The 115,343-nt window shown below is 63.2% G+C and carries 90 protein-coding genes and 1 tRNA gene (2 of these 91 only partly in view); 43 read left to right on the top strand and 48 right to left on the bottom strand.

Features of this window, described 5'->3' with window-relative positions; genetic code table 11:
- Positions 1-500, top strand: partial view of an FxLYD domain-containing protein gene (locus PSC72_RS23365; RefSeq protein ID WP_274323823.1) — the 3' portion only. It extends 325 nt beyond the left edge of the window; the window shows 500 of its 825 coding nt (coding positions 326-825); its start codon lies beyond the left edge, outside the window; the stop codon is at positions 498-500.
- A 190-nt stretch (positions 501-690) separates the two neighbouring features.
- Here the strand turns inward: PSC72_RS23365 and PSC72_RS23360 are convergent, their stop codons facing one another.
- From PSC72_RS23360 to PSC72_RS23350, 3 genes are all read right to left on the bottom strand, one after another.
- Entirely contained in the window at positions 691-1,683 is a 993-nt protein-coding gene (locus PSC72_RS23360) for a hypothetical protein (RefSeq protein WP_274323822.1), read from the bottom strand.
- A gap of 349 nt (positions 1,684-2,032) precedes the next feature.
- Positions 2,033-2,106: transfer RNA gene (locus PSC72_RS23355), tRNA-Thr, on the bottom strand.
- 11 nt (positions 2,107-2,117) lie between these two features.
- Positions 2,118-2,600, bottom strand: a complete 483-nt coding sequence (locus PSC72_RS23350) for a GNAT family N-acetyltransferase (protein ID WP_274323821.1) — start codon at positions 2,598-2,600, stop codon at positions 2,118-2,120.
- A gap of 366 nt (positions 2,601-2,966) precedes the next feature.
- Between PSC72_RS23350 and PSC72_RS23345 the strand changes: the two genes are divergently transcribed.
- The 4 genes from PSC72_RS23345 to PSC72_RS23330 are packed head-to-tail and all read left to right on the top strand — an operon-like array spanning position 2,967 to position 7,342.
- Positions 2,967-4,241, top strand: coding sequence for a branched-chain amino acid ABC transporter permease (locus PSC72_RS23345; RefSeq protein ID WP_274323820.1), 1,275 nt, complete (start codon positions 2,967-2,969; stop codon positions 4,239-4,241).
- Positions 4,238-5,674, top strand: a complete 1,437-nt coding sequence (locus tag PSC72_RS23340; protein ID WP_274323819.1) for a branched-chain amino acid ABC transporter permease — start codon at positions 4,238-4,240, stop codon at positions 5,672-5,674. The genes PSC72_RS23345 and PSC72_RS23340 overlap by 4 nt, the downstream gene beginning before the upstream one ends.
- Positions 5,667-6,563, top strand: a complete 897-nt coding sequence (locus PSC72_RS23335) for an ABC transporter ATP-binding protein (protein WP_274323818.1) — start codon at positions 5,667-5,669, stop codon at positions 6,561-6,563. The genes PSC72_RS23340 and PSC72_RS23335 overlap by 8 nt, the downstream gene beginning before the upstream one ends.
- A complete protein-coding gene (locus tag PSC72_RS23330; protein ID WP_274323817.1) occupies positions 6,560-7,342 on the top strand; it encodes an ABC transporter ATP-binding protein in 783 nt (260 codons plus the stop codon). Before PSC72_RS23335 ends, PSC72_RS23330 begins: the two co-directional genes overlap by 4 nt.
- A gap of 52 nt (positions 7,343-7,394) precedes the next feature.
- On the opposite strand, the gene PSC72_RS23325 is transcribed toward PSC72_RS23330, so the two are convergent.
- The 4 genes from PSC72_RS23325 to PSC72_RS23310 all read right to left on the bottom strand — a co-directional run bounded on the left by PSC72_RS23325 (position 7,395) and on the right by PSC72_RS23310 (position 10,953).
- Entirely contained in the window at positions 7,395-8,744 is a 1,350-nt protein-coding gene (locus PSC72_RS23325; RefSeq protein ID WP_274323816.1) for an ABC transporter substrate-binding protein, read from the bottom strand.
- A gap of 229 nt (positions 8,745-8,973) precedes the next feature.
- Positions 8,974-9,549, bottom strand: coding sequence for a CBS domain-containing protein (locus tag PSC72_RS23320; protein ID WP_274323815.1), 576 nt, complete (start codon positions 9,547-9,549; stop codon positions 8,974-8,976).
- 112 nt (positions 9,550-9,661) lie between these two features.
- Positions 9,662-10,450, bottom strand: a complete 789-nt coding sequence (locus PSC72_RS23315) for a GTP cyclohydrolase III (protein ID WP_274323814.1) — start codon at positions 10,448-10,450, stop codon at positions 9,662-9,664.
- 161 nt (positions 10,451-10,611) lie between these two features.
- Positions 10,612-10,953 carry a DUF7344 domain-containing protein gene (locus PSC72_RS23310; protein WP_274323813.1) on the bottom strand — a complete coding sequence of 114 codons (342 nt, stop codon included), beginning with the start codon at positions 10,951-10,953 and terminating at the stop codon, positions 10,612-10,614.
- 209 nt (positions 10,954-11,162) lie between these two features.
- On the opposite strand from PSC72_RS23310, the gene glmU reads away from it, so the two are divergent.
- From glmU to PSC72_RS23295, 3 genes are all read left to right on the top strand, one after another.
- Positions 11,163-12,347, top strand: a complete 1,185-nt coding sequence (glmU, locus tag PSC72_RS23305; protein WP_274323812.1) for a bifunctional sugar-1-phosphate nucleotidylyltransferase/acetyltransferase — start codon at positions 11,163-11,165, stop codon at positions 12,345-12,347.
- Between the two features lie 85 nt (positions 12,348-12,432).
- Entirely contained in the window at positions 12,433-12,615 is a 183-nt protein-coding gene (locus PSC72_RS23300) for a DUF7576 family protein (protein WP_274323811.1), read from the top strand.
- A 329-nt stretch (positions 12,616-12,944) separates the two neighbouring features.
- Positions 12,945-14,189, top strand: a complete 1,245-nt coding sequence (locus PSC72_RS23295) for a mandelate racemase/muconate lactonizing enzyme family protein (RefSeq protein WP_274323810.1) — start codon at positions 12,945-12,947, stop codon at positions 14,187-14,189.
- A gap of 124 nt (positions 14,190-14,313) precedes the next feature.
- Here PSC72_RS23295 and PSC72_RS23290 read toward each other — a convergent pair whose 3' ends face one another.
- A complete protein-coding gene (locus PSC72_RS23290) occupies positions 14,314-14,925 on the bottom strand; it encodes an NUDIX hydrolase (protein WP_274323809.1) in 612 nt (203 codons plus the stop codon).
- Positions 14,926-15,044: 119 nt separating this feature from the next.
- Between PSC72_RS23290 and PSC72_RS23285 the strand changes: the two genes are divergently transcribed.
- Positions 15,045-15,785 carry an HFX_2341 family transcriptional regulator domain-containing protein gene (locus PSC72_RS23285; RefSeq protein WP_274323808.1) on the top strand — a complete coding sequence of 247 codons (741 nt, stop codon included), beginning with the start codon at positions 15,045-15,047 and terminating at the stop codon, positions 15,783-15,785.
- Between the two features lie 354 nt (positions 15,786-16,139).
- Here the strand turns inward: PSC72_RS23285 and gfo6 are convergent, their stop codons facing one another.
- The 3 genes from gfo6 to PSC72_RS23270 form a co-directional block, all read right to left on the bottom strand.
- The gene (gene gfo6, locus PSC72_RS23280) at positions 16,140-17,207 is read right to left on the bottom strand and encodes a D-xylose 1-dehydrogenase Gfo6 (RefSeq protein WP_274323807.1); all 1,068 of its coding nucleotides are present in this window, start codon (positions 17,205-17,207) and stop codon (positions 16,140-16,142) included.
- A gap of 128 nt (positions 17,208-17,335) precedes the next feature.
- Positions 17,336-18,922 (bottom strand): AMP-binding protein, encoded by a 1,587-nt coding sequence (locus PSC72_RS23275; protein WP_274323806.1) that lies wholly within the window; start codon positions 18,920-18,922, stop codon positions 17,336-17,338.
- Positions 18,915-19,715 (bottom strand): alpha/beta fold hydrolase, encoded by an 801-nt coding sequence (locus PSC72_RS23270; protein ID WP_274323805.1) that lies wholly within the window; start codon positions 19,713-19,715, stop codon positions 18,915-18,917. The genes PSC72_RS23275 and PSC72_RS23270 overlap by 8 nt, the downstream gene beginning before the upstream one ends.
- Before the next feature lie 294 nt (positions 19,716-20,009).
- On the opposite strand from PSC72_RS23270, the gene ppc reads away from it, so the two are divergent.
- Together ppc and PSC72_RS23260 are read left to right on the top strand one after the other, a co-directional pair.
- Positions 20,010-22,706 (top strand): phosphoenolpyruvate carboxylase, encoded by a 2,697-nt coding sequence (ppc, locus tag PSC72_RS23265; RefSeq protein WP_274323804.1) that lies wholly within the window; start codon positions 20,010-20,012, stop codon positions 22,704-22,706.
- Between the two features lie 83 nt (positions 22,707-22,789).
- Positions 22,790-23,233, top strand: a complete 444-nt coding sequence (locus PSC72_RS23260) for a universal stress protein (protein WP_274323803.1) — start codon at positions 22,790-22,792, stop codon at positions 23,231-23,233.
- A gap of 31 nt (positions 23,234-23,264) precedes the next feature.
- On the opposite strand, the gene PSC72_RS23255 is transcribed toward PSC72_RS23260, so the two are convergent.
- Genes PSC72_RS23255 through glpA form a run of 3 tightly spaced genes read right to left on the bottom strand, consistent with a single transcriptional unit; the run spans position 23,265 to position 27,689 of the window.
- Positions 23,265-24,641, bottom strand: coding sequence for an anaerobic glycerol-3-phosphate dehydrogenase subunit C (locus PSC72_RS23255; protein ID WP_274326217.1), 1,377 nt, complete (start codon positions 24,639-24,641; stop codon positions 23,265-23,267).
- Between the two features lie 44 nt (positions 24,642-24,685).
- Positions 24,686-25,960 (bottom strand): glycerol-3-phosphate dehydrogenase subunit GlpB, encoded by a 1,275-nt coding sequence (gene glpB / locus PSC72_RS23250; protein WP_274323802.1) that lies wholly within the window; start codon positions 25,958-25,960, stop codon positions 24,686-24,688.
- On the bottom strand, positions 25,950-27,689 hold the full coding sequence (gene glpA, locus PSC72_RS23245) for an anaerobic glycerol-3-phosphate dehydrogenase subunit GlpA (protein ID WP_274323801.1): 1,740 nt from the start codon (positions 27,687-27,689) through the stop codon (positions 25,950-25,952). Before glpA ends, glpB begins: the two co-directional genes overlap by 11 nt.
- A 390-nt stretch (positions 27,690-28,079) precedes the next feature.
- On the opposite strand from glpA, the gene glpK reads away from it, so the two are divergent.
- From glpK to PSC72_RS23230, 3 genes are all read left to right on the top strand, one after another.
- Positions 28,080-29,612 (top strand): glycerol kinase GlpK, encoded by a 1,533-nt coding sequence (glpK, locus tag PSC72_RS23240; RefSeq protein WP_274323800.1) that lies wholly within the window; start codon positions 28,080-28,082, stop codon positions 29,610-29,612.
- A 1-nt stretch (position 29,613) separates the two neighbouring features.
- The gene (locus tag PSC72_RS23235) at positions 29,614-30,696 is read left to right on the top strand and encodes a hypothetical protein (protein ID WP_274323799.1); all 1,083 of its coding nucleotides are present in this window, start codon (positions 29,614-29,616) and stop codon (positions 30,694-30,696) included.
- 106 nt (positions 30,697-30,802) lie between these two features.
- A complete protein-coding gene (locus PSC72_RS23230) occupies positions 30,803-31,978 on the top strand; it encodes a Cdc6/Cdc18 family protein (protein ID WP_274323798.1) in 1,176 nt (391 codons plus the stop codon).
- Between the two features lie 33 nt (positions 31,979-32,011).
- Here the strand turns inward: PSC72_RS23230 and PSC72_RS23225 are convergent, their stop codons facing one another.
- The 5 genes from PSC72_RS23225 to kdgK1 all read right to left on the bottom strand — a co-directional run bounded on the left by PSC72_RS23225 (position 32,012) and on the right by kdgK1 (position 40,141).
- Positions 32,012-32,992, bottom strand: a complete 981-nt coding sequence (locus tag PSC72_RS23225; RefSeq protein ID WP_274323797.1) for an ROK family protein — start codon at positions 32,990-32,992, stop codon at positions 32,012-32,014.
- Between the two features lie 161 nt (positions 32,993-33,153).
- Positions 33,154-33,846, bottom strand: a complete 693-nt coding sequence (locus PSC72_RS23220) for a rhamnogalacturonan acetylesterase (RefSeq protein ID WP_274323796.1) — start codon at positions 33,844-33,846, stop codon at positions 33,154-33,156.
- Positions 33,847-33,951: 105 nt separating this feature from the next.
- Positions 33,952-35,727, bottom strand: coding sequence for a pyruvate kinase (gene pyk, locus PSC72_RS23215; protein WP_274323795.1), 1,776 nt, complete (start codon positions 35,725-35,727; stop codon positions 33,952-33,954).
- A 250-nt stretch (positions 35,728-35,977) separates the two neighbouring features.
- Positions 35,978-38,881 (bottom strand): MEDS domain-containing protein, encoded by a 2,904-nt coding sequence (locus tag PSC72_RS23210; RefSeq protein ID WP_274323794.1) that lies wholly within the window; start codon positions 38,879-38,881, stop codon positions 35,978-35,980.
- A gap of 303 nt (positions 38,882-39,184) precedes the next feature.
- Positions 39,185-40,141, bottom strand: coding sequence for a bifunctional 2-dehydro-3-deoxygluconokinase/2-dehydro-3-deoxygalactonokinase (kdgK1, locus tag PSC72_RS23205; RefSeq protein ID WP_274323793.1), 957 nt, complete (start codon positions 40,139-40,141; stop codon positions 39,185-39,187).
- 287 nt (positions 40,142-40,428) lie between these two features.
- On the opposite strand from kdgK1, the gene PSC72_RS23200 reads away from it, so the two are divergent.
- Positions 40,429-42,348, top strand: coding sequence for a HAMP domain-containing protein (locus PSC72_RS23200; protein ID WP_274323792.1), 1,920 nt, complete (start codon positions 40,429-40,431; stop codon positions 42,346-42,348).
- A gap of 1,082 nt (positions 42,349-43,430) precedes the next feature.
- Here PSC72_RS23200 and PSC72_RS23195 read toward each other — a convergent pair.
- Positions 43,431-45,320: a hypothetical protein gene (locus PSC72_RS23195; RefSeq protein ID WP_274323791.1), complete on the bottom strand. Its 1,890-nt coding sequence runs from the start codon at positions 45,318-45,320 to the stop codon at positions 43,431-43,433.
- Between the two features lie 845 nt (positions 45,321-46,165).
- On the opposite strand from PSC72_RS23195, the gene PSC72_RS23190 reads away from it, so the two are divergent.
- Entirely contained in the window at positions 46,166-46,672 is a 507-nt protein-coding gene (locus tag PSC72_RS23190; RefSeq protein ID WP_274323790.1) for a winged helix-turn-helix transcriptional regulator, read from the top strand.
- Between the two features lie 276 nt (positions 46,673-46,948).
- Here the strand turns inward: PSC72_RS23190 and PSC72_RS23185 are convergent, their stop codons facing one another.
- On the bottom strand, positions 46,949-48,082 hold the full coding sequence (locus PSC72_RS23185) for a CRISPR-associated protein Cas4 (RefSeq protein WP_274323789.1): 1,134 nt from the start codon (positions 48,080-48,082) through the stop codon (positions 46,949-46,951).
- 70 nt (positions 48,083-48,152) lie between these two features.
- On the bottom strand, positions 48,153-49,157 hold the full coding sequence (locus PSC72_RS23180) for a Cdc6/Cdc18 family protein (protein ID WP_274323788.1): 1,005 nt from the start codon (positions 49,155-49,157) through the stop codon (positions 48,153-48,155).
- A gap of 159 nt (positions 49,158-49,316) precedes the next feature.
- On the opposite strand from PSC72_RS23180, the gene PSC72_RS23175 reads away from it, so the two are divergent.
- Genes PSC72_RS23175 through PSC72_RS23155 form a run of 5 tightly spaced genes read left to right on the top strand, consistent with a single transcriptional unit; the run spans position 49,317 to position 56,168 of the window.
- On the top strand, positions 49,317-49,484 hold the full coding sequence (locus tag PSC72_RS23175; RefSeq protein ID WP_274323787.1) for a hypothetical protein: 168 nt from the start codon (positions 49,317-49,319) through the stop codon (positions 49,482-49,484).
- Positions 49,481-52,285 carry a DUF499 domain-containing protein gene (locus tag PSC72_RS23170; protein WP_274323786.1) on the top strand — a complete coding sequence of 935 codons (2,805 nt, stop codon included), beginning with the start codon at positions 49,481-49,483 and terminating at the stop codon, positions 52,283-52,285. Before PSC72_RS23175 ends, PSC72_RS23170 begins: the two co-directional genes overlap by 4 nt.
- A complete protein-coding gene (locus tag PSC72_RS23165) occupies positions 52,278-53,210 on the top strand; it encodes a hypothetical protein (RefSeq protein ID WP_274323785.1) in 933 nt (310 codons plus the stop codon). Before PSC72_RS23170 ends, PSC72_RS23165 begins: the two co-directional genes overlap by 8 nt.
- A 2-nt stretch (positions 53,211-53,212) precedes the next feature.
- Positions 53,213-55,777, top strand: a complete 2,565-nt coding sequence (locus PSC72_RS23160) for a DUF1156 domain-containing protein (protein WP_274323784.1) — start codon at positions 53,213-53,215, stop codon at positions 55,775-55,777.
- A gap of 1 nt (position 55,778) precedes the next feature.
- The gene (locus PSC72_RS23155; RefSeq protein WP_274323783.1) at positions 55,779-56,168 is read left to right on the top strand and encodes a hypothetical protein; all 390 of its coding nucleotides are present in this window, start codon (positions 55,779-55,781) and stop codon (positions 56,166-56,168) included.
- Positions 56,169-56,320: 152 nt separating this feature from the next.
- Here PSC72_RS23155 and PSC72_RS23150 read toward each other — a convergent pair whose 3' ends face one another.
- Complete coding sequence (locus PSC72_RS23150; protein WP_274323782.1) at positions 56,321-57,745, bottom strand: argonaute/piwi family protein; 1,425 nt, start codon at positions 57,743-57,745, stop codon at positions 56,321-56,323.
- On the bottom strand, positions 57,738-59,177 hold the full coding sequence (locus PSC72_RS23145) for a hypothetical protein (RefSeq protein ID WP_274323781.1): 1,440 nt from the start codon (positions 59,175-59,177) through the stop codon (positions 57,738-57,740). The genes PSC72_RS23150 and PSC72_RS23145 overlap by 8 nt, the downstream gene beginning before the upstream one ends.
- Before the next feature lie 105 nt (positions 59,178-59,282).
- Here PSC72_RS23145 and PSC72_RS23140 point away from each other — a divergent pair, with 105 nt between their 5' ends.
- Both PSC72_RS23140 and PSC72_RS23135 read left to right on the top strand, forming a co-directional pair.
- Positions 59,283-60,152: a hypothetical protein gene (locus PSC72_RS23140; protein ID WP_274323780.1), complete on the top strand. Its 870-nt coding sequence runs from the start codon at positions 59,283-59,285 to the stop codon at positions 60,150-60,152.
- Between the two features lies 1 nt (position 60,153).
- Positions 60,154-60,909: a hypothetical protein gene (locus PSC72_RS23135; protein WP_274323779.1), complete on the top strand. Its 756-nt coding sequence runs from the start codon at positions 60,154-60,156 to the stop codon at positions 60,907-60,909.
- 41 nt (positions 60,910-60,950) lie between these two features.
- Here the strand turns inward: PSC72_RS23135 and PSC72_RS23130 are convergent, their stop codons facing one another.
- From PSC72_RS23130 to tnpC, 3 genes are all read right to left on the bottom strand, one after another.
- The gene (locus PSC72_RS23130; protein ID WP_274323778.1) at positions 60,951-61,643 is read right to left on the bottom strand and encodes a hypothetical protein; all 693 of its coding nucleotides are present in this window, start codon (positions 61,641-61,643) and stop codon (positions 60,951-60,953) included.
- Positions 61,644-62,081, bottom strand: a complete 438-nt coding sequence (locus tag PSC72_RS23125) for a hypothetical protein (RefSeq protein ID WP_274323777.1) — start codon at positions 62,079-62,081, stop codon at positions 61,644-61,646.
- Between the two features lie 3,373 nt (positions 62,082-65,454).
- A complete protein-coding gene (gene tnpC / locus PSC72_RS23120; RefSeq protein ID WP_382261839.1) occupies positions 65,455-66,819 on the bottom strand; it encodes an IS66 family transposase in 1,365 nt (454 codons plus the stop codon).
- A gap of 333 nt (positions 66,820-67,152) precedes the next feature.
- Here tnpC and PSC72_RS23115 point away from each other — a divergent pair, with 333 nt between their 5' ends.
- The 11 genes from PSC72_RS23115 to PSC72_RS23065 all read left to right on the top strand — a co-directional run bounded on the left by PSC72_RS23115 (position 67,153) and on the right by PSC72_RS23065 (position 74,985).
- The gene (locus PSC72_RS23115; protein WP_274323776.1) at positions 67,153-67,350 is read left to right on the top strand and encodes a hypothetical protein; all 198 of its coding nucleotides are present in this window, start codon (positions 67,153-67,155) and stop codon (positions 67,348-67,350) included.
- Positions 67,347-67,616 carry an HNH endonuclease family protein gene (locus tag PSC72_RS23110; RefSeq protein ID WP_274323775.1) on the top strand — a complete coding sequence of 90 codons (270 nt, stop codon included), beginning with the start codon at positions 67,347-67,349 and terminating at the stop codon, positions 67,614-67,616. The genes PSC72_RS23115 and PSC72_RS23110 overlap by 4 nt, the downstream gene beginning before the upstream one ends.
- The gene (locus tag PSC72_RS23105) at positions 67,613-67,738 is read left to right on the top strand and encodes a hypothetical protein (protein ID WP_274323774.1); all 126 of its coding nucleotides are present in this window, start codon (positions 67,613-67,615) and stop codon (positions 67,736-67,738) included. The genes PSC72_RS23110 and PSC72_RS23105 overlap by 4 nt, the downstream gene beginning before the upstream one ends.
- Positions 67,731-67,898 (top strand): hypothetical protein, encoded by a 168-nt coding sequence (locus PSC72_RS23100; RefSeq protein WP_274323773.1) that lies wholly within the window; start codon positions 67,731-67,733, stop codon positions 67,896-67,898. Before PSC72_RS23105 ends, PSC72_RS23100 begins: the two co-directional genes overlap by 8 nt.
- A 535-nt stretch (positions 67,899-68,433) precedes the next feature.
- Positions 68,434-70,122: a hypothetical protein gene (locus tag PSC72_RS23095; protein WP_274323772.1), complete on the top strand. Its 1,689-nt coding sequence runs from the start codon at positions 68,434-68,436 to the stop codon at positions 70,120-70,122.
- 109 nt (positions 70,123-70,231) lie between these two features.
- Positions 70,232-70,570 carry a hypothetical protein gene (locus PSC72_RS23090; RefSeq protein ID WP_274323771.1) on the top strand — a complete coding sequence of 113 codons (339 nt, stop codon included), beginning with the start codon at positions 70,232-70,234 and terminating at the stop codon, positions 70,568-70,570.
- Positions 70,567-70,950, top strand: coding sequence for a hypothetical protein (locus PSC72_RS23085; protein ID WP_274323770.1), 384 nt, complete (start codon positions 70,567-70,569; stop codon positions 70,948-70,950). Before PSC72_RS23090 ends, PSC72_RS23085 begins: the two co-directional genes overlap by 4 nt.
- A 4-nt stretch (positions 70,951-70,954) precedes the next feature.
- Positions 70,955-72,553 (top strand): hypothetical protein, encoded by a 1,599-nt coding sequence (locus PSC72_RS23080; RefSeq protein WP_274323769.1) that lies wholly within the window; start codon positions 70,955-70,957, stop codon positions 72,551-72,553.
- 36 nt (positions 72,554-72,589) lie between these two features.
- On the top strand, positions 72,590-73,156 hold the full coding sequence (locus PSC72_RS23075) for a hypothetical protein (protein WP_274323768.1): 567 nt from the start codon (positions 72,590-72,592) through the stop codon (positions 73,154-73,156).
- A complete protein-coding gene (locus tag PSC72_RS23070) occupies positions 73,143-74,039 on the top strand; it encodes a hypothetical protein (RefSeq protein ID WP_274323767.1) in 897 nt (298 codons plus the stop codon). The genes PSC72_RS23075 and PSC72_RS23070 overlap by 14 nt, the downstream gene beginning before the upstream one ends.
- On the top strand, positions 74,032-74,985 hold the full coding sequence (locus PSC72_RS23065) for a hypothetical protein (protein WP_274323766.1): 954 nt from the start codon (positions 74,032-74,034) through the stop codon (positions 74,983-74,985). Before PSC72_RS23070 ends, PSC72_RS23065 begins: the two co-directional genes overlap by 8 nt.
- A 66-nt stretch (positions 74,986-75,051) precedes the next feature.
- On the opposite strand, the gene PSC72_RS23060 is transcribed toward PSC72_RS23065, so the two are convergent.
- The 3 genes from PSC72_RS23060 to PSC72_RS23050 all read right to left on the bottom strand — a co-directional run bounded on the left by PSC72_RS23060 (position 75,052) and on the right by PSC72_RS23050 (position 77,342).
- The gene (locus PSC72_RS23060) at positions 75,052-75,750 is read right to left on the bottom strand and encodes a hypothetical protein (RefSeq protein WP_274323765.1); all 699 of its coding nucleotides are present in this window, start codon (positions 75,748-75,750) and stop codon (positions 75,052-75,054) included.
- Between the two features lie 395 nt (positions 75,751-76,145).
- Entirely contained in the window at positions 76,146-76,826 is a 681-nt protein-coding gene (locus PSC72_RS23055) for a hypothetical protein (protein WP_274323764.1), read from the bottom strand.
- 300 nt (positions 76,827-77,126) lie between these two features.
- Complete coding sequence (locus PSC72_RS23050) at positions 77,127-77,342, bottom strand: hypothetical protein (protein WP_274323763.1); 216 nt, start codon at positions 77,340-77,342, stop codon at positions 77,127-77,129.
- 765 nt (positions 77,343-78,107) lie between these two features.
- On the opposite strand from PSC72_RS23050, the gene PSC72_RS23045 reads away from it, so the two are divergent.
- Together PSC72_RS23045 and PSC72_RS23040 are read left to right on the top strand one after the other, a co-directional pair.
- Positions 78,108-78,554 carry a DUF5805 domain-containing protein gene (locus tag PSC72_RS23045; RefSeq protein ID WP_274323762.1) on the top strand — a complete coding sequence of 149 codons (447 nt, stop codon included), beginning with the start codon at positions 78,108-78,110 and terminating at the stop codon, positions 78,552-78,554.
- Complete coding sequence (locus tag PSC72_RS23040; protein WP_274323761.1) at positions 78,547-79,572, top strand: tyrosine-type recombinase/integrase; 1,026 nt, start codon at positions 78,547-78,549, stop codon at positions 79,570-79,572. Before PSC72_RS23045 ends, PSC72_RS23040 begins: the two co-directional genes overlap by 8 nt.
- 668 nt (positions 79,573-80,240) lie before the next feature.
- On the opposite strand, the gene xacF is transcribed toward PSC72_RS23040, so the two are convergent.
- On the bottom strand, positions 80,241-81,692 hold the full coding sequence (xacF, locus tag PSC72_RS23035) for a 2,5-dioxovalerate dehydrogenase (protein ID WP_274323760.1): 1,452 nt from the start codon (positions 81,690-81,692) through the stop codon (positions 80,241-80,243).
- 154 nt (positions 81,693-81,846) lie between these two features.
- On the opposite strand from xacF, the gene PSC72_RS23030 reads away from it, so the two are divergent.
- Complete coding sequence (locus PSC72_RS23030; protein WP_274323759.1) at positions 81,847-83,088, top strand: mandelate racemase/muconate lactonizing enzyme family protein; 1,242 nt, start codon at positions 81,847-81,849, stop codon at positions 83,086-83,088.
- Between the two features lie 498 nt (positions 83,089-83,586).
- Positions 83,587-84,348 (top strand): IclR family transcriptional regulator, encoded by a 762-nt coding sequence (locus tag PSC72_RS23025; RefSeq protein ID WP_274323758.1) that lies wholly within the window; start codon positions 83,587-83,589, stop codon positions 84,346-84,348.
- A gap of 291 nt (positions 84,349-84,639) precedes the next feature.
- On the opposite strand, the gene thsA is transcribed toward PSC72_RS23025, so the two are convergent.
- From thsA to PSC72_RS22975, 10 genes are all read right to left on the bottom strand, one after another.
- Complete coding sequence (gene thsA / locus PSC72_RS23020) at positions 84,640-86,328, bottom strand: thermosome subunit alpha (RefSeq protein ID WP_274326216.1); 1,689 nt, start codon at positions 86,326-86,328, stop codon at positions 84,640-84,642.
- 105 nt (positions 86,329-86,433) lie between these two features.
- On the bottom strand, positions 86,434-87,618 hold the full coding sequence (locus PSC72_RS23015) for an oligopeptide/dipeptide ABC transporter ATP-binding protein (RefSeq protein WP_274323757.1): 1,185 nt from the start codon (positions 87,616-87,618) through the stop codon (positions 86,434-86,436).
- Between the two features lie 3 nt (positions 87,619-87,621).
- Complete coding sequence (locus tag PSC72_RS23010; RefSeq protein ID WP_274323756.1) at positions 87,622-88,755, bottom strand: ABC transporter ATP-binding protein; 1,134 nt, start codon at positions 88,753-88,755, stop codon at positions 87,622-87,624.
- Positions 88,756-88,797: 42 nt separating this feature from the next.
- Complete coding sequence (locus PSC72_RS23005; RefSeq protein WP_274323755.1) at positions 88,798-89,823, bottom strand: ABC transporter permease; 1,026 nt, start codon at positions 89,821-89,823, stop codon at positions 88,798-88,800.
- A gap of 2 nt (positions 89,824-89,825) precedes the next feature.
- Positions 89,826-90,848, bottom strand: coding sequence for an ABC transporter permease (locus PSC72_RS23000; RefSeq protein WP_274323754.1), 1,023 nt, complete (start codon positions 90,846-90,848; stop codon positions 89,826-89,828).
- A gap of 38 nt (positions 90,849-90,886) precedes the next feature.
- Positions 90,887-91,609: a YIP1 family protein gene (locus tag PSC72_RS22995; protein WP_274323753.1), complete on the bottom strand. Its 723-nt coding sequence runs from the start codon at positions 91,607-91,609 to the stop codon at positions 90,887-90,889.
- Positions 91,610-91,628: 19 nt separating this feature from the next.
- Complete coding sequence (locus PSC72_RS22990; RefSeq protein WP_274323752.1) at positions 91,629-92,603, bottom strand: AAA family ATPase; 975 nt, start codon at positions 92,601-92,603, stop codon at positions 91,629-91,631.
- A 91-nt stretch (positions 92,604-92,694) separates the two neighbouring features.
- The gene (locus PSC72_RS22985; protein WP_274323751.1) at positions 92,695-93,228 is read right to left on the bottom strand and encodes a DUF7519 family protein; all 534 of its coding nucleotides are present in this window, start codon (positions 93,226-93,228) and stop codon (positions 92,695-92,697) included.
- Entirely contained in the window at positions 93,228-95,246 is a 2,019-nt protein-coding gene (locus tag PSC72_RS22980) for a DUF58 domain-containing protein (RefSeq protein WP_274323750.1), read from the bottom strand. Before PSC72_RS22980 ends, PSC72_RS22985 begins: the two co-directional genes overlap by 1 nt.
- Positions 95,236-96,231, bottom strand: coding sequence for a DUF4129 domain-containing protein (locus PSC72_RS22975; RefSeq protein WP_274323749.1), 996 nt, complete (start codon positions 96,229-96,231; stop codon positions 95,236-95,238). The genes PSC72_RS22980 and PSC72_RS22975 overlap by 11 nt, the downstream gene beginning before the upstream one ends.
- 285 nt (positions 96,232-96,516) lie before the next feature.
- On the opposite strand from PSC72_RS22975, the gene PSC72_RS22970 reads away from it, so the two are divergent.
- Positions 96,517-98,334, top strand: coding sequence for an ABC transporter substrate-binding protein (locus tag PSC72_RS22970; protein ID WP_274323748.1), 1,818 nt, complete (start codon positions 96,517-96,519; stop codon positions 98,332-98,334).
- 157 nt (positions 98,335-98,491) lie between these two features.
- Here the strand turns inward: PSC72_RS22970 and PSC72_RS22965 are convergent, their stop codons facing one another.
- The gene (locus tag PSC72_RS22965) at positions 98,492-100,561 is read right to left on the bottom strand and encodes a periplasmic substrate-binding domain-containing protein (protein ID WP_274323747.1); all 2,070 of its coding nucleotides are present in this window, start codon (positions 100,559-100,561) and stop codon (positions 98,492-98,494) included.
- A gap of 293 nt (positions 100,562-100,854) precedes the next feature.
- On the opposite strand from PSC72_RS22965, the gene PSC72_RS22960 reads away from it, so the two are divergent.
- Complete coding sequence (locus tag PSC72_RS22960) at positions 100,855-101,232, top strand: hypothetical protein (protein ID WP_274323746.1); 378 nt, start codon at positions 100,855-100,857, stop codon at positions 101,230-101,232.
- 125 nt (positions 101,233-101,357) lie between these two features.
- On the opposite strand, the gene PSC72_RS22955 is transcribed toward PSC72_RS22960, so the two are convergent.
- The 3 genes from PSC72_RS22955 to PSC72_RS22945 form a co-directional block, all read right to left on the bottom strand.
- On the bottom strand, positions 101,358-101,606 hold the full coding sequence (locus tag PSC72_RS22955) for a hypothetical protein (protein ID WP_274323745.1): 249 nt from the start codon (positions 101,604-101,606) through the stop codon (positions 101,358-101,360).
- Positions 101,607-101,732: 126 nt separating this feature from the next.
- Positions 101,733-104,018, bottom strand: a complete 2,286-nt coding sequence (locus PSC72_RS22950; protein ID WP_274326215.1) for a glycoside hydrolase family 3 N-terminal domain-containing protein — start codon at positions 104,016-104,018, stop codon at positions 101,733-101,735.
- 156 nt (positions 104,019-104,174) lie between these two features.
- On the bottom strand, positions 104,175-106,283 hold the full coding sequence (locus PSC72_RS22945; RefSeq protein WP_274323744.1) for an endo-1,4-beta-xylanase: 2,109 nt from the start codon (positions 106,281-106,283) through the stop codon (positions 104,175-104,177).
- Between the two features lie 197 nt (positions 106,284-106,480).
- On the opposite strand from PSC72_RS22945, the gene PSC72_RS22940 reads away from it, so the two are divergent.
- Positions 106,481-108,556, top strand: a complete 2,076-nt coding sequence (locus PSC72_RS22940; protein WP_274323743.1) for an alpha-glucuronidase family glycosyl hydrolase — start codon at positions 106,481-106,483, stop codon at positions 108,554-108,556.
- A 146-nt stretch (positions 108,557-108,702) separates the two neighbouring features.
- Here the strand turns inward: PSC72_RS22940 and PSC72_RS22935 are convergent, their stop codons facing one another.
- Both PSC72_RS22935 and PSC72_RS22930 read right to left on the bottom strand, forming a co-directional pair.
- Positions 108,703-109,911, bottom strand: a complete 1,209-nt coding sequence (locus PSC72_RS22935) for a glycoside hydrolase family 11 protein (RefSeq protein WP_274323742.1) — start codon at positions 109,909-109,911, stop codon at positions 108,703-108,705.
- Between the two features lie 250 nt (positions 109,912-110,161).
- Positions 110,162-112,561, bottom strand: a complete 2,400-nt coding sequence (locus tag PSC72_RS22930; RefSeq protein WP_274323741.1) for a glycoside hydrolase family 95 protein — start codon at positions 112,559-112,561, stop codon at positions 110,162-110,164.
- 199 nt (positions 112,562-112,760) lie between these two features.
- Between PSC72_RS22930 and PSC72_RS22925 the strand changes: the two genes are divergently transcribed.
- Positions 112,761-113,816: a mannonate dehydratase gene (locus tag PSC72_RS22925; protein WP_274323740.1), complete on the top strand. Its 1,056-nt coding sequence runs from the start codon at positions 112,761-112,763 to the stop codon at positions 113,814-113,816.
- Between the two features lie 375 nt (positions 113,817-114,191).
- Complete coding sequence (locus tag PSC72_RS22920; RefSeq protein ID WP_274323739.1) at positions 114,192-114,965, top strand: IclR family transcriptional regulator; 774 nt, start codon at positions 114,192-114,194, stop codon at positions 114,963-114,965.
- 31 nt (positions 114,966-114,996) lie between these two features.
- Here PSC72_RS22920 and PSC72_RS22915 read toward each other — a convergent pair whose 3' ends face one another.
- A protein-coding gene (locus tag PSC72_RS22915) for an LLM class flavin-dependent oxidoreductase (protein ID WP_274323738.1) crosses the window boundary here: on the bottom strand, positions 114,997-115,343 show its 3' portion. Its footprint extends 736 nt past the window's final position; 347 of the gene's 1,083 nt are visible here — the last part of the coding sequence; the start codon falls outside the window, past its right edge — the gene reads right to left on this strand; its stop codon occupies positions 114,997-114,999.

Here is a 115,343-nt window from a genome sequence, read left to right as displayed (position 1 = left end):
CCGCGACAGTCGAGAACCAGGGGGACGCGCCCTCGGGACAGATCACGCTGACCGCGGAGTGGTACGACTCCAACGGCGACTTCCTCGACAACGCCAACCAGTACCTCCCGATACTCCGCGCCGGCGAGACGTGGGAGGCGCACGTTCACGCGCTGTCAGACGCCGAGAAGATCGAGGACTACGACCTCTCCGGCGAGTACGAATCCACGCCGGCGCGGCCGCCCGAAAATGTCGAGATAGTCGAGACGAGCCACGAGGTAAGCGACGACGGAGGCGTCACCGTCACCGGGCGCGTCGCGAACAACACGGGCGAGGAGATCAACTACCTCGAAGCGGAAGCGCTGTTGTACGACGACTCAGGCGTTGTGCTCAGTGGCGACTGGACGAACCAGTCGGGGATCCCCAAAGACGAGACCTGGCGCTTCGAGATCGAGTGGTTTCAGTTCGACCGGGCAGAGCGTGTCGCCGACCACAACGTGATCCTGACGACGAACTTCTGAAGCGAAGACTCCGGTCTCCTTCGCTCGGTAGACTCTGGTCCGCCTTCGCTCGGCAGGACTCCGGATGCGCCCGCCACCAGCCCGAGCGGACGAATCGCTTGGGACCCACGGGCACGGGGTTGCAGGCGCTGTGTTGGAGAGGGACGGAGCGACGATCAACCGGCGGTCCTAACAGCGTCGCTAATCGGCGTCATTCGTCGTATTCGCCGTCGTTGTCCCTGTCGTTGTCCTCGTCGTAGCTCTGATCGCCGTCGTTGCTCCCGCCCCCGGCACCCGAAGAATCGTCCGATCCCGACCACGGGACGTACGTATCGTCTCCGTCGTCGGATCCGGACTGCGATCCGGGGATTCCACCCGCCCCCTGGTAGTTGTCGTTCGCCCATCCAGCGGTCTCGAGCGTTTCACCGTCTCGCTTCGTCCTCACGATCACCTTCAACCGCTCGTACGTATCGACGTCGGTATCTTCCAGGTCGATCTCTCCGACAAAGTTGGCTGCGCACCTGTCGGATTTCACCGTCGACGTCTTCGTGATCTCGTTGTTCGGTGACTGAACAGTGAGCTCCCAGTCGTACGTTTCAGCACTGGGCTGAGGGATGGTGAAGTGATACCTGATGGAATCCTCGAGCGAATAGAGCTCCTCTATTTTGATCCCCGAAGCTGTCGAGTCACGGCATTGCCGGTCGCTTTCCGACGAGACCAGTTCGAATTTCGCTTCCGCCTGGACGTCTTCTCCCGTGTAGCTCTCGCCCCCGTTGTCGATGACTACTGCGAGCCATCCGGCAGGGACGTCGACTTCGCCGCTGGTTCCCTCGCCGATATTCTCCTCTGCGAGGTGGAGATTGTCGTCGGGGATCTCGCTGTAGTTCCCGCTAGAGATATCGTCGTGATCGCTCATGCGAAGCCCGTCCGTAGAGTACGCGTACAGGTTGACTGGCGGACCGTCTTCGTAGCCCTCATTCGATCGTTGTACCGTGACATCGTATTTCAGCGTCGCTCGGAACGGCGTGGACAGGTACCCGAACGAGTCGCTCCACGCGCTCACCGACTGGAAGCCAGACGTGGATACAGTATCGAGAGTGCGAGGGGCGTCGGCCGACGCTTCAGAACACCCCGGTAGTACGGTGGCGGTGCCCAGAACGGCGGCTTTCAAACACTGCCTCCGCGAAAGTAGAAAATCCGGCATAGATCGGACATTTACAACCTTTAAGATATACCTTGGGGAATTCGATGACCGTTTTAACGATCTCACCGGACCAGAGTACGGGATAGCGGTCTCGAACCCCCGAAACGGGGTCGCGATTCCGGCGAGTATCACTTGGATTCGGCTTGGCGATCACTTCGCCCTCAGTTTCCAGTCGAGGCAGGGCCATCGGACTGTCCGCGGGTACGGGAACTCTCCTCGGCGATTTCCTGCTGGGACGGATCGTTCGCTTCGGCGAGGCCGCGGTGGACGAGCGCCAGTCCCGACAGAAGCTCTCGGCGTGGCGAAGTTGCCCCGAGCAGTCGCTCACGTTCGCGAGGTCCTCGCAGGAAGCCAGGGCAGGGATTTGAACCCCGGGAGTCTCGATTACAAGTCGAGTGCTTGAACCACCCAAGCTCCCCTGGCGCAGGTAGGGGTTACTCCCCCTCCTTTGAGAGGTTATCGCTTTCCAGCGGTTTCTCCAGCTGCACTCGGTGGGTGTCGTAGCCGTGCCTGCGGTAGAACCGTCGGGCTTCGAGGTTGTCCGCCATCGCCTCCAGAACGACCGTGTCGGCGCCCAGATCGTCGAGCCGTCGCTCTGCCGTCCTCAGCAACTCGCCGCCGACCCCCTCGTCGCGGTGCTCGGGGCGGACGAAGAGGTTCTCGACGACGCCCTGGGTCACGTCCATCTCGTAGCTGCCGCGGTCGAGCGTGAACATGACGAAGCCGACGACCTCGCCGTCCTCCGTGGCGACGACGAGCCGGTCGGTCACCGCGTGGCGGGTCAACTCGTCGGCGACGACGCTCCGGTTTCGCTCGGCGAGGACGTGCGAGTCGTACTGGGTCTGCTCGTCGGCGAGTTCGACCCACAGGTCGGTGACGGCCTCGGCCTGTTCCACCGTCGCAAACTGGATCTCCATCGGGACTCCAACATCGACACCGACGGACAAATCTCTTCGGCCGCCGGGGCCTGGGAGAGTTTTATCCCCTAGGGCTCTCCACTGTGACAGAGGGATACGGTATGTTCACTCACCACATGATAGGTCGCCGGGGGCCGAGGGAGACAGCGCGGGCGAGGGGGGTCACACCGAGGTTCGTGACACGACAGCAGCAGCCGATCGGCGGCGCGCGGTGGCGCCGGATCCGGTTGCCGCACCGGCCACCGCACACCCGGGGGCCATCGCGACGGCCGTCTTCGCACCGCAGATCGCAGACCGCGAAAACTCGTGACCGCTCCGGGCCCGCAGTCGGCGCGTCCGGGTCTGGTCGGGCACTGCCACCGGACCATGGCGACGAGTGAACGGATCGCCGGCTGGCGGATCGCGGTCGCCGAGCGGCCGAAGACGGCGCTGTTCGGCGGCTTGCTCGGCCTGCTGGCGGTCGACCTCCTCTGCAAGCTCGCCGGGTTCGAACTGACGGTCGGCGGGGCGACGCTCCTCGGGGGGAGCCTCGCCGTCGGACGGCTGATAACGCTCGTCTGGAACGGCCTCGTCGTCGGACTCGGCATCGGGCTGGCCGGGATCGGCCTCTCGATGACCTACAGCATCCTGGGGTTCGCGAACTTCGCGCACGGCGACTACATCACGAGCGGGGCCTTCGCCGGGTGGGGCGTCGCCTTCCTCGTCGCCGGCTTCGGCGGCGGGCTCCTGGACGGGAACGTCCTGTACCTCGGGACGGTCGGCTTCGGGCCGGGAGGGCCGAGCGCGGCCGACCTCTCTATCAACGTCCTCCGGACGCCCCTCGCCGTCTTCGGCGGGCTGGTCGTCGCCGTGCTGGCGACCATCGCGCTGTCGCTCGTGCTCGACCGCCTGGTCTTCCGGCCGATGCGCGACCAGAGCGGGATCGCCGTCCTCATCGCCAGCATTGGCGTCGCGCTGGCGCTGCGCTACGTCGTCGTCTTCGTCTTCGGGCCGCGCAACCGCGGGCTGACCGCCGGCGGCGCCAAACTCGTCTTCGCCGGCGTCGACGGGAAGCTGGCCGTCGCCGCCAAGCGGTCGACGATCGTCCTCGCCCAGGGCGGCGACGCGCCCGCGGACGCCTTCTACGCGGAACTGCCCGTCCTCGACTTCGGGAGCTACTCCGCGGAGCTACTGACGGTCACCAGCGCCGAACTGACGCTCGTCGTCACGTCGCTGGCGCTCATGTACGGACTGCACGTCACGCTCCAGCGGACGAAACTCGGGAAAGCGATGCGGGCGATGGCCGACAACGAAGACCTGGCGCAGATAACCGGCATCCCGACCGAGCGAGTCGTCCGCGCGACGTGGATCATCGGAGGCGGTCTCGCCGGCGCGGCGGGCTACCTCCTCGCGCTCGAACGCGGGACCCTCGCGTACAACCTCGGGTGGCTCCTGCTACTGCTCATCTTCGCCGCGGTCATCCTGGGCGGGATCGGCTCGATATACGGGGCAATCGTCGGCGGGGTGCTCATCGGCCTGACCAACTCCGTCTCGCTGGTGTGGATCCCGTCGTCGTTCTCGACGGCCGCCGCGTTCGCCATCATGATCCTCGTGCTCGTGATCCGGCCCGACGGCCTCTTCGGGGGGGTGACCACCGCGTGAGCGAAGCCGACGCAGACGCGGACACCGACGCGCCGTCCGGGCCGGTCGACCTCGGGCGACTCGCCGACGAGATCCGCGACGGGGACCTCGGTCTCATCGCGCTCGTCATGTTCGGCGTCTACGGCCTGTTCACCGTCTTTGCGATACTCGGCCCCTCGCAGGGGATCGGCGGCGTCGTGGCCGCCCTCCAGGCGGTGACGTTCTGGGCGGCGCTGTACGCCATGCTCGTCCTCGCGCTGAACCTCCACTGGGGGTACACCGGCCTGTTCAACATCGGCGTCGCCGGCTTCATGGCCGTCGGCGTGTACACGTTCGCGGCGCTGACCGCCCCGACCGGCGGGAGCCCGCCCGGCCTCGGCCTGCCGCTGTGGGTCGGCGTCGTCGGCGGCATGACGACGGCCGCCCTCGCGGGCGCGGTCGTCTCGCTCCCGGCGCTGCGGCTCCGGGCGGACTACCTCGCCATCGTCACCGTCGGCTTCTCAGAGATCGTCCGGCTCTCCCTGCTCTCGACGACCATGCAGGAGTTCACGTTGTTCGACGGTCTCGACTTCCGGATCCTCGGCGTCGAGATACTCCCGGACCTCGCGCTCGGCACCGGTTCCGGCCGGGGGATCAACATGCCGATCAACCCGACGATCCCCGTCAAGGCGCTGTTCTACACGAACCCGCAGAATCCGGCCAGCGGCGGTCGAACGGTCTTCGGGGAGGCCGTCCTGTCGGCGTTCGCGGCGGTCGGCGTCAGGGAGACGATCGTCGTCTCGCTGGCGTACACGCTGGTGCTCATCGGCTTCGTCGCCGTCTTTTACTGGTTGCTTCGGCGGATCGGCAACTCCCCCTTCGGGCGCGTGCTCAAGGCCATCCGGGAGGACGAACTCGTGGCGAACTCGCTCGGCAAGGACACCCGCCGCTTCAAGGTCACGGTGTTCATGGTCGGCTGTGCGCTGATGGGGCTCGGCGGGATCCTCTGGGAGGCTCAGCGTGGGTACACCGACCCCACGTCGACCACGTTCCGTCCGATACAGACGTTCTACATCTTCATCGCGCTCATCATCGGCGGCGCGGGCTCGAACACCGGGAGCGTGATCGGCGGCGCGCTGTTCGCCGCGTTGCTCTTCCAGGGGCCGCTGTACGTGAGCCGGATCCTCTCGAAGTTCATCGCGACGGCGGACGCCCCCGGCACGTTCGCCGGTGCAGTGGCTCCGCTGGCGTCGCTGAACCTCTCGCCGCTCCTCGCGTACACGCTCCAGAACATCTCCACGCTCAGGTTCGTCCTCGTCGGCGTCGTGCTGGTCGTCCTGATGCAGTACAGGCCCACCGGACTGCTCGGCCATCGCAAGGAGGTCGCGTCGAGCGTCGACCTGTCCAAGCGCGACGACCGGACGGCCTCCGGGACCCCCCGGGCCGCCGCCGACGGGGGTGGCCGGGATGACTGAGGACGGGACGACCGTCGGCGGCGCGGGCGGATCCGCTCGATCCGACCAGACGCCGGGCGACCGGGCGCCGGACGATTCCCAGGCGACTCCCGAGGAGGCGGCCGACCATCGCGACGAGGAGTCGGCGTCGCTGGTCGTCGAGGACCTCCGCAAGTCCTTCGGCGGCATCCGCGCCGTCGACGGCGCCTCGTTCTCGGTCGAGCGGGGGTCGCTGACCGGGCTCATCGGCCCCAACGGCGCCGGCAAGTCGACGACGTTCAACCTGATCACCGGCGTCTACGAACCCGACGGCGGGCGCGTGACCTTCGAGGGCCGCGACCTCACCGGGATGCGGACCCACGCTATCGCCAAGGCCGGGCTCGTGCGGACGTTCCAGATCGCACGCGAACTGGAAGAGATGACCGTCCTGGAGAACCTGATGCTCGCTCCCCGGAACCAGTCGGGAGAGAAACTCGTCAACGCAGTGGTGCCGGGGCTGCGCGGTCGCGTCCGCGAGGAGGAGCGCGAACTGCGCGAGCGCGTCTGGGAGACGCTCGAACTGTTCGAGATCGACCACCTCGCCGAGGAGCACGCTGGCAACCTCAGCGGCGGCCAGCGCAAACTCCTCGAACTCGCGCGAGCGCTGTTGCTCGACCCGTCGATGATGCTGCTCGACGAGCCGTTCGCCGGCGTCAATCCGACGCTGGAGGAGAAGCTGCTCGACCGCGTCCACGACCTGCGCGACGAGGGGCTGACCTTCCTGCTCGTCGAGCACGACATGGACCTCATCATGGAGCACTGCGAGCACGTCATCGTCATGCATCAGGGGCGGGTCCTCGCCGAGGGCCCGCCGGCCGCGATCCGGTCGAACGATCGGGTCATCGACGCCTATCTGGGGGAGGACGTATGAGCGACGCGAGCGACACGACCGACGCGGCCGACGCGTCGACCGCGACCGGTGCGGCTGACGCGGCGCCCGTCGACGACCCGCTGCTCGCCGTCCGGGGTCTCGACGCCGGCTACGGCGACCTGCAGATCCTCTCGGACGTGGATCTGGACGTCGCAGACGGGGAGTACGTCACGATCGTCGGACCGAACGGCGCCGGGAAGTCGACGGTGATGAAGTCTGTGTTCGGGCTCACGCACGTCTTCGGCGGGTCGATCCGCTTCGACGACGCGGACATCACCGGCGCCGCACCCGAGTCGCTGGTCCACCACGGCCTCGGCTACGTCCCGCAGAACGAGAACGTCTTCGCGGGGCTGTCCGTCCGCGAGAACCTGGAGATGGGCGCGTACGTGCTCGAGGAGTTCCCCGAGGAGCGCCTCGTCGACGTCTACGACCGCTTCCCGATCCTCGAAGAGCGCGAGGACCAGCGCGCCGGCACGCTCTCTGGCGGCCAGCAGCAGATGCTCGCGATGGGGCGGGCGCTGATGCTCGACCCCGATCTCCTCTTGCTCGACGAACCGTCGGCGGGACTCGCGCCCGACCTCGTCGACGACTTGTTCGACCGCATCGACGCGATCAACGACTCTGGCACCGCGATCCTGATGGTCGAACAGAACGCCAAGGAGGCGCTCCGCCGCTGCGACCGGGGCTACGTGCTCGTCCAGGGCGAGAACCGCTTCGTCGACACCGGCGAGGCCCTGCTCGCCGACGACGAGGTCCGCAAGCAGTTCCTCGGTGGCTGACGCTTCCCGATCGCCTCGAAAAAAGACGCCGTCGGTCCCGCGGTGCCGCCTCTCACTCGGAGTACTCGATGTTCTCGATGACTTCGAAGCCGCCCTCCTGGTAGCGGTAGAACTGGTAGGTGGCGGCGCCGATGTCGCCGGCGTCGTTGAACTGGATGGCGCTGGAGGCGCCCTGGTAGTTGATCTCCGTCCCGCTGGCGGCCATCTGTAACCCCTCGGCGAGGTTGTCGGCCGTGACCTCCTCGCCGCCCTCGTTGGCGACGTTGGCCATCTGGTCGCGGATCGCCTCGCCGTTGTTCTCGCCGGCGGCGGCGTTCGCCAGCGCCAGGACCGCGACCGCGTCGAACGACTGCGCCGTGAACGGGCTCTCGGAGGGGTCGCTGTCGAACTCCTCCTGGTACAGCGAGTCGAAGGCGTCGCGGCCCGGGCCGGTCGAACTCGGCGCCGTCCCCCAGACGTTGCGCATCGAGTTGCCGACGTTGCCGGGCAGGCTCCCGCTCTGGAGGCCGTCCGGGACGATGATGTCGCAGAAGTCCTGGGAGTAGTCGCTGTAGAAGTCCCGGAAGATCCTGACGCCGCTCTCCGGGTAGCCGACGATCATCAGCAGGTCGGGTTGGTCCTGGAGCGCGGAACTGAGCTGGGAGGTGTACGACCCCTGACCGGGCTCGAAGCTGACCTCGTTCTGGACGGTGCCGCCCGCCTCCTCCCACGCGGAGACGTACTCGGCGGCGAGCCCCTGGCCGTAGTCGTTGTTCAGCGCGAGCGTCGCCGTCGACTGGGCGTCCAGGCGGTCTCTGCCCACCGTCGTCATCACGGCGGCCTGGAGTCCGTCGCCCGGGGTCGTCCGCCAGAGGTAGCCGTTGTCCTCGAGATTCGAGAGCTGCGGCGACGTGCTCGCGGGCGAACACTGGACGACGCCGTTGGGCACCAGGACGTTGTTGGCGGTCTGTATCGTTACCGTCGAGGAGAGCGCGCCGGCGACCATGGGATAGTCGGCGCTGACCAGCGCTTCCGCGCTGGAGATCCCGGTGTTCGGGTCGGTCGCCGTGTCCTCGAACTGGTAGTCGACCGTGAACGTGTCGCTCTCCCGGTCCATGTGCTCGGCGGCGAGTTCGGCCGCCTGCCGGATCGGCGGCCCGAGTTCCGAGAGCCCGCCGGTGACCCCCATCAGGATCCCCACCTTGATCGTCCGGGAGGCCGGGGCGTCACCGGTCGCCGCCGACGTCTCCGTCTCACCGTCGGATTCGGGCGTGTCCTCCGTCCCGCCGTCGCCCTCGCCGTCACCGCCGCCGTCCCCCTCGGTGGGCGTGTCTTCCCCCGCCTGCGCGCATCCGGCCAGACCACCGACCCCCGCGACGCCGAGCCCTTTCAGTACCGTCCGTCGTCGTATCTTACGAGACATCTTACGAGTACTGTTACCAAGGGCCAAATATAAAGCTGTGCCACGAACTGTCACGTCGCTATCGCTATAAGTACACCTTGACGCGCCCCGAGAGCGCCCCTGTTGCCGCAACGAGCGAATCGTGTGGGATCGATCGACGAACGTGTCAGGGCCTGGTTAGGTAATCACGACTTACTCCCGGACCCCCGGCGGCCGGTTCTGAGAGCCGGCCGTACGGGACCGGCGCGGTCTATATATCCCGACAGTCCGCGCACAGTAGTTGCCCGTTGAACGGCGAGAGCCCGCGCGAGAGCGAACCGCAGGCCTCGCAGACGGACTGGTCGGTGAACCGCTCGTTCTCGCCGGACTCGGTCACTCCCGCCCCGCGCCCGGCCGAGACGCCCGCGACGGCGCGCTCGCCGGCCTCCGCCGCGGGTCCGTTCGCGGTCGGTGCGAACGGCGAGGCGGTCATCAGGTCGTGCTCCGAGAGGACGCCGAAGAGTTCGGACCCGTCGGAGACGAGCACTCGCTGGGTCGACTGCGCCGACATCTCGTCGGCGGCTTCCGCGATGGTCGTGTCCGGAGTGACCGTCGGTACCGAGTCGGTCATCGCATCCGCGGCGGCGGACTCCCCCTCCGCCCTGACGAACGCCTCCAGGGCGTCCCGCTCGGTCACGACGCCGACCGGTTCGGAACCGTGCAGCACGACGGCGCTGTCGGCCTCCTCCGCCAGCATCAACTCGGCCGTCTCCCGCAGGCCGTCCGACTCGCTCACCCCGACGAACTCGCGGTCCATCACCTCCTGGACGCTCACGTCTCGTTCCATGTGCGAACGTTTCGCACACTCCGTCTAAAAGGTACCTGCACCACCCTTAAGACGGAAGACGGTCTAGATCTGTAGTCAGAAGGCGGCCGCCGCTGGCCCCCTCGAACGGCAGTCAGGCGGGGGGTTCGGCGTCGGTCGTCGACCAGTCGACGTGGACCTCCTCGCCGGTCGCGCGGCACTCTTCGAGCGCGTGCTTCGCGGCCATGCCGGCCTCGTGGGCGACGGCGCCGCGGCCGACCCCGACCTGGAGTTCGACGTCGACGGCGTCGCTCACGTGTGCGACCGCGTCCCGGTAGTCCTCCGCGTCCATCGCCGAGCAGACCGCGATGATGTTGTCGCCTCCGACGAAAAAGGAGAGGGAGTCGTAGGCCTGGCGCATGTACCGCATCAGCTCCGCGTACCCCTGTTCGATCTCGATGAAGGTGTCGAACTCGTTGAGTTCGTCCGTGTACTTGCCGGTGGCGTTCACCACGTCGAAGTGGGCGATCTGCAGGTCCTCGCCGGTCCGGTACTCCTCCTCGATGGCGCGGCCGCGGAGGATCTCCCGGCGGGACTTGTCCTGGGCGCTCCCGGCCTCCTGGAGCTGTTCGGTGGCGGTCCCGAGCGCCTCGGCCGGCGTCGTCCCGGTCGCGACGCTCAGGCTCATCGTCACGGGGTAGCGGTTGCCCACGGACTCCTGGATCAGCGCGTGGTCGTCGACGGTCAGCCCGTTCGTCACGGCGACCATGTTGTCGAACCGGGAGAAGAACACGTACCCGCCCCGGTTGCCGACCAGCTGCGAGAGGTCCGCGTAGAGGCGAGACTGGAGCGTCTGGAGGTCGACCTCCCGGCGCGGCTCGGGGGTGACCGTCCAGGGCCCGTAGTTGTCGATCTGGACGTGCGTTACCTGCGTGTTCGTCACAGTACCGGCCCGTTGGACACCTGCCGGTATTGCTCTTTCCGTTCCCGATAGCTCACGACTCCGTACGGGTCCGAGTCTGTGGAGCAGCGACCGATCAATCGGGCCGCGTCACCCCCGACCGTCGGTGTTCGCCGTGGTCCGCGGCTACCTGTCGCCCGCGGCTACCCGTCGTCCCCGACTACCCGCTCGTCGTCGACCGCGAGTTCGACGGTCCCGACCAGCGAGTCGTATCGGACGACACCGGTCGCCGTGAGCTTGGGCAGGTGGTGCTGGAAGATGTCGCGACGAGCCGCGTCCGCGGCGCCGTCCGGAACCTCCTCGGCAGGTTCGTCACGTTCGGTCGCCGCGACGTACCGCGCCAGATCGGAGACGGGGAGCGCCCGGTCGCTCTCCGCCAGCCGGGACAGGACGAGGCGCCGCCGGTCGTCCTTCCGCAGATCGGCGATCACCGAGTCCGGCAGTGCCGTCCCGTCGTTCACCCCGGTCTCACCCTTAGGCGTCACGAGCGACCCCTCCCCCGGTCCCTCGCTTGCGGTCGATTTCGAACATGATCGTTCGGGAACGACCTACGGGCCAACCGCATTAGTATGTGTCGCGCTCCCACGCGTTCGGGGCGGTCCGGTCGACGCGGTGCAGATACGGGGGTGGCACGCGATGTGCCACCAATGACCGTTGCGGTACCTCTTTGGGTCGTCCGGGAGACCCGACGTGTATGCAAGTCGTCCTGCTGACCGCCGGGGAAGGGACCCGGATGCGGCCGCTGACGGAGTCGCTGCCGAAGCCGATGCTGCCGGTCGCCGATCGGCCGCTGGTCGCCCACGGCGCCGACGCGGCGGTCGACGCCGGCGCGTCCGAACTGATCCTCGTCGTCGGCTACGAGGCCGAAGCGGTCAGGGAGTACTTCGGCGAGGAGTACCGCGGCGTCCCCGTCGAGTACGCCGTTCAGGAGGAACAGCTCGGCACGGCTCACGCGGTTAAGTGCGCGAGCGAGCACCTCGACGGACAGTTCGTCGTCCTCAACGGCGACGACCTCTACGACCGCGAGAGCGTCGACGCGCTCCTCTCGACCGACGGACCGGCCGTCGGCACCTACCGGGTCGACGACCCCACGAGCTACGGGGTCTTCGAGGTCGAAGACGGCGTCGTGACCGGCATCGTCGAGAAGCCCACCGATCCGCCGACCGATCTGGTGAACGTCGGCGCCTACCGCTTCCCCGCCGAAGCGCGCGAGTGGCTCGACGTCCCGATGAGCGAGCGCGGCGAACACGAGATCACGGACGTGCTCTCGAAGGTGATCGCCGAGCGCTCGGTCACCACGGTCGAGGTCGAGCGCTGGCTCGGCTGCGGCCGCCCGTGGGAACTGCTCGAAGCCAACGAGTGGAAGCTCGGCGAACTCGACCGCGACGTCCGCGGCGACGTGCACGAGGACGCCGACCTCCGCGGTCCCGTGGTCGTCGAGGAGGGCGCGACGGTCGACGCCGGCGTCGTGATCGAAGGACCGGCACTGGTCCGCTCGGGCGCCGAAGTAGGGCCGAACGCGTACGTCCGCGGCGCGACGCTGCTCGCGGAGGACACCCACGTCGGGAACAGCGTCGAGATCAAAAACAGCGTCGTCATGGAGGGGACGCACGTCCCGCACCTCTCGTACGTCGGCGACAGCGTCCTCGGCCGCGACGTGAACTTCGGCGCCGGGACCAAGGTCGCGAACCTCCGCCACGACGGCGAGTCGGTGCGGTTCACCGTCAAGGGCGAGCGCGTCTCGACCGGCCGCCGGAAGTTCGGCGTCGTCGCCGGCGACGGCGTGAAGACCGGCATCAACACCAGCCTGAACCCCGGCGTGCGGCTCTCGGCCGGCGCGACCACGAACCCCGGCGAGTCGGTCACGCGGGACCGCTGAGCGGCCGGTCCGCTCGCACGCCGGCTTCGGCGACTCGCGGTCGATGTATGCGATTAAGTGGGTCCATGTCTACGACTGTGACACGATGGTGGATCCCACATCCGATCTCAACGAGGACGTGGCCGAGGACGAGGCGCCGACGTGCGCCGTCTGCGGCGACGCGCTGGTGCAGAACCCCGACCATCGGGTGACCACGCGCGTCGCGGACGGCGCGGTCGAAACGACGCACTTCTGCAGCGACGCCCACCGCGACGAGTGGACAGGCTGACCGGCGACCGACTCCCCCTCGCCGACGAGTCGCGGCGTCGACGTTCACTGAGTTCTATCTAGACGCCTTCGGGCGCGAGTGGCGGCGCAAACTCGGGGAGTTCGATCGGGATCACCGCCCGAGACGACTGCCCGGCAGATCCGCTATCACCGCGTTTTCCGAGCGTCGGATCCGCCGACGAATTCGACCGTTCGAACGGTAGCGACGGGCGATGCTGCGGAATCACGTATTGGATTGCGACCGTACGGTATAGCAAACCGTTCCGCAGAGTCGAACGGGATAGAACCGTTTCCTCCACACTTTAGTACGGTCCAGCAGTAGCCGGCGGCATGGGACGCGATTATCGGGACCTGCACGATCCGAACGCGGAGTACACGATGCGTGAACTGTCGGCGGAGACGATGGGCGCCACGGCCAAGCGCGGAGGCGGCCGGGACGTCGAGATCACCGACGTCCAGTGCACGATGGTCGACGGCAACTTCCCGTGGACGCTCGTTCGCATCTACACCGACGCCGGCATCGTGGGGACCGGCGAGGCCTACTGGGGCGCGGGCATCCCGGAGCTGATCGAGCGGATGACGCCGTTCCTCATCGGTGAAAACCCGCTGGACATCGACCGCCTCTACGAGCACCTGATCCAGAAGATGTCCGGCGAAGGCTCGGTCGAGGGCGTCACCGTCTCGGCCATCTCCGGCATCGACGTCGCGCTGCACGACCTCGCCGGCAAGATCATCGAGGTCCCCGCCTACCAGCTGCTCGGCGGCAAGTACCGCGACCGGATGCGCGTCTACTGCGACTGCCACACCGAGGAGGAGGCCGACCCCGACGCCTGCGCCGACGAGGCCGAGCGCGTCGTCGAGGAACTCGGCTACGACGCCCTGAAGTTCGACCTCGACGTCCCCTCGGGCTTCGAGAAGGACCGCGCCAACCGCCACCTCCGGCCGGGCGAGATCCGTCACAAGGCCGAGATCGTCGAGAAGGTCACCGAGCGCGTCAAGGACCGCGCCGACGTGGCCTTCGACTGCCACTGGACGTTCTCCGCGAACTCCGCCGAACGCCTCGCCGAAGCCATCGAGGACTACGACGTGTGGTGGCTCGAAGACCCCGTCCCGCCGGAGAACCTCGAAGTGCAGGAGAAGGTGACCGACTCGACGACGACGCCGATCACCGTCGGCGAGAACCGCTACCGCGTCACCGAGCACCGGCGGCTCATCGAGAGTCAGGCGGTCGACATCGTCGCGCCGGACATGCCGAAGATCGGCGGCATGCGCGAGACGCGGAAGATCGCCGACGTGGCGAACCAGTACTACATCCCCGTCGCGATGCACAACGTCTCGTCGCCGGTCGGCACGGTCGCCAGCGCCCACGTCGGCGCGAGCGTCCCCAACTCGCTGGCCGTCGAGTACCACTCCTACGAGCTCGACTGGTGGGAGGACCTCGTCGAGGAGGACGGCCTCATCGAGGACGGGTACATGGCGATCCCCGAGGAGCCCGGTCTCGGCGTGACCCTCGACCTCGACGTCGTCGAGGAACACATGGTGAAGGGCGAGACCCTCTTCGATCCGGCTCCCTGAGCCGGATCGAGCTCGCTGGAGCTTGCTCCAGCGGCGTTCGACGAGGCGTAGTCGCGTCGATCCGGCGGAGCGCGCCGGTATCGCGAACTGCACTGGTACCGCGACCCGCGTTTTCGCACGTTTCTCAGTCGAGGAAGAAGCGGATCAGCGCGTCGTGCCCCGGCGCCGCGTCCTCGGGCACCTCGGAGAACCACGCCAGATCGGGCCGCTCGGCGATGTCGGCGGGTCCGGGCGGTTCGCCGTCGTCGCTGCCGGCGGCCGGGTCGCCACCTGACCCGTCGGAGCCAGCGGGACCGGCACCGGGCGGCGTCTCGCTGGCGGGTCCCATCCCGCTGCCCTCCATTCCCCGGAGGAGCGAGGCGCCGAACGCGACGCTGTAGCCGACGACGCTCTCGTCGCCGTCCTCCGTCCGCGTCTCCGTGCGGACGACGAGTTCCGGGGCCCCGATGTCGATCGGGATCCCGATCGCTTCCTCGCTCCAGCGGTCGGCCGCGATCGCCCAGTCTTCGTCGACGCCGACCGGGCCGTTCGGTAGCGTCCACCCGTCGATGTACTCCGAGTCGATCAGGAGGAGGTGACCGTCGCGACTCGTCAGCCCGACCACGACGAGGCCGCTCTGGTTCTCGGCGCCCTCCGCGACCGTCTCGAACTCCGCCTCGCCGACGACGCGCTCTTGCTCGCGGAACTCGACGCCGGGAGCGTCCCGGAGCGCCTCCGGGTCCCTGATGCCTGGCATAGGCTGACAGTGGGTGGTGGCGTAGTTAAAGGCTGGCGGGAACGCGGGCCCGACCGGCGTCGCCCGTCCCGCCGCGGGTCACCGAAACGCTCAGGGCGGTCCCCGCCGCGCTCTCTCGCATGCGAACCATCGACGAAGTCCACGTCGTGCCGCTCGGCTACGAGCACGACCGGATCCTCCGGCCGGTCCGCAAGCACGACGCGGACGTGGTCTACCTCCTCGCGTCCGACGGCGAACACACTCCGCTGACGCCATACCAACAGGCGCTCGTCGAGGAACTGGAGGCGGACGGCCGGTCCATCCGCTTCCGCGAGACGGACCTGAGCGACCTCTACGACGTGCTCGCGGTCGTGACGACCGTCGCCGCCGACCACGAGAGCGACGTCGTCCGCGTGAACGTCTCCAGCGGGGGGAAGCTCGCCGCTATCGGGAGCGCCATCGCGTGCATGGCGACCGACGCGACCGCGTACTACGTCCACGTCGACGAACACGTCCCCGACCTGGAAGCGTCCCCGCGTACGCGCGGAATGCGCGACGACGAGGTGCTCCCCTCCTATCCCATCGAGGCCGTCTCGCGCGACCAGGTCGCTATCCTCGACTACCTGGAGACGACCAACGACGAGACCTACACCGCGAAGAAGTCCGACCTCATCGAGTTCGCCGAGTCGGCGGCCCTCTCGTTCATCGCCGACGCCGACCCCGCGAACGACAAGGCGAAGTTCGCCCTGCTGAACGCCAACATCGTCGACCCGCTCGTCGACGACGGCTACGTCGAGGTCGAGCGCGTCGGCCGCCAGAAGCAGATCCGACTGACCGAGACCGGCGAGAACGTCCTCCACGCCTTCCGTCACAAGCTCTGATCCGGCCGATCGCTGCCGGCTCGACTCGCTCTCCGCCCTCGTTTCGACGCGTCTCCCGCCGACAGTCAGATTGGTACGTATAGTACGAACAGTATCGATACAATAGATAGTACCTCGATAGAGATTACAAAGGACTGGTCCGTAGCGAGTAGTGCGCGCAGTGCGGTGGGTCGGACGGTGCATCCGCCCCCTCGGTCCCCCAGACGCTTCGGCCCTCCCGCCGTCCGCTGCCGGACTGCGCCGCTGGTGTATCGCGAGGGAACTACTTCTCGCCTCTGACACGGCGGCGCGACCCGCGTTCGGTCGCGCCGCTCACTCCGACGACGCCTCGAAAAACGGTGAGAGAAGCGGCCGTTACAACTGGACCCGTTCGCCCGACTCGGCCGCCTCGTAGACGGCGTCGATGGCGCGCTGGTCGACGAGCCCGTGTTCGCCGTCGCCCACGATCGGCGTGTCAGTCAGGACGTGATCGGCGAAGTACTCCAGCGAGCGCTTCGTCTCCTCGATCTGGTCGAACTCCGTGGTGATCGTCGTGTCGCCGCGCGTGACCGTCAGCTTCCGCTCGCCGCCGAGGAAGGCGTCTTCGAGCAGGAGTTCGCCCTCGGTACCGACGACGCGCAGGCTGCTCGCCTCCTGGGCGTTCTGGCTGGCGGTACAGGAGGCGAGGACGCCGTCGGGGAACTCGACCGTGAAACTCGCCCGCTCGTCCGGGACGTCGTCGAACGCCTCGTGGCCGGACCAGGTCGCCCCGGAGACGGCGACGGGGTCGCGGTCGATGACGTACCGCGTCGTGTTGATGGAGTAGACGCCGAGGTCGGTCACGGAGGCGCCTCCGCCGGCCATGTCCGGGTTCAGCCGCCACTGGTCGTGGTCGTCGTTGATATCGAGCAGGGGCTGTGACATGTTGCCGTGGACGAGCGCCACGTCGCCGACGAATCCCGAGTCGACGAGGTCGCGCATCCGCCGGACCGCGGGCTGGACGTGCATCCGGTACTCGACGCCGAGGGTGACGTCGCTGGCGGCCTCGACGAGTTCCTCGGCGCGCTCGACGTTGGCCTCCAGGGGCTTCTCGCAGAGGATGTCCTTGCCGAACTCGGCGGCCGACTCGACGTAGGGGAGGTGCAGCGCGTTCGGCGTCCCGACGTAGACGGCGTCGTAGGCGTCGGTCGCCTCGCCCTCCTGGAACTCGTCGTACGTGAGTGCGTGCTCGATTGTCTCGTGGTCGTCGGCGACGTCCTGAGCATTCTCCGTCGAGGAGCTGACGACCGTCGTCGTCTCCAGGTGTTCGAGTTCGTTCGTCGCGGGGATGGCGTGGTCGAGCGTCCACCAGCCGAGCCCGATCATCGCGAAGCGGACCGTCCCCTCGTCGGCCCGCGGCCAGTCTTTCGCCGTGAACTCGTCGAAGTACTCGCGCAGATCCATGGGCGTGTGCGCGAACGCGACCGGCATAAGTGATGCGAACGACCCCGAGATTCGCCGGTAGGGGCGCCAGATTCGGTATATCTGGACAGCAGTCTGGAGCGTTCGAGCGCGGGGGCCGACTGCGTCTCTCACTCCCCGAACTCGGCCTCGACGGCGTCGCGGTCGATCTTCGACGGGCCGCTCGTGGGGAGTTCGTCGACGAAGGCGAGCCGCCGCGGGTGTTTGAACCGGGCGAGACGACTGTCGAGCAACTCGCGGAGGGCAGGGAGCGAGAGGTCTGACTCGTCGACTCCCGCGGCGAGTTCGACGACGGCCTTGCCGACCTGTCCCCACTGCTCGTCGGGGACGGGGATCACGACGACGTCGGCGACGGCCGGGTGGTCGGCGACGGCGTCCTCGACCTCCGCGGGGTAGACGTTCTCGCCGCCGCTGACGAACATGTTCTTCTTGCGGCCCTCGATCGAGACGTACCCTTCCGCGTCGACGCGGGCGAGGTCGCCCGTCGACACCCACTCGCCGAACGTCTCGGCCGTCTCCGCCGGCGCTCGCCAGTAGCCCGCGGCGGCGTGGGGCGACCGCAGTTCGAGTTCACCGATCTCGCCAGTTGGGACCTCGCGGCCGTCGTCGTCCACCACGCGGGCGTCGACGTGGACGTTGGCGACGCCGACGGTGTGGGCCTTCTCCCGGGGCCAGTCGTCGGGCATCGCGAAGTTGTTCGGGCCGCACTCCGTGAGGCCGTAGCCCTGCGAGAGGTCGACGCCGCGGTCCCACCACGCCTCCATGACCGACTGGCGACAGGGGCCGCCGCCGGACTTGACCAACCGGAGCGACGAGAGGTCGGTCCCCTCCCAGCGGTCGTGTTCGACCATCATCCGCAGGACCGCGGGAACGGCGACGAGGACGGTCGCCGAGCGGTCCTCGACGACGCCGAGGATCTGGCCGGGGTCGAACTCGCGGTCGATCACGACCTGTCCGCCCATGTGGAACAGGGGGACGGTGAGGACGTTCCACCCGCCGGTGTGGAACATCGGGAACACCATCGGCGTCACGTCGTCGTCGCGCAGTCCCCACGCGGTGATCGTGTTGACGGAGTTCCAGACGACCGACTCGTGGGAGATCACGGTCTCCTTCGGCGTCCCCGTGGACCCGCCGGTGTGCAGGAACAGGTGCGGGTCACCGGGCGCGACGGTCGGCCCGTCGAACTCGCCGTCGTCCTCGGGGAGCGCCGACTCGTAAGTGTCCCACGTCGACTCGCCGTCGACGGGCAGCGACAGGATCGGACAGTCCCCGGCCCGGGCGTCCGCCGCGGTCGCCGCGGCCGCGAGGTCGGCGAACGGCTCCTCGACGACGAGTAGTTCGGGGTCGACGGCGTCGAGCAACTCGGCGAGTTCCGGCGGTGCCAGCCGGTGGGAGAGCGGCGCGAGGACGCCGCCTGTCTTCGCCGTGGCGAAGAAGAGATCGACGTACGCGGGCCGGTTGCGGGAGACGACGGCCACCCGGCCACCGGCGCTGTCGGTTGGATCCCCGTCCTCGACGGAGTCGAGCGACACGCCGCGTTCGGCGAGCAGTCTGGCGCAGCGGTTCGCCCGCCGGTCGAGGTCGGCGTAGGTGTACTCCGTGCCGGTAGCGGCGTCGACGAGCCCGACCCGGGCGGGCGAGAGCGCGGCGCGCTTCTCGCTCCACGCGCCGACCCACTCCTGCGGGCGTTCAGTCATCGGGCAGGAACTCCCGGAGTTCCTCGTTCACGCGCCCGGGCCGTTCGATGAAACAGAGGTGCGAGCCGCCCTCGACTTCGACGAGCCTCGCGTCCGGGATCTGGTCCGCGAGGAGGCGTCCGTTCTCGACCGGCAGGACGCGGTCGTCGGTGCCGTGGAGGACCAGCGTCGGGAGTTCGAGGTCGCCCAGTCGGTCGCTCGCGTCGAACGCCGCGGCGGCCGCGCTCTGCCACTCGTACGCCCGGTCGGAGGGGTCCGTGTCGAGCCGCCACTCGACGATGCGGTCGACGATTTCGGGTTCGCGCTCGCGGAACTCGTCGGTGAACGCCGGTCGCATCTTGTAGCGGATGGTCTCGGCGCGGTCGTACTCCTCGGGCACGTCCAGCATCCTGGCCCGCGTCTCCTCGGGGATCGGGACCGCGTCGTCGCCGCCCGGCGTCGTGCAGAGCAGGGCGAGCGACTCCGCGCGGTCGTACTCCAGCGCGTACTCCTGGGCGATCATCCCGCCGAGGCTGGCGCCGACAACGTGAGTGCTGTCGACGCCGGCGTCGTCGAGGACGGCGTCGAAGTCCCCGGCCATGTCCGCGACGGTGTAGGGTCCCTCGGGCTCGTCGGAGTCGCCAGTCCCCCGGTTGTCCCAGACGAGCGTCCGGTAGTCCCCGAACGCCTCCCGCTGCCAGTCCCACATCCACGTTCCGTAGCTCAACCCCTCGACGAAGGTCACGACCGGCGCGTCGGCCGGCCCCTCCACTTCGTAGGCCAACCGCGCGCCGTCGTTCACCGCGTACGCCATGTGATAGAATTCGAACTCGTCTCCCTTCAAGCCGGACGTTCACGTGTGAACCCCGCACCCCGATTCGACGGGGCCGGCGACGCTGCCGCCGCGTTCCATCCTCTCCGAGACAGTTCGAGACCCGGGAACCCGCCGACCGAACCGTTCGGTATTCGGGAACGCGTCGTAACGGAATTCGACTGTTGTCGATTCGAATATCGCCCGCGCCGTCGGCGTCGGTAGATACTGCATACTCGTCCCTGATGGTTTTGGAAGTCCGCTACAATTATACGAGTGGCCTTAACACGGACTGTTATGGATTTGCATGCCAGAGAGGTGAACCAGGACGTCAGGGAGTTAGGGGAGCTCCTGGGAGAGATCATCAAAGAGCAGTGCTCGGAGTCTGCGTTCGACATCGTGGAACGTATTCGGACCGCGGCCGTCGCCTATCGGCGTGGGGACGCGACGGACCGCGCGGCCATTCACGAGACGCTCGACGGCCTCTCCCCCGAGGAGCAGGACGTCGTCGCGCGGGCGTTCACGACGTACTTCGAACTCATCAACCTCGCCGAGGAGCGCCAGCGCGTCCGCGAGATCCGCGAGGGGAGCCAGGACGGGACGCTGGAGGACAGCGTCCGGGCCGCCGTCGAGGAACTCGCAGAGCGGGACCTGAGCGCCGAGACGGTCGAACAGGTGCTGGACGACGTGCTCATCCAGCCGACGTTCACGGCCCACCCGACGGAAGCGCGGCGGAAGACGGTCAAGGCGAAGCTCCGGTCGGTCTCGGATCACCTGGAGACGCTCGACGAGGTGCGGCTGACCACCGACGAGGAGCGCGACGTGGAGCGGGACCTGGAGGCCGAAGTGACGAGCCTCTGGCAGACGCCGCAGGTCCGCGACCGCCGGCCAGAGGTGACCGACGAGGCGCTCAACGTCCAGTGGTACCTGGAGAACGTCCTCTTCGTCGTCATCAGCGAGGTGTACGACGCGCTCGAACGCGCCGTCGAGGACGAGTTCGACGGCGACGTCGACGTGCCGAAGCTCTACGAGTTCCGCTCGTGGGCCGGCAGCGACCGCGACGGCAACCCGTTCGTCACGCCCGAGGTCACCGAGGAGACGCTCGACCGCCAGCAGTCGGTCGCGCTCCCGCTGTACCGGGACCGCCTGAAGGAGCTCTCGGGGATCCTCAGCCAGGACGCCCGACAGATCGACACCGGCGAGCGCTTCGACGAGCGCCTGGAGGCCCACCGCGAGCGCCTCCCCGGCGTCGCGAGCGAGACCGAGGAGCGGTACCCGAACGAGCCCTACCGGCAGAAGCTCAAGCTGATGCGCGAGAGCGTCCTGCGGGTCAACGACGTCCGCTCGGGCGGCTACGAGGACGAGTCCGAGTTCCTCGCCGACATCGAGGCGCTGGCAGAGAGCCTGCGCGCCAACGGCGCAGACGTCATCGCCGAGTCCCAGGTCGACCCGCTGTACCGCACCGTCGACACGTTCGGCTTCAACCTCGCCAGCCTCGACCTGCGCGACCACCGCGAGAACCACACCAACGCCATCGCCGAGGCCGTCGACCCCGAGGGGATCGACTACGAGTCCATGTCCGAGGACGAGCGGGTCGACTTCCTCACCGAGGCCGTCCTGCAGGACGAACCCGTGATCGACCTCGACGACCGCGACGGGTACTCCGAGGACACCCAGCGCGTGCTCCAGCTGTTCGCCGAGACCGCCGAGTGGCAGCGCGACTACGGCGTCGACGCCATCGACACCTACGCCATCAGCTGGTGCGAGGAGCCCAGCCACGTCCTCGAAGTCCTCTTCCTCGCCGACCAGGCCGGCATCGTCGACCTGCCGGGCTACTGCGGCCTCGACGTCGTCCCGCTGCTCGAATCGAAGTACGCCCTCGACGGCGCCCGCCGCATCATGGGCACGCTCTTCGAGAACGAGGCCTACCAGCAGGCGCTGGACGCCCGCGACGGCGTCCAGGAGATCATGCTCGGCTACTCCGACTCGAACAAGGAGAACGGTTTTCTGGCAGCTAACTGGAGCCTCTTCCGCAACCAGCGCCGCCTCGCCGCCATCACCGACGACTACGACGTGGAGATGCGGCTGTTCCACGGCCGCGGCGGTTCCATCTCCCGCGGCGGCGGGCCGATGAACGACGCGATGCTCGCCCTGCCGAACGAGACGGTCTCCGGCCAGATCAAGTTCACCGAGCAGGGCGAGACCATCTCCGAGAAGTACGCCAACCGGGCGATTGCCGAGCGGAACCTCGAACAGATGCTGAACGCCCAGATCCGGGCGCGCCACAACGCGATGGAGGAACCGGTCGAGGAGGTCCCCGAGGAGTGGACCGCGGCGATGGAGACGGCCGCCGAGGCCGCCCGCGAGGAGTACCTCGACCTGCTGGAGACCGACGGCTTCGTCGAGTTCTTCGAGACCGCGACGCCCATCACCGTCATCGAGACCCTCAACCTCGGCTCGCGCCCGGCCTCCCGCTCGGAGGACCGCAGCGTCGACGACCTGCGGGCCATCCCGTGGGTGTTCTCGTGGACGCAGGCGCGCTGTATCCTCCCGGGGTGGTACTCCCTGGCGACGGGGATCGAGGCGTACCTCGACGACGGCGGGGACGTGGAGACGCTGCAGGAGATGTACGACGAGTGGCTGTTCTTCCAGACGACGCTGGACAACGCGGCGCTCGCGCTCGCGCGCTCGGAGATGGAGATCGCCGAGCAGTACGCCGACCTCGCGCCCGAGGACCTGCGCGACGAACTCTTCCCGCGCATCCGCGAGGAGTACGAGGGGGCCGTCGACGCGATCACCGAGATCACCGGTCGCGACAGCCTGCTGCGCCGCGAGTGGCTCGAAGAGAACCTCGCGCGGCGCAACCCCTACGTCGACCCGCTGAACCTCCTGCAGGTGCGCCTGCTCTCGCAGTCCCACCTCACCGAGGAGGAGACCCGGACGCTCCGCCTGACGGTTCAGGGCATCGCCGCCGGGATGAAAAACACCGGGTAAGCGGAGCCTATCCCGAAGTTCGTGCCGGCGCCCGGGCGGGACCGTCGAAAGCGGCTTCACGCGCGCGGTCGAACTTCTCGTCTATGGCGCTCGAAACAGTTCTGCTCGCAGTCGGTCCGAACGAGGACGACCGAGCCGAGGCCCTGGCGGACATCGTCCGAGACGTGGCGGGACCCGCCGGCGCGGCGGTCGTGCTCGGGCACGTGTTCACCGACCAGGAGTTCGACGACTACACCGACCGGATGGACTTCGACGAGGGCGGCGATCCGGACAGCATCGCCCGTCGCCACCAGACGGTGAAGGGACTCCGCGACCTGCTCGACGGCTCGGGGCTCGACCTGACGGTCCGCGGCGCGGTCGGTCCCCGCGGCGAGACCATCGTCGACCTGGCCGAGGACGTCGACGCCGACCTCGTCTTCGTCGGCGGTCGCAAGCGGCGACCGTCGGGGAAAGCAGTGTTCGGGTCGACCGCCCAGACCGTCCTGCTCGAAGCGCCCTGCCCGGTGACGTTCGTCCGCGCGGACTGACGGGCGGAGAGCCGGCGGACCGCTCCCCGCTTCACGTCCCGTCGACGAGTGCGGCTTCGAGGACTTCCAGCGGATGGCGGATCTCGTAGCCGGTGCCGTGCTCCATCTGCATCGCGCAGGTCGGACACTCGGTCATCCCGGTCTCGCCCTCGGCGCCTTCCATGTGCTCGAACATCTCCTCGCCGATGGCCATCGACGTGTCGTACTTCTCCTCCTTCCAGCCGTAGGTCCCCGAGATGCCCGAACAGGAGTCGCCGACGTCCTCGACGTCGACGCCGTCCAGTTCCCGGAAGAGTTCGACCGCCTGCCGATCCAGCCCCTGATTGCGGGCGTGACACGGGGCGTGGTAGGCGAACTCCTCGGCGAGTTCGCCGGCCACGTCCGCCTCCGCGACGGCGCCCGAGAGGTCCTCGTGGATGCGCAGGTACTCGACGGCCTCGTAGGTGTGGGCCGCCACGTCCGCGGTCCCCTCGAAGTCGAACAGCTCGGGATACTCCTGCCGGAGTGACATCGAACACGAGGTACAGGAGCAGATGGCGTCGTAGCCCCGATCGACGAGATCCGACAGCGAGGAGACGTTGACCTCCGCGTCCCGGCGGGCGTCGTCGAGCATCCCGTTGGCGAACATCGGCGTGCCCGAACAGCCCTGTTCGGGGACGACGACCTCGTAGCCGAAGTGCTCGAACAGGGAGATCATCGCCTTGCCCACCTCGGGCGTGTTGTAGTTGGCGTAGCAGCCGTGGAAGTAGGCGACTTTCTTGTCCGCGTCGGGGTCCTCGCCGCGGCGTTCGCGGTTCTCGCGAGCGCGCTCACGGGACCCCGCCGCCGCTCCCTCGCTGGCCCACCACTCGCGGAAGGTCTCCGTGGCGAACGCCGGGAACTCGCGCTGGCTGGTGATGCCCATCGTCTTCTCCATCAGCCAGCGGGCGGGCCCGAAGTTCATCGCGACGTTGGCGAGGCGGGGGACCTTGCTGGCGAAGAACGCCGAGGTGCGGTAGTTGGCGAGGATCCGGTTGCGCCAGTACTCCACCGAGAACTTGCTCATCTGTTCGTCGACGTAGCGACCGCGCGTCGTGTTGTGCATCTGCGAGAGCGGGACCCCCGACGGGCAGGCGTCGTCACAGCGCATGCAGTTCGAGCAGGACATGACCGACTCGTCGACCTCGAAGTCCTCGTCGGTCTGGGTGAGCCGCCACTGCTCGGGCCCCTGGAACTTCGGCCCGGGGAAGTCGTCGTCGACCTCCGCGACCGGACAACTGGTGTCACAGGAGGAGCACTTGTAACACGAGTCGGCGCCGGGCCGGAGGTCGAACTCCTCGGCGTCGCCGAAGACGTCGACCGCCTCGTGTCCGTCCGTCGCGTTCGGTTCGCCCGGCTCGAATTCGCTGGTGTGTTCCGTGTCGCTCATCGTGAGTTCACTCGCGTCCGTAGCCGCGCCGTCGTCCGCGTCGCTCATCGCACCGCCTCCGCGGCGGCGGTGCCGGCCGCGTGTCCCGTCGCGATCGAGACGCCGCTGCCCGATTTCTCCGCGGCGAAGTCGTAGCCGCCCAGCACCGATCCGGCCGCCCGCAGGTTCTCAAATTCGGCCGCTCCGTCCGCGTCGACCGGCCGGAGGTCGTCGTCGGTCCGGACGCCGAAGCGGGCGAAGGGGTGATCCCCGAACGCGTCGCGGTCGAACCACTCGTAGCGGTCTTCGGCGTGCGGCACGTGGCAGTCGAATATCGGCTCCTCGACGCCCTCGCGGTCCGAGCCGATTCCCTTCCCGACGAGGCCGCCCGTCGCGAGGACGAACTCGGCGGCGGCGAACGGGATCCGCGCGCCGTTGCGCTCGACGACGACCTCCTCGATCCGTCCCTCGCCGTCGTAGTCGACGACGGGGTTACCCGTCTCCATGCTGACGCCCGCGGCGTCCAGCGCCGCGTAGAGGTCGTCTCCCAGGCGGAGGCCCGGCAGCGAGGGCGGGCCCATCGGCACCTCGAAGACGGGCACGCCGAGCGCTGCTTCGAGGGAGTCCCGGACGGCGGCGGGATCCTCGTCGCCCAACACGGCCGGGAATCCGACCCGTTCGGCGCCGTCGAGGTGCGGTTCGACGGTCGCCGCGAGGGCGTCGCGCGCGCGCCGAGCGCCGCCGCCGACGGACACCTCGCCGTCCTCGTCGAGCAACTTGGCGTACCGGGTCACCTTCGCGTCGGGGTTCAGGTCGCCGGGGAAGGCGACGCTGACGCCGCGGACCTCGAAGGGGACACCCGCGTTCCGCAGGTGGGATGCCGCGTGCGGCGCGTCGAAGTCGACCAGCGTCTCGAAGCCGACCAGCAGCGCGTCGCGGTCGTCGCTCGCGAGTCCCGCTGCGGCGCCGGCGGGGTAGCGAGCGGTCGGCTTGACGGTGCCCCCGTGTGTGGGGAGCAAGGCGTTCCGGTCGGTGTGGGCGCCGCGGTAGCGGTCGGCTACCTCGTCGAACAACGCTATCGCCTCCCTGACGCCGTCGACGCCGACGGCGCTGTAGGGGTGCTCGTCGGGGAGCGCGGGGATGGCCTCGTAGGGATCGACGACCGGTCCGTCGCCCGTCGGCGTGTATCCCTGCAGGTCGACCAGCCCGGAGGCCTGCGCGAGCGTGCTCTGCTTGTACGAGAGGAGCCGAACGTCGGCCCCCTCGCGGGCGGCCGCGAGCGCGGAGAAGACTCCCGCGAGGCCACCGCCGATCACCGCGACCTGGGACTCAATCGCCATCTCGCCCTCCGTCGGTGGCGACGCCGGAGTCCTTCGCGGGTCCCGGGGTTCCGTCCACCCCTCGGCCGTCGTCGAACGCGTCGAAGTCGACGCCCTCCTCGCTGTCGGCCGGGTCGCGGTCCCGGTTCTGGGTGGTCGCGTGCAGCGCGTAGTTCAGCATCGCCTGGGAGAGCTGTTCGCCCCAGAGGGCGTGGCGCTGGCCCTTCCAGCGCTCCTGCAGGAGCTCGTCCCACGCCTCGCGGACGGTCGGCTCGTCGTAGCTGTCCTGCAGTTCGCCCGCGAGCCGGTGGGCGCAGAAGCCGCCCTGGCAGTTGCCCATCGAGGCGCGGGTGCGGATGCGAACGGCGTTCAGATCCGACCCGGACTGCTCGATAGCGTCCCGTACTTCCGCGCGGGTGACCGCCTCGCAGCCGCAGACCGTCGGATTCGGGCCGTCGGTATCGAGCACTTCCTCGGCACGCGAACCCAGCCGTTCGACGCTCCGGCGGCCGATCGGCGACGTGAGGCCGAACTCGTCCATGTAGTCGCGGAGGACGGAGAAGTCCTCGCTGCCGGGCAGCGGGACGACGTCGGTCCGGCAGGCGGCGTCGACGCCGAAGCGGTCGCAGACGTGGTCGGCGATCTGCTCGGCCATCATCCGGTAGGTGGTGAACTTCCCGCCGACGATACTGGTCATCCCCGGCAGGTCGTCGCGCTCGTCGTGGTCGAGCAGGAAGAAATCGCGCGTGATGTCCGTCGGGTCCTCGCTGCCGACGTCCGGCGGTTCGTACAGCGGGCGCACGCCCCAGAACGACCGGATCGTGCGCGCCTCTTCGAGCATCGGGATCAGCTCCGAGAGCGTCTCGATCATCTTGTCGACCTCCCACTGCTCCTCGGGGTAGTCCTCCGGGTCGTCCACCTCCTCGTCGGTCGTCCCGAGGATCGCGGTGGTCTCGTGGGGAACGACGATGTCGGCGTCGCCCTTCGGTCGACAGCGGTTGATCACGGTGTCGACCTGCCGGACGTTCATGATCGTCATGACGCCCTTCGAGGGCCGCACCTCGACGTCGAGGCCGGCCATGTCGCCGATCCGGCCGGCCCACGCGCCCGTCGCGTTGACGACGTGGTCGGCGTAGATCTCCTCGCGGCCGCCCTCGGTGCCGTGGACGCGGACGCCCGGCCCGGAACTGTGTTCGACTTCGAGGCCGACGATCTCCCCGTCTTCGACGAGGAGGTCGGTGACCGTCGAGTGGGTCTCGACGCGCGCGCCGTGGTTCATCGCGCTCGCGGCGTTGGCGACGACGAGCCGGAACGGGTCGACGGCGCCGTCCGGGACCGTGATCGCCTTCTCGACGTCCGCGGCGAGGTGCGGTTCCCGGGCGCGGGCCTCTTCGCCGGAGATCACCTCGGCGGGGATCCCGCAGGCTTCACAGCCCGCGAGCTTCTCCCGGAAGTACTCCTCGGAGTCCTCGGGCCGCTTGACGAACATGCCGCCGGTCATCTCCACGCAGTGGCTCGCGACGTCGCGGAGGACGCGGTTCTCCTCGATGCATTCGGTCGCGCTCGCCTGGTCGGAGACCGCGTAACGGCCGCCGCTGTGGAGCAGCCCGTGCATCCGCCCGGTCGTCCCGTGCGTGAGATTTCCCTGTTCGACGAGGGTGACGTCGAAGCCGCGCATCGCCAGGTCGCGCGCGACGCCCGTCCCCGTCGAACCGCCCCCGATGACCGCGATGTGGGGTGTCGATGCCATCTGTCACCCTGTCCGTTCGCGGGCCAGCCACTTTACTTCACCGACAGCCGGAAGGCACTGGTAAATACACGGAACGATCGTTACGTCCGCTCTATCCGGAGCGATGTGCTGCCGAACGAGACGCGCGACGGATCGCCCGGCCGGCGCTATTGATCCGGCGTATTTACGGACGTATACTGATATTATCGCCGCCGTAAGGCGCTATTACCCGCTCCGTCGATAGGTGAGTGAGAGCGCGTGGACCGTCCCTGTCGCGAGATGGCGCGCTCGACGCGGCGTCGTTTCCCCCGCGGCGGACAACTGTCGACAACATTTATAATGATTCACTATATTGTTTACCACCAAGGCGGAAGTCAGGATAAACTGCCGCCCGACGGAGAACACGAAACTATGGCAGACACGTACATCGGTGCGATCGACCAGGGGACGACCGGGACCCGCTTCATGGTGTTCGACCACGGCGGGCAGGTCGTCGCGAACGCGTACGAACAACACGAGCAGATCTACCCGGAGCCGGGGTGGGTGGAGCACGACCCCGTCGAGATCTGGGAGAACACGAAGGAGGTCGTCACGCGAGGGCTCGCCGACGGCGGCCTGGACGCCTCGCAACTGGAGGCGCTCGGGATCACGAACCAGCGCGAGACGACGCTGGTGTGGGACGAGGAGACCGGCAAGCCGGTCCACAACGCGCTGGTCTGGCAGGACCGCCGGACCACCGACCGCGTCGAGGAGCTCGAACGCGAGGACAAGGTCGAGTGGATCCGCGAGAAGACGGGCCTGGAAGCCGACGCCTACTTCTCGGCCACCAAGACCGAGTGGATCCTCGACAACGCGGAGCCGCTGAAGCTGTCGAGTTCGCGGTCGGAGAACCTCCGCGAGCGCGCCCGCAACGGGGAGCTCCTGATGGGGACGATCGACACGTGGCTGATCTACAACCTCACCGGCGAGCACATCACCGACGTCACCAACGCCTCGCGGACGATGCTCTACGACATCGAGGGCATGAACTGGGACCCCGAACTCCTCGAGGAGTTCGACGTCCCCGAGTCGATGCTGCCCGAAGTGCGTCCCTCCTCCGACGAGGAGACCTACGGGACGACCGACCCCGACGGCTTCCTCGGCGCGGAGGTCCCGGTCGCCGGCGCGCTCGGCGACCAGCAGGCCGCGCTGTTCGGCCAGACCTGCTTCGACGAGGGCGACGCCAAGAACACCTACGGCACCGGGTCGTTCTACCTGATGAACACCGGCGACGAAGCCGTCTCCTCCGACCACGGCCTGCTCACGACCATCGGCTTCCAGATGTCCGGCGAGCCGGTCCAGTACGCGCTGGAGGGGTCGATCTTCATCACCGGCGCCGCCATCGAGTGGCTCGAAGACGTCGACCTCATCAACAACGCCGCACAGACCGCCGAACTCGCCAGTTCGGTCGACTCGACCGACGGCGTCTACATGGTCCCGGCGTTCACCGGCCTCGGCGCGCCCCACTGGGACGGCCGCGCCCGCGGGACCATCGTCGGGATGACCCGGGGTACACGCAAAGAGCACATCGTCCGGGCCACCCTGGAGTCCATCGCCTACCAGACCCGCGACGTGGCCGAGGCGATGGAGGCCGACTCCGGCATCGAGACGACGAGCCTCCGCGTCGACGGCGGCGCAGTGAAGAACAACTTCCTCTGTCAGCTCCAGTCCGACATCATCCAGACCGACATCGTCCGCCCGCAGGTCGACGAGACGACCGCGCTCGGGTCGGCCTACGCGGCCGGCCTCGCCGTCGGCTACTGGGACACCGTCGACGAACTCCGCTCGAACTGGCAGGTCGACCGCGAGTTCTCGCCCGAGATGGACGCCGAGGAGGCGGACCGGATGTACGGCCGCTGGGACGACGCGATCGAACGCTCGCTCGACTGGGCCCAGGAGGAGTGAGATGATAGAGCCCGTTCTCCAGGTCCCGGTCATCGGGATGGAGGTCGAGCAGTTCCTGCTCCTGCTCATCACCGCCGCGGCCGGCGGCGCGCTCGGCGCGCTCCCGGCGTTCATCTTCACGGGCTTCGTCGTCTTCCTCGGCGAGGGGCTGGCGATCCTCCAGCGCGAGGTCGGCGGGGCGTTCCCGGACATCGGTCAGGGCGAACTCGCGGCCGGCGTGACGGGCGTCATCGGGTTCGGCGCGGTCACCGGCCCGCACATCGCCTTCGCCGGCGGCGTGGCCGCCACGGCCTACGCCGGGAAGAAGTACCCCGAGATGGAACCCGAGGGCTGGGACTACCACTTCGGGAAGAACATCCTCTACGCCTTCGGCACGCAGCCGGACATCCTCGCGGTCGGCGCGGTCTTCGGCGTTCTCGGGATGCTCGTCAACCAGTTCGGGGCCGCCCTGCTCGCAGTCGGCGGCACCGGCCTCACCGACACCATCGCGCTGTCGGTCGTCGTCACCGCGTTCATCGCGCGCGCCGTCTTCGGCTACCCCATCGTCGGGAAGTCCGCGGGCGGCAGCCTGCTCGACATGTCTCCCTTCGAGCGCGAGGAACCGCGCATGGCCGCCGACGGCGGGGAAGTTCCCATCGAGCACGAGGGGCGGCTGGCGACCGAGCCGTGGCTCCCCCACCAGTACAAGTGGTCCGGCGTCGCGACGATCGGTCTCGTCGGGGGGATCCTCGGCGGTTACATCTGGATCCAGACGGGGAGCATCTTCCTCGGCTACGCCATCTCGGCGATCAGCCTGCTGTTCCTCAACCTCGGCGTCGAGAAGATCCCGGTGACCCACCACATCACCCTCATCGGCGCCGTCGGTGCGGTCGTCGTCGCGCCCGTCGCCGGGAGCGTCGTCGCCCTGCTTGCGGCCGGCGTCTTCGGCCTCGTCAGCGGACTCCTCGGCGAGCTGACCCAGCGGCTGTTCTACGCCCACTCGGGGACGCACGTCGACCCGCCGGCGATGGCGATCGCGATCGCCATGTTCGTCGTGGGCCTGCTGGCGATCCTCGGCGTCCTGCCGAACGCGGGGTACCTCTGACTGGTCACCCCGCACGGGCGGGCCCTCGCCCCCGGCGGCGCTGACTCACCGCAGTCCTTTTGTACTGTAGCAAGAACTGCCCACAACGGACCGACCCAGATCTCACATGGACATCGACGCGCGGATCAAACGACGACGGCGCCGCTCGGACGGCCCCCGCCTCGTCGAGGACTACGAGTCGCTTTCGCCCGTGTCCCACGTCGAGGAGCCGTCGGACCGTGGCCCCGTCCTCGAACGACTGCTCGACCACCTCGATCCGGTGTTCGACGGCCAGTTGCCGCCCAACGCGTACGTCTCGGGCCCGTTCGGCTCGGGGAAGTCCGCTGTCGTGACGGCGCTGTTCGCTCACCTGAACCGGCTGTCGACGGACACCCGGTCGATCATCCACACGAGCACGCGCGCGGCGCCGCCCGCCACGCCGGCGTTCGTCTCCGTCGACATGCGCGAGACCACCAGCGAGTTCGCCTTCTACCACGGCGTCCTCGACGCCCTCGTCGACGAGTCGGTCCCCGACCACGGGATCAGCACCGACGACCTCAGCGACCGCCTCCACGAGGTCCTCGGTCGCTCCCGTACCGGCGTCGTCGTCGCCGTCGACCACGTCTGCGAGCCCGACGGCACCAGCGCGGAGGAGCTCGTCGACCTGTTCGCCGGCCTGCCGAGCAACGTGAGCTGGCTCGCGATCGGGCGGATCCCGCCGGAGGACCTCTCGCTGACGGAGTACACCGCCACCGAGATCCGCGTCGAGCGCTACCGCCGCGAGACGCTCGTCGACCTGCTGATGACGAGGGCCTCGCTCGGCCTCACCCGGCAGGGCCTCGACCACGACCAGGCGCGCCGGATCGCCGACTGGGCCGACGGGAACGCCCACGACGCGATGGCCGCGCTGTTCGTCGCCGCCGACCGCGCGAGCCGAACCGACCGGACGCGCATCGACGAAGCCGACGTGAGCGCGGCCATCGACGAGTTCCCCCGGTCGTCGGTCTCGCTCGGCCGCGTGCTCGCGCTCCCCGCGAACAAGCAACTGGTCCTCCGGAAGCTCGTCGCGCTGGACCCCGAGGACCGCGCCTCCGTCACCGCGACGACCGAAGCCATCAGCTCCGATCCCTCGGTCGACCTCTCGCCGGGGACGGTCAAGCGCTACCTCTACGAGATGGCGGAGGTCGGCGTCGTCGAGCGCGTCCAGTCGGAGGTCTCGAACGAGAAGGGGCGGCCGCCGAGCCGCGTCGAACTGCGGTTCCCGCCGACGGCGTTCCAGCGCCTGTCGGACATTCGGGAGTGACGGCCGGGAGTGCTCGTCTGGGTCGACGACCGCTCAGTTCGACCGCACGCGCGAGCGGTCGCCGGTCCCCCGGGTGAGCGCGCTGGCAAGCGCCCCTTTCACGACCACGTCGTCGCCGAGCGTCGTCAGTTGCACGTCGGGGACGTTCGAGAACACCACGTCGTCGAGGCGCTCGCGGATCGGTCCGAGGACGCGGTCGGGGTTGTTGAGCGTGACGGCGCCGCCGACGTAGATGACCAGCGGCGCGAAGGCGTGGATCATGTTGGCGACGGCGATGACGTTCCACTGCGTGACCTGGTCGAGGACGTACTCGGCGAACTCGTCGCCCTCGTTGGCGTGGGCGAAGACGTCGGCCGAGGAGAAGTCGGCGCTCTCCAGGGGCATCGACGTCTCGACGGGGTCCTCGTCGTGGAGGCGCTGGGCGTAGCGGAAGATGTTGTTGCCCGAGCAGTAGGCCTCCCAGTGGCCGTCGATGCCGCAGCCGCAGGTCATGAAGCCGTTGGGGTCGACCGTCATGTGACCGACCTCGCCGGCGTTGCCGTCCCACCCCTGGACGACTTCGCCGTCGACGCAGACGCCGGCGCCGATGCCGCTGGAGATGGTCAGGTAGATCATGTCGTCGGGGTTGCGGTCGGAGTAGAAGCGCTCGCCGATGACGCCGGCGGTGGTGTCGTTGTGGAGGTAGACTTCGTCGCTGTCGACGAGTTCGCCGATCGGGCCGGTCAGCGGGATCCGGTCGATAGAGTCGGGGAGGTTCGCCGGGTTGTCGATCACCCCTTCGGCGAGGTCGAGCGGGCCGATCGACCCGACGCCGGCGGCGACGATCCCCGTCGGGTCGACGCCGGCCTCGTCGCACGCCCCCCGGAGCGCGTCGAGGACCGCCTCGGTGACCGCGATGCCGTTCGGTCCCTGCGGGGTCTCGGTCCGACGCGAGGCGAGGACTCCCCCCGACTCGTCGCCGACGACGGCGCGGATGTTCGTCGCGCCGAGGTCGACTCCTGCGTAGGTGGCCATTGTAATCGGTGAGTCGTCCCATCGCTACTTAACTGCACATATTCACCCGTCACCGAGTACCCGTTTCGTCGCGGCCGCCTCGGCCGACCACCAGCGGATCAGCGACGCTGAATCGCTGTCCGTACACGGAACCCGAACATCAGGCCGTTGCAGCGAACCGCCTATTCCTCGTCTCGCACCACGCGGGCGGCCAGTTCGAGGTCCAGTTCCTCGATCCCGTCGAGGACCAGTTCGGCCATCCGGCGCGCCCCTTCTCTGCTGAAGTGCGTGTCGTCGGCGATACCGTCGGGGTAGTTGACGTGTTCGCCCGGCGAGAGGTGGAGATACAGCGACTTCGACTCCTCCGTTCCCAGTTCGCGCAGGAGCGCCCGGCTCCGCTCGTCGGCGTCGATCAGCGGGACGTCCCGGTCCTGTGCCACGTCCCTGGTCAGCGCCGCATACTCCTGATGGGTGTCCTCCAGTCGTCCCTCGTCGTCGAAGTGCCGGCGCGCGATGGGGGTGAGAAGCACCGGGTTCGCCCCGCGTTCGCGCGTCTCTTCGACGAACTTCCCGAGGTTGGCGACGAACGCCTCCGGGGGCGTGTACTGCTCTTTCGAGGGCACCTCGTCGTTGTGCCCGAACTGGACGAACACGTAGTCGCCATCGGAGAGGTTCTCCACGACGGGGTCCCAGCGCCCCTCTTCCAGAAAGGTCCGAGTGCTGCGGCCGTTGCGGGCGTAGTTCTCGACCGTCACCGACTCGTCGACGTACTCGGCGAACGGCGTTCCCCAGCCCGTCTCGGGGCGTTCTTCCGGGTCCTTCTCGGCCATCGTGGAGTCACCGACGAGGTGGACGGTGATCGACTCGCTCGACATTTTCCGATGACTGGACGTGCCGAGACATATGTGCGTCGATACCACCTGAACGCGTCAAAACGACGGCGGCGCCGCGGAGGTCTTCGGCGATGCGAGGGTCGGCGATTACAGCGAATCTCGCTTCGCCGTCCGCTCGCGCGCCCGGCTCTGGATCGCTTCGTCGTAGACGATGCCGCGCTCGGCGTCGAGCGTCACGACCGTCCCCGAGTCGATGTCGCGCGGGAGCGACGCGTTCGAGATCATCGGGAGTTCGAGCTCCCGGGCGACGATGGCCGCGTAGCTCGTCATGCCGCCGTGGCGGTCGATGACGCCGGCCAGCTTCTCCACGTCGCCGCTGAACTCGCCGTCGAAGTCCTCCGGCACCGCGAGGATCGCTCCCTCGGGCACCGCCGAGAGGTCGCCGTCCTCCGTCCAGTGGAGTTCGCCGGAGACGAGACCCTCGACGACCGACCGCCCGGAGGCGATCGTCTCCGAGGCGACGTGGACCTTGAGCATGTTCGCCGTGTTCACGCCTTCGAGTTCGGTCATCATCCCCGAGAGGACGACGACCGTGTCGCCGCTCTCGGCCGCGCCCGTGTCCAGCGCCGACTGGACGGCGTTGTTGATGACCGCGTCCGCGCCGTCCGCCGTGTACGGCGAGCTCTTGGGGATGATGCCCCACGAGAGCGCGAGCCGCCGTCGCACGTCCTCGCTCGGCGTCGAGGCGACGATGGGGATCGACGGCCGGAACTTGGCGGCCTTGAGCGCCGTGTAGCCGGATTCGCTGGCAGCCACGATGGCGCTGGCGTCGATGTCCCGCGCCAGGAACCGCGCCGAGCGGGCGAGCGCGTCCGTCCGCGTCTCGTCTGCCGTCGGCACGCGCTGCTCGCGGTTCTCTGCGTACTCGGGCGACTCCTCGACGTCGCGGACGATCCGGTTCATCGTGTCGACCACACGGATCGGGTGGTCGCCGATGGCCGTCTCGCCCGAGAGCATGACCGCGTCCGTGCCGTCGAGGACGGCGTTGGCCACGTCAGACGCCTCCGCGCGCGTCGGTCGGCGCGCGTGGACCATCGAGTCGAGCATCTCCGTCGCCGTGATGACGGGCACTCCCTCCTCGTGGCACCGGCGGATGATCCGCTTCTGGATCATCGGCACGTCCTCCAGCGGGCACTCGACGCCGAGGTCGCCCCGCGCGACCATCACGCCGTAGGCGGCGTCGATGATCCCGGCGAGGTTCTCGACCGCGACCTCGCGTTCGATCTTCGCGATGACCGGGATGTCGGCGCCGAGTTCGTCCAGCGCGTCGGTGATCTCGTAGACGTCCTCGCCGTCGCGGACGAAGCTCGCCGCGACGAAGTCGACTTCCTTCTCGGCCGCCACCTTCAGTTCCTTCCGGTCCTGCTCGGTGATGACGGGCAGGCCCAGTTCGACGCCGGGGACGTTGACGCCCTTCCGCGCGCCGAGGTCGCCGCCGTTCTCGACGGTCGCCGTGACGACGCCGTCGGAGACCGACTCGACGGTCGTCTCAATGCGCCCGTCGTCGAGCAGGACCCTGTCGCCCGGCTCCACGGCGGAGATGTCGTGCGAGACGCCGATCTCCTCGGGCGTCGCGTCGTCGCCCTCGACGAACCGGACGGTCGAGCCGCCTTCGAGCGTGATCTCCTCGCGGATCGGCGCGGTCCGGACCTCCGGCCCCGGCAGGTCGAGCATCGCCGCGACCGGGCTGTCGATACGCCTGTCGACCGCCCGGATCCGGTCGACGAGTTCGCGCCGGTGTTCCGGCGTGCCGTGACTGGCGTTCATCCGCGCGACCGACATCCCGGCGCGCGCGAGGCCCTCGATCGTCTCCTCTGACTCGCTGGCCGGGCCGAGCGTGCAGACTATCTTCGCGCTGCGCATCTCAGATCGATACCTCCCGTCGCCGGTGTGTTCGGTTCATGTGAACGGCTTCCCCCGGCAGGGATAAAGGGCTTTGTCAACCACCTTTTTCGCGGAGGGTGGGCGCCTCGCGCCCACCCTCCGCCAAAAACGTGGGCGAAAAAGCCGAACCCTCGCTTCGCTCGGGTTCGGTGGATCGCAGAACGCGACAGCACGCGATTCAGCACAGCTCCGCTCTGACAGGGGCGGACACGCCGAACGCTACCGTGGCCTACTGGTCGGCCAGCGCGGGCAGCGTGAACGAGAACGTCGAGCCCTCGCCGGGTTCCGACTCGACCCAGATCTCGCCGCCGTGGCGCTCGACGATGCGTTCGCACAGCGCGAGCCCGATGCCGGTGCCCTCGTACTCGACGCGGCTGTGCAGCCGGTCGAAGACGGTGAAGACGCGGTCGTGGTCGTCCGGGTCGATGCCGATGCCGTCGTCCTCGACGGAGACGACCCACTCTCGTCCCCGTCGGGTCGCTTCGACGTCGACGCACGGCGGATCGTCGCCGCTGTACTGGATGGCGTTGTTGAGCAGGTTCTGGAAGACCTGGCGGAGCTGGCTGGCGTCCCCTTCCACGCGGGGGAGGTCGTCGACCGTGATCTCCGCGTCGGCCTCGTCGATCTGGATCTGCAGGTCCGTGCGGACGTCGTCGAGGATCTCGTCCAGTTCGACCGGTTCGAACGGCTCCCCCCGCGTCTCGACCCGGGAGTATTCGAGCAGTCCGTCGATCATCTCGCGCATCCGCTGGGCGCCGTCGACGGCGAACTCCAGGAACTCCTCGCCGTCTTCGTCGAACACCTCCGCGTAGCGGTCTTCGAGCAACTGGAGGTAACTCGTGATCATCCGCAGGGGTTCCTGCAGGTCATGCGAGGCCGCATAGGCGAACTGTTCGAGCCGCTCGTTGGACTCTTCGAGCGCTCGCTCACGCTGCTTCTGGGCGAGTTCGAACTTGATCCACTGGGCCATGAGCTGATGGAACGTCCGTTCGGCGTCCGTGAACTCGCGGTCCCGCGGCTCCGTCGACACGAAGAAGAAGGTTCGGTCGGGGTCGTTCTCGACCTCGACCCGGGTCCCGAGGTACGTCTCGACGCCGAACTCCTCGTAGGCGATCGAGTTCCCGAAGCCCGAGCGCTCGGGATCCGTGATGTCGGCGACCGCCTCGTCGTCCGTGGCCGCACGGCAGTAGGTCTCCGAGAGCGGCGCCTCCGCGCCCGGCACGAGCCGGTCGTGGTCGCCGTTGATGGCTTCTACCACAAAGGAATCGGTCGCCGGATCGACCGTCGCGAGCCCGCCGATGTCGAGGTCGAACCGCTCGCAGCCCAGTTCGAAGATGTCGTCTAACTTCTGTTCGAAGGACCGATCGGGGTCGGCGGCGATCCGGCTGAGCGTCTGCTGGTGGTGTTCGCGCTGTTCGCGTTCGAGTTCGTAGCTCACCCACTGGCCCATCAGCTCGATGAACGTGCGCTCGGACTCGGTGAACGGTCGGTCGCAGGGCTCCGTGCTCCCGAACCAGAGCGTCCCGTACGGCGTCGAGCCGTTCATCACTCGCGTGCCGAGGTAGCTCGTCATGCCGAACTCCCGGTGGATCTCGTCGTCCTGCCATTCGGTGCCGCGCACGTCGGCCATGGCGACGGGCTCGTCCGAATCGATGGTCCGCCGGCAGAAACAGCCGTAGCCCGGGTCGGACCACAGCTCCTCGCCCGCGTCGACGCCGAGGCCGACGCCCCGCTCCAGCCGGAACTCGCCGCTCCACGACGGCAGGTGGTTCAACCCGCCCATCTCCAGCCCGAACCAGTCCGTGCCCAGTTCGAGCAGCCGTTCGAGCTTCGCGTCGAAGTCGAGGTCGGGATCGGCGGTGATCCGGTAGCTCTCCCGGAGGAACCGCTCGCGGCGCCGGCGTTCGAGTTCGTACTCGATCCACTGGCTTATCAGGTCGAGGAACGTCCGCTCGGCGTCGGAGAACCCAGCCTCGCGGGGCGACTCCGCGGCGAAACACAGCGTCCCGTAGTCCTCGTAGCCGACGCGGACGGTCGTCCCGAAGTACGCGTCCAGCCCGTACCGCTCGTAGGCCGGGTCGTCGGCCCATCCCTCTTTCCGAGCGTCGGTGACGGCTATCGTTCGGCGGTCGAGCAACTTCTCACAGTAGGTGTCACAGATCGACTCCGTGACGCCGGGCTCGATGCGTTCGTGGTCGCCGACGGCTTCGGTGATCTCGAGCGTCTCGTCGTCGGCCGTCTTCGCGAAGTAGCCGATGTCGAGGTCGAACCGGTCACAGCCTAGCTCAAGCAGGTCCTCGATCTTCCGGTCGAAGGACGTGTTCGGATCGGCGATGGTCTCGTAGAGGGTCCGCTGATAGCGCTCGTGAGCCTCCGTCGCCGCTCGCGCGTCAGCGCGGCCGACGAGCGTCGTCAGCTTTCGGTCGAGTTCGCGAGACGGGCGGTCCGCGCCGAAGTACTCCTCCGGCGGGGTGTAGTAGACGTTCTGCCCGATGGGGGTCCCGTCGTAGACGAGGAACGGGTGCGTGTTGAGGACGTCGTGCAGCGTCTCCGCGGGGAACCTGTCGCGGTTGTACTGACAGAGGACGGTGTAGTCCTCGCCCTCGTAGAGCGGATTGAGTAACTCCTCGTACTCGCAGAGGTCGTCGAGTTCGGCGTCGTCGGCGTCGACCGCCCACGTCATCTCGGCGGCGGCTCTGACTCCCGTGAATCCGCTGTCGGTCGCGTCGGCGAGAGCGTCTCTCCAGAAATCGATCATCGCGTCGCGGTCGAACTCGCCGGTCCGCCGGTAGGTCTCCTCCTCCGTATAGACCGAGAGCGCCCCGGATTCGACGGCGTCGTCGACGGCGAGGCCGCGTGCCCGCATCGCGTCGAGGACCTCGTCGACCGAGTTGTCGTCGGCGACGTAGATGCATCGCTCCCCGCGTTCGAGACCCTCTCGGATGAAGGGCACGACCGTCTCGAACTGCCCGACCTGGTCCTCGTAGATCAGGGCGATGTGGTCGGTGTCTCCGTGGCTCTCGTCCGATCCGAGCGACTCCCGTGTCTCAAACCCGGGGATCGATGTCGCGAGGGCGTCCCCGGTGCCGACGGCGGTACGTTCGCCGGAATGTCTGGATGCGTGTTCACTCATGAAGTGTCTCCTCCTGTCACCCGAATCCGCGTTCGAACGGTCCGCGCTCGCTTCGGAGTTCCCGGGAGACGGGGTGATTCTCGTCACGCGAACAGAGTGCTGGAACAGTGAAAAGCATGTCGCGGGCCGATTCGGTCGGGGCTACGCTCCGGGCGACCCGTCTGCCTCGCGGTCGGCTCGTAGACTCGCCTCAGCGACCGGTTTCGCACCGTTCGGTATCTCGGGTGGCGGTGTATCGCGACGAAGGCTCGGGCGCTCGTGAGTAGAAAGAGACAGCGGGTGTTCCCGAACGGAACCGGTGGATCAGCGGGAGATGCCGCTCTGCTCGCCCTGGTCGACGACGCGCTGGACTTCTTCGGGGGTGACCAGCGCGATGTCGCCCGGCATCGTCCGCTTGAGCGAGGCGGTCGCGGCCCCGTACTCGAGCGAGTCGGGGACCGAACCGCCGTCGAGCCAGGACGCCAGGAAGCCGCCGACGAACGCGTCGCCGGTGCCGACGGTGTCGTACTCGTCGGCCTCGAAGACGCCCTGTTCGAAGACGTCGCCGTCGTGGAGGGCGAACGACCCCTCGCCACCGCGGGTGATCAGGGTCAGTTCGAAGTCGAACTCGTCGGCGAGGTCGCGAGCGATGGCCTCGGCGTCGCCTTCCCGGTCGAGGACGGCCCTCGCGTCGCGCTCGGCAACGACGAGCACGTCGATGTCGTCGAACAGTCCTTCTAGCGTGTTTCGCGCGTCCGCGGGCGACCACAGCTTCGAACGGTAGTTCACGTCGAAGACCGTCGTGGTGTCGCTGTCGTCGGCGAGCGCGAGGAGTTCCCGGCTGGTCTCGAGGAGCGTCTCCGAGAGCGCCGGCGTGATGCCGGAGGTGTAGTAGGCGTCGGCCTCGGCGATGCGGTCGGTATCGAGTTCGTCGGCGGTCGCGGTGGTGACCGCCGAGTCGGCGCGGTCGTAGATGACGTTGGTCCCGCGCGGTTTCCCGGCCATCTCGACGTAGTACGTCCCCATGCGCGCGTCGTCGTCCCAGACGATGTCGGCCTCGACGCCGTGGTTGCCGAGCGCGCTCGTCACTCGGCGGCCCAGCGGGGAGTCGGGGAGTTTCGAGAGCCACACCGTGTCCAGTCCGAGGCGCTCGGCGGCGACGGCGACGTTGCTCTCCGCGCCGGCGGCGTGCACGTCGAGACTGTCGATCGCTTCGAGGCGCTGTTGGCCCGGCGGCGAGAGTCGGAGCATCGACTCGCCGAAGGTGACGAGATCTGTCATGCCCCTCGATGGGACTGGCCCGTGCTTAAATCCGCGGGGATCGGACCGGTGAGCCCCGTCGTTGTCCGATAGTGACCAGCTCGTCGTCGATCCGATGCGTCGTGGGCGTTGTCACGCTGCGAGAACGCCCGAAGTTCTCCAAAACTATATATGAGATAGTCGAACATGCAATCCTATGGGCAATTGGGGCAACGCAGACGGATCGAGTCAGGGCACGGGGGCGACTCCCGCGGTGGCAATGGCTCAGGTGCAGTTCGACGACCGAGAATCCACAGGAGTGTGGACCGATGAGCGGTGAAGGTAACGGCGGTGATGGCGGAGTGATGGGGATCGTCCGGACGATCGTCCCGGACTTCATCAGGAAGCGGTTCGCGCTGAAGTTCCTCATTGTGCTGCTGGTGATGGGGGTCGCTATCGGCGCCATCGGGTTACTCGGAACCCAGCAGTTCAGCGACCACACGCGCAAACAGATCGAAAGCGAATACAGCGGGCTCGCGGTCCAGGAATCGAACCTCGTCGGTCGATGGATCGAGAGCAACCGGCTGTCCACGCGACTCGCGTCCGGGACACCGGCCTACGCCGGGCAGGACCGGTCACAGATGTCGGAGGCACTCAGCAAACAGATGGCGGAGGTGATGCCCGACAGCGTGAGCGCTATGCACCTCGTTCAGCAGACCGGCGGTGACTACAAGTTCATCGCGAGCACGGCCTCTCAGACCGGGAACTCCCTGAAAGGCACGAAGCGTTCCTGGTTCATGGGCCACGAGTTCGGGGGGACCAACCAGGTGGCGGTCTCGAACGTCTACCGTCCGTCCAGCAGCGGTAGTCCGATCGTCGGGTTCGTCAGTCCCGTCAACGGGACCTCGAATCGGTACCTCCTCGTCGAAGTGGGAACGACGAACATCGCCAGCAACCTCCAGGGGGCCGACCGGGCCTCGGGCGGGTTCACGATGGTCGTCAACAACAACACCGGAACGATCCAGATCGACGAGAAGTCGGTCGACGTGAGCCACGACCAGTCGCCCGACGAGACGCTCAAACAGTACGGCGACCGCGGGGCCCTCCAGGCCGCGATGAGCCTGACCGACAACGTGAGCGGCGTCATTTCGAGCCGCACGGACAGTGACGTGATGAACGAGGAATACGCGGTCGGGTACTCCCAGGTCGTCGTTCCGAACAACGACCACACCTGGGTCGTCCTCGTTCACGCCCCCGCAGACGTCCTCTACGGTGACGTCCAGCAGGTCACGAGGTTCGGGATGATCGCCACCGGCGGCGCCATCCTGATGATGCTGCTCATCGGGGCCGTGCTCGGCTACAACACGTCGTCGTCGATCGACCGCCTGAAAGGCAAGGCCCAGGAGATGGAGGACGGCAACCTCGACGTCGACATCGAGTCGGGACGCATCGACAGTATCGGCCGGCTCTACGACGGCTTCGCCGAGATGCGCGACGCGTTGCGCGAGCAGATCGACGAGGCCGAGCGCGCACGGAAGGAAGCGGAGGTCTCGCGCGCCGAGGCGATGGAGATGAGCAACTACCTCCAGGAGAAAGCCGAGGAGTACTCGGCGATCATGCAGGCAGGCGCGCGCGGTGACCTCACCCAGCGGATGGAGCCCGAAGGCGAGAACGAGGCGATGGACCAGATCGCCAAGGACTTCAACGAGATGCTGACCGAACTGGAGATGACGACCGGTCAGCTCAAGACCTTCGCCGTGGAGGTCGAAGAGAGCGGTCAGTCCGTCCAGCAGAGCGCCGAGACGGTCCGCGACGCGAGCGAACAGGTCGCCGACTCCATCCAGCGGATCTCCGACGACGCCTACGACCAGAAGGAACGCCTCCAGCGGATCTCCGAGGAGATGGACGGCGTCGCCGGACAGCTCGACGACTTCGCCGACGACAATCCCGGCGTCGACTTCGGCGACGCCCTCGACAGCATCCGCGAGGTCGCGAGGATGATCGAGGAGGCCGCCGACCTCGCGGAGGACACGATGTCCGAGAGCGAGAACGTCGCAGGCGCCGCAGAAGAGCAGGCCGCCGAACTCAACGAAGTGTCCTCGCGCGCCGAGGAACTGGTCCGCTACGCCCAGTACCTCGGCGACGGGCTGAACAACTTCGAGACCGAGGAGGAACACGAGTTCGTCTTCCAGACCGGCGCGGGCGGTCCGGGCCCCGCTCCGGATCCGGACGGCGACGGCGGCGAATAAGTCTCGGCACCGACTTTCCGCAGGCCGCGGAGATCAAACGCGCCTTCTCTGTTGCAGTCCGTCTTCGAGGCTGGACGACGTGACAGTCTCGTCTCCGTGAATCCGTCCGGGTGTTCGTGGGCCTCGTCGACAGAATCAGTCGCGTTCTCTGGGTAGTCTGTGTTGGGCGCTCGAATCCGGCTGACCACTCGCGCGAGGAGCTCTAATTCTGGCCGCGTATCGATACGAGATCGGCCCGTCCACGCCGTCGAATCTGTGTTTGGGTGCGACCACGGTGAACCGGTGTATCCGTCACCGCTTGCGATTCACCCTCGGTCGCGCCTCGTAATAGATATCGTCTCAACAGAGCCCCGTGTCAGCAGTGTCCTGTCTACTGTACAAGTCGGTAGCGCTCTATCCACTGTACAAGGGGGACTGTTGACGACGCGGGAATTCCACTGTCCGAAGGTCCTCTGCTGAACGAGTGCGAGGACTCACGCCGATAAATTGGGCACGCCAGACATGGATGATCGCTAATACACGCGAAATACGCCCACCGGTCCTCGCTGGTCGGGCCGACCAGTTTATCGCTCTCACCGCAGATGGTAGCTCTTCTCGGATCGCCGAACTCCAGAAGACCACATCCCAGCAATCCCTGATCTTCGGGTGCATCCGCCGTCGGAATCGCTATAGCACCGTACGCACGGGTATCGGTCCCGAGTCCGAGAGTGGCCGTCTCGTTTCGAGAATTCGGTCTGTCCCCCGACCCCCGCCGGGCCATCGGAAGTCGTGGGCGGAGCGAGCTCGCTTGACTCACCGCTATCACGTCCACCCACTCCGAAGTTTCCGTATTCCGCGTCGTTCACCGTCTAGAACGATCTTTCGCTGAATCCCATGTTCGGCCACAAGTTCGGAAGGTAGATCGCATACAAATGGATAGGGGCGTTTTTTGCTGGTTATTCCGATCGTGACTCTCTGCTACGACTCAACCAGAGTCCGATCTGAGAAAATACTCGGAGAGTGATACATATCGTCGAAATCAGCGAATTCAGAAGAAAAGCACCGCTACCGAAGATCAGCTCGAACGTCGAAAGTCAGCTCTCTCAGTCAGGTGGATCCAGGCCACCATCACAGAACATCAAAATCAACGCCGACGCTAAGAAGTCCGGCATCGTCAGGAGCGGGTCCAATCGATCATCAAACGGGAACCGTCCGTAATCATCGTATGCCTCCGTCACGAGAACCTTCAGCGAGTGATCGGTCAACCGCCACAGGTTGTACAACAGGCAGCTGAACACGAACGAGAAATACCGCATCCGGTAATCCTTCGACGCGATCGACGGGATCAACGGCTGGATCATCTTGTACTCAATCTCGATATCCCACCGCTTCGAATACCGGTCGGTAAACCCGAGCGCATCTAATGGCGACACATCGTCACGGTTCGTGACGAATACGGTGTACTGGACATCGTTCGTCTCTGTGTGAACCCAGTCCTCTTTCTCCGCAGGGACGTACATGAAGTTCACATCGTGACTACGGTTGTCGTCGCCAACCGTCGTATCTCGATCAACGTCGATGTACGGTGTCTCGTCACGGAGATACAGTGTCCCTGGACGAACACGACTCTTTAGCGTTGGATCATACCGAACGGTGTCCACCTCTTGTTTCAGTGCCTTCGAATCCTTCTTTTTTGGCAGCAAATAGTCCACGTCATGGTACTGATCTAAAACATGGAGGACACCATGACGGTCGAATTCCCGGTCGGCCATCACTAAATGAATATCTACGAGTTCCGTTGCTTGCTCCATAAGCCGGTCAACCACCTCCGCCCACGAGACGCTCATCCCGGTTTCCAACTCCCACCGTGAGTCGTGGCGGATTGGTTCCACTGCAAGCACAATCGGGGCGTTCCGACCCACGATCGTGAGCGTCGCGTACTCGTACGCATACGGTTTGCCTTTCCGCCCGTTGATCATCTTGGGGTAATCCTCCTTCGGAACTCGCGTATTCCCTGACTGCTTGTTGACGACAACCCGAGGATCATCGGGCTCTTCATCGTCCCTTCCTTTATACGGCGTGACACTCACCGGCACACGGATCGTGTCGATTGCAGCGACGACAGGCTCAGTGAACTCGTCAGCTGGTCGAATCATGTCCAACAGGTTATCGACAGCGTCGTTGAACTGCGGCTGAATTGCGTCAGTGACACGTCGCCAGTCAGGGACTGGGCGCTTTCCTGTACTGAAATCATCAAATGTGTACTGGTACGACGAGGGCGTTCCGAGTTTCTTCACCGCGCGTAGGTGCGTATCGTGGTGGAGAGCATTCCCCCGGAACTTGTTGAACGTCCGGAACGCTGAGCGTGTCCCTGCTCGGTCAGAGAGGCTCATTAAGATTTGATGCTCCCAGACTGTCCGGTCGTCGTGAACGGTGTTGTGTCGTCGCTGAGTGTCCAGTGCGGGACACACGTCATCTAACGCGGCCGAAATGATATCTGGAGCTTGGTTGTCCACGTAATGGTGGATCGGTGTGGAGGATTCCTCGATCTCGTCTGGTGACGGATTCGTATCTGGTGACGCGAGTTCCTTCGCCTGAATTCCTTCTTCGGATCCGGCGTCGTGAATCCCGTCGGCAACCTTACCGAGTAACCGCCTGAGACCGAGCGAAAACCGGTTTCGTTCTGTGTATGAAAGTGCTTGCTGGGTCGGCGCGCGGTCCAGCCCAAATCGGAGTTGTAAGTAGGACCATTTCTGAACACGGTCGGTAACGTCCTCTTGGTTCAGTCCCGAGACCTCTTTGTACAGGTAAAGTCGAACCATCGCCTCGAAATCGAACGAGTCACTCATCGTGATATCGTACTCGTCTTGGAAATCACTAACCGGTAGATCGAGGTTGCTAATCACCCGAGACACATTATCGTGAACCTCGAAGAGGCTGGCTGCCTGGGCCACCAATCGGGCTTCAATAGCGTCCGAGGGGTCGTCAGCCATTCACCCCTCCAGAATCGATCACTGCGTAGGCGCGAGTGCTACGGCGGATGGCAAGTGGTGTCAGTCTGGCTTCTTGAGAACGACTCCGCGTCCCGTCACCGGTGTGACTCGCAGCAGCACTACGACTGGACAATGCAGAGGCTAAACGTGGTCGCGGATTACCTCCAGGCAGTCCGAGCGTAGTGCCAGTCATGTCAGTCAGGGATGCCAGCTTCGCGTTCAGTTGAGATCGTGAGCTAACTTGACGTGGAGAGCTGCTGTCCGAATCACCGACCGTTCAGTCTGAGTGAACTGGTTACGCCATACTTGGGAGAGCAGCGCCTGTGACGGTGCTCGCGGTAGGTCCAATTGACTCGTCAGACTGTTCTTGATGATATGATCGACGAGCTCATGCGCGGACATTCCCTGCGCGTACTGGTACAGGAAGACCGATACGAGCGAGTCTAACGCGTAGGAGCGCCGCTCTTGCTGAAATGAATCAGTAAACCACTCTGAGTGAATGTTGATCTCCGCAACGAGATCAACAAGATCGCCGTGGTTTGGGCTGAGATTCTCAGCCTGATCAGCAATACTCGAAACAACTTCGGTCGGGGTTCGTGGTGAATTCGTTTGGGGTTTCATACGTAGCTTATTCGCTTCGATTTGAACTTATTCAAGCGGGCGGTGATTCCGAAACCGAATACGGAACCTGCCCAATAACCCATTGAAACCCCTGAATAAAGGTAGTATACGCCGACTGCAGTACAGCACTATAATTTGATTTGGAAACTACTACACTTCATATCGAACTACGGGTTGAAGTGTACTATGGAGTATATGAGGTAGCGACAACCAGGATGAGTGTAATGGTGAAAGCAATCAGTGGATACTTAGACCGTAGTGGGTCGATTGGTATCCTGGTCAATCTCAAAAACGACAGTAAGCGGTTTAATGAGTTGAAAGAGCTTGTCGGCGTGAGCCCTTCTACGCTTACAAAGCGGTTGGATGAAGGACAGGAACTTGGCGTAATTACGACCCGTCTTGGGAAAGACGAATATGAGCGCGATCAGCGGGCGGTACACCATGAGTACATGATTACGGAACGGGGATTAGTGGTGCTCGATCAGATAGAAAAATTCGACATCATGTACAGATACCGGCAGTTGCGGGAAGCCGAACAACAGCTGGATGAGGGTCTTGATGAGATGCATGAATGGATTGAAGACAACTCTGATCAGTTGGCCCGCGCAGAAGATGTCAATCCGACCCGGAAGGCGTCCGGTGAAGATATCACCGACTCTTCCGAATCCGAGAGAGATTACTCTGAGCACATGGAGAAGGGGTCTGACCACGAGAACGATTCTAAGCGATAATCCAGGCGGTATTTGACACACACAACTGTGGGCACGCGGTACTATGTGCTTCTGACTGAGTCTATGAATTTGGACACCGGTTCTGTAACGTCACCCACGGGGCCAGCAGGCCTCTGTCCGGAATCCCAGTCTGTTGCGTATTGAACGTACCATTCCCCCGGTATCGATCCTCCGCACCCCTCAACGTATACTCCATACTTCCTGAACACCGCTGTGACAAGCACTTCACCATGATCTGGATGGGAGTAGACCGTGTTAGAGACGATTTCCATATTATCAAGGAGTATCGACGTTCTGCTCGTTCGGACCGAGAACCACTATTGTCTGTAAATCATTGTTCTCAGCGCACCGATCGCACAACGGCGAGTCTGACTCTACGTCAACATCATCCCACGCGTAGGTGGAGCCGCAGCCTCGGCACTTCCAGTTGTACACGCCGTATTGCTCGGCCAACACTGGATATTCGTGAGCCAGTGTGGGAGTCAGCTTCGCCCCTGGATACGCGTCGAAATACTCCCGCAAATTCGGTTCTCGGTAGTCTGTGAACCCCGTTAGTAACCCCGTGAATCCTGTATCCTGAAACGGTGCGCTCGTCTGGCCACATCGGTTTCTGAACGGGCACGTGTTGCATTCCCAGTCGAATGCTGGCTCTCTTGGCGGGAGTTCGTTGTTCGCCCGGTACTGTGTTTGTGCCTGCATCCATGTGATTACGCTCTTGTTCCAAAATCGCTCATCAAATGGGATATGGAACACAGAAATATCGAGGGTATCCCGCCCGCCGTACAGGAGCAACCCATCTTGAAGAGATCGGTCATACTCCTCATCGAGCGCGTACATGTACGCGTGTAGCTGTGCCTTGTGGTGGGGTTTCGGCCCGTCAAGATAGTCTAAAGACGATGTCGTCTTGATCTCCGTTACGAGAATTGGATCCCCGTCTGCATCTACAATCACCGGGTCAGTTACTCCCTTCAGCCGAACCGTGCCGTCATTGGTCTCGATTTCCGTATCGATCCACATTGAATTCCGGACGTAGGTCTCGTCCGTTGCGATGGCCTCTAACAAGTACGGAACGACGATCTCCTCTTCGAACTGTGATCCAACCCAGAAGAGGCCTTGTGGAGGATCACCTTCCTTCGGTGAGTTCTCAGCATAGTACCGGACTTTGCGATGGCACTGAAGCAATTTGCTCGGAGAGTGTTTCTCCGAATCTGGAGGCGGAGATGCCCCGTTGAAATACGGTTTCCCCTCTAAGATGTTCTCTGTGAACTGCTGTTCTTGATACCAGTCGTTGAATGAATCGTTTGAAATCGCGTCCACGAGTTGTTTCCGCCGTAAGGTCGCAGGCTTCCTGTCCGACGATGACGACGATTTTATTGTAGACGACGTGTCTGACTGTTCGTCTTTGGGCATTACAACGAAACGGTGTATCCAAGCGACAATAGGGAACGGTGCGGTGCTTCCAAATCGCTGTCACACCGAGTCACGATCGAGCACGGTAGACGCGAGCTTTCGTATTCCCCTCCGCGATAATGAGGTTGTAGTGCTCTAACTTGGCTAAGTAGTTCCGTACCGTTCGCTCGGTTTTCGGATCCTCAACCAAGTTACTGTATTGTTCGTACAGAGTGGGTGGATTGATTTCTTCGGCCTCGTTGATGATGTTGTACAGCGTTTTCTGGTGAGGAGTGAGGCGATTAATTGTCTCCCGCTCGATTTCCAATTTCGCTTCCAAAACAACATCTGCGATCACCGATGACTGGATTCGACTCTGCCCGTTCTGATTAGCTGTCCGTGCTGCTTTCCTGAGAATCCCGATTGCTACACGAGCATCACCTGCTGCACGCTCCGCGATTTGCTGTAACCCGGATGCTGTTATTGCATCTTCTGCCAGTCCCCAACGAGCACGATCGCGTAGAATCGATACTAATTCATCGTGCCCGTATTGGTTGAAATGGATACGATTGGCGTTCCGGAGACGGCTGTGCAGACGTTCATCTAACGGCGAAAACAACTCTTCCTCCCGGTTAGCAATGAGAATCAGCGTCAGCTCCCGCATTCGGCATAAATCATACAACAACTCCTTGTTCTGGAGTTGATCGACTTCGTCTAAGATGACGACGTACGGTGCTTCGTCGTAGTCACGGAGACGGTCAAGAAGCAAATCCCGTGGAGTGGACTGGCGGTGAATGTCGTACGCTTCTCCGATGCCATCCAGTAACTGGTACAAGGTTTTGAATCGAGTATAATCCTCCCAGCAGTTCACGTACTGTGTATTCAGGTCAACGACGTTCCCACGGAGTTCTTCGACAATGTACTGAGCAATACAGGTCTTCCCAACCCCGGATGGACCGTACAGTAACGTTGGCTCTGTAGAATTGCCGTTTATGACGGCTTCGAGGATACTGGAGAGGTAGTTTACTTCCGAATCCCGGTGACGGACCTCTCTCGGAATGAACTCTTGTTGAAGAACCCGGGCATCTGTTATCATGGTTGCGTCGACACAGTCTTCTGGGATGATAAATGGAAGTGTGTAGTTTCCAAAACTTCCGAAAGACACTAAGTATACAGATCCATGTTTCTATAGAAATCATGCAAACCATCCATTCACCAAACCTATATAAGGGGGTCGTGGTTACTACCTGATAACATGACGGACGAGGAGACTTCAATTAGCGTCAAGAAGCCAATACGGGACGAGCTTCGGCGCTACAAAGCCGACGACGGGCTCACCTACGATGAGGCGATCGCCCGTCTCCTCGAACACGCGGACTGGGTCGAAGACGAAAATGAGCTGCTGGAGAAGATCAAAGAATGACAGACACGCCAATCTCCGAACGAATTACCCCCAGCGACGAAATACTCCGGGATGACGGGACGATTGACTCCACCGGGCTGCTGGACGAAGTTAGCCTCTACAACCTCTACGACGAACGTGACTCTCCAGAACAAGACGCGGAACGTATTCTGGAAATCACGTACCCAACGGATACGCTCTCCACAATCATCAGGAACACCGCACGGAATCTGAACGGAGACTCTGACTTCTCCGAAGGCGGGCAGATTGTCGGAGGAGGATACGGGAGTGGGAAAAGCCACATCGAACTCGTCATTTACCATCTTTTCAACTCGCCAGAACTCGGCCAGGCATGGGTTGATCAGCAGGGCATTGACGCAGAAATCCCCGCTGAAACGAGGACTGCTGCACTCCAGATGTTCAATCTGGAAAAGGACTACAACCGCCTCTCTGAAGCTGTCGGTGACTACCTCGGCATCGACGAATGGGTCGGTGGAACTGACCTCCCGACCGTCCACCAGATCCGGGACACGCTGGACGGTGAACCAGCGCTTGTCCTTCTTGACGAGTTCGAGCGCTGGTACGGGATGATGGAGCGAGACGAATACCAGGACGACAATCTCGCGTTCCTACAGAACCTGCTCGAAGCGGCTGGCCGTGAAGACACCCGGCTAAGCGTCTTCGTGTCTCTACTCTACGAAAACGAAGACGTTCAAGCAATTACGCAGCGTACCAACCCGTTCACACACGACCTCGGCTCCCGGCGTGATGAGAAGATCGAGTTCATTCTGCACCGTCTCATCGGTGAGGTGACGGACGCAGAAGGTGTGTCCTCACTTGCGAAAGAATACACCGATGTCTACCGGCAGAACGACCAAATCGAACTGGAAGACTATCACGACATGGAAAATCGGATTGAACGATACTACCCGTTCCATCCGCTCACCTTAGAACTCCTGATGGAGAAATACTCCGAGCAACGAACCAGCTCGGACGCTCGTGGTCTCCTCCGGTTCCTCACAGAGATCCTCAGCGACAACTACACTGAAGTAGATCTCATACTCACGGGGAACGTTGACGTTCACAAGTACACTGACCGGTTCCAGTACATCGACAACGAACTGGTCGGGAAGTACATCAACGACTACAATCGCCTCCAGAAATCTGACGGGTCCTTCGACGAATTCATCGAGGAACTCATCAACATCACGCTGCTGCACAGCCTCGCACGTGCCGGTGAAGAAGGCGCAAACAAACGCGAGATGCTGATGGGCGTCATGCGGAAAGGGATCAATGCCCACCGAATCATCCAAACATTCACCGAAGATGTCTACGGGCACGCCTGGCACATCCACCGGATCAACGGTGAATACGCATTCGACGTTGACGAAAACCCAGCAGCCCGCATCGAAAAGAAAGCCGAAGACATCCACAAACACGATGCGATTCACCGGACAGAGTCCCTGATACGCGAAGACCTGTTCAACGGTCGGAACAACGTGTACATCCTTGATCCGGTGAACACTGAGCAGAACATCCCGGATAACAAGACGTTCAAGATTGTCGTCTCACTTGCAGCCAAGCAGAATTACGACGACGTGTTTGAAGAACTCACTACCGGGCAGAACCGGGAGTTCAGCAATACGCTCGTATTGGTTACTCCTGAAAAACTGGCTGGCATCGATTCGAACACAGGCATCCGACAACTCGCCCGGAAGGTCGTGGCAGGAGAGCAACTCAAGCGGGAAGAAGAGGTCCTCCCCGAAGGGTTCGAGGAAATCCACGACCAGAACTACCAGAATCTCCGCGACCGGGTTCGGGACAAATTCGGCACGGTTCATACATCGACAGAACGCGGGCTATTCCCCGAAACCCTGCCCATTGGTCCAGGCGTTGACTTCTACGACGCAACGGTTAGTGTCGTTAAACCGGACCCCAGCCAACTTCGGTCAGAGGTTAAGAACGCCGTGAAGGGCGAAGGTGCAAGTGGGATACAGTATGAACACCTCCGTAATGACTTCTACCGAGAGACGGCACACGCAACTCTCACGGAAGAGTCCGAGTTGGAGGAGGCAATCAAGTCGCTCTGCCAAGACGGCGTACTCAAAGTTGGTGGATACTTCGAAGAACGAGTTCGAAGCCTCGGAAACGACACGAACCTCGTTCACGAACAGTACATCAGCGATGATGACGACGAAGATGAGGAAGAAGAAACCAATACAATCACCGTAGACACCTCTGGCAGAGACACCACAGGTGGTTCTGAGACGACGACATCTGGTGGAACCACGACCGGGACTGGAACTCTCAGCGGTGGGGAAGCTACCACGTCAGAGACGGCGTTCAATTGCCCGCAGTGCGGAGACGAACTTGAAAACACATCGTGTGAATGCGGATTCGAATTCGACGCTTCAGACGTTGTTGAAGGAAAGGTGTCGGTTGAAGGCGCGACTGTTGACGAACTCTTAGATGAGTTCGGAATCGAAGAACCCGAGGGCCCGAAAATTCGCCCCCATCCGATAATGGGGACGATTGATGCGGATAACAAACCGGACCTGATCGACCAGGTTGAACGGGAGACTCAGGGCTGGGATATCCATGAAGCGACGATAACGATTGAAGGAGTCCTCACCAGCGATGATTTGAGTGAATACGGAATCAACGCCGACGCTCTGGATGAGCGAGTGAGTCTTGACGAAACGTTCGAAATTACCCCGGATGAACCGTTAGATCACAGTTCGTTCTTAGCGCTCCTATGGGATCTGAACGTCCCAGAGAAGGCATCACTCTCGGTTGAAATGCAGGTGGACAAGAATGAGTAACGAACTATATGCTGAAGAAGAGTTTAACGCACTCCTTCATGAGAAGGACGTTCTGGATGGAGTATTCGAGTGCCTCCGTCGGATCTGGGGGCATACAGATGCACTAAGCGATCGGCATCTCGCTGAATCAGAGTACCAGACTCGGTTATTGGAATACGAGTTGTTGAAGCTGTACCCTGATCTCTACGATGAGCTCATTGATGCGATGGGGGACCACCCTGTAACCTCCATTGACAGTGGGTGTGGAGTGATCATGGATGCCCTCAGTGTCCGTGAAGGGTTCCGATTAGAGCAGGAGCTACAGTCTGAACATGATTGGGATATCTCATTCACTTGGGCTCCTATTGAGGGACTCCCCAGTGAAACGCAGTTTATCTGCCGAGAATGGTTCGGTGCTCAGAGCCCATCAGCAGTTTCTCGGGACGATTTTCGCTTCATCGGTGATCGAGACGTCCCACAGCTCCCGAGTACTGATCCAGCGTTCGTCTGGACGCGCCACCCAGATCAGCGGCTCGAAGGAGCCCTGAAAGGTAATTACTCGATGGAGGAAGTAGAGGAGATTTACCAAGGTGTGAAGGGGCTTCTTGAAGACGTGGTTCAAGAGAGCGTCCATTCAGAGTTTCTCGTGACGAGCGATCACGGTTACGTGAATCACCTCGGGAACTCCCCGTACTCTTTATCCGATGAAGAGGAATCCTCGTTATCGGGTAAATTCAGCAGTAGGTTCCGTGAAATTGGGAATGGGCAGGCATACCGGGTGCTTGAGAATGCTAATGTTATTAAAAGAGTAGATGGCCATTACGTTGTAAGAGGTCATCACAAATGGACGAAACGTGGGGCAACGAAGAAAATCATGCACGGTGGACTCAGTCTCTCCGAATGTATGACACCGGTACTGCGGATCGACACGACTGGAGGTAACTAATAATGACAGAGACTTGGGACAAACTGCCGCTTGGAACGATGGACGATATCGCAGAACTAGAGACATATAATCGCGTGTACTACAGGCCTGTCTATGCCATGCACAAGTGGTTCGCACCACGGCCAGGTTCCACGTTTCGAATTCTTTCCTTGGCGGCACTCACCGACGATAAAACCACCCGTGACGACATCCTCTCCACGAATGATGCGAAGACGAAGTACCACGGAAAATACTTAGAATCAAATGACTTTGAGGGAGCAACCATCTTAGATCCATTTGCAGGCGGCGGTACTACCCTTGTTGAAGCAAATCGAGTTGGTGCAGACGTCATCGGATATGAGCTCAATCCAGTTGCATGGTGGATTAATAAGAAAATCAAGGATGATGTAGATGTTCCCGAACTTCGGCAGGCTTCCACAGAATTAGTCGAAAAGACTCGGTCGGATCTATCTAAGTACTTCACTACGACTGACCCGGACACGGGAAGTGAAGCTGAAATTCTTTACACTTTCCAGACACAGATCCTTCCTTGCCTCACATGCGGTGAAGAGGTACGCCTCTTCAAGAACTACATGCTTTCGAACTTCAAAAAGAACAAGACAACAAATGACGTTCCTGGGGGTGTTTATTGTCCAAATCCGGATTGCGATGACAGAATAATTCAAACGACAGAGAAGGTCTCTGACGATCTCACGTGTCCCAGTTGCAACACGACCTTTGATCCTAAAAACGGAAACGCACGAAACTACGGAGGAACTGTAAAGTACACCTGCAAGAACGGTCACAAGCACGATGTTCGGGAAACACTTGACCGGCTGGATGAAAAGCCCGAATTTGAGTACTACGCGATTCAGTACTTAACAAAAACTGGAAACAAGAAATTCAAAGAGTTCACAGAAGAAGATCAGCAGACGGTAGAGGCAGTCGAAGAGCGGCTCGATAACGAATTTGAAGAACTTCCGATTCCCACCCAAGAAATCATCCCCGGTGACAAAACGTCCCGACTAACAACTAGGAATTATGAGAGCTACCAGGACCTCTACACCGATAGGCAGCTACTGACGTATGGAACTCTCTTCCAGAATGCGTTGGAGTTTGATGATGGAAACATCGCTGAGTTCCTCATAACGGGGATCTCAAACAGTCTGAAGCGGAACAGTATGCTTGTCAAATGGAATTACCATGAGAACCATAGAAAAGCAGAAAATGTCTTCGCAAGGAAATCATACATACCGCGAGTGGCTACTGTAGAGCCTAATCCAATAAACACAATTGAGAATGTTACTTCAGTGAGTAACTTCCTTGGGTTTGTCGCAGATGCAAAGGAATACTGCCAAAACCCATTTGAGATGGTGAAAGAAGATGGAGATACGAAAAAATACCCCATCCAGAATGAACGCATATCGGAAGACAACGTACGGTCCCTGAAGTGCAAAACCTCTGAAAACCTTGAATTAGAAGATGGTGAGGTTGATTACGTCATCACAGATCCACCATACTACGACAACATACAGTACAGCGAATTGTCTGAGTACTTCTACGTGTGGCTCCATCAAGTCCTTGGTGATCGATACGATGAGATGGCACCGGAACACGTCCCCAGTGCACGAGAGATCGTAAAGAACGACAGAACTGGAAAGGACGGTGAGTTCTTCGTCAAGACACTCGCAAACGTCTTCTCCGAAAGCCACCGTGTACTGAAAGATGATGGTGAGCTTATTTTCACCTACCACCATAACAACAACAAGGCTTGGGCCGTGATCTTGGAGGCACTTATCCAGAGTGGGTTCACCATTACGGGAGCGTACCCTGTACAATCTGAAATGCCGGGCAGTATGACGGTGGCCGAGCTGGATAACGCAGAATACGACATCCTAATTTTCGCTAATAAAGAGACTTCGACAGAAGAAATCACACTCAGTGAACTTCAGCAAAACCTCTTCTTTGAACTTCAAGATATGATCAAAGAAGAGCGTGAGAGACACGAGAACCTGTCTCAAGCAGACCTGAGTGTCATCCTTCGTGGTAAATGCATGTACTACTACTCCCGGCATTACCCGAACGTACACTCTGAAGGAGAGCAAGTTGGCATTGATGAGGCACTGGATACTGTAGACACGATCATAGAACAAATATTGGAGAGTTCGGTAAACCTCCCACAAGACATCGATCCTGTCACGAAAGCATATGCTGCCTTTAGTCAACGTGCACCCGAAGAGCATGACGACCTGAATAAGCACCTTCTTGCTAAGAACCTGAACCTTAGCGATCTTGAAAACGAGAAGTTGGTAAAAGGGTCCCGCAGTCGGAAAGAGCCAGTAACTGCCGATGAACGAATCACCTTTATTGAAAAGAAGTTGAATGGCAACGGGAAAGAAGGTGAGGAGTTGCTAGATATTGATAAGGTGCAATACCTCTATCACCTCTACAAGACGGATCAAAACACCCGAGAGTACCTAAAGGAATGGAAAAGTCAGGATCTGGAAGAACTGGCCGACTTCATGTCGGGTATCACCGGTGATGAGCGCTACGAGCGCGTAATGAATATGGGGCTTTCCCAGTTCTAACATGGCACTCCATCAAGGCTACAACATTGTGACTGAGCCAGTCGCGGACACCAGTAACGAGCTCACTGCATTAGAGTTCTTCCGTAAACTGGCTGCTGACCAGTCCCTTGAGTGTCCTGTGACAGTTACAGGCCTTGATGATCTGCTTTACAACGCGACTGAAGAATCTCGTAGCAAGATCATCCGGGAATTGCAGCAGGTGCTTCGACGAACACGGTCCATACAGTCGATGGACGCTGTCCAGCTCTACGTAGATGGGACGATCGTTGACGATAATGCGTTCCGGATCCGGATCGAACGTAGTCAGGGCGGGGTATACCTGAATGTTGGACAGCTCTTCGTAGAAGAGCCGAAACCAATCTCAGCCACTCACTCGGTCGCCCGGAAGTAACAATCCTACCGAGTAGCTTCCACGCCGGACTCTTCCTCAATAACAGTTAGGACAGAGCCGACAGTGAACGCTGAGAACACATCTGTGTCGATGTTCGTTCGAACCTGATGTGTCTGATACGGTTCTGTGCCAACTTGCACACTACCCGGAAGTCACATATAATAGTAATAATGGGTTTGGAGGTTGATGTCTGAAGCAGCAGGCTCGGCTAAAATTTCGCTTACAGCGTCAGCAATCCCGATCGTAACTGGGAGGCGCTTACAGAAATCGGAGCTGTTCCAATCTAACTTTGTGAATTTGAGAATTTCCTCACAGATCCGGTGGTAATCGCCTGAGAAATACTCTGGATGCGGCCGAAGGACTAGCGGTTTCGGCGTTCCCGGATTATTGTACACGGACTGTTCAGGGACGAATCCCGTGGTGTACAGGTAATACTCCCGTTCTCCTGGAGGAATAGCGAGTGTCCCACGCAGGGGTGGATTGTCACCTTGACCAAAGAGACGGAGGGGATGCCGTTTTCGGACGGTGATGAATTCTTTTGTCTTCACGTCTGTTGCCCCATCTGCGAACCCTCTCGTTTCGTCATCTAAGAAGTTCGAAGACTTGTGGAGGACTAACCGCCTCGGCATTTCATCACGCTGGTTCCCATATTCCTCAAGGATGTTCTCAACGAGCCGCTTCGCATCGGAGTAGGAAATGTGTGTTTGGCGCTCTTCAGTAGCGACATCCTCCACAGCACCTCCTTCGATGACGAAGTTCCTTCCGTCGTCAATGAAGACTTGGGCAATTGCAGCCCGAGTGTCCGGGTCGTCAGACCGTTCTTGATAAAACGAGATGCCTGCATAACACGTTCTACTCCGAAGGTCCGCTAACTTCCAAGGTCTGCCTTCACGCGCCTTGTATAGCATTCCGACAGCGATGTTCCACGCCATTTCTGAGCGCTCCTGAACGTCGTTTCCACCTCGAAGTGCCCTGGGTGTCATCAGCTGCGTGGGTTTCTCCTGCATCCCCACGATCTTGATTCGACTTCGGAAATTCCCGTCTTCAGTCCTGATTTCGTTCGTATCCGTATCTGGGTCAGAACAATACTCCACGATACGCTCCGGGATAACGACGAAAACAAGATCTGGAGGTGGCGTCTGCTTACACACCCGCTGAATCTGGTATTTTATGTGGTTAAACGCAGTTTCAGTCCGGTGACCTCGATCTCGTATCTCGCCAATATCTTCGATGTCACTTGGCTGAATTCTCCCCTTCCATTTCTCAAGCGTCTGATAATCAAACCGCAACTCAGAGTTGGTTCCAAGCCCGGGGAAATCGGGCTTCCACCGTTTCCGATTCTTTTTACTCGGAACACCAGTCCGCATGTCCCGAAGCAGGCTTTCCATCATACTGATGGAGCGGCTATCTCCTACGATACCGACATTAACCACCTCGTGTTCGACCCCCTTAGCTCGCGGACAAGGGCCGTATTTCAGTAGACCCGCTCGTGGATCCTTGGCTCCCCCATCGTTGGCAAAGACCAGCTCTGGTTCCCGTACTCGTTCAAGACGGAATCCGGAGGAAAATTCACTCAACTTGATCACCTTCCATCAATGCATTTTGTTCAGCACTATTTTGTGGAGGTCGCACATCGAGTGTCATCCCAGTTGGGCGACTAAACTTCATACACTGATCCGGGTCTACTCGACCTAACTCGCTAATATGGGGTTCGTCAGCACCACTGACCCCGGTTCTGAGATGGTGTAACCATTGTTTGAATTGAGCACGATGATTCGGGTGCTGGTCATACCCGTTCTTTCTCAACCAATGGTGGAGTGTACTGGCAAACTCGCCAGTGATGATGTTCTCCCCGAATCCCTCTTGTGAAAAGACCCAGCCAGTCTCTATGAACGGATAGTAGTGGCCATCATATTGTTTGATCGAAATCGAACCGTATCGGTGTCCAACAACACCCTTCACTCCAATTGTTGCGGTGTACCCATCTTTGGACATTCTCTCTTCTCCCTGTTTCACATCGCCATCCAACGTCTGCTGAACTGGCCTATTAGTGGTGAACACCAATTTGTAGGTTCCCTTGTGTCTGATCACCTTGCAGTTGTCGTGGAGCTCTTCGCCACGCCAGGTTAATTGATTGTTCAAGAGGATTTTCCCGATTCGCAGGTCTGTACTATCGTCTGTAATCCAACTCTCGAAGTCGTGAGCGACTGCTTCGTCTGTATTTACGAATTTAACCAGGGAGTCGCTCATTTGCTCCGGTGGTATCAGGCTAAATGCCGTTGTTCCCTCGAACCAGATCGGTAAATGACGCGGGTTCTCTTTGTAGACCTCTTTGTAATCGGTAGTTAGCGCTGGAGCAGTCCAGATGGACTGCGGGAACTGTGTAATCCGTAGGAAGTTCGGGATAAGCTCCCCCGGTTTCTTAACCGGTTTATTTTCACGAGTAAAGAACTCCCACTTCTTCTCTCGTTGTTCGCGTGACTCATTCTCTGTAATCAGCTCTCCAAGCCGTTCGTACCCCGCTTTTTTGATATGGACACTCTCCAAAAATCGCCAGAAGTCGTCGAAATCCAGCTCTTCGAACCGTTCTGTCTCATCCTGGTTTAGTTTGTGCTTCTCACAGATATCGTCATACAGACGCTCTACCTCATCTTCTTTGCGTGTCCGATCACGAAAGACGTTTTTCCACCGTCGCTGATCGGCGTAGTCCACGGCGAAAATGTGGAATTCAAATTCTTCGCTGGTCACATAGAAGTCGATGAACTGCCGGGTAAGTTCCGTTAAGAGAGTATCATCGGCTAATGATGCCTTTGTGTTCTTTGTTTCAACACGGAAGATTTTCTCTTCATTGTGGGCAGGTCTCGTAAGGCGGATATCAGACGTTCCAGAATACGGGTCGCCAGTGCTGAGGAACTCTTTTGATTCGAGGTATTCCTCCACGCGACGGCGGTAGGCTTCACCCTTGTGTTGGCTTGATTCCTGCCCGCCCTCAAGATTCTCCCACGACACGAGAGTACAAATGATAGTGGAAAGTATAAACCCTCGTGGAAACCCTCACTTGCAGTGGCTGAGATTTATACAGTACTGGTAATAACTTCATTGTAAGCCTCTACGATGACTCAACAGCTTAGCCTCGAAGAAACCACAGCCCTCCTCTTGGATGAACATCAAAAGGAATACTCGAATTCAATCCCACCGAAAGCGCTTCATAAAATCCTGTATTTCGCTGAGAAGGAATTCCAGAAAAAGCACATCAACGCTGAGATCCCTCTTTTCTGGTATATGTATGGTGCTGTTGTCAAGACATCCAACTCCGGTGTGAGAGTAATCAATACTGACCATGGACAACGAATTGCCTGCGACACAGAACCCTCTGACATCACCGCGAGTGACACAGCTGTCCAAAAGGGACGGCGGGCGTTGTCCCGGAGCCTCGATCAGTACTACGACCTTGGGTTGGATTCTCTAACCGATAAGATGTATCGGGAAGCACCATATGATGTCCAACAAACGTACCGTCGGTTGGACAAGCAACTGGAGGTCGCTACGGACGATGAACAGACCACACTCTTTGGAAAAAAGAATAGAGAACCGACTCGGGAGAGTCTTTGCGCGTTCGTTGAACACTTCCCATTAGCAGATTACCCTGAATACGAGGATGATTTGTACATCTGGTATCGGTTGATGAGTGCGGAAATCGACTCAGATGACTACGATCCTAACCGGGCACAAAAATTAGCGAAAATGTTCTGGCGACTGTTCTGTTTAGAACTCGCCTGCAGGAACAATAACGGACTGACCCGGCAGGAGATCGCCACGGAGGTGGACGAGAACAGCATTAGGGATGCGAAGCAGCATTTACGATCCAAGTTCTTAGAGCTTGAGCGTGAGAAAGCACGTGCAAATGCGAGCGATTCTGAAGAAGCCCTGAAAGCAGCGGAAGCATTCGTTGTTCCGCACCTTGATGTCAAGATCCCTGTTTAATATGGCTCGATACTTCTTGGACACAGGCGCGGTCGTCGGTGTTACTTTCCTGCACGATCTCTGGTTTACCGACTCCAGACGGATCTTCGACTCAGAGAACAGCTTCTATCTCACCCCTCCTGTGGTGTACGAATATTGCAACAGTACGGACGATAACCTGCTTAGAAACACGGACATCGATTGGGACACCGAAGAGGGGCTTTTCGGAAAGAAACTATCGAATGTTCGTGCTGCTCAAATCAACTTAGATCTAAAGCTCCAATCAAGTGACGATGATGATCTCAGCATAGAATCTCTGACCGATGACTTTCTGGAGGAAAGCAGAGTGAAAGAGAAGGTCGATGAAAAAAGCATCAAGGAGTACATCCGGCCGAACATTCGGAGGTTCATTGAATACACCGTGGATGGGAGAGAGCTAACTTCGGAGGTTGCCCGTGAAGTTATGGACGTTCTCTGTGATACGATTCAGACCAATGCTCGTGAGACGAGAGAGGAGATTCAAAACCGCGTTACAGAGTCTTCTGTTCCCTCTGATGAACGCGACTCCTACAAGGAGCGCTTCGGTTTTGTTGATGGCTTCGTTGATACCGTTATCTTGAGCGACGTTACTTGGCTGGATAAGAAAGGTGTCTTGAGCAAAATCGTCACCAGCGATGGGTCTCATATGTACGGTAACCGAGAGCGGATCGACACAGTAGCAGGGTTGACGGTTTTGTTCATAAAAGACGAGTTAGCAGACGCTTCTTTGCCCAGTTAGAATAGAGTCGATCTGAGTCTGTACCGTCCTGAAGTAAGAACCTACTGAGAAGCTGTCACGCCGAACTCTTCCTCGATAACAGTTAGAACAGAGTCGGCAGTGAACGCTGAGAACGCATCTGTATCGATGTTCGTTCGGACCTGATGGGGCTGGTACGGTTCTGTGACTTTGTTCCGGGACTGCACGGTTCGAAGCGAGTCTTTGAGACTGGCCTCAGCGTGCGGATCACCCAGCTCCGCAACTGACTCGCCTTTTGGTCGGACCCACAACTCCCAGTCAAACCCGTCGGTTAGCAGGGCGACCGCATGGACATCGAGATCGCTGTCCAAGTACTCCTCCATGTCGTTCCGTGCGTTCTTGAGCTTCTTCGGGGGTTTCACTTCCCCAAAGAACCGAACGTCGTTCTGCATTGCGACATCGATCGGGAGGGACGTAATTGCGATGTCAGGAACACCGCCGCTCCTCGGCCACCGCGGTGCGTACTGTTTCGGTTGTGGGCGGAGTGAGTACCCGAATGCCTGGCGAAGCATTGGGAACACTAACTGGTCTTCAGTGAATCGCTCGGGGTTCTGGATCAGGTGTTTCCCTTTCAGGTAGTATTTCCCATCGACAACTTTGTCGAAGTGCGCGGTGCATTCACGCGCTCCGATTTCATCGGTGAAGTCTTCGAGGACTTTCAGGATGCTGTGAGCGAGGGGGTCATGGTCATCGAAGGTTGTTGACTGGTCGGACATCTACTCTAATTCCTCAATTCGGCCCTCAAGTGTATCGATCCTGTCGATAAGATCGTCCACCAAGCGATCTTCAATCTGGAGTGCAGCAACACGCTTCGCTAACTCGGCGATTTCTACAGGCATCGACAACTCATTCCGGTGTTTCTCCACGAATTTCGCCCCAGTCTCTGTTAGTGCGGAGGAGTGAATGATGTAATCTGGGCGCTCTCCGAAAGTTTGCTGCATCCCACGTTCCGTGTCGATTAGCTGCGCGGCACTTCCGCCCAGCTGACTTTCGATTCGGGAGTGCACCGCGTGTTCGTTCTGAGCACCAATCGATTCAACAACATCCTCCAGTTTCGCTTCGCCGTGTAGATACACGTAGACCAGGAGATGTTGTGAAACTTCGTCGATTTGGTATACCTCTCCGTGCTGTGCTTCGTAGAAAATTGAGGCCATGTTGTGTCTACACTATCCTAACCTTCAGTTTCGGATAAACCCTCACCTGCTTAGGAATGCTCATCTTGGACTCAGCGAACACTGCCGATCAATTATACACCCTACTGCTACGCGCCAATTCCCGGTTGTTCGCTTCGGGGGCGTAATGTAGGCAGTATGAGGGGTTGGCACTGAACCCCGTAAGCGGACCTCTCCAGCGTGAATTAGTGTTAGCAAGTTATCGTTTTGTATGAGCGTACCTTCCGAACTTGTGTGTTCGGCCGCCACCCCTCAATTCTGTATAGCGGAGTTTGGTTTATTTGATTCAGGTTGTACGGTGGAACTGGCAGAGGTATTATATTTACAAGAGTGCGTTCCGAGTGATCGGCGGCAGATAGACGAAAATAGTGCGGAGAGGAACGCGGATGCGCGGCTACTCCGTCGTCGAGAGGACACTGTCGCTCCAATGAACTCTATATCGTCATCGTAGCTGTATCACGAGCTCCGGACGCTCTCACTACGGGCGAACTGATCGCGGTAGTCCGTTGGATAAAACCCTCCACGACGGTTTCTGGGGTTTTCCCGCAACTAGAATTCACTGTCCGATATCAACCACGGAAAAGCCCGTTGAAACCTAGCTCCCGAAATGGGGCTCTCAGAGGACGAGCAATCGCTGGGCTAGCGTTTGCCGCCGCCGGAATCCATACGGATACGTGCAGTCGGAATCTATAGTCTCATTCGACCGGGAATCGGGCAACTCGACGCTCTCGACGTCTGAATCTCGATGGCACGAAGTGGTCGTCGTGGCCTCTGCCGGCCCCTCATCCAGGCTTCAGAGCCACTCAAACGGGAGAGCACTGCCGGAAGTATCTGCTCTGCAGACGCCACTAACACGCTGTTGTGACGGGATTTCGGCCTCAGTCGGCGGTGAACTGCCGCCACAGTGAAGCCGTTCACGGCGGTGAGTAGTCCGTTTTCCGGAGAGCCACCCATTTCGATTCTGAATCCCGGCGGACCAGATCGGTCTCAGAACCGCCTTTACCTTTCTTTGGTTTTCGATGGCGGGAGCCACCCAGCGGTTTCCAAATGGGGCAGGATCCTGACCAATCGATACCACCAGGACGTGCTGAGCGAGCCCGGGATGCTCGCGAGTAGAGTTGCACTGGATTTCTGTACAGCGTCTTTGCGGGTAGTGCCAGTTGGGCGTCGTTCGCGTATCACGACGAGTCAATGGAAGCCGATCTGGGTCACCTATCCCCAGTAAGCGTTCGATACTTAGGTGTGTATGTGGCTAATCCTGTGATCTAGTTCCATACACACAACTAATCGTTTCTATCGCGCCACTATTTCAGTACTTAGCTCACAAATAAGGGTCTTTATCCGTGAGTGTGGGTCTCCGAGAGTATCGATCCCAGTACTGACAACACACAATAACTTCAGATCGGCAGGAGGTCCGTTCGAGAGTGTGGCTAGGCGGGAGCGCGACAACTTCCGCAACAAATTCGTCCGGTTCGGTCCGAGAAATGTAAGTGTAGTCGGGGATCCGTTGACGGCGATTCTACCGGTCCCCAGAGAGAGGGAATTGCTCGTTCTGAAAGGGGATGATCAACACTGCAACCCCCAGGAGTCACGCCAACTTCAGCGGAAAGACGGCGTTTCGCCACACGCACGCTCAGAACTCGCCGGACAACGGTTCTAAAGGACGATCTACCATCGATACCTGACGTACTCAACTTTCAAATGTCAAGAAGTATATCATCATGCTCGAGCGTGCCGGCGACCGTCGTGAATCCGCCTTTGACTCATCGATACGATCTGTTAGGTCAGCGGAGTCCGTGATCTGATCACGCTCGACCGGTGACTAGGTACTCATCGAAGGGGGCGGCATTTCGGAATCGATTCTCAGTATCCGAACTCACCCTAGTCGGTAGGACGTCGAATGTTTGGCATAGAGTTCCATCATCGGCACGTCGGCGATCACCGTACAGCTAGTTGCGGATCTACTGTCGTAATCAGAGGGGGACGGCGGAACGACACCCCAGAAACCAACGAAATTACACGGGAAACGAGATATCGATAAATCTCATTTCGATATAGACAAGAGAGACATCGAAGCCCGGACTCGCGATCGATCGGCCCCAGGATCTCCCGTCGCTCCCGGACACACCTTTACACGTCCCAGATAACCTTGTTGAGATGCAGGTGCCGACGACGAACGATCCACTCGCAGCCGTTCCCGGAGGTGTTGGTAGGCGTCTGATCTTGTCTCGGAAGGCTGTATTGGAGTCCCGAAGACGATGGTGTCTGAATCGTCTCGAGCGGTAATAATTGTCTCGTAAATGTACTACGAAGGCTCGACGAAAGGGGAAACGGGAAGGCGTGGTGTCCGAATCGACGATTCTACCAATGATTTCGGGAAAGGTTGCGTCTGCGGTATCTGAACAGTTCTCGGCGCTTCCGGGGTACAACAAATCCAGGCAGCGCTCAATGGACCAGCTGTCGGAAGGAGCGACGCCACAATTTGTTAGCTCAGATTCTGGCCGTCGTGATGCTATCGGCGGTTCCCTGTTTGGAAAAGTATCTGCGTCAGATTTCGACTGATCGGCGATAACTATCCCGCTGCATTCCGCCGTGCTGGAACGATTGTGTCCCTGGTGTGTCTCTACTGACGAATATCTGAATTCAGAGAGGACGACTCCCCCATAGCGACGGGAGCGGAGGCCTCAATTCACCGATAGGTGTCGGGTTGCGTATTTCACCTCCCTGTCGGTCTTCACAGACGCCGCCTTCACTACGCGGACCAGCTACCTCGTGATTCTAGACGCTTCACCCGGTACCGGCCGGAGTTTCGCTGTCCTCTCGAGATAATGATGGAGATCGTGAGAGGGACGACGCTATAGTATATCAATCGTGGTGCACAATTCGAAGCGCTCGCAGCAACTGTTGGACCGGTTAGGTGGTCGAAAACGTCACCATCGAAATCGGTTTACCCGACATGGTACCGGGTTCCAAAACGCAAATGTAAGTCACGACGTTCCGACCAACTAGAACAGTGACGTTCCAAAGACTCGATTGAGTCACATCGAAGTTCCCGGCAGCAGCAGCTGTCGGTCGAGTACGACGGGTGATACCCTGATTCAACCGCTTGAGTTGAAGGGAGGACTGTTTACGTTCTCGATTTCCATGGGTGGTACCCGGCCGTTGAAGTTAGACTTGGATGAACCGGGATCGATCTCGACGATGCGGTCGGCAATTGTCACTCGTCGACAGGACGACGGCGACGGGAAGTGCGCCGATACTAATCGCTCATCGGCATCTCAACCCGTCGATGCGATCGCGGCATCTGTGTAACCGAGTCGAAACAAACCACAGGCGTGAAATCCAAAGTACGTGTTTACCCCGAGGACTCAACGGCCGGCACAGCCTGATCTCGTGAAATCATCTCGTTGTTCCGGGAGACTCGCTTGAGCTCGTCGTATGGATTGCGTCCCTGCTGGCGCCATGTCGCCAGCAGGGACAGCACCGTCTCATGAACGAACATCCCGCGGTCATTGCGGAGCGTTCCGATCAGTTTCCGGAGAACCACCGGCTCACGAAGCGCGTTTTCGGCGGCATTGTTCGTCGGAGAGACCGCTGGCTCACCGACGAAGGTGAGCCAGTGGTCGAGGCCACCTTCGATCTTTCCGAGTAGTGTTGCCACTGGTCCGTCGGGAACTGACCGTTCAATCAGTGATTCAAGCTCTCTCCGCGCCACACGCTGGAGCTCTGCTCGCTCACGAATGGTCAAGTCGCTCTCCAGCCGGGTCTGGAGAGCGACGTACAACTGTTTGAGAGAGTCGTAGATCGGTTCGCCTTCCGGTTGCTTCTCAGCGGCATCTTCAGCCTCTCGCAAAATATGAGCCCAACACCGCTGGAGATTGTCGCTGAAGGCTGGATAGGCTGTCCACCCATCACAAATGACCGTTCCCGCGAAGTCCTCGCCGAGGACTTCCGCGGGAACATCGCTTCCACGACTCTCTCTAACCGCGTAGAGCGTGTGGTTCTCGGTGGTGAACGTCCAGATCCATGCTTGCTCACCATCTCGCTTGATGCCTGTTTCATCGATGTGGACAACGTCGGCTTGCTGGATCTGGCGACGGATCTGTTCGTATTCACAGCGACCGGCGCGCGCAGCGCGCTCGGTCGCGTGCCACGCAGTCGCACCTGACAACTCCAGTCCGTGTAGCTGCTCGAAACGGTCTGCAATCTTCCGATAGGGAAGGCGGTAATCGTACCGCGATAGTGCTGATTGGGCGATAACGTTCACCCCGAACTGCCCCTCATCGGGGCAGTCGGGGTGTGTAGCGACTGTCTCGGTTCCACAGGAGTCGCATCGGTAGCAGTGGCGGTTGTACTGCGTGAGTTCTGGTGGTTGTGGATCTGGTATCTTCTCGACGAGTCGGGGGCTGACGCCCACCGACTCGTCGAAGTGTTGGCCACACTCTGGACAGCAGTCACGGGTGACCTCAACTTCTTCGTCCAGATCAGCGGTAGAGCGCCACTCTGGCTCGTGACCGTCTTTTCGTCCGGGAGTGCCGCCGTCAGTTCTGACATCGTCGTCTTCGTCATCTTGCGAGGTCGGGGACTCGTCAGTCCCCGACCGTCGCTTACTCGGTGGTGTATGTGGATTCTCGTATTTGCGAAGCCGTGTTTCGAGTTCTTCGATCCGTTCGTCTTTCTCCTGAAGCTTCTCCTCAAGATCGTTGATTCGTTCTTCCATCTGGAGAAACCGCGAGAGAAGTTCGTCTTTGCTGAGGTCATCTCGATCCACTATGACCACCTCAGCGGTCCCTCAGCAGGGTCACCGGGATGGTCTCCGAGCGGAGACCATCCCTGGAGAAGTTCAATTAGCCCTTGCTGAGGGTTCATATACCCCCGGTTGGTCGCCTGCTACGAGACAGTGGCGAAATTCATTGGGGCTAAACACGTACAATCCAAAATACCATCTAAATGGTCTGACATGTAGAAAACAAGGAGTAGAATCGCTGAGGCGCGGGTTTAGACTGGTTCACGTTTTCCACATCGACTCACAAATAACGCCTTCTAGTTGGAAATGAGAGACCATGCTAACCCCTCGAACACGAATTTCGAACAGTCAGAAAACCGACTTGCGTCTCCCGACAACTGGCCCTACCCCCGGAACCAGTTCGTACCGGCCTCCTGGCTCATCGTCGACGACGCGACCGACCAGGAAGTCCGCACCGCCGTCGAGGCCGTCGACGACGATCTCCCCGCAGGTGGTGACCGATGACCTCGGTTACTGTCGGGCCTCGCGTCGAGTTCGACCCTGACCACTACCCCCGAATCCGAGTGTGGGATCGTCAAGCTGGACAGGACAGGTATCTGTACCTGCACCGGCTGACGGCCTACGCCCACGGCCTGATTGACGACCTCTGGACAGACCTGGAAGTCCATCACCTGGACCATGGCCGTTGGAACAACCGGCCAGGGAACCTCGAAGCCCGCGAGCCGGAGCCACATGCGGACTACCACCTGAACGGAGGTGCGCTCCCATGAGCGAGCATTGCCCCGACTGCGGGCGATTCGTCGAGTTCCTCGGTGTCCGCCACGGCGTGAAGACCTACCGGTGCTCGAACTGCCCCCGACTGCTCCCAGCTGACGAGGTGGAAGATGACTGACCTCCTCGGTCTCCCGTGGCGGTTCATCGCCTGGCTCATCTCTCCCAAGTGCGAGGCCTGCGGAGAGAAGATCGTCGGCCGGCGCTCGTGGTCCCGTCAATGCGTCTATCACCCCGAATGCGTCGACGTGAGTGACTCTTACGGCGGTTTGGAGAAATGACGTACTGGGAAGCCTTCCGTCACTATCGGTGCAGCGTCTGTCGGGAGAACTGCATCAACCGGTACGACGAATCCGCGACCAAAGCCGGTGAGTGCCGGTCTTGTCACTCCGTCCCCGCGCTCGACGACAACCCCACCGATAGCGAGGACCCGCAGCGGATGGCCCCCTCCCATGGGGGCCGAAGCGAGGACCCGCAGCGCACCGCGCGCCGAAGGCGCGCGAATCTTGATGCGGTGCGGTCGCGGGGCGGTGGCGCTGATGACGAGTCGCAGCAGGCTGATCCCCTGGCTTTCTGATGTCGAGCGAGGAAACAACCGATGGCGGTTCTCGGCCGACCAACCAGAAAGACTCTGTAACCCCGGTTCAACCCGGTAACCCGGCCGATTCTGAGCGCGAGTTACCGACGACTGCCGAGAGGGTCGCAGAGTCCTACGATGAGTTTCCCCAGCGGTGCAGACTGCCGCTGACCGAGCGCGACGGTATCACGTTGCGGCGCGAATACTGCCGAGAGCAGTATGAGAGTTGGACGAGCGACGTGGTGGACGACACGGATGACGAAGTGAGCGGAGAGGCACTTGTCCGCCGTACGCCGCTCTTGTGGGGCGAAGCCGTAGAGCAAATGCTCGAAGACCACGAGGAAACTCGTCGAACGACGGTGAACCTCGAACTCGGGTGTCCGTCCGATCCGGAACACGCGGAGTTCTCGATCGACGCGACGACTCGGTGGTTCGAGAGCTACCAGAAGCGGTACTATGCCCGGACAGAGGCGTGGCTTCGAGAACTGACCGGCGGAGAGCGACCGTCAGGCGGCGAAACGTCGGGTATCTACGATGACCCATACGTTTGTCTCCTGACATTGAGCGCGTCATCAGTTCCCGATGGAGAGCGCGTATCTCCAATCGACCACGAAAAGGTCCGTCGGTCCTCGTGGTCCGGCTCCGGCGCGAGCGTTTATGACACTTTGCGCAACACAATGCGGTCCCTCGGATTCGACAGCGACGAATGGCAGTACGAGCGTCGTAGCGAGCCACACACCGGTAAGCGGAGTAACGACAGATACAGCCTCAACAGCTGCTATGGACACGATCACGTCATTCTCGTTGTCGACGGAGAGGTCAACCCGTCGGAGTTGCGACCGGTCATCGAGAAACACGTGGAGCTGTGCGAATGGGCCGGTCCAGAGGCCCACGACCTTGACGTATCAGATTGGGATACCAATGCCGACGATGTTGGTACGGTCGAAATCAAGGACCCCGAGGACGACGTTGAAGATATCGCCGCCTACGTTGCTGACTACACGGCGATCGACCCGCTCGACCTGCACGAGCGGTCGACGGAGTACATCATGTGGGCCGCTTCGGTGACTGCTGCTAATACCAAGACGCAAACACGTTCCGACGCTGCTGGATGGGCCGCTGAGGCCGATGCCTGCAAACAGCGTTACGAATCAGACCGGTCAAATCAGGCCGTAGACCACGGTGAGTCCGCCGTGCGTTCAGAAACGAGAGGCGTCAAGTACGAATGCGCCGAGTGTGGGAGTCCCCACGGGATAGACCAGTCCGGGACGCTCACCGCCGTTCGGACTGATACGCAGCCCCCAGCGGCAGCCGACGGCGGCCTCGACGTGGAGAGCGAGTTACGGAATCGCTGGCCGTCCGCCCGCGCGGCGGCCGCGGTCGGTCAGACTCCCAACGAGAAGCGCCGACGAGACCGGATACGGGAGTACCTACGTCTCAACCCCGACGCGTCTCCGACCGAGGTGCTTGGAGCGCTAGGACTCCCGCCCGATGCTCGTCAGCTCATCGAGGAACTGGATGCCGGCCTCGACCCGACCGATACGGTCGTGTTCGAGCGACCCCCGGAGTGGCGGGTGAAGAGCGTCACTATCGGCGAAGAGGAGTACCCAGCATCAGCTGGTACCGGTGTGGAGATGGTCGAGACCATCGACCCGCTTGACCGCCTGCTGAGACATTCGAAGCTCGGTTGCGAACGCTCCGACGGCATTCACTGGCGAGACGAACGGACTGGTGTTGTGCTAATCGGTGGCCGTCCGATGGCCGCCCGGATGGTCGAGCAGGGCATCACCGATCCGGAGATCGTTGATGAAGTGGTCACGGCTGAACGCGTCCCCGACCCGAACGCTCCTGGTAGTCTCCCGCCTCGAGAGATTCCTGACGCGCAGCGGGTTGACGGCGCTCCCGACGGTCGTTCCTCCGAGTGCTAACCCTACCTCTCGACCCTCGAAAACCGCACTTTAGGCGTGCCGTGCGTCTCGATAATACTTTCACTCGACCCAGATTGCCCTTTTTACCCATCTAGTCGGATATGTTTAAATGCAGATGTCAAAGACTGATGAAAGTCCGTCGTTCGAGGACTTCCCTGAGACCGAAGCCTCGGACGACGGCGACGCTGCGAATTGGATCGACCTGGAGCCGGGCGATGAGGTTGTCGGCCTCATCACCGACTTTAACCCCGACGCGGGTCGGAACGGTCTGGTCGAGATCGACGGTCGACCCACGTGGTTGACCGCCGGCATGAAGGATAGGATTATCGCTGCGCTCGTCGAGGGAGCGCAGATCGCGATCCGGAAGTCCGAGGACGACGAGTCGTTCGAGGACGACGACGGCGAGGAGGTGACCTACTACCCGAAGGAAGTGAGGGTCAAGCGATGAGCAGCCGGCACAACCGGTCGGCGCTCGACGCTTACAAGGACCTCGATATCGGGACAGCGCTGGCGCTGATGCTGTTCGCAGTCGTCGGACTGGTGCAGACCGGTCTAATGCTCGACATCGTGGAACTCCTAACGAAGTACAAGTTCCTCCCGCTCGCGGCGTCTTACGGCGCGTATGCTGTCGTCTTCGCCTCCAGCGGTACGCGGAACCCGTCGAACTACCACCCGATCGAGTGGGTGATCGTCACGTTGACCGCGGTGGTGATGACGACGAATGCGTTCATGGTTGAGGTCCAGACTGCTGTGTCGAACCTGAACCCTTGGGCCAGTGTCGTGATCATGGTGCTGATGATCATCACCGGAGCCATCCTCGGTAAGTGAAACCATGCGTAGAGAACTCCTGAGCGCCTTCCTTATCGTGGCGCTGCTGACCGGTTCGCTCGTTCCGGCGCAGACCGGGCCCGGAGCGCAGCAGATCGATGACCGCCCTGGCGTCGAGGTCGTCGGGACAGCCGATGCCGAGACGATTGGCGGTCAGACTGCGAAGCAACTGAGCGCGTTCCTGACCGTACCGAACGTGATTGGCGGCTGGTGGCCCTGGGACGGCGTTAATACCACCAAGACCGACGCCAAGCAAACGAAGATCGACATCTACCAGAGTGCGCAGAACTCAAACTCGAATTTCGAGGTATACAACGCCTCTATCAACAATTACCTCGAAGATTCGATGTCGATCGCCCTGATGGAAGGTAAGAACGCTTACATCAGGTCGTTGAACAACGACAGTTCGGAACCTGCCGCCACCACGGACGCGAAAGTGGCGCAAGATGAGTACTACAGCGTTAAAGAGTACAATCTTGCGAACCGGTGGAACAATCAGATTCACAACCTGATTTACCTTCGGAATCAGGCACGCAATGAGACGGGCGTTAATGTCGAATTCATTAATGTTCCGCAAGAGGACTGGAACGACAGTGATACGTCCGGCGTGGGTAAGGTCAACATCACCGGTTTCGGTTCGAAGAACCTGACGCTTCAGAACCAATCAACTGTCGAGGTTCGTACTGTTAAGGTGACCGTTTGGGACAGTGGTCTGTCCCAAAGCCACGAGTACACGATCGGTCCCAAGACTGGAATGGTCCGTGGCGCTTACGACGGCTCGACCTCGCCCACTTCGCAGTACGACGCGCAGATCCGGCGTGTTCGGGTCAACCCCCCGACGACGGACTACGAAGAGGTGAACCAGACCGTGTTTGATCCGTATGAACGGAAGTTCAGCCGGATCAGTCAGCAGACCTCAAAAGCACACGGACAGGTTCAGAACTTCATCAATAACACGTACAGCAGCTATCAGAATGGGGATATCAATAACTCCGAGTTGATTGATCCGTACCTCGTTCAGCGGGAGTACGCACCGAACGGTAGCTTCCAAGCGTGGTCCTCAATGTCGCTGACGCTCCTCGGTGCCAACACCGCTGAGAACGTTGAGAACGTTGGCGAGTTCGAGGTTACTGTCAACAGCCACCAGTACAACGGAATGCTCCTTTCGCAGGAGAGTCCGAAGTCTGGTATGTTCGAGTCGGGGAACACGTACAATCCTGCCGTGCTAAACGGTACGCAGTACGTGGTTACCGAGTCGAACATTGTCGAACTCAAAGACAATTTCACCATCCAGAGGATCACCAATGCTGACGGTGAGAAGGTCCAGAACGTGACCATTCGGAAGGTGGATTACCAGACTGCCAACACGACGGAGTACAAGAAGCTCATGCAAGAGCTGTCCATGCTCCGCGCCGAGGTCGAGGCTCGGGAGCAGCGCCGGATGAATACCGGTGGTGCCGGCTGGCTCCCGAACTTCGGGAGCTTTGGTGGATTCGGTGGCGTCCTTGCAGGCGGCGCCGCCGGGATCGTCGTTGCGATCATCGGGATCCTCGCGATCCTCGCGCTGTTGGCTCCGTACCTGCTGCCGTTGATAGCTTCCTGACCAACCAACCCCGAACCCACAATATTTATCGAAACCATGAAACGATTAGCTGCGACTATCGCGCTGCTGGCGCTGTTCGCTGTGGTGCCTACTGGCGTGGTTGCACAGGCCGAGAACGGGACGCAGAGCGGTCCCGGTGTCGAGATGCCCAAAGAGTCGGGCGTGCAGGTTCAGGACGGCCTCGTCATCGTCTCCTCGTCGTACACCGCTGTGGATGAGATGCAAGGCTTCGAGACTGGAGAGGCGACGATTGTCCTCCGATCTGACTCACCGGTCGCGGTGACGCTGGCTGACGCGGGTGCGTTCTTCACGAACCAAGACCGGGAGATCAACCGGCGGACAGTCGTCGTCAACGGACGCGCCGAGCTGAAGTTCGCCGTCACCGAGCGGAACGGTCGTGTCGGCGTCTCCATCTCGACGGACGAGACGCTGTACGGCCATGTGATTCGGAAAGGTGGAAACACCGACTTCGTGCCGGGCGGCCCGTCCCCCGAAGATACGTGGCTGGCCGGTGCGACGATATTCGGCCTGTTCGCTGTAGCGATGCCCGGCGCGTTCATCGCCAACCGGAAGATGAGAGGTAAAGAGCATGACCAACACTGAACCGCCGAACCCGCAGGCTCCCGCGAAGCCGTCGAACCGCGAGCTGATGGTAGAGGTCCTGAGGTATACGGCCATCCCGCTGCTGGTCGGTATCCTGTGCCTCGTCGGCCTCGCACTGGTCTGGTGGTATGGTCTCCCGGCTCGGCCGATCTCCATCGTGCTGTTGTCCGGGATGATCGGTGGTCCGTTCATCGTCTGCTACGCGTTTCTGTTCGCGTACATCTATCAGAAGCGCCTCGACGTGCCGATCGTGCTGAACGACCCGGACGGCCAGTATTGGGGACTCAAGTACCTGCATCCCGACGAGTTCGGAAAAGCCGAAATCGAGGGTGACAGGCTCGCCACCCGTCACGGTCGCGCCACCGGCGAGACGATCTACTTCGCCGAAGGCCAGCGGATCGAGCAGCGCGAAGAAGTCGACCAGGAGAGCGGCGAGAAGAAATCCGTCGCTCGTCGAGTCCTCGAATCGACGTGGGAAGGTGAAATCAGTACCCAGCGGTTCCTCGAAGCCAAGACCGCGCTCGACCAGCAGCGGAAGAAGCTGGTCCCGCTGGCTTTCGAGGGCCTGAAGGCCCGCGCTGGCGCGGACATGCAGGTTCTCGAAAACACGGACCGGCTCGGTCACGCGCTGCTCGCCGGCGCCGAGGAAGACAACTTCCTCGTCGACGAGGACGGGAACCCGATGGAGTTCGAGCTGGACGTTGATACTGATGCATCCCTCGACGGGTTGATTCCTCGCCGGTCGGAGTCCGACGACCAGGACGAACGCGCCGAGGCCGATCGTCCAGGCTCGTCGGATATCCAAGGTGAGACCGATCCGCTTGCCGAGAACGGCTGGCCGGACGCTTCTGAAAACGGAGAGGAGCCTCAAGAACATGAGTGACAACAACAATTCAATCGGTATCGGAGCTGCTGAGTGGCGAGAAGTCGCGGAAGGGCGATTGACGGACAACAACCGGGTGTACCCCCTCGCTCCCTTCCTGGAAGGGAGACCGCTGTACCGGTACATGCACTACAAGAGACGATATCCCCGGTTGCTCGAAATCAACGAGGAAGCGGAGATCGACCTTCCTCCGACCTTCGAGCAGTCCCAATACTGCCAGAACCTCGTAGCCGCGCACGGTTCCCCGGTCGCTTCGAGAGCGGTCCGCAACGGGAACCTCGCGGTACTCTCCTGGCTGTCCGGTCTGACACGGCGTGACGCCGATTTCTCAAGCGCCCAGGTGTTCTCCCGTGTCGTGCGTGACCTGCGTCGAGATGGTTATCTGGGTGTCTTCCTCGGGCAGACAGATGGTGGCAAGACGAACTCCGCGCTCGTTGCTGCCGGACTGCACCTCCGCGATCAGTCCGATGCCATCCTCGCCACGAACGTAACAACGCTGGAGTGGCAAGAGCCCGAGCTGAACGAACGGACGAAAGAGGTCGAGTCCCGCTCGGAGCTCGAAAATCTGTGCGACGAACAGGAAGACGTCGTGGCTGTGCTTGACGAGATGAGTACCCAGGCGAACGCGCAGACCCAGAGTTACGAGGTGAACGACGAGTTTTACCCGCTGGTGACGTTCAAATCGAAACTCGGTCTGCGGATGTTCATCATCGGCCACCGAGAAGACGGGTACGACATCGCCCCTCCGATCCGGTCCCATGCTGACCACGTGATCGTCCAGCGTGCAGAAGAGACCGGCCTGGACGAGACCGAGTATCGGGCTGAGTTCTATCGGGATCTTGTCGACGGCGAGCCCGAAGACCTGGCGTACCAGCTCGACCCGGTCCCGCCGATCGCCGGTACGTACGACCCTGACGAACAAGCCGAGTTCGATATTTCTGGTTAGCGAGCGAGCCCGCGAGCGCCCCCCTCAATGGGGGGCTGAGCGGGCGAGCTTGGAAGGGTCTATATCTCAGCTACCTTGCGTAGGAGATTCGGTACCTGAATTGCATCTGCACTTGTCCCCTAGTCGCCAAAGTTCAATTCGACGGGCCGGTGAACTTGGCTCGTAAATCTTGTTCAATAGATTCTCGTCCCCCCTATCAGACTGTATCTTTCTTGGAACACGCGCACCACTAGGCGTCTTAAATGTGTAGTAGAAGTTCACCATTGCTGGGTTTTCTAACTTAGATTCTTCTTCAACTGGCCCATATTCTTTAATGGACTCTAAAATCCAGTCCTCCTCTATATTTGAAATTAAACTCCAAAACTCGCCTTCTTCCAAATGGAGTGGTTGTTCATGAGGTTTGATTTCCCATACCGGGTCACTGACCACTGTCTCTCCTTCTTCATTTTTTCTCTCAATGGCCGCAATTACCTGAAAATCAAGAGCAGCGCCCGGTCCAAAATTCCTGAATCCAAAGTCCATTTTTGATGTGTCAGAAATGTGCTCAAAGTCCTCTACTACAGCTGGACGCTCCTTATCAGGTTGATGGCGAAGTCTATACAACGCAAAAAATGCAGTCGCACCAGTAATTGACGCAAGGACTATTCTATGACTGATATACCCTATTGCGCCACTTGCTAATATAGATACTAAAAGAACTCCAAATGCAAGATCGTATTCGTCTAGGAATGGCGCAACGTCACGAATTATTGGTGGTTTCCACATGGTATCCTCTATTAATCACCTTTGGATAAATTTGGTCACTGTATGTCTTCTCTGACCTGTACGGGTTTGTTCTCTGACACTCTTCCGGTATAGGGTTTCGTGACGGTCTTCGCGTCGCTCTCCCTGATTATCTACCGACTCGTTCACCAGTAATACCATGTTGAGCAGGTCCGAAAAAGAGCCATAAGTGCAGGAAAGCAAGCGACTGCTTGGAACCCCGAGCGCCCCAAGGCGCGCTGCGGTCAACTATCACCGGAAACGATCCCTCGGGGACTGACCCAGAACGCCGGTCGGCGCGGCCCTATCGTAAGTTGGCACCACTCGCGATGCGGTGCTTTGCAATCTTGTAGCGATTTTTAGAAGCAAGCCCTCCTGAATCAGAAATCCGAATCCTATTATAAATATGGCAGTTCGTCTCTTTCAACAATCACTGCAATTGTGAAAAGTAGTAACAATCCAGAAAGCACCTCTATCCAACTAATCGGTCTACCTCGTGCATAAACAAATCCGATAACTATGGTCGATGAGATACTCATCATCAAAGTCATCCTCGTGATTCTGTCTTTTAATTTCGCTGATTCGTGTTTCTCGCCATTCTCATCCAGATGCTCTTCTAACTCCGGGATTCGCTCCATTAGATACTCTTTCTCGTTATCGAATTCATAGAGAGACTTTGGAGACTCGCCTATCTCGCGAGATTCAGGGTTTTTGAGCCTTATATTGATTCCTCCATGCATTGTTGCTGTAACGAGATATACCGAAATAAAGGCGGTACCGGCTGTTAACATGACCATTTGGTCTGCTGTAACGCAGTTTTCAACCCCGAAAATCACGCAACTTGACTTGTCGAAAAGAAAAGACCGGACTCCAGAAAGACTTCCCGCTGTAAGTCCTGTTGCTATGATTCCGAGATATACTAGTAAGATCCTGAATAATTTACGACTGTGTTCACCCTCCTTTTCCCATGATGCTCTTTGGGTAGTTAGGAGATCATTGAGAAGATCATACCGATAGCGTAGAACTTCTAGATCCGGTTCAGAGTCTTTGCTTTCCTCACTCCCCTCATTCTCTGTCATTTGAAGTCATACACTAATTTTATTGTATAAATATCCGACGGTGGCGAGGTTTCCCGTAACCGTATACTTCACTTTCACTTCCACTCCGGACTAGGCTGGCCTTCTTACCTATACCGACATATGATTTACCGCGTATGCCGCTGGACGATTGGATAAGTTGCCCTGATGGGTGTGGAGCCCCGATTAGGAAAGTGACCCTCCCGGAAAGCCGGATCGGCCTGCAGTGCGTCGCTTGCGGCCGTAAAATCGAAGAACCGGTTCGGAGAGTGGATGCGGAGTATCGGACGATAGAACGGTAGACTAGTCGTCTTCAACAGCTTCGCGGACGGCCTCGACGATGAATTCCCTGCGTTCTTCCTGGGTCATATCCTCATCGTAGTTTTCGATCTCCTCCAGGACAGCGAGCTTCATCTCTATTGCATCTCGAACCCAGGCACTACGAGAATCTCCGTAGGACAGGTTCGCATCGAGCCGGTCAAGTAGGTCCTGATCCATATTGAACGTCGGCTGTGGCATTACTAATTGACTGAATCGCTAAGTCCATAATTTGGTGGGAACCAAGTTACTAACTTACTCAGCTACCTAGGGTTTTATTGGTAACTAGGTAATATACCAAGTTGCCATGCATCAGTCGAAAAGTTCGCTTTCGATCCAGCGACCCACCCTCAACGCCACGGCGAAACTTCGTTGCCCGGACTGCGACCACACCGAGGGTTGCACTAGCCATGCAGCTGCGGTGTCGCTCCAGACGTCTAAGCCATGCCCGAACTGCAACCGGATGATGGCGGTCGCCGGTGGTCGGCCGTGACCGGGGAAACGGCGTCGCTGAGTAAGCCCGTTGAACGCCTCACATTGACGCAACCCCTGGGGTGAGAGATGCGAAAAAGCCGTCCCTCACGATACCCGCCAAACTTCGCGAGTTGGGACCGAGAGAAGCAGATCTCGCACATGAAGCTGATCCACACCCGCGAAGGGATGATCCGCCTGCTTCTCGGGATGGCGAACTACGAGACCAGTCGGACAATCGACAGTCGAACGCGATTGACAAAAGCGGAATTAGCGGCGATCGTGTTGGCCCTCGACCCGGAGCTACAATAACCGGTACATTCCAATCCATGAAACCAGAATACCATCTAAATGGTCTTATTTGTGAGTGAATCCCCGGATTGAGGAACCGAGAATGGCGCCTACAGTCGATCTGAGGGCAGTTTCTGAATTGGGTATAGTATATCGGTGAGTGTGGCGGTAGATTGATATCGCTGGAGCGATACCGAAAAAACGATGGCAGAGAGCGAGTTGGACACGTCGCGTACGACCGTTCGAACGTACGTGCCGGCCTACCAGCGCCAGGAGTGGGACGACCACGCCGACGAACTCGGGATGAGCCGGAGCGAGTTCGTCCGGTCGATGGTACAGGCCGGTCGCCGCGGGTTCGGAGAGATCGATCGCAACGATTCCAGCGGGAACAGGTCTGTGGCTGACGATTCGGGGACGGAGTTTCCCGAGTCGGCTGGAGGTGCGTCTTCGGACGGCGACCCCCAGGGGATGGACCTCGAAGAACGGGTCGTCGGAGCGCTCGAATCGGCCGACTACCTGTCGTGGGACGATCTCCTCGGTGCAGTGACGGACGACATCGAAGCCGAACTCGAAGACACGCTCCAGGGCCTCCAAGCCGGCGGTCGCGTGACCTACAGCGGCCGGAACGGCGGCTACACCATCGATGAGTAGCGCCGAACGGGAGGCGACTGAATCCGACGACCCGGTGGCGTACTTCCTGGAGGACATCACGTTCCAGGGCAAGAGCCAACGCACGAGAGACGCCTACGAACGGGTCCTCCGGGAGTTCGAGGGGTACCTCGACGACCGCGGTCTCGAGCTGTCGGAGGCGAACCACCGCGACTGCATGGCCTGGATCCACCGGCTCCGCGGCTCTGTCGGCGAGAGCACTGTCGCCACCTACGCGTCCTACCTCCACCGCTTCTACGGATACATGACAGAGGTGGGGACGTTCGACGAGAATCCGATGGCACTCGTCCTCGAGGAGATCGACGAGTCGATCAACGTCGACCCCGAGCGCCGGGATATCACGGTGCCTGCGATGCGGTCGTTCGTCGCAGACGTCGGGAATCCTCTGGATAGGGCGGTGATCGTGACGCTCCTGAAGACGGGGATGCGGGCGGGCGAGCTCTGTAATCTGGACCGACGGGATCTCTCGCTGAACGACTCGCCCTTCGCAACGGACCACCGACCGCAGCTGGACGGTAAACCGGACTCGCTGTACGTCGACGCGTCTCCGAAGGCGGGTGACCGGTACAACGAAGAGGTGCGGACCGCGTCGAACAAGCGTAAACGGGCGACGACGATACCGATCGACGAGGAACTCGCCAGCGTGCTCGTCGAGTGGTTAGCGGTCAGGCCGGACCCGCGATCGGACGCCGACCCGCTCTTCCTCAGCACGGCAGACGAGTGGGGCAAGCGGCTCACGCCGGACATGGTCCACCACCTCGTCGAGATGCACGCACGCGACCAGGGCTGGTACCGCGACGGTGGCGGCGCCGAAGAGAACGTCACCCCCCACTACTTCCGGCACTTCTTCACGACGCACCTCCGGGACCGGACTGGTGACCGGGGAATCGTCAAATACCTCCGCGGTGACGTCGCTCAGGACGTCATCGACACCTACACGCACGACTGGGGCGACCGCGTCCGCGAGGTCTACGAAGCCAACATCTACCGGCTTCTCTGACCCCTACTCGGACGAGTTTGCCGTTCGATCTGAGCGAATAGTTCACTCATGTTATGATTACGGTTGTTCGATGGCGACCTTGTAAATCACATAACGCTATACTGAATCGGGGCGTTGTCGGTGGCTAGTTCGAGTCGTCGAACGGACGATGCGATCCGACTGGTCGTCCTGTTTCGAGCGCCGCTCACGTCGCTGCACGTATCGAGCCGGGTTTACTTGGCCCGATCAGGTGAACGTTCATCGCATTTTGCGCCTCCCAGAATTACACCCGTAGTACTGTCATGGCCAGCGTTCCTCACCGTTCGCGTCGTCTGTTCCAGAACTCACGTTCGGCTTATACGAACAGAAGTTGTGTAGTTGGGGACGAGTGTCCGTGGAAAATTCCCGTCGATCGCTCCGTGGTACTCCCCGTGAGGTACGATCTGAAACAGGTCTACGACCAAACTCGGCAAACAGGTGTTCGATAGAGCGAAACAATAGTGAAACGACGCTCACGGGGGATGGGTGCTGATCGAGAGGATCAGATGCGAAACGCAGCAACGCCCACGCGTCCGACAGCGACCGTATCCGGCAATATAGGATACGAACCCGAACTGTTCGACAGAAAACGGCCGTCAGGCCAGGTCAGCGAATCGGGAGCCGCGCTCCCGAGTTTCGGAACGACGCGGTTACGTGTTCAGGTAGACGGTCTTGATTTCGGTGAAGAAGTCGAGACCGGCGTCGCCCTGCTCGCGGTAGGTGTTCGTCGAGGAGTCCTTCTTGCCGCCGAAGGGCACGTGGAGTTCGAGACCGGTGGTCTTCTCGTTGACCTTCGCGACGCCGGCCTCGGTGCGCTCGATGAACTCGTGGGCCTCTTCGAGGTCGGTCGTGACGACGCTCGAGGAGAGGCCGAACTGGCTGTCGTTGGCGGCCTCGATGGCCTCGTCGAAGTCCTCGACCTCGGTCACGGCGAGGACCGGACCGAAGACCTCCTCCTGGAAGATACGCATGTCGCGCTCGACGTCGGTGAAGACGGCGGGCGTGACGTAGTAGCCGTTCTCGTACTCGTCGCCTTCGGGGCGCTCGCCGCCCGTCTTGTGGGTGGCGCCCTCGTTCGCGGCGACGTCGACGTATTCGAGCGTGGACTCGAGTTCGCTCTGCGTGACGTGGGGGGCCATGCCGGGGTCCTCCAGGCCGGGGCCAATATCGAGCGACTCGGCGTACTCGACGATGCCCTCGACGAACTCGTCGTAGACGTCCGTGTGGACGATGGCGCGAGAACAGGCGGTACAGGCCTGGCCGGTCACGCCGAACGCGCCGGCGCCGACGATGTCGACCGCCTCGTCGACGTCCGCGCTGTCCGTGATGATGGCCGGGTTCTTGCCGCCCATCTCTGCCTGCGCGCGAGCCATGTTGTCCGTCGCGGCGTCGTAGACGTGGTGGCCGACCTCGGAGCTGCCGGTGAACGAGACGGCGTCGATGCCGTCGTTCGAGGTCAGCTCGGCGCCGACGTCGCTGCCGGAGCCGGGGACGAAGTTGATGACGCCGTCCGGAAGGCCGGCGTCTTCGAGGGCCTCGACGAGGCTGGCGGCCGGGCCAGGCGCGGCCGAGGCGGGCTTGATGACGACCGTGTTACCCGTCGCCAGCGCGGGAGCGATCTTCCACGCGGGGATGGCGATGGGGTAGTTCCACGGCGTGACGAGGCCGGCGACGCCGAGCGGCTCGCGCTTCGTGTAGACCGACGTGCGACCGCCGCTCGGGCCTTTGCGCTTGCCGGCGTTGTCGGCAGCCTTCTCGGCGTAGTAGTAGAAGATGTCGATGGCGCGCTGGACCTCGCCTGCGGCCGAGGAAAGCGGCTTGCCTTCCTCGCGGGTGAGCTGCTCGGTCAGTTCGTCTTTCTGTTCCTCCAGCAGCTTCCCCGTCTCGCGGAGGATCGAGCCGCGGTCGGGCGCGGGCATCGCTTCCCAGTCGGCCTGGGCCTCGTTGGCGGCGTCGATCGCCTTCTGGGCGTCCTCGGTGGAGCCCTTGGCGTACTCGGCGACCGTCTCTGTCGTGTCCGCGGGGTTCTCGACCGCGAAGGTGTCCCCGCTTTCGGCGGACACCCACTCGCCGTCGATGTACAGGTTCGTGGTCTCTGTCATGCACGTAGACGGTCGTATGGTGTCCACTTACGAGTTTCCATACAGGATATCTTGAGCCCGTCTCGTTGACTCGGTTCCGGGTTCTCCTTTCGACGGTATCGACCGCGCGGATGTGGGAAACTTTATACAGGTGACCTCGCGAGGTGTGGACGTCATGGTAGATTTCGACAAGATCAGCGACCCGAACGCTGAGTACACGATGCGGGACCTCTCCGCGGAGACGATGGGCGTCTCGAAGGACCGCGGCGGCGTTCGCGACGCCGAGATCACCGACGTCCAGACGACGATGGTCGACGGCAACTATCCCTGGATCCTCGTCCGGGTCTACACGGACGCAGGGGTCGTCGGCACCGGCGAGTCCTACTGGGGCGGCGGCGACACGGCGATCATCGAGCGGATGAAACCGTTCCTCGTCGGCGAGAACCCGCTCGACATCGACCGCCTCTACGAGCACATGATCCAGAAGATGTCCGGTGAGGGCTCCATCTCCGGGAAGGTCATCTCGGCAATCTCCGGCATCGAGATCGCCCTCCACGACGTGGCGGGCAAGCTCGTCGACCTGCCGGCCTACCAGCTGCTGGGCGGCAAGTACCGCGACGAGGTCCGCGTCTACTGCGACCTGCACACCGAAGACGAGGCCAACCCGCAGGCCTGCGCCGAGGAGGCCGACCGCGTCGTCTCCGAACTCGGCTACGACGCCATCAAGTTCGACCTCGACGTCCCCTCCGGCCACGAGAAAGACCGGGCCAACCGTCACCTGCGCGGCCCCGAGATCGAGCACAAGGCCGAGATCGTCGAGGCGACGACCGAAGCCGTCGGCGACCGCGCCGACGTCGCCTTCGACTGCCACTGGTCGTACGCCACGGGCAGCGCCAAGCGACTGGCCAAGCGCCTCGAGGAGTACGACGTCTGGTGGCTCGAAGACGTCGTCCCGCCTGAGAACCACGACGCCCAGCGCGAGGTCACCCAGTCGACCGCCACGCCGCTGGCCACCGGCGAGAACGTCTACCGGACTCACGGCAACCGCGACCTCATCGAGAACGAGGCCATCGACATCATCGCCCCCGACATCCCGCGCGTCGGCGGCATGCGCGAGGGCCGCAAGATCGCAATGATGGCGGACATGTACTACATCCCCGTCGCCATGCACAACGTCTCCTCGCCCATCGGCACCATGGCCTCCGCGCAACTCGGCGCCGCCATCCCGAACTCGCTGGCCGTCGAGTACCACTCCTACGAGCTCGGCTGGTGGGAGGACCTGGTCGAAGAGGACGACCTCATCGAAGAGGGCTACATGGAGATCCCCGAGGAGCCCGGCCTCGGCCTGACCCTCGACCTCGACGTCGTCGAGGAGAACATGGTCGAAGGCGAGACCCTGTTCGACGCGGCTCCGTGAGCCGCGTCGAACCGGCGACGCGAAGCGTCGACTCGTTCGACGAGGCGTAAGCTTCGTCGAGCACGCCGAGCTTTGCTCAGCGGAGTTCGATCGGGCTCCCTGACCCCTCGGCACAACCGACTGTACGACCTGACCCCTCCACTCGTTCGATTACCCGAAACGCGGACCCTTCTTCGAATTTCTGTTTGCGTGACGGCCGCCGTCCTGAAAACAGCGGCCTGTATCGACTGTAGGTCTCCCGTCGGTGCGGCGCTCCGTCCGCCCACAACGCACATACTCCGCGGACCATCGATGGCTCCGCTATCAGATTACAAAACGCGGAATTCGAATCTGTAATGTTTCACCAACTGAAACGAGGATCGGCCGATTTCCACTTATACGCGGGGGTCACCGATCTGTGGGCGGCACTAGCGGACGGGAGCACGGGTGAAGTTCCCGGAACGAGAACGAAATTCCCTCGAACAGAACAGGTAAGTGGTCCGCTGGGTATACTCCGGTATGGACGAGCCGAAACACCCAGTTACGACAGTCGATAGAACGTTACAGATAGTCGAGATAATACAGGAGCTGGACGGGGCCGGCGTCTCGGAGATCGCAGACCGGGTCGACGTGGGGAAAAGCGCCGTCCACAACCACCTCAACACCCTCGCGAACCGGGAGTACGTCGTCAAGGAGGGCGACGAGTACCACATCGGGCTCGCGTTCCTCGGACTCGGTGCGTACGCCCGTCAGCGGAACGAGATCTTCGACGCAGCGCACAAGGAGGTCGACAACCTCGCCGACGAGACCGGGGAACTCGTCAATCTACTCGTGGAGAAAAACGGGATGGGCATCTACCTCTACCAGTCGCAAGGAGAGAACGCCGTCGAACTCGACACCTACGAGGGCAAGCGCGTCCGCCTGCACTGCACCGGACTGGGGAAGGCTATCCTCGGGTTCCGCCCGGAGGACGAAGTCACCGAGATACTCGACGAGCGCGGCATGCCCGCCGAGACCGAACACACTATCACCGACAGAGATGCCTTCTCCAACGAACTCGCCGCGATCAACGACCAGGGCTACGCCATCGACGAGGAAGAGCGACTCAACGGCCTGCGCTGCATCGCCGCGCCAATCACGGACGACGAGGACCGCGCAATCGCCGCTATCAGCGTCTCCTGTCCCGTCCACCGTGTGGACGACGACCGCTTCTACGAGGACCTCAGACAGGCCGTGCTCGGCGCTGCGAACGTCGTCGAACTCGAACACAACTACTCCTAGCCATCTTTTTCGCCGAGGGGTCGCCGCAGGCGACCCCGTCTGCTCACGGGCGGCTACGCCGCCCGTTCGCATGGTCCGAGGGACCTTCGGTCCCTCGCTAGCCAAAAACATGGGTGAAAAAGGCCGAACTCGCGCCGTAGGCGCGAATTCGGTGAACCGGTGCGCGAAGCGCACCGGATGCTAGAACAGCAAACTGCCAATTACTAATTTAGACGTACCGACACCGGAACTCAAGTAGAGCGTCCGCGCGCCGCAGGCGCGCGAGGAACTCTCCGCTGGAAAAAGTGGCTTCTACATCATGCCGCCCATACCGCCGCCCATGCCGCCCATGCCGCCAGCACCGCCGGGCGGGCCGCCACCGCCGGCCTCCTCTTCGTCGTCGCCGACGGAGAGGTCACCGGCGGAGATGACGTCGTCGATGCGGATGATCATCGTCGCCGCGTCCACCGCGGAGTCGACGGCCGTCGTCTTCACGCGGAGCGGTTCGACGACGCCGTCTTCGAACATCTCGACGAGTTCGCCCGTGTCGGCGTCGATGCCGACGTTGACGTCGCCGCCGTCGTGGCGCGCGGTCATGTCGACGAGCGCGTCGATGGCGTCGTGGCCGGCGTTCTCCGCGAGCGTTCGCGGGCCGTCCTCGAAGGCCTCGGCGAAGGCCTCGACGGCGAGTTGCTCGCGGCCCTCGACGGAGTCGGCCTCCTCGCGCAGCGCGAGCGCCGCCTCGATCTCCGGAGCGCCGCCGCCCGGCAGCACGGAGCCGTCCTCGATGGCCGCGGAGACGACGCCGATGCTGTCGACGACCGCGCGCTCGACCTCGTCGAGCACGTGCTCGGTGCCGCCGCGCAGCACGATGGTCCCGACGCCCTCGGTGGGGAGGTCGCTGAAGACGGTCGTGCTCTCGTGGTCGGCCTGTCGGCGGACGGTCAGGTCGCGGATGACGCGCTCGCTGACGGTGCCGGCGAAGCCGAGGTCGTCCTCGGAGACCGTCTCGAGGTCACCGACTCGCGTGGCGCCGGTGGCCTGCGCGAGGCGCTCGCGCTTGTCGTCGTCGACGCGGCGGTAGGCGGTGATGCCCTCCTTCGCGAGGCGTTCGGCCGCGTACTCGTCGATGCCGCCGTCGGCGAGGACGATGTCCGCTCCCGTCGCGGCGATGCGGTCGACCATGTCGGCGAGCTCGGACTGCTCGCGCTCGACGAAGCCCTGCAGCTCGTCCATGTTGCCGACCGTCGCCTCGGCGCCGACGTTCGTCTCCGACACCTCGATGGCGCCCTCGTAGATGAGCACGTTCGCGTCCTCGTGCTCGCGGGCCATGTTCTGGCTGACCGGTTCGATGTCGAAGAGGACGCCGTCGACGAACTCCGAGTCGTCGATCGAGGCGCCGTAGAACTGCCGCACGACGACCGCGTCCTGGTCGACGGTGCCGTCGTCGCGGACGGCCGCCTGGACCGCGGAGACGACCATCGAGGAGAGCAGTTCCTTCTCCGCCTCGGCGCCCTTGCCGGTCATCGCGGTGCCGGCCACCTGCTTGAGGATCTCCTCGTCGTCGGGGTCGACCTCGGTCGCCATGTCCTCGAACACGTCGAGGACTGCCTCGGCCGCGTGGCGGTAGCCCGCGACGATGGAGGTCGGGTGGATGTCCTGTTCGAGCAGGTCCTCGGCGTTCGAGAGGAGCGCGCCGGCGAGGATGACCGCGGAGGTCGTCCCGTCGCCGACCTCGGCCTCCTGGGTCGTCGCCACGTCGATAATCATGTCGGCGGCGGGGTGGTCGACGTCCATCTCTTCGAGGAGCGTCACGCCGTCGTTCGTGACGACGACGTTGCCGCCCTGATCGACGAGCATCTTGTCCATCCCGCGGGGGCCGAGCGTGGTGCGGATCGTCTCCGCGACCGCTCGTCCCGCCTCGAGGTTCATCGACCGGGCATCCTCGCCCGACGTGCGCTGCGATTCGTCGGAGAGGACCACCATGGGTCCGTCGGCCATCTGTCGTGCCATGTGTGCTCACAACCGCGTCTGGCGGAAATAAGATTTGCTTTCCGGGCGCTGTCGAACGCGGACTCAGCAGGAAAGGCGCGGCGGCGAGACGGTTCAGTCGCCGAAACCGGACTCGGACTCGGCGCCGTACTCGTCGTCCGGGCCGGCGAGTTCGTCGCTGTTCCAGTACTCGTGGGTCTCGAGGGCGCGGAAGCAGGCCGCGTCCGACTCGCCCGCAGTGTCGTAGAGACCCGGCTCCTCCCGCGTGCAGACCTCTCTGGCTTCCGGACAGCGGGTGTGGAACTTGCAGCCCGAGGGCGGGTCCTCGGGGTCGGGCACGTCCACTTCGCGGACCGGTGGGTCCTCCTGGATGCGCTCCCTGGCCAGGTTGGGGTCGACGGTCGGCGTCGACCACTTGAGCACCTTCGTGTAGGGATGGGTCGGATTCCGCAGGATCTCCTCCGGCGGGCCGATCTCCACGATCTCGCCGAGGTACATGATGGCGATCCGGCCGCCGGCGCGCTTGGCGAGATAGCGGGCGTTCGCCAGGTCGTGGCTGATGAACACGTACGACGTGTCGAACGTCTCCTGCAGGTCGAGGATGAGGTCCATCATCCCGACGCGCAGGCTCACGTCCAGCGCGCTGATGGCCTCGTCCGCGAGGATCACGTCGGGGTTCATCAGCAGCGCGCGACCGAGCGCGACGCGCTGTTTCTCGCCACCGGAGAGCTGGTGGGGGTACCGCTCGGCGTAGTCCTCCGGCGGCATCATGTCGACGTACTCCAGGTAGCGGTAGATGGTGTCCTCGCGCTCCTTGGGACCCAGTTCCGTCCGCCACTTCTTCAGCGGGTCCGAGAGGATCGCCTTGACGCGCCGCGAGGAGTTCAACGCGTTGGCCGGGTCCTGGTGGATGATCTGCATCGCGCGGCGGATCTCGGTGAACTCCGTCTCGGCCTCGCGCGGGTTCTCCTTGGCTTCCCAGATGTCCTGCCCGCGGTAGGAGACCGTGCCCTCGGTGGGCTTCTCCAGGCCGACGGCCGTCTTGCCGAGCGTGGTCTTCCCGCAGCCGGACTCGCCGACGAGGACGACGATGTCGTTCTCGTAGAGGTCGAAGCTGACGCCGTCGACCGCGCGGACCTTCTTGTCGGTCAGCGCGCGCTTGACGATGCCGCCCGGCTTGTAGTGGACCTTCACGTCCTCGACCGAGAGGACCGGTTCGTCGCTCTGTGCGACCGTCGTCTCCTCGCCCGAGACCTCGTCGGGCGTGACGTCGTCCGCCGTGGGTTCGTCTGTACTCATGAGTTACTCCTCCCTCGCCCCGTGGTCGAGCGAGTACTCCAGTTCGTTGCGCGCCTGGTCCGTGTAGAAGCACGCGGCCTCGTGGTCCTCGTCGACCGTCACGAGGTCCGGGTCCTCTATCTCACACCGGTCGTCCGCGATCGGACACCGCGGGTGGAACGAACAGCCGGTCGGGATGTTCACTGGGTCCGGCCGCGCCCCCTCGATGGGCTGCATCGAGTCGATGTCCGAGTCGATGCTCGGCACCGAGCGCAACAGCGCCCGCGTGTAGGGGTGGGCGGCGTCTTTCAGCAGCGAGCGGGTCTCGCCCACCTCGATGAACTCGAAGGCGTACATCACGCCGATGCGGTCCGAGAGCCCGGCGACCAGCGGCAGGTCGTGCGTGATGAACACGATGGTCAGCTCGAACTCGTCGCGCAGCTCCCGCAGCATCGAGATGATCGAGCGCTGCATGAGCAGGTCGAGCGCGGCCGTCGGCTCGTCCATTACCAGTACTTCGGGTTCGAGGACGAGCGCGAGCGCGATGAGCGCCCGCTGTTTCATCCCGCCCGACAGCTCGTGGGGGTAGGAGTTCATCACGCGGTCGGGGTCCAGGTGCAGCGCCTCGAAGAGGTCGTAGACGTGCTCCATGCGGTCTTCGAGGACCGCGTTGTGGGCCTGGATGGTCTCGTGGAAGTGCCCCTTGATCTTCATCGTGGGGTTGAACGAGTTCATCGCGCCCTGGAACACCATCGACACCTCCTCCCAGCGGAACGACTGGAGTTCGCCGTCGCTCATCTCCAGGACGTCCACCGAGTCGTCACCGACGGCGTCGTAGTCGCCGATCTGGTCGGTGGTCGGCGTGCTGCTGTCGTCAGACTCGCGCGGGTAGTAGGTGACGTCGCCCGAGAGGTGGCCGGGGTCCTCGACCGCGTCCATCAGGGCCGCGGCGAACATCGACTTGCCCGACCCGGACTCGCCGACGATGGCGAGGATCTCCTCGCGTCGGATGTCCAGGCTCACGTCGTTCAGTACCCAGGCCTGTCCGCGGGACATCCCGAACTGCACCCGGGCGTCCGCTACGCTCATGACAATGTCCTCGTCGGCATCGTCGGTCTCCTCGTCCGCTGTCGACTGGTTCGATTGTCCGATAGCCATGTCAGTTCACCTCCGGTCGTCGAGCGGGCGCGCGTCCGCACATCAGAGACCACCCGCGTCTTCCTGTTCGTCTTCCGGCACCGTCTCGGAGTGGCGGGCGAGCAGCCGGGGGTTGAACACCCGGTCCAGCCCCTGCGAGAAGAGGATGAGCGAGAAGCTCATCCCCGAGATCGCCAGGAGCGGGAAGAGCATCCAGTGTCCCGCCCGCCCGGGCGCCGCGATCGCGTTCCCCTGGCGGTACGCCTGCTGCATCATGACGCCCCAGTTGAACGAACTCCACGGGAGGACGCCGATGAAGTACAGCGCGACCGACTGGAAGATGACCGCCACCGCCGCGCCCGCCGCCGAGATGAGCACGAACGGCGCCACCTTCGGGACCAGTTCCTGCCCGACGATGGTCGGCGTCGAGAGCCCGATGGAGCGGGCCGCCTCGACGAAGTCCTCGTCCCGCAAGGCGAGCACCTGCGAGCGCAACATCCTGGCGAGGCCCGGCCACTGGTCGATGGCGATGATCGTCCCGACGATGAACGGGTCGTCGGGCGAGAAGATCGACGCGAGGACGATGATGAGCGGCAGGCCCGGGAGCGTGATGAACACGTCGGCGACCGTCATCAGCATCGTGTCGACGACGCCGCCCTTGTAGCCGGCTATCATGCCGACCAGGACCGCGACGCCGACGGAGAAGACGACCCCCGCCAGCGCCATCTGCATCATCGCGGGCGTCGAGTGGACGAGCGTCTTGAAGACGCCCCGTCCCATGCTGTCCGTCCCGAGCGGCATCGACCAGTCGACGAACGGCTTGAGGTAGTACGGCCCCTCGTTGATCTGCGGCTGGGGGACGAGCAGGACGCCGACGGTCCCCATCAGCACGTAGAACAGGATGCCCATGCCGCCGATGCGGGTCCGCCAGTCCTCCCAGGCGACGCGGAACGGCGTCGCGACGTAGAAGTCGAACGCGCGTCGGGCGCGCTCGGCCGGCGGCGTCCGCCGGCGCTCGACCTCCTCGTCGGTGCCGAAGATGCTTTCCTGCGTGACGCCTCCGTCGCTTTTCGGCGTTTTCTCGGACATCGTTAGTAGCTCTCCCTCGTGGCACCGGTCCCCGCTCGCGGGTCGATGAGCCCGTAGGTGAGGTCAGCGATCAGGATGGCCACCACCGTGATCCCCGAGAAGAACACGAACGCGGCCATCACGAGCGGGTAGTCCTGGTTTTTCACCGCTTCGAGCATGAACCAGCCGACTCCGTGGTACTGGAAGATGCGTTCGGTGATGACGTTCGAACTGAACATGCCGGAGATCCCCATCATGAAGCCGGTGTAGATGGGGAGGATGGAGTTACGGGTCAGGTATCGGCTGAGGATGCGGTTCGTGCTCAGCCCGCGCAGGCGCGCCGAGCGGAGGTAGTCCGCGCCGATGACGCGGACAGACAGCGCACGCATCCCGATCGCCCCGCCGGCGAAGCCGACGATGAAGTTCGACAGTATCGGCAGGGCGGCGTGCTGGGCGACCCCGATCATGAACTCCCAGTTGAAGCCGGGGTCGGCCGCGGGCGGTGCGCGCCCGCCGGTCGGGAAGATGCCCCACTGGAAGGCCAGCACCGAGAGCATCACGATGGCGGCCACGTAGTAGGGGATCGACCGCATGACGAGCACGAACACGGTGAGCCCGGAGTCGATCTTCGTCCCCTCGTGCCAGGCCATGAACACCCCGACCGCGATGGTCGCCGTGAACCCGAACAGCAGGCCGTACACGCTCAGGAAGATCGACCACGGCATCCCGCGGAAGAGGATGTCGAAGACGGGGTCCTGGAACATGATCGACTCGCCGAAGTCCTGGTACAGGATGATGTCCCGCAGCCACTCGTAGAACGAGATGGGGATCGGCTTGTCCGGGTTGATCCCCGTCAGCTGCTCGGCCATCTGCGCCAGCTCCTGCTGGTCGATCTGCTGGTTCTGCTCTTTCATCTGCTGGACGCGGTCGGCCATGAGCGCCTGTACCGGCCCACCCGGTACGAGTCGATACAACGCGAACGTGATGAACATCCCCAGGACGAACGTCACGATCGCTTGCGCGAATCGACGTATGTAATAGTTCATAGTGTGTGTTGGTGTCTCACAATCTCTTAATACTTCCGTCAGAGTGCGGTGACCGCGCCGTAGACGATGTACAGCGCGTATCCGACCGCCGGGACCGCCGCGACCTTGTACGCCTCGTCGACCGTCAGGTCGCGGACGTCCTTGATGGCGTACGCGCCGATGTAACCGGCCCACAGGGCGAAGACGACGCCGACGAGCGTCGCCGCGACGACGGCTATCTCGCCCGCCGCCTGCGACCAGACGGCGGGGGCGATGTCTTCCGCCAGGTTCGAGGTGGTCGTGATGTCTCCTTGTCCGATCTCCATCGTGACCGAAGTGTACGCCATCGCGGCCGTGTGGATCAGGTTCGCGATCAGGATCGGGAACAGCGTCCACGCCGCTCGCTTCATCGTCAGGTACGTCGTCCCGATGGTCGTGTAGAGCCAGCCGACCGCGTACATCCCCATGCCGTACCATATCCACACCAGGACGGCGCCGATGAGCGGTTCGAGCACGCGCTGCTGGAGCTGGAACCTGACGTCCTGGTTGATCGAGACGCCCTGAATGGTGCTGACCTGGTTGATCAGCTCCTGCAGGACGAGATAGTTACCCACCGCACCGACGACGCCCACCACCAGCACGAGCGCCAGCTCCGACTTGAGACCGCGCGTCCCGATGTACTCGTCGTAGAACCGCTCCGGGTCGACCAGCAGCGACCGGTACAGCCCCAGCGTCCTGCTGAGGTACGACCCCGGATTCCGAACCGCGTTTGAAACTCCCATTGTAGTCCTCCAGGTGTCGTTACGCCGGCGCCTCGATGGTCGGGACAGGGATCTCGTCGAGGACGTCGTCGACGATCTCCGACTTGTCGACGTCGTTGACCTGCGACTCCGCCGTCAGGCCCAGTCGGTGGGCGATGACGGGCTGGGAGACGGTCTTGACGTCGTCGGGCGTGACGTAGTTGCGGCCCTCGATGACCGCCTGCGCACGCGCGGTCTCGTAGAGGCGCTGGGTCCCGCGGGGGCTCATCCCGGTCTCGACCCGGTGGTCGTCACGAGTCGCTCGCGAGACGGCCGCGATGTACTCCAGCATGTCCTCGGTGACGGTGACCGTGTCGGGCACCGCCTGCAGGTCCATGACCCGCTGGTGGTCGAGGACCTGGCCGACGGTCGGCGTCGTCGACGTCCGGTCGTTGCGGCGCCGGAGCAGTTCGACCTCGCCGTCGACGTCGGGGTAGCCGATGGAGGACTTGACGTTGAAGCGGTCGATCTGCGCCTCGGGTAGCGGGAAGGTCCCCTCCTGTTCGACGGGGTTCTGCGTCGCGATTACGAAAAACGGCTCGGGCAGCTGCCGGGTGTCACCCTCCGTCGTCACCTGGCCCTCACCCATCGCTTCGAGAAGCGCCGCCTGCGTCTTCGGCGGCGCGCGGTTGATCTCGTCGGCGAGGACGATGTTGGCGAAGATAGGACCCTTGTTGAACTCGAACTCACCCTCCTGCTCGTTGTAGATGTACGTCCCCGTCACGTCGTTGGGAAGCAGGTCCGGCGTGAACTGGATGCGGGAGAACGACAGTCCCAGCGCCGTGGCGAAACTGTTCGCCGTCAGCGTCTTCCCCGTCCCGGGAACGTCTTCGAGCAGGACGTGCCCCTTCGAAAGCAACCCCACAAGCACGGTCTCCAGGAACTCCTCGTCGATGATGACCGACGACTGTATCTCGTCGATCACTGCATCCAACTCGTCGCTGGCCTCCTGGATGGATAGGTCGGTCTGTGCCATGGTAAGATAGCCCGTGCTTCTCCTCTTAATACTGACGGTGTAAGAGCGTTACGTCCCCGAGAAAAACTGACCGAACGACCGATTCGTTCGGCTACTGTCGGATCGACCAGATCAGGAACAGCGCGGCCAAAAGCAGCAGGGCCAGCGCCGGGATCGTGAGTCCCGCGCCGGCGGGCACGAGGTAGATCCCGTAGGAGATGCCCGCCGCGACGACGCCCACGAAGACGGTCGCCGCGGCGTGGACGGACTCGCCGCGCTGGGTGTCCGTCTGCTCGGAGAGCTGGCGGCCGACGCTGAAGGCGTTCGACCCGAGGTCGAACGAGACGATCGTCGCCAGGCTGGCGAACAGCATGATCTCCGGGACGCTGGAGAAGAAGCCGCAGGCGACGACGCCGACGAAGACGATGGCCGTCCCCGCGATCGTCAGCCGCTCGGACTCGAAGACGAACAGCCCGGCGGCGACGCCCGCCAGACCGAACAGCCCGATCGGCGCCGACAGCGGCGCGAACAGCCCGGTGACGACGACCGCGAGCAGCGCGGCCGCCACCGAGAGGATGCTGCTGAACCGCGCCGGCGCGTGCGTTACCTCGACCGCTCCCGTATCGGTGTCTGTCTCGAAGCTCATTATGCCCACCTCGTCTGTGCCTTCTGGATCTCGAGCGACAGCCGCTCGTCGGGGTCCCAGTCGAGCACGCGGATGCCCCGTTCGCGGAGATACCGGACCCGTGCCGTCCGTTCGATGCGCGTGAGCCGCTGGCCGACCGTCTCGTCGACGGTCACGTCGGGACTGATGACGGTGACCAGGTGGCCCTCGGAGTCGAGCCTGCGCGCCACTTCCGCCGCGTAGTCGTCCGCAAGCGGCGAGAAGAGGAAGATCTGCGACGTGCTCGGCAGGCGCCGGCGCACGTGAGTCATCGGGTCGATGTACTGGCTCTCGTGGTCCTGCCGTTCCGGCGGCCGGGGCGACAGCGCCGGGTGCTGGGCGAACAGCATCCGGGCGTTCTCCAGGTGCTCGCTGCCCGCGCCGGGGGCGTACCAGCACGGCACCGTGTCGAAGGCGGCGACGCCGACGAGGTTACCCTGGTCGTACAGTGCACCGAACACGTCGCTCGCGGCGTGGACCGAGTGGTCGACCGCGTGCGGTTCGTCGGGGCCCGCCGAGATGTACGCGCTCTGGCGGGTGTCGAACAGGATGGTGACCGTCGCGGCCTTCTCCTGGCGGAAGTCGATCGTCGCGAGCTCGCCCGTGCTCGCGACCTGCTTCCAGTTGATGCGGTTCATCGGGTCGCCGGGGCGGTAGTCGCGCACCGAGTAGAACTCCAGGCCCGACCCGCCCTGCTTGGTGTCGACGTCGCCGGCGTACTGCGTCGTCTGGGCGCGCACCGGCACGTCGTTAGTGACCCGTAGCGGCGGGATGACTCGCATCCCCGCGTCGGGCGTGACCAGCGACGTGCGCTCGACGCCGCCGCTGAAGTCGCGGGCGACGACCAGCAGCGGCCACTCGTACTCGCCGCGCTCGACGCGCACGGTGTACTCGATCTGGGCCTGTGCGCCCGCCTGCAGCGCGGTGTGCAGGCGCGGGACGCCGTCGGTGACGACGAACGAGTCCGGCACGGCGTCGATCAGTCGGAGGTCCGGCAGCATCGAGCCGCTCTCGTTCCGGACCGTGAGCGTCACTTCGACGAGGTCGCCCGGTTCGGGCTCGTCGACGTCGAACTCGCGCTCGACGACCAGTCCTTCCGTCCGGGGGACCGCCGAGACCCGCGCGTAGATGGTGTACGCGACGCCGACCGTCCCCGCGAGCATGAGTCCGGGGCTGAAGGTGACCGTCCCGATGCCGACCGCGACGAGCGCGAACGCCGTCACGCCCAGCCAGCGGTTGGTGTGCTGGAGCGCCACGTCCTCGAACGGCTCGCTCGTCTGGAACGTCGGGATCGAGGAGTTGGCCTCGTTCCAGTTCGACTCGACGGCGTCGTCCTCGTCACCGTCGTCGCCCGAGCGGCCCAGCAGGCGGTCGAGGAACGAGCGGTCGTCCTCGGTCTCGACCTCGACCGAGTGGCTCACGTCCACGTCGCCGACGCGGATGAGCTCCTCGACGGTCTCGCGGAACCTGTTCTCGAAGGCGGCCGCGTCGTCCGTCCCCGACAGCAGCGACTCCGAGAGGCCCGCTTCCTGGGCGGCCGTCCGCTCGCCCTGGAAGAACGACGCCGCCTGTTCGTTGTCGGTCCACTCGCCGGCGTCGATGACGCGCCGGGCCTCCTCGACCGAGCAGTCCTCGCGGTTGCGGATGACTGCGATGGCGAGGTTCTCCAGCCGCTCTTCGAGGTGTTCGCGGTTCTCGTTGACCCCCTGGCGCAGGTGGGTCATCTCGTAGAGCATCCGGTCGACGTCCTCGCCGGGCATCGGGTTGCCCGCCGGTCGCTCCGGGTCGGGCGTGACCGTCTCCTCGATCTCGCCCTTCAGGCGTCGACGGGCGACGCCGAAGCCCGTCACGGCGCCCAGCGCGCCGATGAGGAAGATGACCTCGTTGCCGAACGGGAGCGCGCTGCCGGCGCCCGGCGCGACGATCAACGCCATCGCGCCGACGAACAGGAGTGCCCCGACGGCGATCAGCAGCCGGTTGAGGGCGGTCTCAATATCCATCGTCCCCTCCCGCGTCGCCTCCGCGGCCGCCGCTCGTCCGTCCGCCGTACTCGTCCTCGATGTTCCGGAACACGTCGATGGCGAGCTGCTCGCGGCTCTCGGCGTCGCGCTTGCCGTAGCGGACCTCCTCGAACAGGCGCGTCAGCTCGCGGACGTCGTCCTCGCCGAGGCCGACCTCGATCGCCGCCTGGGCGAACTCGCCGGGCGTCGCGCTGTCGGGGTTGGGGACGTCGAGCATGCTCGTCATCTCCCACCACGCGCGGTAGACCTCGTTGTCCACGTCGGCGTTGTGCTCTTCGAGGCGGTCGGCCGCGCGACCGGCCGCGGCGGCCAGGTCCATCACGTCGGCCCCGGTGTCCTCGTCGTCGGCCTCCGGCTCCATCGTGGTGATGTCCTGGTCACCGGACGCCCGCATCAGGACGGCGGCCGTCGCCACCAGGACGATGCCGAAGATACCGAGGATGGCGGCGGGCGGGATGTCCATCGACGCGATGGGCGACTGGGTGCCGTTGGCGATGGCGCCTCGACCGCCGTCGCCCAGCCCCGGTCCGCCGACGCTCGCGCAGTCGGTCCCGAGGAAGTACCCCAGCAGCACCGGCGGCGCGAGTGCGTACAGACCGAGGAAGGCGGCGCCGAACGAGTAGCGGCGCTTGATCAGGAAGACGACCATCGCGGCGGCGCCGAAGTACGCCAGCCCGCCGTACCAGTTCGACAGCGGCTCGATACACGTCGTGTACTGGACCGCCGAGTTGCCGGGGTTCTCGGAGGACCGGTTTACCGGGTTGCCGCCGCCGGAGCTGTCACCGCCGCCTCCCCCCTGGTTGTCCTGGGGGTTCTGCCCCGGATTCTGCAGCGGTTCCCCACCACCAGGAGCCCCCGTGTCGACGGTCGCCGTGATCGTCGCGGCCCCGACCGCGATGGCGGCCATCGCCACGAGCCCGATCACGACGAAACGGAGGGCTTCCTGTGACACATAATCATCCATACTACGTCTTGTACGATCCACAGTATATGTTTTTTCCGCTTGATCGAGCGACGGGCGCCGCGCCGACCGGCGAGATATCCGCGAGACGGGCGTCCTCTCCGGCCGTGACGGCGTGTGAGAGAACGGTTCGCATTCCGCGGCGACGAGCGACGCACTGTAGTCACAGATCTGATATCAGCGGGCGTCGCGCGACCCGCCGAGAAGCGGCGTTCCGGCCGCGTTCCGCCGGATCGCTCGTCTGAGGGGCGGTGGCCTTATACAGCCCCGTCCGCTATCCTCGCGCCAATGAACACAGGTGCGGACGGGCGCAGAGACGGTCGGAAGGGCGCTGGGGTGACGCGCAGGGAATGTCTCGCCGCACTGGGCGCCGCGGGCACGGTCGGGTCGCTCGCCGGCTGCACGGAGGCGAACGACATCGTGGACTCGCCGGAGGTGTTCGGCTACCAGTTCCCGTACGACTCGGAGACGACGCACGTCGGGCCGTGGTCGACCTCCGACCCCGTCGGGTTCTATCCGCTCATCTACGAGGCCAGGTCCTACACTGCGCCGCCCCAGGACAGGCAACTCGGGGACGTCGTCGAGTCGGTCGAGACCGAGGGGTCGACGGCCACCGTCACCTACGCAGAGGGGTTCACGTGGTGGTCGGGCGACCCCGTGACGGCGCGGGACACCTGGGTGCAAGAGGAGATCCAGTCGCACGTCTCCTCCCAGTCGGGGCCGAGCGTCGAACTGGTCGACGAGTACACGCTCCGCTACGAGTTCGAACGGCCGCTGGACAGGCCGCTAGTCCTCTCGGAGGTCGCGAGCGGCGCCGTCCGGACGCCGGTCGCGTTCTACGAGCCCTGGCTGGATCGGATCCGGGACGCGGGGACGGACGAGCGGGAGTCGACGGTGATCGAGAACCTGCGGACCGACAGTCCCGGCCTGGAGACGCTCGCGGACGAGGGGCTGGGCAACGGGCCCTACGAGCTGACGGAGGTCTCGATCAACCGCCTCATGCTGGAGCGGTACGACGACCATCCGCGGGCGGCCGACGTGTCGATCCCCCGGCTCTGGCTCCCGGTCGTCCAGGAGGTCTCCATCGAGAACCTGATCAAGAAGGGGTGGCTCGACGGCGGGTCGGGGATGCTTGGCAACGAACGCGGGTCGCCGGCGGCGAACCTCGAACAGATCGCCCGCTACCGCACCACTTCGGGGGTGAAACTCGTCGTCGACTGGCGCAACGACCACCTCGCCCGCCGCGGCGTTCGCCGGGCGATCCTCGCGACCATCCCGGTCGACGACGTCGCCGAAGTGACGAACTGGGGCGAGCCCACAGAGCGCCAGACGGGGCTCGCCGCGCCGGCCGGGCGGCAGTGGCTCCCGGCCTCGGTCCGCGAGTCGCTCCACAGGTATCCCGTCGAGGCCGACGTCGAGCGAGCGGCCGAGCACATGCGGGCGGCCGGGTACACGCGAGACGAGAACGACATGTGGCGCGACTCGGACGGGCGGCGAGCGCGGTTGAACATCGGGACGCCGGTGTGGAGCGACTACGTCTCGGCCGGGACCATGGTCGAATCGAGCCTCAGCCGCTTCGGCTTCGACGTCTCCATCGATCGGATCCCGAACACGCGGATCTACTACGAGGTCTCCAACCACACGTACGACCTCACGCTCTGGGACTTCGACGGGCGCCCCCACCGCGCGTACGACGTGACGAGCGACGGCGCCACCTCGATCGGCTACGGCGTCTCGGATCCCGCCGTGGAGACCTCCAGCCAGGGGAAACCCGTCGAGGTCAGCGTCCCGGAAACGCCGGGCGACGTCGACGCTCCCGAGAGCGACCGGCGGACGGTGAACCTCGTCGACACCTGGCGGACGATCGAGGGGCCGACCGACCGGGCGGCGACGGTCGAGGCCGTCTCGACGTTCGCCACCTGGTGGAACGACGCGCTCCCTGACATCTACCTCAACACCGAGGTCACCGGTCTCTGGGGGAACACCCGTGACTTCGCGTGGCCATCCTACGAGACCGATTCAGAATATGGAACGGCAGGGCCGGGCGGGAACCCGGTATTCCACATGCTGAAACGCGGTACGATCGATTCGTCGACTGGCGAGTGAGAAGCGACGGCCCGGGGACGAAAGGCAGCGACAAGGTTCGTCCCGGGCCGAGTGACAGAGACCACCGGGGTAATCCGGCGGCGGGTGATCAGTCGGGAGTGGTGTGGTCAGTTGCGGTACGCCGGTCGTGGACGACGATCAGTCCGTGATCGTCGGGCTACTGCGGCGGTTCGAAGTCGGTGTTCGTGCTGGCCTGTGCGATGCCGCCGAGCACGAGCACGTCCTCGATACCGAACGACCGCTCGTAGTCGAACGCTCTGGCGCCCGGGTCGGGCCAGTCGAAGTCGCGCACGTCGCCGTACGATCCCGTGAGGTACTGGTGGAACGGGAAGTGCGGGACGTAGAAGTTGTAGTACTTCGCGCACGTCCGGTAGAGCTGTTGGAGCTCCTCCTCGCTGTTGCCGGGTTTGCGGATGGCGTTGACCGTCTCGACGAGGTTGACTTCGCTCGCGTTGTCGAGGTCGGGGGCCTTCCCCGCCTCGTCGGGCGCCTCGAAGGCGCCGGGTTCGTTGGGCACCTGCTGGACGATCGGTTTGTTCTGCGTGTCGACCTCGTCGGTCGCTTTGGCCTCGAAGGGGTCCTCCGCGGTGGGGCTCCCGGCGACGAGCGCCTCGTCCCACCACGCGCCGCGGTCGTGGTAGTACTGGAAGATGTACGGGTCGCCGTGCCAGAAGATGGTCGAGTCGTAGTTGAGCCCGTCCTTCGGTTTGAGGTTGCTCTGCCACGTCGAGTCCGTCTGCGAGCTGAGGTTGACGCCGAAGCCCCAATTCGAGAGGTTCGCCTTGATCGTCTGGCCCGCTTTGATGTGGGCCTGGATGTTCGACGTGGCGATGAGGTCGATCGACGCCGCGTTGCCGTCCCGGTCGATCCACTGCCCGCCCTGTTTCGAGTAGCCGGCCCGCTTCATGTACTCCGTCGCCCGCTTCTTGTTGGCCGAGCGGGAGTAGGTGTGCAGGCTGTTGAGGAAGTCCTCCGAGAAGTGTCGCTTCGACTGCGCGTCGAGCATGAAGGTGTCGTGTTCGAGGACCTGCGACCCCTCCTGGCCCCAGCCGTTCGCGCTGACGGCGTTCCAGTCGATCGCCTCGACGAGCGCGCGGCGGACCCAGAGGTTCTGGAGGTGTTTGTTGTGCCAGTTGAGTTTCCACATGTCCCCGCCCGTCGCGCGCAGCCAGCGGGTGAACTCCTGGACGTGGTCGGGCAGTGCTTCCCGGGTCATCGTCCCGCCGGGCGTGATCGCGCCGCTACTGAGGTCGAGTTGGCCTTCCGTCATCAGCGTGTTCCGCCGGTCGCCTCCAGCCCAGTAGAGCGCGAGCTTTTCGACGTTCGTGTGCTCCGCGTTCGGGTGGTCCTTGTCGAGGTGCAGGACCATCTTCTCCGAACCGACGTCGTCCATCGATTTGAGGACGTACGGACCGGACCCGGCGAGCGCCTCGTCGGTCCCGCCGTTTAGCGCGATCCGTCGGAGCCCGATACGGTCGCTCGTCAACTCGTCCGTGATGGCGTTGACCTCGTCTTCGGTCCCGGCGTCGAGGTACCGCTCCAGGTATGGCTCGGTGAAGTCGGGGTGGATCGGCGGGTTGCCGTCCACGGGGCCGGCGTCGGCTTCGAGTACCGGCCGACTGGTCGGTTTCTTGTCCTGTTCGGGGACCTCGCCCTTGTCCTTCCAGTAGTGGATCGTCCACTGGCTCTCGGCCTTCTGGTTGAACGTGGCGTCCTCGGTGAACTTGTTGCCGTTCTTGAAGAAGTTGACGTGGTTGTGCTTCTCGCGGGCCACGGCGTCGTAGGGGTCGCTGTTCCAGTAGGACGACCGGTCGTCGTGGTGGTCCCGCCAGTCGAACGGCGGCGAGACCTCGTAGTCCTCGATCCACGTCATGATCTCGATCTGATCGTGGTCGGGCTTGTGCGGCGTCGGGACGGTCGTCCCGCTGTATGACGTTTTCGTCGTGTGGACGTTCCGCAACCCGTGGAGTTCCGACATCCACAGGTCGCCCGCCGTGTTGTCCTGCGGGGTCCACGGGTTCCAGTTGAACACGTCCGGCGAGTTCGGCACCGCGTAGCTGATCGTGTCGGTGACCGCCTCCTGATCGGTCGTCGTGTCCGTGTCGTCGCCACCACCGCCGTTCGTGTCCGTGTCGCCGTCGCCGCTCGGCGTCGGCGTCGCGGTACTCCCTCCATCACCACCGTCGCCGCTGTCGCTCGGGCAGCCAGCCAGCCCGGCTACTCCCATTCCAGCCAGTATCTGCGCATACCGGCGTCGCGATAACTCCTTGCCACGGATGCTGTCAAGCTTCCGCATACCACTACCTTTTGCGACTTGTATTTAAATATAATTTTAAATTTCCTATCTATTAGAGAAGAATAAATTGGGCGACGGGAGCGGCTGTCCGCAGCTGGTTCGGCGAACGCGACGGGAACGGACCGGAACAGCCGGGTTGATCAGTTCTCTCCCGTGTGCGCATCGGGCGGGCCCGCCCGCGCAAGCGGAAGTTTGAAATACATGTGTGAAACAGTCTATCGCACATGAGGCAGGCTATCGAACGAGCCAACCAGGAATCGAGTGGGGCGAGAGCGTACGTGCTGGCGCTGTACTACTTCGTCACGGGGAACATCTCGCTTGTGATCATCCTGATGGGTGTCGCGAGCATCGGTCTCGGGGCCACGCTCGTCAACGGGACGCCCGCGATCGTCATCGGCGGGGAGGACGGGTTCATCTCGCTCATGAACGGGCTCCCGGACGGCGTGCGGAGCTTCGGAGCGGTCGAGGGCACTGTCCTCGCCCACAAGGTGTTCGCCGGGATGATGGGGATCTTCGGGGCGACTCTCATCGCCCTCGGTGCGAGCATCTACGGGTTCCTGTTCGCGAACAAACTGTACGCGCGGGCGACCTCGTCGGCCTGACCGGTCCCCCTTTTCTTCCGTTCGACCACGTTCCGAAGCGGCGGGTCCCGGTTTCCTCAGACATCGATCCGCATCGGTCCACTCCCGTGCCCGCCAGCAGACCGCCGAGTACCAGCGGGCGGTGATCAGTCCGCTTGCTGACTACAGAACCAGAGCGCGCTCCCGCTCACGACCGCGAAGCCACCGCTCCCGATGATGTTGAGCGTCGCGACGACGAACAGCGACGAGTCCTGGTCGACGACGAACAGGTACGGCACCTGGATCAGCAAGAAGACGACGGCGATCGTGAACACGCCCAGGATCTTCCGCGACTGGTCACAGAGGGCTTCGACCGCCATCTCGCGGCCGCTCTTCTCCGCCGCTGTGTCACTCACCGTCGGCCACCTCCTCGTCGACCGCCCGTGGACTGCGCATAGCGCTCAATCGGCAGTCTCCGAAAAAAGCGTTACCACACCGACCGTTCGCACCCAGACCTCGACCGATTCGCCTGTCCTCCCGGATCAGGCCTCGTCGACGGTCGTCTCGGTGACGTACCGACGCGCGGTCCGGGGGACGGGTTTCGACTCGGTCACCGAGACGGTCGCGGTCTCGGCGACGTCTGTGGCAGAGTGGGCGACTCGCAGTTCGTACTCGCCCTCCTCGACGGCGAGGGTCATCGAGCGGTCGTGGTAAGCCAACTGGCTCGCGCCGAGTTCGAACGAGACGCGCGCGGACTCGCCGCCGTCTAGCTCGACCCGACGGAACCCTTTGAGTTCCTGGACGGGCCGGGCCTGGTCGGGGTTCTCGGCGGAGACGTAGAGCTGGACCACGTCGCTGCCGGGCCGGTCGGCGGTGTTCTCCACCGTGACGCTCGCGGTGACCGTGTCCGAGGGGCCGATCTCGACGTCCGACACGTCCAGATCCGAGAACTCGAACTCGGCGTAGCTCAGCCCGTGGCCGAACGGATAGACGGGCTGGGCGTCGTCGTAGACGTAGTCCTCGCTGAACGTGTTGGGCTTGCGGCTGTAGTGGACCGGCAGTTGACCCACGGACTTTGGCATCGAGACCGGGAGATGACCACCGGAGTCGTGGCCGTCGAAGACCACGTCGACGACGGCGTTGCCGGCTTCCTCGCCAGGGAGCCACGCCTGGACCACGGCCTCGGCGCCCTCGTCGATCTCGGGGATCGCGTGGGGCTTCCCGCTCACGAGTACGACGACGACGGGGGTGTCGGTCTCCTGAACCCGCTCGACGAGCCGTTTCTGGACGCCAGGGAGGCCGAGGTCGGTCACGTCGCAGCCCTCGCCGCTGGTCGGGACCATCGGCTTCTCGCGCTTGTCGCCCTCCGCGTCGGAGAAGTCGACGGCCGAGCGAGCGCCGACGAACGCCAGCGCCACGTCGGCGTCCTCCGCGGCCTCGACGGCGCGGCCGATCTCGTCCGTCGAGTTGCCCGTGGCTGTGCAGCCCTGGGCGTAGGACACGTCGGCGTCGACGCGGTTCTCGATGGCGGCGAGCGGCGTGTCGGCCTCGAACTCGTACTCCTCTTCGGGGTAGTGGGCGGCGTAGGCGTAGTCGCCGAGCATCCCCTTCTTGTCGTCGGCCTTCGGCCCGACGACGGCGACGGAGTCGGCCCCGTCGAGCGGCAGGAGGTCGCTCTCGTTCTTCAGGACGACCAGCGAGTCGCGGGCGGCCTCACGGGCGAGGTCCGCGGCGAACTCGTCCTCGTAGGGGTCGGTCGCGGCGTCGACGTCGACCGTCGGGTCCTCGAACAGTCCCTTCTCGAACTTCGCTCGGAGGACGCGGCGGACGGACTCGTCGAGCGTCTCCTCGGCGAGTTCGCCCCGGCGGACGGCCTCCGGCAGGTACTCGTAACAGTCGGTGTTGGGCAGTTCCACGTCGATCCCGGCCTCGACGGCGGCGACTCCCGCCTCGCGCTGGGTCGCGGCGACGCCGTGCTCTTCCTTCAGGAAGTCCACGCTGAAGTAGTCGGAGACGACGTGACCGTCGAAGCCCCACTCGCCCCGGAGCACGTCCGTCAGTAGCCGCTCGTCTTTCGCGCAGGGGATGCCGTCGATGTCGTGGTAGGCGTTCATGACCGACTCGGCGTCGGCCTCCTGGATCGCGGCCTCGAAGGGGAACATGTGGACCTCGCGCAGCTGGCGCTCGCTGACGTCGACGGACGAGCGGTTCTTCCCGCCCGCGCCGACGCCGTGGCCGACGAAGTGCTTGAGCGTCGCCGAGATGCCGTCGGCGGGCGAGTCGCCCTGCAGTCCGGAGACGTACGCGGTCGCCAGCTGCGCGACGAGGTACGGGTCCTCGCCGAAGGTCTCCTCGACGCGCCCCCAGCGCAGGTCGCGGGCCACGTCGAGCACGGGCGAGAGCGCGTGGGCCGTGCCGATCGCTTCGAGCTGGTCGCCGATCGTGTCGGTGACCGCCTCCATCAGGTCCGGGTCCCACGTGCTGGCCATCCCGATGCCCTGCGGGAAGGTGGTTCCCTCGGGCCCCATGTACCCGCTCAGACACTCCTCGTGGGGGATCGCGGGGATCCCCAGGCGCGTCTCCTCGGTGAGGAACGTCTGGAGTTCGTTCGTGATCTCGGCGGCGCGCTCGGGCGGGAGGCTCCCCTCGCCGCCGATGCGGGTGAGGTGGCCGATGCCCTCGGCGAGCAGTTCCTCGGCCGCCTCGCGGTTGAGTTCGCCGTCCTCGATCATCGGGGTCCCGCCGTCGCCCTCGTTCTCGGCCTCGTCTGCGACGTTCCGGCTGGGACTGACCGACCCAAGCTGGGCGGCCTTCTCTTCGAGCGTCATCCGGGAGAGGAGGTCCTCGACGCGTCGCGAAGTCGATGCTGTCGGGTCGCGGTAGACGTGCTCGGGCTCGGCTGCCATTACGGCCGAGAGGTCGTGATCCCGGACTATAATGGTTCCGGGCCGGTGCCGCGTCTCGTCCCGTGAGGGGCCAGCCTCTCACTCGGGGGAGAGTTCGACCGTCGCGCCCCCGTCCCCGAGCGATGCGGTGTCGTGTAGCTCCTCGCCGTCGACCGTGGCGGTGATCTCGTACTCGCCCTCGAATCCCGTCACGGCGTAGGTGCCGTCGGCGTCGGTCTCGCCGCTCTCTTCAGTCCACCACTCCTCGAAGACGAGGTCGCGGTACTCGACGAGGGCGGGTTTCTCCTCCCAGCCCTCGGCGAAGAAGGGCGCGTCGTCCCGCCAGTGGAGCGTGTCGAGGATCCCCCAGACGAGGAAGTCGTCGACCGCCGGGTGACTGAACGCCGTCTTCAGGAACTGCCGGAAGAAGACCGCCTTGTCCTCCTCGGCCCAGCCGTCGTCGGCCATGTCGAACTCGGTGATCCGCAGGCGGACGTCGTGGGCCGCGTAGCGGTCGAGCCCGTCCATGACCTGCTCGGGCGTCAGCGCGGATCTCTGGTCGAAGTGGCACTGGAGTCCGACGGCGTCGAGGCCCGCGTCGGAGTCGGCGAGGAACTCGATCTGGCGCTCGTAGTCGGCCCGAGTCGACTCGTAGGGGCCGGCGAGCGTGTTGTAGTCGTTGACGGCGAGCGGCGTGCCGTCCGGGACCGCCTCGCGTGCGGCGCCGTACCACTCCGCCAGGACCGGCGCTTCCACGGGATCGACGTCGCCGAGCGAGGTGGACTCCGTGGCCCGCACGCCGTTGACGGCCTTGATCAGGCCCGGTTCGTGGATCACCTCGTTCGCGACTTCCCACTCGGTGATATCCTCGCCGTAGTGCTCGATGATCGCGGAGACGTGTTCCATGCTCCGCTGGCGGACGCGTTCGGGGTCGAGTTCCGGGTCGGTGACGCCGTTGTCCGCCCACTCGACGCCCATCGCGCTGACCACGTCCGGGGGTACCGCCCACGCGGAGACGTTCGCCCACAGGCAGACGTGCCCGCGCAAGTCCAGCCCCCGGTCGAGGACCCACTCGGTCGCGCCGTCGGCCGTCTCGCGTTCCTCCTCCCAGAACCGCCACTTGTGGTGGTTGCCGAGGACGGCCAGGTTGAACAGGTCCGTGACGTGCTCGCGGTACGGGTCGCCCTCCTCCGTCTCGTCCAGGAGGTGGCCGGCGTTGATCGCCGTCCCGAAGCCGAATGCGTGCTCGCGCATCGCCACGTCGACGGTCGCTCCCTCGACGGGATCGCCCGCGACGTCGGTCACTTCGACCGTGAGGTCGCTCGTCCGGTGCTCCCGGATCCGCTCGTCGGCGGCCGCCTCCCAGTCGCTGTCGTCGTCAGTCCCCGTACCGGTCGCTCCCGCGTCCGCGGGTCCGCTGGGCAACTCTTCGGCCGCGACCCGCTGGTCGAAGTCGATCAGGGCGATCCCGCCCACGTCGACCGTCTGCGGGCCGTATCCGAGGAACAGTTCGACCCACCAGGCCCCAGCCTCGGCGTCGTAGTCGAACTCGATGGGGACGTAGTAGCGCGTCCACTCCGCGGGCGGCTGGACCTGCGGCGTCGTCCGGACCATGTTCGTCTCGACGTTGTCCTCGCTCTTCGCGACGAACTGCACCGTCGGGGGCGACTCGCTCGATTCGGGACCGCGGAGGGAGACGACCGCGAGGAGCACGTCCCCCGCGGCGACCGACCGGTCGGTGACCGTACCCTTCATCGTCACGTCCCACGGGTTCTCCGTCTCCTCGGCGACGGTCACGCGCACCGCCGACGAGAAGGGATCGCCGTCTCCGACCGAGACCGACGACGTCTCCCCGACCGACGAGTTGACGGAGAAGGCGTCGAGCGTCGCGCTCTCGCTCTCGGCGTAGACGAACTCGCCCGCTGGCAGGCCCATCTCCTCGAGATCTGCCGCGAGTCGCCCGTAGTACGGGTCCGCGACGTCCGGCCAGCCGTCTGCCGCCGTCCGCGGGGTCGTCCCGCCGACGCCGTCCGTCGCGGGTTCCGTCACCTCGCTGTCGTCGCCCGGTGAATCCGTCTCACCGTCCCCGCTCTGTCCAGGACACCCCGCGAGGCCGACGGCCGCGAGCGCCCCCAGCAACGGCCGGCGGCCGATAGCGGCACCGTCGCTGTCGGTACTGTCCGATCCTGATGGATCGCCGGCTGGCATGGATATGCCTCGAACGTGGTGAATATCACACATAAATGTTTTCCCCTTGACTAACGGAACCGACCGGGAGGAGACCGCCGGCGCACGAGACGTGGCGCGAAGGGCGAGCGGTACGGAATCGACCGCTCTCCCCTCGTTCGGCGCCCGCGAGCCCCTCGTCGGTAGCGTTTAAGTGAGTGACGGTGATTGGGACTCGTATGCAACCCGATTACGACGACTGCTGGCTCCGATACCGCGAGGTCCGCGACGAGGCCCTCCGGGCGTCCTACCGGCGTCTCTGTTCGCACGCCTACGTCTCCGAGCAGTCCCGCGAACTCGGAGCGGTCCGCGAGGAACTCCGTCGCGGCCTCGGCGGCCTGCTCGGGCGCGACCCGCACCTCTGGCAGCACCCGCCCCGCACGACCGACGGCTTCCTCGCCGTCGGTACGCCAGCGGACATGGACGTGGTGGCCCAGTGCGTCGACGAGGAGCGCGTCGCCGACCTCGCCGAGGGCGGCTACGTGATCACGACCGGCGAGTGGGAGGGAACCGACGTGCTCGTCGTCTCCGCGTCGTCGGACAGCGGGCTCGTCTACGGTACCTTCCACCTGTTGCGGCTGCTGTCGAATCACGAGCCGATCGAGGACGTCCACGTCGTCGAGGAACCCGCCTCGCCCGACCGGCTGATCAATCACTGGGACAACCCCTTCCGCGGGTCGGTCGAGCGGGGCTACGCCGGCCAGTCCGTCTTCGACTTCGAGACGCTGCCGGATCTCCGGGAGCGCTACCGCGACTACGCGCGGCTGCTCGCGTCGGTCGGGATCAACGGGATCGTCCTCAACAACGTCAACACGCAGATCCCGGGCCGCGACAGCGCCAACGAGGCGATGGACGTACTGGAGGGGTGGCGCCTGCTCGAAACGCGCTATCTGGAGAAGCTGACCGGTCTCGCTTCCCTCCTCCGCCGGTACGGCACCACGACCTACCTCTCGGTCAACTTCGGCGCGCCCGAGAAGATCGGCGGCCTCGACACCTCGGACCCCAACGACCCCGAAGTCGCGCAGTGGTGGGCCGAGAAAGCCGACGAGATCTACGACCTGATCCCCGACTTCGGCGGCTTTCTCGTCAAGGCCGACTCGGAGGGCCAACCGGGACCGTACAACTACGACGCCGACCACGTCGACGGCGCGAACGTCCTCGCCGAGGCGCTGGAACCCCACGGCGGCCGCGTCTGGTGGCGCGCGTTCGTCTACGGCTCGCACAAGGACCGCGCCGTCCAGCAGTACGACACCTTCGAACCACTCGACGGCGAGTTCCGCGACAACGTCACGATCCAGGTCAAGAACGGCCCCATCGACTTCCAGCCCCGCGAGCCCGTCTCGCCGGTGTTCGGGCAGATGCCCGAGACCGAACTTGGGCTGGAACTCCAGATCACCGGGGAGTACACCGGTCAGCACGTCCACGCCTGCTATCACGTCCCGATGTGGAAGGAGGTCCTGGAGTTCGACACCGACCCCGAGGGCCACGGCACGAAAGTGAAGGACCTGTTCACCGACGAGGGGACCGGGATGGCCGGAGTCGGCGGTCCCGGCGAGGACAGAAGCTGGACCGGCCACTACCTCGCGCAGGCGAACCTCTACGGCTACGGCCGCCTCGCGTGGGATCCCGACCTCGAAACCGAGGCGATCACCGACGAGTGGGTCCGCCAGACGTTCGGCCACGACCCCGACGTGGTGGAGACGGTCACCGACATCATGCACGACACGTGGCCGGCAGTCATCGACTACTCGACCGGCGGTATCGGCCTGATGCACATGATGTACAACGGCGAGGCCTACCTGGAGAACCACTACGACCCCGGTCCCGAGGAGTGGCCCGGATACACCGGCGCGACCGAGGACGGGATCGGGAAGGACCGCAACTCGGAGGGCAACGGGTACGCCCAGCAGTACCCCGACGCCCTCGCCGACCTGTACGACGACCCGGAGTCCTGTCCGAAGGAGTTGCTCCTGTTCTTCCACCACCTCCCCTGGGACTACGAACTATCGGACGGCCGGACCGTCGTCCAGACGCTGTACGACAACTGTCACGCCGGCGTCGAGGAGGCCCGGCGACTCCGCGAGGAGTGGCGGACGCTGGAGGGTGAGATCGACGAAGAGCGGTACCGCCACGTCGCCGAGCGCTTCGACGAGCAGGTCGAACACGCCGGGATCTGGCGCGACCGGCTGACGGACTTCTTCTACGACTACTCCGGGATCGCCGACGAGAAGGGGCGAGTCCCCCGCGAGGACTGAGCGAGCGACGTCCGCGGCCCTCGCGCTCGCCGGGCCGGTCGTGGTGACCGGCCCTGAGGGGTCAGTTCACGTCCCGAGATCCTGCGCTCGTCGTGGGAGTTCGTCGCGACCGCGTTCGTCTCGGGGCTCGGGTCGTTCTCCGGGGATCAGACGGATTCGAAGGTCCACAGCTGGTTGCCGTTGCCGGACCAGCTGTACTGCTGGACGTTGGCGCCATCGTCGGTCGAGGACCCCTCGACCTCGACGGCCTTGTCGCTGTGGACGGGCTGGACGTGGTACTCGCCGCCGCCCTGGTCGTGCAGGTGGAACCGCTGGTTGTCGCCGCCGCCGTCGGCGTACTGCTGGACGTTCGCCCCGTCGGAGGTCGAGGAGCCGGAGACGTCGAGCACCTTCCCGCTGTTGACGTTCTCGATGCGGTACTCGCCGTTGCCGGTGTCCTCGACGTTCCACTGCTGGTTCGATCCGCCCCAGTAGCTGTACTGCTGGACGTTGGCACCGTCTTCGGTCGACTCGCCGGCGACGTCCAGCGCCTTGCCGCTGTTGACGTTCCGGATGCTGTAGGTGCCGTTCGCGACGGACCCGGACGAACCGCTGCCGTCGTCGCCGCCCGAACCGCCATCACCGCCGTCACCGCCGCCGGCGTCACCCACCGTGACGTCGGAGCTCCCGCTGCTCTGGTAGCCCTCTGTGGCCAGGATCTGGTAGTCGTGGCTGCCCATGTCCATGCCGTTGCTGGCCCACGCGTCGAAGTGGTTGCCGGTGGTGATCGTGCCGCTCGTCCGCGTGTTCTGTCGGACGCTCCAGTACTGTGGGAAGGTGGCGGTCCCCTCGATCGAGGGGGCGTTCTCCCGTAGCGACTCGTAGATGTCGTAGGTCCCCCCGTCGGTGTCGACCGTCCCTTTGTAGTCGTGTTCGGGCCGGTAGCTACCGTGATCCTCGACGATGTAGTACTCGACCAGCGGGTCCGTGGTCCAGCCGTAGAGACACAGGTACCCGTTACTCCCCGGATTGAACGTCGACGCGTTGTAGTCGACGTTTCGGCGAGCGCCGGTCTCCCAGCCTTTGCCACAGACGAAGTTGCCCGTGTTGTTCCAGTCGACGCTGTAGTTGCCGCCGTCTCCCAGCGTCATCGAGACGGTACCCTCGTCGTTGGTCCAGAACGAGTAGTAGTAGCCGTCGTCGGTTCCGGTCTGGTTCGAGGTGATGGCGGCGGTGGCCGTGGTCGCCGTGACGCCGGCGCCGACGCCGGTTGCCGCGGCGGCCGCCATCGCTCGCATGTAGTCCCGGCGGTCGAGTCCGCCCGCGTGGTCGTCCGCTGATGCCTCTGCTCCGTGGTGTTCGCTCTCTTCTGTCACAGTGTCGCACCTCCAGTACGTACGTCGCAAGTAATGCACATAAAATTTTGCACTATAAGATATTATTTTACGAATTAATTATTAGCTGTCACTACGCATCGGGAGACTACCGAGGTCGAATGCGGGTTCGGAACGAAGTGATGTCGCCGCTGGTCGCTCGACGAAATGCGCCTGCCAAGAACACGGTGGATCGGCTCGTGCGTCGATGGGGGCGTCGACAAGCCGCCTCAGGCGACGAATCTCGGCGGCCTCACGGGTCCGCCCGGTCGACCGCGAGCGCGTAGGTCTCGCCCGCCGACGCCTCGAAGGCGAGCACGCCGTTCTCGCGTTCGATCTCGACGGGCGTTCCGTCGGCCGTCTCGACCCGATCGATTCCCGCCTCCGGGACGCGGACCCGACAGGGCCCGTCGCGCTCGGCGCGAACGGTGGCCTCGTCGAGTCGGCCGTCGCTCCAGGCGAGGTCCACCTCGAACCCGCCGCGGGCGCGCAGTCCGCTGACTGCTCCGTCCTCCCACCCCTCGGGGAGCGCCGGGAGGAGTCGCAGTTCGCTGCCGTGGCTCCCGACGAGCGCCTCGGCGATGCCCGCCGCCCCGCCGAAGTTACCGTCGATCTGGTAGGGCGGGTGCGAGTCGAGCAGCGAGTCGTACGTCGAGTCGGCCAGGAGTTTGTGCACGTGGTCGGCGACGCCCTCGCCGTCGCCCAGGCGAGCGAACAGAGCGATAGTCCACGCGCAGGACCACCCGGTGTGTCCGCCTCCGTTGTCGAGACGCCGCTCCAGCGACGCGCGGACGGCGTCGCGGAGTTCCGAACGGTCCAGCGCCAGGTCGTCCCCGAAGAGCACGTCGGCCGGATAGAACCCCACGAGGTGGGAGACGTGTCGGTGGCCCGGGTTCACCTCCGCGTAGTCTTCAAGCCACTCCTGCAGGGCACCGTCGTCGCCGACCTGCATCGGCGGGAGTCGATCGAGCGCGTCGCGGAGGTCGGCGGCGAAGCCGGCGTCGCGGTCGAGCCGTTCGGCCGCCTCGATACAGTGGCCGAACAGGTCGCGCGTCAACTGGACGTCCATCGTCGGCATGACGCAGGTCGTCGCCTCCTGACCGTCGGCCGTCCGGAACTGGTTCTCCGGCGACGCCGACGGCGCGGTCACCAGCCAGTCCCTCTCCGGGTGCTCGACGAGGTAGTTGAGCAGGAACTCGGCCGCTTCCCTGAGCGTCGGGTAGACCCGTTCGAGGTCCGCTTCGTCCCCGGAGAAGGCGTAGCGCTCCCAGAGGTTCTGGCAGAGCCACGCGGCGCCCGTCGGCCAGTGGCCCCAGTGGGCGTCTACCGTCTGGCTCGTCGTGTGCCAGCGGTCGCTCTGGAGGTGCACGCAGAAGCCCCCACAGCCGTAGCGGTCGCGAGCGGTCCGGCGGCCCGGCTCGCGGAGGTCATCGACGAACGAGACCAGCGGCTCGGCGCACTCGGCGAGGTTCGTCGCCTCCGCGTGCCAGTAGTTCATCTCCAGGTTGACGTCGAGCGTGTAGTTGCAGTCCCACGGCGGGTGGTACTCCTCGTTCCAGATCCCCTGGAGGTTCGCCGGGAGCGTCCCCGGTCGCGAGGAGCCCAGCAGGAGGTACCGACCGTACTGGAAGTACAGCCGTTCGAGGTGCGGGTCGCGGGCGCCGCCGCGGACCCGGTCGAGCCGCTCGTCGGTCGGCAGATCGATCGGCTCGCCGACGTCCAGCGTCACGCGCTCCATGTACTCGCGGTGGTCACCGACGTGGCGCTCGCGGATGCTCGCGTAGTCCTCGCCCGCGAGCGCGGCGAGCGTCTCCCGGCAGTCCGTCGTCGGGTCGCCGTCCGAAGGGACGGTCTCGGCGGTGAACAGCACGGTCACCGCGTCGGCGTCGCGGACGACGATGCCCTCGTCGCCCGCGAGGAACCCAGCGGTTCCCTCGTCGTCACGCTCGGCTTCGGCCTCGATTTCGGAGGCGGCGACGACGCTGCCGCCCTCGGCGCGGACCCGCGCGCGGCCTTCGAAGCGCGGTCCCCAGCCGCCGGGTTCGACGTCCTCGTCGTCGCCGGGGACGCCGACGACCTGTCCGCGGAGGACGACCGTGTCGTCCACGACCGCGGTCCGGGCGCAGCGGTCGCGGTCGAGCCGGATCCGGGCGTCGAGCGCGCCCGGTTCGTCGCTCTCCAGTCGGACGGCGAGCGCGTCGTCCGGCGCGCTCGCGAGGTACTCGCGCTCGAATCGGGCCCCGTCGACGGTGTACTCGGCCCGGGCGATCCCGTCGCGGAGGTCGAGCGAGCGGCGGTACGTCGCGGGGTCGTCGTGCCCCGGGAGGTCGATCAGGAGGTCGCCGAAGGGCTGGTACGGCGGGACGCCCTGCGCTTCGGTGACGAAGAACTCGTTGCAGAGGCGCTGCGCCTGCTCGAACTCGCCGGCCCAGAGCCGGTCGCGGACCGCCCGGAGGTCCGCGGGCCCGCCCTCGGCCGTGCGGTCGGCGTGGTCTCCGGCCCACAGTCGCTCCTCGTTGAGCGCGACCCGCTCGGCGCCGGGTCGCCCGTGGACCATCCCGCCGAGGCGGCCGTTTCCGATCGGCAGCGCCTCGACCCACTCGCTCGCGGGTCCGTCGTACCACAGGCGGTCGGTGTGAGAGCCGTCCGTCATCGATACACGGAGAGTGAGGACCGCACGTGAGTAGGTATCGCGTCGGTCGGCCAGCGTCCCAGCGGGGGCGTCGCGGTTCGTGGCATGGACCGAGCATCCGCCGGCGCCGTATTGAATCCACTCATAGGGGACCAGACCGCGCCCGGTCGGGGCTCCCGCCGGGACCGAGTTTTATGTCGGTGAACGCAGTACGAGGCGTATGGCTACTGAAGGCAGTGAGCCGCTCCCCTCCCGAGCGGAGCTACCGATGCGGGTGGGAGCGGGGCAGTTCATGGACCCGACCTCCGAGCGCCTGCGATACGTCAAGCAACTGGGCGGGTCCGACGTGCTGTTGAACATGTACCAGGTAGACGACCCGGACTACGAGCACATGCCCGACGACGAGCGGGTACCGCTGTCGGGCGAGGATGCGTGGTCGGTCGACGCGCTGCGTGACCTCCGCGAGCGCGTCGAGGCCGAGGGCCTGCGCCTCAACGCCATCGAGAACGTCCCGGTCTCCTACTACGAGGACGTGATGCTCGGCGGGCCCGAGCGCGACGGACAGCTGGGCCGACTCAAGGAGACGATCCGGAACATGGGCGAGGCGGGGATCCCGATTTTCGGGTATCACTGGGCGCCCGCGGGCGTCTGGCGGACGGGGTGGGAAACGGCTCGCGGCGGCGCGGAGGTGTCCGTGTTCGACGCGGACGCTGCCGACGCCGACGAACTGACTCACGGCCGGGAGTACTCCGAGGCAGAACTCTGGGAGAACTACGAGTACTTTCTCGACGAGATACTCCCCGTCGCCGAACAGGCGGGCGTCACGCTGGCGCTGCACCCGAGCGACCCGCCGATGGAGCGACTCGGCGGGGTCCCGCAGCTGTTCCGCAACTTCGAGAACTTCAAGCGAGCGATGACCTACCGCGAGAGCGACTATCACGGGCTCGACCTCTGTCTGGGCTGTTGGTCGGAGATGGGCGAACCGCTCGACGAGGTCGTCCGCTACTTCGGCGAGCGCGACGAGATCGTCTACGTCCACTTCCGCGACGTCTCCGGGACGGTCCCGCGCTTTTCCGAAGACTTCCTCGACGAGGGCAACTACGACGAGTACGCGCTGTTGCAACTCCTCGACGAAGTGGACTTTTCCGGGCTGATGATCCCCGACCACACCCCGCATCTGGAAGACGACACCGACTGGGAACACCGCGGCCGCGCGTTCACCGTCGGTTACATCCGCGGTATGCTCCGGGCGATGCGGTCAGATCAGTCCCGGTGATACGGGACCGCACTCGACACGTCCTCGGTCCGGCCGCCCGTCGCGATCCGACGCCTGGCACCCCTCGTTCTCTGCGAAGCGATCCCCGGTGAGTGACTCCGACCGAACTGTTCTCCGGTCCGCCTGGGACGAGTAGCCACCGTTCGGCGTGGTATCTATCCGCACAATCGTATCCAACGATAGTGGATCTCGCCAGTCACGATAGACCATTATAAATAACGCCGTCACAGCCCCGAGTCACGCCGAGGCGCTCTTCGTCTCCCCGAGCTAACTGGTCACGTGAGCGGGTTGATGGAAAACATACATAGTACTGTAATCTGGAGCGGTGTTTCCAACATCAGTGGATTTTATTACTCACGAATCAGTAGAACCGGTATGGAGATCACGCGGCCGGGCGACAGCGACAAACTGGTGCAGTCGGTAGAGCGAGCCTTCGAGGTCGTCGACGTGTTGCGGGCGGAGGGAACCGTCAGGATCGACGACGTGTCGGCGGCGCTCGATATCCCCACGAGCACCGCGCACGTCCACCTCAAGACGCTCGAATCGGTGGGATACGTCGTCAGGGACGCCGACGGCTACCGGCTGAGCTGTCGGTTCCTCCGCGACGGCGTGACCGTCCGGAGTCGCAAGAACGTCTACCGGGCGACAAGGTCCGAGATAGACGCGCTCGCGGAGAAGACCGGCGAGGTCGCCAACCTCGGGATCGAGGAGAACGGTCAGCGGGTCATCCTCTACCAGGCCGAGGGCACCGAGGCCGTCTACGACAACGCCCCGATCGGCGAGTACACCAACATGCACTGGACCGCTCTCGGCAAGGCGATACTCGCCCACCTCCCCGAGTCGTACGTCGACCAGATCGTCGAGACCTACGGGCTGCCCGGCGCTCGCGAGGCGACCATCACGGACCGCGACCACCTGGACGAGGAACTGGCGCGTATCCTCGACCGGAACTACGCCCTCGAAGACGAGGAGCGACGCGAGGGTATCCGCTCGCTCGCGAGCCCCATCGTCGTCGAGGACACCGTCGTCGGCGCTATCTCCGTCTCCGGCCCGAAGGAACGCCTGGACGACGACCGGATCGCGAACGAACTCCTCCCGGAACTGCGGAACACCGTCAACGTCGTCGAGGTGAAGTACGCCTACGACTGAGCCCGAAAATCCTCGCCGGGCTCCGTGCTGTTCACTCCCCGCGGAAGTGCGGGATGATCGTCTCCTCGTAGTGGCGCATCGTCTCCTCGAAGTCGCCGACGGGGATGAGGACGGCGTTGTCAAGCCCCGCGTCGACCCAGCGTTCGAGGTCGTCGATGGCGTCCTCGGGCGTCCCGGAGACAGTCACCTCCTCGACCGCCTCGTCGGGGATCCGCTCGGCGGCGGCGAGCAGCCGCTCCTCTTGCTCCTCGTCGAAGGCCATCTCGAACATGATCGGCGTGTCCGCTGCGATGTCCTCGTAGCCCATCTTGTCCAGCAGCGGCGGACGCAGGGCGAGGCTCGTCCGGTTGCGCTCGATCGCGGCCTCCCGGGCCTCGT

The sequence above is a fragment of the Halosimplex aquaticum genome, assembly GCF_028747785.1.
In the GTDB taxonomy this organism is placed as follows: domain Archaea; phylum Halobacteriota; class Halobacteria; order Halobacteriales; family Haloarculaceae; genus Halosimplex; species Halosimplex aquaticum.
Note: the sequence above shows the minus strand (reverse complement) of the source record. Positions and strands in the feature narration are given on the sequence as shown.

What these genes read in the sequence shown, in the direction of transcription:
- PSC72_RS23220 (WP_274323796.1), bottom strand. Translation starts at nt 33,846, where the DNA reads ATGTCGAGCGAGTCGATCACCGTCCACCTCGTCGGTGACTCCACGATG.
- PSC72_RS23190 (WP_274323790.1), top strand. Translation starts at nt 46,166, where the DNA reads ATGGTGAAAGCAATCAGTGGATACTTAGACCGTAGTGGGTCGATTGGT.
- PSC72_RS23185 (WP_274323789.1), bottom strand. Translation starts at nt 48,082, where the DNA reads ATGCCCAAAGACGAACAGTCAGACACGTCGTCTACAATAAAATCGTCG.
- PSC72_RS23275 (WP_274323806.1), bottom strand. Translation starts at nt 18,922, where the DNA reads ATGACTGAACGCCCGCAGGAGTGGGTCGGCGCGTGGAGCGAGAAGCGC.
- PSC72_RS22945 (WP_274323744.1), bottom strand. Translation starts at nt 106,283, where the DNA reads ATGCCAGCCGGCGATCCATCAGGATCGGACAGTACCGACAGCGACGGT.
- PSC72_RS23090 (WP_274323771.1), top strand. Translation starts at nt 70,232, where the DNA reads ATGCAGATGTCAAAGACTGATGAAAGTCCGTCGTTCGAGGACTTCCCT.
- pyk (WP_274323795.1), bottom strand. Translation starts at nt 35,727, where the DNA reads ATGCGCAGCGCGAAGATAGTCTGCACGCTCGGCCCGGCCAGCGAGTCA.
- glpA (WP_274323801.1), bottom strand. Translation starts at nt 27,689, where the DNA reads ATGGCATCGACACCCCACATCGCGGTCATCGGGGGCGGTTCGACGGGG.
- PSC72_RS23330 (WP_274323817.1), top strand. Translation starts at nt 6,560, where the DNA reads ATGAGCGACGCGAGCGACACGACCGACGCGGCCGACGCGTCGACCGCG.
- PSC72_RS23320 (WP_274323815.1), bottom strand. Translation starts at nt 9,549, where the DNA reads ATGGAACGAGACGTGAGCGTCCAGGAGGTGATGGACCGCGAGTTCGTC.
- PSC72_RS23325 (WP_274323816.1), bottom strand. Translation starts at nt 8,744, where the DNA reads ATGTCTCGTAAGATACGACGACGGACGGTACTGAAAGGGCTCGGCGTC.
- PSC72_RS23135 (WP_274323779.1), top strand. Translation starts at nt 60,154, where the DNA reads ATGGCTCGATACTTCTTGGACACAGGCGCGGTCGTCGGTGTTACTTTC.
- PSC72_RS23225 (WP_274323797.1), bottom strand. Translation starts at nt 32,992, where the DNA reads ATGGCCACCTACGCAGGAGTCGACCTCGGCGCGACGAACATCCGCGCC.
- PSC72_RS22960 (WP_274323746.1), top strand. Translation starts at nt 100,855, where the DNA reads ATGAGGCAGGCTATCGAACGAGCCAACCAGGAATCGAGTGGGGCGAGA.
- PSC72_RS23105 (WP_274323774.1), top strand. Translation starts at nt 67,613, where the DNA reads ATGAGCGAGCATTGCCCCGACTGCGGGCGATTCGTCGAGTTCCTCGGT.
- PSC72_RS22975 (WP_274323749.1), bottom strand. Translation starts at nt 96,231, where the DNA reads ATGGATGATTATGTGTCACAGGAAGCCCTCCGTTTCGTCGTGATCGGG.
- ppc (WP_274323804.1), top strand. Translation starts at nt 20,010, where the DNA reads ATGGATTTGCATGCCAGAGAGGTGAACCAGGACGTCAGGGAGTTAGGG.
- PSC72_RS23115 (WP_274323776.1), top strand. Translation starts at nt 67,153, where the DNA reads ATGAGAGACCATGCTAACCCCTCGAACACGAATTTCGAACAGTCAGAA.
- PSC72_RS23335 (WP_274323818.1), top strand. Translation starts at nt 5,667, where the DNA reads ATGACTGAGGACGGGACGACCGTCGGCGGCGCGGGCGGATCCGCTCGA.
- PSC72_RS23350 (WP_274323821.1), bottom strand. Translation starts at nt 2,600, where the DNA reads ATGGAGATCCAGTTTGCGACGGTGGAACAGGCCGAGGCCGTCACCGAC.
- glpB (WP_274323802.1), bottom strand. Translation starts at nt 25,960, where the DNA reads ATGGCGATTGAGTCCCAGGTCGCGGTGATCGGCGGTGGCCTCGCGGGA.
- PSC72_RS23210 (WP_274323794.1), bottom strand. Translation starts at nt 38,881, where the DNA reads ATGAGTGAACACGCATCCAGACATTCCGGCGAACGTACCGCCGTCGGC.
- PSC72_RS23260 (WP_274323803.1), top strand. Translation starts at nt 22,790, where the DNA reads ATGGCGCTCGAAACAGTTCTGCTCGCAGTCGGTCCGAACGAGGACGAC.
- PSC72_RS23255 (WP_274326217.1), bottom strand. Translation starts at nt 24,641, where the DNA reads ATGAGCGACACGGAACACACCAGCGAATTCGAGCCGGGCGAACCGAAC.
- PSC72_RS23085 (WP_274323770.1), top strand. Translation starts at nt 70,567, where the DNA reads ATGAGCAGCCGGCACAACCGGTCGGCGCTCGACGCTTACAAGGACCTC.
- PSC72_RS22970 (WP_274323748.1), top strand. Translation starts at nt 96,517, where the DNA reads ATGAACACAGGTGCGGACGGGCGCAGAGACGGTCGGAAGGGCGCTGGG.
- PSC72_RS23000 (WP_274323754.1), bottom strand. Translation starts at nt 90,848, where the DNA reads ATGAACTATTACATACGTCGATTCGCGCAAGCGATCGTGACGTTCGTC.
- PSC72_RS23050 (WP_274323763.1), bottom strand. Translation starts at nt 77,342, where the DNA reads ATGCCACAGCCGACGTTCAATATGGATCAGGACCTACTTGACCGGCTC.
- PSC72_RS23285 (WP_274323808.1), top strand. Translation starts at nt 15,045, where the DNA reads ATGCGAACCATCGACGAAGTCCACGTCGTGCCGCTCGGCTACGAGCAC.
- PSC72_RS23065 (WP_274323766.1), top strand. Translation starts at nt 74,032, where the DNA reads ATGAGTGACAACAACAATTCAATCGGTATCGGAGCTGCTGAGTGGCGA.
- PSC72_RS23180 (WP_274323788.1), bottom strand. Translation starts at nt 49,157, where the DNA reads ATGATAACAGATGCCCGGGTTCTTCAACAAGAGTTCATTCCGAGAGAG.
- PSC72_RS23030 (WP_274323759.1), top strand. Translation starts at nt 81,847, where the DNA reads ATGGTAGATTTCGACAAGATCAGCGACCCGAACGCTGAGTACACGATG.
- PSC72_RS23200 (WP_274323792.1), top strand. Translation starts at nt 40,429, where the DNA reads ATGAGCGGTGAAGGTAACGGCGGTGATGGCGGAGTGATGGGGATCGTC.
- gfo6 (WP_274323807.1), bottom strand. Translation starts at nt 17,207, where the DNA reads ATGGATCTGCGCGAGTACTTCGACGAGTTCACGGCGAAAGACTGGCCG.
- PSC72_RS23290 (WP_274323809.1), bottom strand. Translation starts at nt 14,925, where the DNA reads ATGCCAGGCATCAGGGACCCGGAGGCGCTCCGGGACGCTCCCGGCGTC.
- PSC72_RS23075 (WP_274323768.1), top strand. Translation starts at nt 72,590, where the DNA reads ATGAAACGATTAGCTGCGACTATCGCGCTGCTGGCGCTGTTCGCTGTG.
- PSC72_RS23195 (WP_274323791.1), bottom strand. Translation starts at nt 45,320, where the DNA reads ATGGCTGACGACCCCTCGGACGCTATTGAAGCCCGATTGGTGGCCCAG.
- PSC72_RS23010 (WP_274323756.1), bottom strand. Translation starts at nt 88,755, where the DNA reads ATGGCTATCGGACAATCGAACCAGTCGACAGCGGACGAGGAGACCGAC.
- kdgK1 (WP_274323793.1), bottom strand. Translation starts at nt 40,141, where the DNA reads ATGACAGATCTCGTCACCTTCGGCGAGTCGATGCTCCGACTCTCGCCG.
- PSC72_RS23295 (WP_274323810.1), top strand. Translation starts at nt 12,945, where the DNA reads ATGGGACGCGATTATCGGGACCTGCACGATCCGAACGCGGAGTACACG.
- glmU (WP_274323812.1), top strand. Translation starts at nt 11,163, where the DNA reads ATGCAAGTCGTCCTGCTGACCGCCGGGGAAGGGACCCGGATGCGGCCG.
- PSC72_RS23230 (WP_274323798.1), top strand. Translation starts at nt 30,803, where the DNA reads ATGGACATCGACGCGCGGATCAAACGACGACGGCGCCGCTCGGACGGC.
- PSC72_RS23130 (WP_274323778.1), bottom strand. Translation starts at nt 61,643, where the DNA reads ATGTCCGACCAGTCAACAACCTTCGATGACCATGACCCCCTCGCTCAC.
- PSC72_RS23080 (WP_274323769.1), top strand. Translation starts at nt 70,955, where the DNA reads ATGCGTAGAGAACTCCTGAGCGCCTTCCTTATCGTGGCGCTGCTGACC.
- PSC72_RS23045 (WP_274323762.1), top strand. Translation starts at nt 78,108, where the DNA reads ATGGCAGAGAGCGAGTTGGACACGTCGCGTACGACCGTTCGAACGTAC.
- PSC72_RS23110 (WP_274323775.1), top strand. Translation starts at nt 67,347, where the DNA reads ATGACCTCGGTTACTGTCGGGCCTCGCGTCGAGTTCGACCCTGACCAC.
- PSC72_RS23005 (WP_274323755.1), bottom strand. Translation starts at nt 89,823, where the DNA reads ATGTCCGAGAAAACGCCGAAAAGCGACGGAGGCGTCACGCAGGAAAGC.
- PSC72_RS23140 (WP_274323780.1), top strand. Translation starts at nt 59,283, where the DNA reads ATGACTCAACAGCTTAGCCTCGAAGAAACCACAGCCCTCCTCTTGGAT.
- PSC72_RS22940 (WP_274323743.1), top strand. Translation starts at nt 106,481, where the DNA reads ATGCAACCCGATTACGACGACTGCTGGCTCCGATACCGCGAGGTCCGC.
- PSC72_RS22995 (WP_274323753.1), bottom strand. Translation starts at nt 91,609, where the DNA reads ATGGGAGTTTCAAACGCGGTTCGGAATCCGGGGTCGTACCTCAGCAGG.
- PSC72_RS23345 (WP_274323820.1), top strand. Translation starts at nt 2,967, where the DNA reads ATGGCGACGAGTGAACGGATCGCCGGCTGGCGGATCGCGGTCGCCGAG.
- PSC72_RS23040 (WP_274323761.1), top strand. Translation starts at nt 78,547, where the DNA reads ATGAGTAGCGCCGAACGGGAGGCGACTGAATCCGACGACCCGGTGGCG.
- PSC72_RS23055 (WP_274323764.1), bottom strand. Translation starts at nt 76,826, where the DNA reads ATGACAGAGAATGAGGGGAGTGAGGAAAGCAAAGACTCTGAACCGGAT.
- PSC72_RS23160 (WP_274323784.1), top strand. Translation starts at nt 53,213, where the DNA reads ATGACAGAGACTTGGGACAAACTGCCGCTTGGAACGATGGACGATATC.
- PSC72_RS22980 (WP_274323750.1), bottom strand. Translation starts at nt 95,246, where the DNA reads ATGGATATTGAGACCGCCCTCAACCGGCTGCTGATCGCCGTCGGGGCA.
- PSC72_RS23155 (WP_274323783.1), top strand. Translation starts at nt 55,779, where the DNA reads ATGGCACTCCATCAAGGCTACAACATTGTGACTGAGCCAGTCGCGGAC.
- tnpC (WP_382261839.1), bottom strand. Translation starts at nt 66,819, where the DNA reads ATGGAAGAACGAATCAACGATCTTGAGGAGAAGCTTCAGGAGAAAGAC.
- glpK (WP_274323800.1), top strand. Translation starts at nt 28,080, where the DNA reads ATGGCAGACACGTACATCGGTGCGATCGACCAGGGGACGACCGGGACC.
- PSC72_RS23125 (WP_274323777.1), bottom strand. Translation starts at nt 62,081, where the DNA reads ATGGCCTCAATTTTCTACGAAGCACAGCACGGAGAGGTATACCAAATC.
- PSC72_RS22985 (WP_274323751.1), bottom strand. Translation starts at nt 93,228, where the DNA reads ATGAGCTTCGAGACAGACACCGATACGGGAGCGGTCGAGGTAACGCAC.
- PSC72_RS23170 (WP_274323786.1), top strand. Translation starts at nt 49,481, where the DNA reads ATGACAGACACGCCAATCTCCGAACGAATTACCCCCAGCGACGAAATA.
- PSC72_RS23100 (WP_274323773.1), top strand. Translation starts at nt 67,731, where the DNA reads ATGACTGACCTCCTCGGTCTCCCGTGGCGGTTCATCGCCTGGCTCATC.
- PSC72_RS22930 (WP_274323741.1), bottom strand. Translation starts at nt 112,561, where the DNA reads ATGACGGACGGCTCTCACACCGACCGCCTGTGGTACGACGGACCCGCG.
- PSC72_RS23235 (WP_274323799.1), top strand. Translation starts at nt 29,614, where the DNA reads ATGATAGAGCCCGTTCTCCAGGTCCCGGTCATCGGGATGGAGGTCGAG.
- PSC72_RS23025 (WP_274323758.1), top strand. Translation starts at nt 83,587, where the DNA reads ATGGACGAGCCGAAACACCCAGTTACGACAGTCGATAGAACGTTACAG.
- PSC72_RS23270 (WP_274323805.1), bottom strand. Translation starts at nt 19,715, where the DNA reads ATGGCGTACGCGGTGAACGACGGCGCGCGGTTGGCCTACGAAGTGGAG.
- PSC72_RS22965 (WP_274323747.1), bottom strand. Translation starts at nt 100,561, where the DNA reads ATGGGAGTAGCCGGGCTGGCTGGCTGCCCGAGCGACAGCGGCGACGGT.
- PSC72_RS23060 (WP_274323765.1), bottom strand. Translation starts at nt 75,750, where the DNA reads ATGTGGAAACCACCAATAATTCGTGACGTTGCGCCATTCCTAGACGAA.
- PSC72_RS23360 (WP_274323822.1), bottom strand. Translation starts at nt 1,683, where the DNA reads ATGCCGGATTTTCTACTTTCGCGGAGGCAGTGTTTGAAAGCCGCCGTT.
- PSC72_RS23015 (WP_274323757.1), bottom strand. Translation starts at nt 87,618, where the DNA reads ATGAGTACAGACGAACCCACGGCGGACGACGTCACGCCCGACGAGGTC.
- thsA (WP_274326216.1), bottom strand. Translation starts at nt 86,328, where the DNA reads ATGGCCGACGGACCCATGGTGGTCCTCTCCGACGAATCGCAGCGCACG.
- PSC72_RS22990 (WP_274323752.1), bottom strand. Translation starts at nt 92,603, where the DNA reads ATGGCACAGACCGACCTATCCATCCAGGAGGCCAGCGACGAGTTGGAT.
- xacF (WP_274323760.1), bottom strand. Translation starts at nt 81,692, where the DNA reads ATGACAGAGACCACGAACCTGTACATCGACGGCGAGTGGGTGTCCGCC.
- PSC72_RS22950 (WP_274326215.1), bottom strand. Translation starts at nt 104,018, where the DNA reads ATGACGCTCGAAGAGAAGGCCGCCCAGCTTGGGTCGGTCAGTCCCAGC.
- PSC72_RS23070 (WP_274323767.1), top strand. Translation starts at nt 73,143, where the DNA reads ATGACCAACACTGAACCGCCGAACCCGCAGGCTCCCGCGAAGCCGTCG.
- PSC72_RS23300 (WP_274323811.1), top strand. Translation starts at nt 12,433, where the DNA reads ATGGTGGATCCCACATCCGATCTCAACGAGGACGTGGCCGAGGACGAG.
- PSC72_RS22920 (WP_274323739.1), top strand. Translation starts at nt 114,192, where the DNA reads ATGGAGATCACGCGGCCGGGCGACAGCGACAAACTGGTGCAGTCGGTA.
- PSC72_RS23165 (WP_274323785.1), top strand. Translation starts at nt 52,278, where the DNA reads ATGAGTAACGAACTATATGCTGAAGAAGAGTTTAACGCACTCCTTCAT.
- PSC72_RS23175 (WP_274323787.1), top strand. Translation starts at nt 49,317, where the DNA reads ATGACGGACGAGGAGACTTCAATTAGCGTCAAGAAGCCAATACGGGAC.
- PSC72_RS22925 (WP_274323740.1), top strand. Translation starts at nt 112,761, where the DNA reads ATGGCTACTGAAGGCAGTGAGCCGCTCCCCTCCCGAGCGGAGCTACCG.